We start from the raw sequence: 113,647 nt of genomic DNA, 5'->3' as shown, positions 1-113,647 counted from the left end.
GCCTTGCAGGGTGGTGAGGCGCTGTTGCAGGTCGACCAACTGGGCACGCAACTCATCGTTGCCGCTGTCCACCACGCCGGCTTTTTCACGCAAGGTCGCGCGGGTAGCGAGCAGTTCATCCACCAGTGTTTTTTCTTCGGCCCACCGGCTTTCCAGAGTGGCGAGGCGCTCACGTTCAGCACTCAGTAGCGCTTCGCTGTTGGTTTGGCGCGCACCAATCGCAATGCCGATGGCATGCTCGCGGGCGATAATTTGCAGCTCGGTTTCCAGGGCTTCGATGCGACGGCGGCTGTCGTCGACTTCGGCGGGCACGGCGTGCAGGCTGATGGCGACGCGGGCGCACGCAGTGTCGAGCAAGCTCACGGATTTGTCCGGCAGCTGACGCGCCGGGATATAGCGGTGCGACAGCTTCACCGAGGCTTCGAGGGCTTCGTCGAGGATCTGCACCTGATGGTGTTTTTCCATGGTCGAGGCCACGCCGCGCATCATCAGCAGCGCCTTGTCTTCGGACGGCTCGGCCACCTGTACCACCTGGAAACGACGGGTCAGTGCCGGGTCTTTCTCGATGTGCTTTTTGTACTCAGCCCAGGTGGTCGCGGCCACGGTGCGCAAGGTGCCGCGCGCCAGCGCAGGTTTGAGCAAGTTGGCGGCATCGCCAGTCCCGGCGGCGCCACCGGCACCCACCAACGTGTGGGCTTCGTCGATAAACAAAATGATCGGCTTGGGCGAGGCCTGGACGTCTTCGATCACCTGGCGCAGGCGCTGTTCGAACTCGCCTTTCATGCTCGCGCCGGCTTGCAGCAGGCCCACGTCGAGGCTGCGCAGTTCCACGTCTTTCAGCGCGGGCGGCACGTCGCCAGCAACGATGCGCAGGGCGAAACCTTCGACCACAGCGGTTTTACCCACGCCCGCTTCGCCGGTAAGGATCGGGTTGTTCTGGCGACGGCGCATGAGGATGTCCACCAGTTGGCGGATTTCTTCATCACGGCCCACGATCGGGTCGAGCTTGCCGCTGCGTGCCTGTTCGGTGAGGTCCACGGTGAAGCGTTTGAGGGCTTCCTGCTTGCCCATCGCACTCGGCGCCATGGCGCCGCTGGCTTCACCCGGCACGGCGCCAGCGTTGAAACCGTCGCTGGCGCTGAGCGCATTTTCCGGCGAATCGCCAACGTACTCATCAAACCGTTCGCTCAAGGCTTCGGCCTTGATTTTGTCGAATTCCGACGACAGATTCAGCAGCGCGTGGCGCAGGCTTGGCGTCTTCAAAATACCCAGCACCAGGTAGCCGGTACGCACTTGGCTTTCGCCGAACATCAGGCTGCCATACACCCAACCGCGCTCCACGGCTTCTTCTACATGGGACGACAGGTCAGTAATCGACGTCGAGCCGCGCGGCAGGCGGTCCAGCGCTTCGGTCAGGTCGCGGGCCAGGCGCGCCGGTTCCACGTTGAACTGACGGATGATGCGGTGCAGGTCCGAATCCTGCAGTTGCAGCAACTGGTGAAACCAGTGGGCCAGTTCCACGTACGGGTTGCCCCGCAGTTTGCAGAACACGGTGGCGGCTTCGATGGCTTTGTAGGCCACGCTGTTGAGTTTGCCGAACAGTGCGGCGCGACTGATTTCACCCATGCTCTGGATTCCTTGAGGTGGTGGCGTGGTCGGCGTAATGCCGGGCCAGGATTAGGTCGTTGGCGTCTCGCTCGGGCTTGCCGAGCCAGGTGTTGAAGCCCAGGCGAAAGCTGCCGTTGAGTTGCAGCGCCGGTACTTCGGGTTGTTGCAGAATCAGGTTCAGGTCCCAGTCCAGTTCATGGCCCAGGTACTCGGCCACCCACGCCACCAGCTCATTGAATGGCTGATGGCCGGGGAGCATGCCCATGTAGTCATCCAGCTTGAGCGGGCCCAGGCGGATGCGGAATTTATGCTGGCGGTCCCACACATGGCTGCCCAGGCAAAAGTCCACGCCCAGCTGGTTCGCGCTGACACTCACGCGGCTGCGCTCGGGCAGTTCCAGCCATTGGCCGACGTATTCTTCGATCTCCACCGGCAGGCCGAAGTACTCGCCGAGGATTGCTTTTAAACCGTCCGGGTAGCGGGTTTGCGCCGACAGGTGGCCGCTGTAATGCAGCTTTGCCGTGTCGGGAATCAGCCCCTGATTGAGCAAGCTCGGCATGCCCCGGCCACTCAGCGCGGCGAGGCGTGCGGACCAGTAATCATCGTCTGGCCGGTCGTGGCTGACCGTCGGCCGCGCTTCGGCCCACGCCCGGTAAAACAGGCTCAGCAGGCGGTGGTGGAAAACGTCGAGGAACTGCTTGCTGGTGCTGTCGGCGTTGTTGCGCTGACGCTCGCGCACGTACTCGGTGATGTGCAGCGGCAACGGGCCGTTGGGGCCGCCGAGGCCGAAGAAAAACTGCTCCAGGCGCGCGGGTTTGCCGTCGCCGCCAGGGTCGACCGACGCCAGTGTGGCCGGGGCGAATGTGCAATCGGCCTGTTGGCCGAGGCGCAGCGGGTCGTCTGCCAGGCGCAAGGAATGGCCCAGTCGCGGCAGCTCTGGCGATTCGCACTCGATACGCCGCAGCGCCTGGAAGAAATCGTATTCCCAGGGCTCCTGGTGCATCGCATCCAGGGTACTCACAGGGTCGGACGACGTCCGGGCTTGGCTTTCCATCGCATGATCTCGCCGCGTTCGGTGGTACGGATCACCGTCTCGGTAAAACTGTTGATCGACACGTAGCGTGCCAGGAAGCGCTCCAGCACTGCACCGAGCAGGAACACGCCGGTGCCGCGAAACGCGTTTTCATCAAATTCCAAGGTGATTTCCAGGCCACGGCCAAACACGATCGGGCCGGGCATCGGCAGGCGCCGTGTCACCGCTTTGCTGCTGACGTCACGCAGGCCTTCTATTTGCAATTGCAGGGCGGCGTCGTTGGTGTCGCCGTAAAGGCGCAGCAGTTCCCGCAAGGCGGCGGCGCCCTGGCCTTGCTCGCTCAGCGACAGGTAGTTGAGCGACAACTGGCTGATCAGGCGCCACGCCTTGGCGTCGTGGGCATGGCTGGCGCGGGGGCGGCTCGGGCCGGCGACGCAGCGCACAGACAACACCGGGGCGCTGTCGGCCAGGGTGAAATCAGTCTTGCCGTTGCCCACGCTCATGAACAGCGGCAAATCACGGTTGGTGCACAGCGCGGTGACGCCAAGTTGGCGCAAGTCATGGCCGTACGGCGCCTGCCGACTGTCCACCAGGCTGACGAAGGTTTCGCTGCCCACATAGGTGGAGCGCGGGCCGTTACGGCGTTGGTCGCTGGACAGCACGCGGGGTTCGCGGCGCACGGTGTAATACGCCTGATCGCGGCCATAGCGCGACGGGTCGCGCACGGCATAGAACGGCACGAAAGGCTGCTCCGGCCCGGTGCCGTGGCCGGTGAGGCCGCTCAGCGAGTGGATCTCGAAATCCATCGGTCGGGTGCGGTCGGCTATTACGTGGTGTTCGTTGACCCGATCGGACAGGTGAATACGGTCCACCCGCTTGGGGAACAGGTTGATCGCCGGCGTGCAGAACGGCATGAACTGCGCGGCGCCGACGCTGCCTTCCAGGCTCGGCTCGTGACGGTCGAACAGCACGATCAACTCCAGTTCCTGGCCTTCGCAGCGCTTGACCGCCCGGCTCAGTTCGGCGAACTCCACGAACAAAAAGCGATGGGGCAGGGCGAAGTATTCCTGCAACAAGCGATAGCCCTGGAAGGCGCGGGCCACCACCGGCATGGCGGCGTCGACATCGTCAAAACCGCGCGAGCGCAGTGCGTCTGGCGGCAGGCGCTCAACCCAGTCGCCACCCGGCTTGCGTGCAAACACCGCGCAGGCGTTGCCGAGCAGTTGTTCGTAAAGGCGAAACGGTTGTTCATCGGCGCCGCTGAGGTACAGCGGCAGGCTGTCCAGATCGAGGCTGCTGAACGGCAATTCGGCGCCGGTGCGCAGGGTCAGGCGCAGGCCGGCCTTGGCTTTGGGTTCACTGGCGGCCAAACGGCCCAGCACGGCGGCCGGGTTGCCGAAGTACTCGGCATTGCTGACCTGCAACGGCCACAACGTCACCGGGTGCGCGGTGCGGTACTCGCAGCAGGTCTGGGTTTCGCGGCCCAGGGCGGCGCGCAACACGGTGTCGCGGGGCAGCGGGAAACCGCTGGCCAGCGAGCCTTCATCCGGGTCGGTTTGCAACTGCACCACGGTCATCGACGGCGTCGGCGCCAGGTAGTGCGGATAGGCGATTTCCAGCAGGTTATGGGTGAAGGTCGGGTACTCGGCGTCGAGCTTGAGTTGCACGCGGGCCGTCAGGTAAGCAAAACCTTCGAGCAAACGTTCGACGTACGGGTCGGCGCAGTCCATTCCGGACAAGGTCAGCCGACTGGCGATCTTCGGGTATTCCTTGGCGAACTCGGCGGCGCTTTCGCGCACGTGGTGCAGTTCCTGGTTATACAGCTCCAGCAGGCGCGGGTTCATGGGCGTCTCCGCTGGTCGGCGCTGACCACGCGCACATGGCCGGATTCCAGATCAAGGTCGGTTTGCAGCAGCAGGCGCAACGGTACCGGCTGCGCCCACAGGTCGCCTTCGATCTCGAAACTCAGGGCGTTGTGGTTCATTTCACCATGGCCGACGCGGGCTTTGACGCGCAGTGTGTGGCGCAGAATACGCGGCTCGAAGGTGGCGATCGCCTGGTAGATCAGGGCTTCCAGCGCTTTGATATCCACGCTGGAGATGCTGTTGCCCGCCAGTGCCGGCAGGCCGTAATTGACCACCGAGGTACCGGCCGGGGTGTGCAAGGTGGCATCGGCATCCAGCAACGACGTGGTGTTGAGCAACCACGCCAGGTCACGCAGCACCGAGGCTTTTAATTGGGTCAGGGACAGCACGCGTTTATCGGCGCTTTCCTTGGGGTTGGTTGGGTCGTCATCGGTCAACCGGTCTAGGAGGGACGGTTGCAGACGGTCGCGCGTGGCGATTTCGGTTACCAAGGAAAGAGTCCGACGAAATTTTTCTGATCGATCACGCCGTCCATGCAAAAAGCGCTCTGTGCTACTACGGAGGTTTCCAGGCGGCCTTGGATCTGGCGGACGGCTTGATATTGAGACTTGCAGCGACGGCTTGGCTCGGGCTCAGCTTGCGAGTGGTAAACGATAATGATCAGTTCGCTACCGTTGAACGCTTCGACGCGGGGCAATCCCGTGCGGTCCGGGCTGAACTTGCATGGCCAGGGTATTTCCAGTTGCAGCAGACTCTGGTCGGGCTTGCGCAAGGCGCAACGCTGTTGATGATTTTCCAGGCTCAGTGTCTGTCCCGCGAGTGTCACCCTGTCCTTGGGCGGCTCGGTTGTAGAGGGTGAATTCTGCGCAGCACAGGCGGTCAGGCTGGAAAGCACACAACCCGCAAGCACTGGCAACAACGCCAGCCTAATCATGAAAGCTCCCAGAACCAGACTTGTTTGGAGGCGTGTGCGGGGTCATCGTAACTGCCGGTCACACCACGGTTCCACACGTCGATATGGTCACCTGAACGCGCGTCGATACTTTCTCCAGAGCGTCTGAAGCAGTCTTTGAAAAATATGATTCCGGTTTTCTGGTTCAAGCTGCGCCGGTCTTCGGCGCTGCCTGTCAGGATTTTTGGGCTGCCCAAGTGGTGGCGCCACAGCAAGTTGGCAAGTGATTCAGCGCCACGTGCGTGTTCGTGCGCGCATTTGGGCTCCATATAGGTCGATTTGTTGACCTTGATGGAATGCTCACCATTCAAGGCAATGCTCAAGCGTATCGCACACTGGTTATCCCACGGACCGTCGCAGGCAGGCGTGGCTGACGGGTAGGGCGGATAGCTGTTCCACAAATTGATAAACGAAGGTTTGGCCATGACTCAGATACCGAAGAGGGGGAGGTCGAATTCGAGCGAGCACCAAACCCCCCTGGCGCGAGGCGCCAGGGGTATACGTATCAACGCTTGGTGTTGGAACGGATATTCCAGCCGAACTTGATCGGGCCGCCGTCTTTGGTGCCGTCGGCTTTCTGTGGCTGGTAGTCGACCATCACCTGAGCGAAGTTCAGGGTGACGTTTTCGGTCAGACGATCATCGCTGCCCGAACCGCCAGTGCTCAGCGACGTGACCAGCACTTCTTCCAGGTTGATCACCATGTATTCAACCTGGCTTTCACCACCGGCCTTGCGCACGGTCAGTTTGACCTTGTCGATGTGCTTGCCGCTGGCGCAGTGCATCATCAGGTTCGGCGAGGCCTTGTCGACGTACTTGGTCAGCGACAGGTCCTGGATATTCACCTTGCCCGCGCCGCCGCCACCGCCCACGTGCATGTTGCCGGACTGGGCCATGCCCCAGCTCCAGTTCAATACGTCGATTTCGTCCTTGTGGGCCTTGTCCATGGACTCGCCCTTGATGTCGCCGATCTTGATGAAAATATCAACAGCCATGTTTTCTCCCTGTGTGGACTCAGCCACGATATTTGTTTAAGCCCAATGGGCAGTGCTTTTCTGTGGGAGCTGGCTTGCCTGCGATTGCATCCCCGCAGTCTGACTGGCAGACCGCGTTGCCTGCATCGCGGGCAAGCCCGGCTCCCACAGAAGAGCCGGTTCAAGCGTTATTCAGGCGCTTTTCGCCGAAGGCAGCTTCGATACCAGGCGCAGCGACACGGTCAGCCCTTCGAGCTGGTAGTGCGGGCGCAGGTAGAACTTGGAGTTGTAGTAACCCGGGTTGCCTTCGACTTCTTCCACGATCACTTCGGCTGCGGCCAACGGGTGCTGGGCCTTGGTGGTTTCGGTGGAGTGGGCCGGGTCGCCGTCGACGTAGTTGAGGATCCAGTCCTGCAACCAGCGTTGCATCTCGTCCTTCTCTTTGAAGGAACCGATCTTGTCGCGCACGATGCACTTCAAGTAGTGGGCGAAACGGCAGGTGGCGAACAGGTACGGCAAGCGCGCGGCCAGGTTGGCGTTGGCGGTGGCGTCCGGGTCATCGTACTCGGCCGGTTTTTGCAGCGACTGAGCGCCGATGAACGCGGCGAAGTCGGTGTTTTTCTTGTGCAGCAGCGGCATGAAGCCGTTCTTCGCCAGTTCCGCTTCACGGCGGTCGCTGATGGCGATTTCGGTTGGGCACTTCATGTCCACGCCACCGTCATCGGTAGGGAACGTGTGGGCTGGCAGGTTTTCCACTTCGCCGCCGGACTCAATGCCACGGATGCGCGAGCACCAGCCGTAGTGCTTGAACGAACGGTTGATGTTCACCGCCATCGCGTACGCGGCGTTGGCCCAGGTGTACTTGGAGCTGTCGGCGCCGTCGGTGTTTTCTTCGAAGGCGAAGGCTTCCACCGGGTCGGTCTTGGCGCCATACGGCAGGCGCGCCAGGAAGCGCGGCATGGTCAGGCCGATGTAGCGCGAGTCTTCCGATTCACGCAGCGAGCGCCAGCCAGCGTATTCCGGGGTAGTGAAGATTTTGGTCAGGTCGCGCGGGTTCGACAGTTCCTGCCACGAGCCCATGCCCATCACGGTCGGCGAGGCCGCAGCGATGAAGGGGGAGTGCATGGCGGCGCAGACTTTCGACAGCTCGCCCAGCAGTTCCACGTCGGGAGGCGACTGGTCGAAGTAGTAGTCGCCTACCAGGCAACCGTACGGTTCGCCGCCGAACTGGCCGTATTCTTCTTCGTACATCTTCTTGAAGATCGGGCTCTGGTCCCACGCCGTGCCCTTGAATTTCTTCAGGGTTTTGTGCAGTTCCGGCTTGGAGATATTGAGCACGCGAATCTTCAGCTGCTCATCGCTCTCGGTGTTGTTGACCAGGTAATGCAAGCCACGCCAGGCGCTTTCCAGCTGCTGGAAATCCTGATGGTGGATGATCTGGTTGACCTGAGCGGTCAGCTTGGCGTCGATGGCGGCGATGATCGATTCGATCGACTTGATCGCGTCATTCGAGACCAGGTCGGTTTGCGCCAGGGCTTGTTCGGCCAGGGTGCGCACGGCGGTTTCGACGGCTTCGCGGGCACGCTCGGTCTTCGGTTTGAACTCTTGCAGCAGCAGGTTGGCAAACTCGCTGGCTTCTTCGGTAGCGCCCAGGATCTGGGAGCCTTCGCGGGCGGTATTGTCGGTCATGATTACTGGTTCCCTGCCGGCTTCGGCGCGCTCGCAAGGGCCTGCAGCAATGCCGGGTCCTTGATCGCTTTCATGATGATTTCTTCAGCGCCGGTCTTGCCGTCCATGTAGGTCAGCAGGTTGGCCAGTTGGGTGCGGGCTTCGAGCAGCTGGTTCAGCGAGTCGACCTTGCGGGCCACGGCGGCCGGGCTGAAGTCGTCCATGCTTTCGAAGGTGATGTCCAGGCTCAGGTTGCCTTCGCCGGTCAGTTCATTGGGCACGTGGAACGCGACGCGTGGCTGCATGGCCTTGAGGCGCGAGTCGAAATTGTCGACGTCCACTTCAAGGAACTTGCGGTCGGCCACCGCTGCGAGCGGCTCGGCAGGCTTGCCGGCGAGGTCGGCCATCACGCCCATCACGAAGGGCAGCTGGACCTTTTTCTCGGCGCCGTAAAGCTCGACGTCGTACTCGATCTGCACTCGAGGCGCGCGGTTGCGCGCAATGAATTTCTGAGAACTTTGCTTCGCCACGATGCTGCTCCTGGTCGCTTGAGCGACGGTGTTGTTACTGCACAGTCCGGCGGCTTATTCGCTGTCCGGGCCGCGCAGGTTTTCAAATTGGGACATGCCGTCGGGAATCAGATTGCGCACGATGGCCGCAAAGTCGGCGTGCACCAGATTTTTCGCCCGGTTCAACAGCACCGGCAGCGGGCTCGAAGGCTCATGTCGGGTGTAATACGCGAGAATCTTGTCGAGGCTGCGCAGCACGTCGTCACGGGTGGCGATGTCGCCAGCGGGGCGCGGTGCGGCGGGCGCAGCGGCGTAATCGGCCGAGGGGGCACTGTCGTCACTGACGGCCTCGGGTTCGCCACTGCTGTCGGTGCCTGGCACCGCTTGATTGAGTATGTGAAGTGCCTGCTTGAGCGGTTGCTTGAGCAGTCTGAGGTCCACGCCCTGGGCGGAACCGACTTGTTCGTTGACTTGCTGCTCGATGGCTTCGCACGCGGCACGCGCCGCGCTCAAGGCGTTGCGGGTGGCTTGCAGTTGCTCGGGGTCGCTGTCGAGGAACGCAGCGTTGAGCTGCTGGGCGCCGAGTTGTTCGTCGGCGAAAATCTGCAGGCCGCTGGCGTTGAGCGCCGCGCGCAAGCTCACGGGCCCGAAGGTGCGCGAGCGCGTGAGGATGCTTTCGCGCAGCAAACGAATGGTGGTATCGCTTGTGAGGCCAGACAGTGCGTTGACGCGCACGGTGGGGTCGTTGTTGTCGTCGGCATCCAGGCGCGGGTGCAGGTCTGCCCAGTATTCGCGCAGCAACGCGTTGATCAGTGTGAGGACTTCAGCCAGCCCGGCCGGACCCTGGAGGGCGAGGGCGCTTTGCAGCAGGAAATGGGTGATACGCAGGTCTTTGCTGCGTTGCAGCAAGTCGAGGCTTTGCTGCTGAATGCTGCGCCATTCCGGCGGTTCGGCAGGCAGGATCGAGTCGCCCATGCTGCGCTCGGGTTGGCCCTTGGCAGCACGCTCCAGGTGGAGAAAGTCCGCGTCATATTCCATGTCTTCGCCACACGGCGAGGTAGCGGAAACGGCGGTGAGCAGCAACGGCACATCCACTGAATTCGATCTCCTTATCAGCCCGATAGATGGCGGGCAATGCATGCACTGGTTGCGCGATGAACCAGGCATGTTTTCTTGGTCATGATGGAACGTTGAATTCAGGTTGATTTCAAAGCGCCATCATTGGTGTTCAAGAAGTTGTGCATTTTTGGTGTAGTAGTTGGGCCTTGTCAAGGTAAGCTATTCGCCCTCTGTGACAGATGTGCGGTGTTTAACAACCTGCGCGACCGGTGAGTCTGATAGCACACCCGAATAGGATATTTGTCATGGAGCCCCGTTAAGATCAGCGATCATGCTTGCAAAAGCAGGTTGTGAGGGTCGCTTGCACGACCTGGTGGGGTTTCTCGGGAAACGTTGCCCCGGGAATCGACTGCGCGCGAAGTATCAGCAAGGAGGCAAGATGTCGCTGTGTTTGACTATCACTAGTTATCACAAGATTACCCCTGGGCAGTGCCCCGAAAAGTCCTTGAATCAGGGCTCGATGGCGATCGGCCGCAGTTCGGATAATGACTGGGTATTGCCTGACCCCGAGCGCCTGGTCTCCTCGCAACACTGTGTTATTCAATACAAAGATGGCCGTTATTATTTAACCGACACCAGTACCAACGGTGTGGAGTTGGTTAACGCCGGTATCCGGTTGCGGCGGGGTAACAGCGAGCCGTTGCAGGATGGCGAGCTGATCCGCATCGGTGATTACGAAATCCAGGCGCGCATCGACTCCAGCGTGCAAGCCATGGGCAGCCAACCGTTTGCCGGTGAGTCGCCGAACAGCTTTGAAGCGCTGATGGGCGCCGTGGTGAATTCGCCCGCGCCTGTGCCGGTGATCGCGCCGCAGTTCCAGGGCGCCTCGTCGATGGACACCCTGCCGGACCTGTTCGATTTCCTCAGCCCGACCGCCGTGCCACCGCCGACCGTGCCGGACCACGTGCCGTCCGAACAGCACGACTTCCGCCCGCCGACGCCCGTCGCGGTGCCTGTTGTCGAACAACCGGTGGTCAGCGGCTCGGTGATTCCTGATGATTGGGACCTGTTTGCCGACACGCCGCCAGCGGCCGTTGCGCCCCCGGCCGCACCGGTCATCCTTGCGCCACCGGTGGTCGAGCCTGCGCTCCCCGTGGCGGACGCCAGCCAACAACCCGATCTGCTGCAAGCGTTTCTGCGTGGCGCGGGCCTCGACCAACTGCGTCTGGACAAGGCTCAGGCTGAAGCCCAGATGGAAAGCATCGGCCGCAGCTACCGGCTGATGGTCGAAGGCCTGATCGACGTGTTGCGTGCCCGCGCCAGCCTCAAAGGCGAGTTCCGCATGCAGCAAACCATGATCCGCCCCGCCGAAAATAATCCGCTGAAATTCGCCCCGAATGCCGACGAAGCCTTGTTGCTGCTGCTTCGCCACGGCAACGCAGCGTTTATGGCGCCGGACATCGCCGTGCGCGATAGTTTCGACGACCTGCGCGCCCACCAACTGGCCGTGATGGCCGGCGTCGAAGCGGCGATCAAACACCTGCTGGCGCGCTTCGAGCCGGGCCAGTTGGAAGAGCGCATGGGCAAGCCCGGCGGGCTGTCGAGCCTTTTCAGTGGCTCGCGCCAGGCCCAGTACTGGCAGCAATTCACCGAGCTTTACAGCAACATTTCCCGCGAGGCCCAGGAAGACTTCCAAGACCTGTTCGGCCGCGAATTCAGCCGGGCCTACGAAGAACACAGCGCACGACAGCGACGCTAAAACGCGCCGCAACCATGGATAAAACGGATAGCTAAGTACGTCATTGAGGACGCAGGATGATTCCCAGGTTTTTACTTGCAGTTGCCACCGCGTTGCTGTTGACGGCGTGTGCCAAGGAGGCTGCCAAACCCGAGGCGGCCGCCGAGGCAGAAGCGGACACCGCCGCCGTCGAGTTGCACTTCCACGCCATTGCCGGGCTTAACCCCGGCGCCAGCGGCCAGGCCGCCCCGGTGCGGGTGCGCATTTTCGAACTGAAAAACGCCGCCACCTTCGGTCGCTCCGACTACTTCGCACTGGCTGATCGCGCGCAATCCACGCTTGGCCTGGACCTGCTCGATCAGGACGAAGTGATGGTGCAACCCGGCCAGCAACTGAGCATCAAGCGCGACCTCGACCCTTCCACACGCCAGATCGGCCTGCTGGTGGGTTACCGCGAGCTCGACCGCGCGCAATGGCGCGCGGTGATCGACGTACCGGCACGCCAATACACCGAATACCAGATCAGCCTCGATGTGCGCGCCGTGCGCGCAGCCGTCGTGGTTCCCCCTTCCAGCCCTGCCCAATAACAAGAGATCGGAGCCCCCATGTCCTGGAACAATCGCGTGGTCTGGTCGGAAGGCATGTTCATCGGAACGCAGCACTTCCAGCAGCATGACCGTTACCTGGAAAACCTCATCGACGCGCGCAGCCGCCCGCTGTCGGCCGGGGCCTGGGGCTTCTCCGAGTTGCTGATCGACCAGGGCCTGTTGGCCCAGGGCAAGTTGGCAATCGTGTCGGCGCGCGGCCTGTTGCCCGACGGCACGCCGTTCAATATCCCTCAGGACGACCTGGCGCCGAGCCCGTTGAACATTGACGATAACCTGCGCGATGGGCTGGTTTACCTGGCCCTGCCGCTCAAGCGCGCAGGCGCGCGGGACACCGTCGATGAAGGCGAAGCGCTGGAAGCGGCGCGGTACGTAAGCCAGGTGCGCGAAGTGCGCGACGACAACGCGCCGTTCGAAAACCGCGCGCCAGTGGCCGTCGGTTCCCGCGCCCTGCGCTTGCTCACCGCACAGGATGGCGTCAGCGATTACGCCGCCGTGGGCCTGGTGCGCATCAAGGAAAAACGCGCCGACCGCGCGCTGGTGCTCGACGACACCTACATTCCGCCGGTGCTGGACGTGGCCGCAAGCAAACCGCTGACGGCGTTTCGCAGCGAACTGCTGGGCCTGCTGCACCAACGCGGCGAAGCCCTGGCGGGCCGCGTGGTTGCCTCCGGTGCCGGTGGCGCGTCGGAAATTGCCGACTTCATGCTGCTGCAACTGGTCAACCGCGCCCAGCCATTGATCCAGCATCTGAGCCAATTGAGCCCGCTGCACCCGGAACGGTTTTTCAGCGAGCTGGTAAGTCTGGCCGGTGAATTTTCCACCTTCTCCACCGCAGGCCGCCGGCCTCAGGAATACCCGCATTACCAGCACGACGACCTGGTGCTGAGCTTCACCCCGGTGATGCAGGCCCTGCGTGAAGCCCTGTCGATGCTGATCGACAGCAAGGCCACGCCGATCCCGATTGTGGAAAAAGCCTACGGCATCCACGTGGCGATGCTGGCCGACAAAACCCTCATCGACACCGCCAGTTTCATCTTGGTGGTGCGCGCCGATGTGCCCGGAGAAACCCTGCGCGCGCGCTTCGGCCAGCAGAGCAAAGTGGGCTCGGTGGAACACATCCGCGACCTGGTCAACCTGCAATTGCCGGGCATCAGCCTGCTGCCGTTGCCGGTGGCGCCACGCCAGATTCCTTACCACGCGGGCAGCACGTATTACGAGCTGGACCGTGGCAGCGAGCACTGGCAACAGCTGATCCATTCGGGTGGTTTCGCCTTCCATATCGCCGGGCAGTTCCCGGGCTTGAACCTGGCCTTCTGGGCGATCCGAGGATAATCCGCGATGCATCCCAATGATGATGACCGCACCCAGTTCATGCCGCGCCCGGGCGGCCGCTCGCCGGAACCCGCACGCGCGGAACCGGCGGCGCTGTCCATGCCCGCCGCACCGATGCTCACCGGAAAAAGCCACGGCCTGAACCCGCTGGAAAGTGCCGCCGGCCCCTTGCTGGCCTTGTTGACGCGCCTGCGCAGCACCATCGCGCACCCGGCACCGGCTAGTTTGCGTGCGCAATTGCTGGCTTACCTGCGCCAGTTCGAAGAGCGCGCCGAAGCCGCCGGTGTGGCGCGCAACGAAGTGCTGCTGGCGCGTTACGCGCTGTGCACCGCGCTCGATGAAGCCGTGCTGAGTACGCCGTGGGGCAGCACCAGTGACTGGGGCAAACAAAGTTTGCTGATCACCGTGCACAATGAAGCCTGGGGCGGCGAAAAAGTCTTCCAGTTGCTCGACCATTGCCTGCAAAGCCCGCGCGAACGCCTGTACCTGCTCGAGCTGTTGTACCTGTGCATGTGCCTGGGTTTCGAAGGCCGTTACCGCGTGATGAACGACGGTCGCAGCCAGTTGGAAGCATTGCGCGAACGTACCGCCGCCGCCATTCGCAGCGCGCGTGGCGAGCATGAGCGCGAGCTGTCGCCGCACTGGCGCGGCGTGACCGTGGCGCGCGACCGCCTGGCGCAATTCATGCCGCCGTGGATCGCTGTGGCCATCGGTTTGGCGCTGCTGCTGGCGTTGCTGTTCGGGCTACGCTTGAAGCTCGCCTCGGACGCCGAGCCGGTGTTCAAGAATATCCATGCCTTGGGCGAGATCCCGGTGCAGGCCATCGACCGGCCGGTTGTGCAGCCCAAAGTGGTTGAACGCCCACGGCTGGCGGGCTTTTTGGTGGAAGACATCAAGGCCGGCCGCGTCGCTGTCGAAGACAAAGTTGATCGCTCGGTCGTGACCATTCGTGGCGATGAACTGTTCGCGTCCGCCAGCTCCAGCATCGTCGATGACTACCAGCCGCTGATGCTGCGCATCGCCGATGCCATCCGCAAGGTCAAGGGCCAGGTGCGCGTCACCGGGCACAGCGACAACCGCCCGATTGCCACGCTGCGCTTCCCATCCAACTGGGCCTTGTCTGAAGCACGGGCCAAGTCGGTGCTGGATATTCTGGCGGCCAAGACCGGCCAGGCGGATCGCTTCAGCGCCGAAGGCAGAAGCGACACCGAGCCGGTGGCCACCAACGCCACCGCCGAAGGCCGTGCCCGCAATCGTCGGGTTGAAATCACCGTATTGGCGGAGGGCGTCGAGTGAAGGCGTTTTTCAGTTTCATGATTCGCTGGGTGATCCCGTTGCTGGGCCTGATCGCCCTGAGCCTGATCATCTGGTTTGTCGGGCCGCTGCTCGACGTGCTGATGCCGGAAGGGCGCCGCTGGGCGCTGATCATTCTGGTATTTGCCGTGTGGATCGCCTACCGCGTGTTCCGCGTTATCCAGGCCCGTCGACAGGCTGCTGAAGTGATGCGCAGCCTCGCGGCGGAAACCCCGGCTGACCCCAACTCTGTCGCGACTGCCGAAGAACTCAGCACCCTGCGCCAGCGCATGGACGAGGCCCTGACGCTGCTCAAGAAAGCCAAGCTGGGTGGCGATGAGCGCCGTAACCTCTACGAGCTGCCGTGGTACGTGATCATCGGCCCGCCGGGTTCCGGCAAGACCACGGCGCTGGTGAATTCCGGCCTGCATTTCCCGCTGGCTGCGCAGTTGGGCGCCGGTGCGGTGCGCGGCGTCGGTGGCACGCGCAACTGCGATTGGTGGTTTACCGATCAGGCGGTATTGCTCGACACCGCTGGGCGCTACACCACTCAGGACAGCAATTCCACGGTGGATAAAGCCGCGTGGCTGGGCTTCCTCGACCTGCTGAAAAAACAGCGCTCGCGCCGGCCTATCGACGGCGCGTTTATCGCCATCAGCCTGTCGGATTTGCTGCTCGGTACAGACGCTGAACGCGCGGCTCACGCTGCCTCCATCCGCCTGCGTATCCAGGAGTTGTACACCCAGTTGGGCGTGCGTTTCCCGATCTACCTGATGTTGACCAAGCTCGACCTGGTGCCGGGCTTCATGGAGTTCTTCGACAACCTGAGCAAGGAAGACCGCGCTCAGGTGTGGGGCATGACCTTTGCCCTCGACGACGGCAAGAACACCGACAGCCCGCTGGCTCACCTGCAAAGTGAATTCGCAGGCCTTGAACAGCGCCTCAACGAACGCCTGGTCGAACGCCTCCAGCAGGAGCGCGACCCGGCGCGGCGAGACCTGATTTACGGCTTCCCGCAGCAGTTCGGCGCCTTGAAAGACTGCCTGCAAAGCTTCCTTGAAGGCGTGTTCAAGCCCAATGCGTTTGAAGAGCGCGTGCTGCTGCGCGGCGTGTATTTCACCAGCGGCACTCAGGAAGGCAGCCCGATTGATCGCTTGATCGGCGCCATGGCCCAAAGCATGAACCTGGACCGCCAGCACCTGGCGCGCCAGAGCGGCACCGGGCGCAGTTACTTCATCGAAAAACTCTTCACTGCCGTGGCGTTTGCCGAGCGTGGATTGGTGGGTGTGAACCCCAAGGTCGAGCGTCGGCGCAAATGGATTACGCGCGGTGTGCTTGCCGCCACCGTGGCCGTGGTGCTGGTGGTCAGCAGCCTGTGGTGGGTGAGTTATCGCGCCAACCAGGCGTATATCGCTCAGGTTGATCAGAAGGTCGCGCCACTCGGCCAGGCCGTGCAAACCCTCAGCCCGGCGCAGCGGGACGTGCTCGCCGTGCTGCCGCTGCTCAATGCGGTGAAAGGCCTCGCAGGCGACTCGCCGAGCTGGGCCGAAGGGCTGGGGCTGTATCAGGGCGACATGCTCGAAGCCGAATCGGGCAGCGTCTACCGCAAGCTGTTGATCGCCGTGTTCGCGCCGCGTCTGGTGACGCGCATCGAAGAACAGCTGCACGGTGGCGGCAATTCCGACTTCCTCTACGAAGGCCTCAAGGCCTACCTGATGCTGGCGGACGCCGAGCATTACGATCCGGACTTCATCAAGGCATGGATCGCGCTGGATTGGGACCGCAACCTGCCGCGCGACCTGCCGGCCGACCAACGCCAAGCGTTGACCACCCATTTGCAGGCCTTGTTTGAACGCCATCCCCCCAATGCGCGCCTCGACCCACGGCTGATCGACGACCTGCGTCGGCAACTGCAACAACTGCCGGTGGCCCAGCGCGTGTATGACCGGGTCAAGCGTCAGAAACTGCCCGACGGCATCCCGGACTTTCGTATCAACGAAGCCGCTGGCCGTGATGCCGCGCTGGTGTTCAGCCGCAAAAGTGGCAAGCCGCTGGGCGAGCCGTTGAGTGGGTTTTTCACCGCCAAGGGCTATCGTCAGGCCTTCCTGCTGAGCAGTCTGAACCAGACCGGCACCCTCGCCGAAGAGCAATGGGTACTTGGTCATGAACAGGCCGATCAGCAAAACGTGGCCAGCCTCGCCGGTGATGTACGGCGCCTGTATTTTCAGGACTACCAGCGCCAGTGGGATGCGTTGCTCGCCGACATCGACTTTGTGCCGATCACCAGCGTGGCCCAGGCCGCCGACGTGCTGCGGGTGATTTCCGGCCCGACCTCGCCGCTTAAAAAGCTGCTGGTGGCCGTGGCCAGGGAAACCGATCTGCAAGCCGAGGAGCGCCAGCTGGCCGCCAAAGGCGTGCCGGTAGAAGGCGGCGTCGACAAGCTCAAGGAGCGCCTCGGCAGCCTGCTTGGGCAGGAGCAACAGACGGCGAGCACGCCCGACGCGGCGGATGACCCGGTGACCGCGCACTTTGCCGAACTCAACAGCATCGTCAGCAAAAACGAAGGCGAGCCGGCGGCCATCGACGGCCTGTTGGCAGATATGAATGCGCTGTACGTGCAGGTCAGCGCCATGGTCGGTGCCAGTGGCGACGCGTTGCTCGGCGAAGCGAAAAACCAGGCGGCAGCGGCTGCCACGCGGGTCAGCCTGAACGCCGAGCGCCAGCCGCCGTTGGTGCAGGGCATGGTCAAGTCGGTGGTCAATTCCACCACCAACAGCATGATGGGCGGGGTGCGTAATCAGCTGAACGCGGCCTGGGTCAGCGAAGTGGTAAATGTGTATCGCCAGTCCCTGGCCGGGCGTTACCCAATGTCGCCGAGCAGTGCCCGCGATGCGACCCTGGACGACTTCGGCCAGTTCTTCGGCGTGGGCGGCGTGATGGATAACTACTTCCGCAAATACCTGCAGCCGTACGTGGACACGTCAACACAGACCTGGCGCTGGCAGCCGGGCGCGGCGCAAAAACTTGGGATCGCGCCGGGCGTGCTGCAAACCTTCCAGCGCGCCGCGACGATTCGTGACGCGTTCTTCCGCGCCGGCGGCACCCAGCCGATTGTGCGTTTCGAACTCAAGCCAGTCTCGATGGACCCGACCATCACCCAGTTCCTGCTTGACCTTGATGGCCAGCAATTGAGCTACGACCACGGCCCCAGCCGCCCGGTCGCGATGCAATGGCCAAACCCCGGCAGCATTGGCGTGGTGCGTATTTCGATCATGCCGCCGTCGGCCAGCGGGCGTTCGGGCGTGACGTTGGAGGGGCCGTGGGCCTGGTTCCGCCTGCTGGAGCAATCGGACCTGACCGCCGGCAATTCGCCAGACCGCTTCAACCTGCGCCTGCGGGTCGATGGCGCGAGCATCGCGTATGAGTTGCGCGCGAACAGCGCCTTCAACCCGTTCAAGAGCCGCGTGCTCAGCGGCTTCAGCCTGCCGGAGCGGCTATGACGACGCCCGGTTTTTACGGCAAGTTGGCCAGCCGTGGGGACTTTGTCAGCCGCGCCTTGCCCCAGAGCTTTATCGGCCCGTGGGACAGTTGGCTGGCAGCGGGTTTGCTCGCCAGCCAGAGCCGCCTCGGCGGCGACTGGCTCAACGTGTACCTGGTCAGCCCGTTGTGGCGTTTTGTGTTGGCGCCGGGCGTGTGCGGGCCGGATGCGGCGGCGGGCGTGGTGATGCCGAGCATTGATCGGGTCGGGCGCTATTTTCCGCTGGCAGTGGTCGCGCTGCTTGATCACGACACCAATCCTGCCTCTCTCGTTGGCGGCCCCGACACTTGGTTCGAGCAGGCCGAAGAGCTGTTGCTCAGCACCCTGGACACCGGCGCCACCTTCGAAGGTTTCAGCGAGGGCGTCGACAACCTTGGCGCTCCCGCCCGTGAACTGCGCGCGGCGGACAGCCGTTTCGCCGGGCTGCAACGGGTGGCGGCCACCCTGCCACATAGCCGAATGACCGCCCTCGCAGAATTTGCCTGCGAAGGCGCAAGCCTGTGGTGGGGTCGAGGTTCAGAACGTATTTCCCCCGGTTTATTGCGGTGCCAGGGCCTGCCTGCCGCCGGCGATTTTGCGCAGTTTTTGCTCGGACAAGAAGGTGTGGTGTAGATGGGCTCGACGTTCAAATCCGCAAGCAAAACCCATGTGGGCATGGTCCGCCAGGTCAACGAAGACGCGTGCCTGGACCTGCCGGAAAACCGCTTGTGGGTGGTGGCCGACGGCATGGGCGGGCATGCGGCGGGCGATTACGTCAGCAGCTTGATTATCGACAGCCTGCGCAATGTGCCGATGGGCCGTTCGCTTGATGAATACTCGGCGGCGCTGCGCAATGACCTGATTCGCATCAACGCCACTGTGCGCGAAGAAACCGCCAACCGTGGCGTGACCATGATGGGCAGCACTGTGGTGGTGTTTGCTGCGCGCGGTTTGCGTGGCGTGTGTTTGTGGGCCGGCGACAGTCGCTTGTACCGCCTACGCGGTGGCGTGCTGGACAGCATCTCCCGCGACCACAGTTACGTGCAGGACCTGCAAGACAGTGGGTTGCTCAGCGAAGCCGACGCCCGTGTGCACCCGCGCGCCAATATTGTCACCCGCGCGGTGGGCGTGGAAGCCCAGTTGGAACTGGCGGTGGTCGACCTGTTGATCGCTCCCGGCGACAGCTACCTGTTGTGCAGCGATGGCCTGAACAAGACCGTTGAAGACCACGAAATTCGCGACGTCCTCGGTCATGACGCACCGGACGAAATCGTGCGCAGCCTGGTGCACCTGGGGCTCAACCGGGGCGCGCCAGACAACATCACCGCCATTGTCGTGAAGGTTTCGCCATGAACATCGTGATTCCGGGTTATGACATCGACGGCGAAATTGGCGAAGGCGCCATGGCCAATGTGTACCTGGCGACCCAGCGCTCACTGGAGCGCAAAGTCGCGCTGAAGGTGATGGCGGCGGCGCTGGCGGCCGACCCGAGTTTTTGCGAGCGCTTCCTGCGTGAGGGCAAGACCCTGGCGCGCTTGTCGCACCCGCACACAGTGACCATCCATGACATCGGCAATGTCGGTGAGCTGTATTACATGGCCATGGAATACCTGCCCAACGGCACGCTCAAAGAGCGGATCGCCGCCGGGCTGACGCCTGAACAGGGCCTTACGTATATTCGCCAGATTGCCTCGGCGTTGGGTTACGCCCACGCCCAGGGGTTGGTGCACCGCGACGTCAAACCCGCGAACATTCTGTTCCGCGCCGACGGTACGGCCGTGTTGTCGGACTTCGGTATCGCCAAGTCCCTGGATGATCGCACCCAGTTCACCCAGGCCGGTTTCGCCGTCGGCACGCCGAGCTACATGAGCCCTGAGCAGGCGCGGGGCCAGGAGATTGATGGCCGTGCCGACCTGTATGCGTTGGGCGTGGTGCTGTATGAAATTCTGGTCGGCAAGCTGCCTTACAACGGCACCGATGCGCTCTCCACGGCGCTGGCGCACCTGACCGAACCTTTGCCGGAATTGCCGGTGCACCACGGCCGTTATCAGGACATTTTGCGCAAGCTGCTGGCCAAGGATCCGGCCGAGCGTTTTCCGGATGCAGCGGCGCTGCTGCGCGCATTGGACCAGCTGCCGACGGAGTCACTGGAAGCCACGCTGGTGCGGCCGCTGCCGATTCCGCTGAATTTTGATCTGGCCGGCATTACGCCCGAGTCCATCGAGATTCCCACCGGCACGCCACAGCCCGAAGCGGTGCGCCAACCCGTGGTGACGCCGACGCAGCAGCGTGCCGTGTCCGAGCAACGGCGTGGGCCGGTGTTGGCGTTGGCGGCTGTGGCTATCGCGGTGGCGCTGGCCATTGGCGGCGCCAGTTATTGGTGGTTGAGCGCCAGCAATGCGCCGGCCAAACCGCCTGCCGCTGTGATCCCGAAAACGCCGCAGGCGGTGTCACCGCCTGCACTGAAACCGGTGGTGGCCGACGTGGACGGTGGCCAGCGACCGTTGTTGATGGCCGGCAAAAAAACGCTGTTTCAGCGCGTCCTCAGCAAGCCCGGCGCGAAACTCTCCCATGACCCCGGCGCCGCATCAGGCGAAGGGCTGCCGGCGTTTTCGGTGCTGTACGTTTACCAGCGCAAGGACGTCGATGGCAGCCCTTGGGTCCGCGTGGGTACGGCCACGGATGGGCGCAGCGACGGTTGGCTGCCTGCCTCGCAAGTCAGCGACTGGAAGCAGAGCCTGGTGCTCAAATTCACCGAGCGCTCGGGAAGGGCACCGGTGATGTTCCTGCGCCAACCCGGCGAAGTAGAGAAACTGCTGGCGGACCCCGCCGCCGCCAAAAACGTGCTGGCAGCGGCGCAGAAAAACGGCGAAGACAATACCCAAGTGCTCGCGCTGGAGCCGACCGCCAGTGCAGTGCCACAGAACCAGTTCTACCTGTTGCCAATCTTCGACTCCAAAGAGAGCTTCGACGAAAACGGCCAGCCGGTGCAGTTGCTCAACGTCGCCTCCATCGACCCGGGCAGCGTAGCGGCCAAGCCTGCCACGCGGGCGGCCAACACCAACGCCGACGCCTTCCGCACCGCCGTGGTGCTGGTGGTGGACACAACCGTGTCGATGCAGCCCTACATCGATCAGGTCCGCGACGTGGTGCATGAGCTGCAAACCCGTATCGCCGAACGCGGCGAACTCGACAGTGTGAGCTTCGGCCTGGTGGGTTTTCGCAACAGCATCAAGAAAACTCCGGGCCTGGAGTACGTGGCCAAAACCCTGATCAGCCTTGATCAGGGTCGCGACCCGCAACGTTTTCTCGACATGGCGCGCCAGGTCAAGGCGTCCACCGTGTCCAGCCATTCGTTCAACGAAGACGCGTTTGCCGGGGTGATGCAGGCGGTGGATGGCATGGATTGGTCCGCCTACGGCGGGCGCATTATCCTGCTGGTCACCGACGCCGGCGCCCTGCGCAAGAACGACCCGTTTGCCACCACCCAGATGAACGAAGCCGAAGTGCGCCAGGCCGCACTGGGCAAGCAGATCAAGATTTACGCCCTGCACCTGCGCACCGATGCCGGCAAGAAAACCCACGCCGGTGCCGAGAGCCAGTACCGCATCCTCACGGCCGACGCCAACCCGCAGATCGGCGACCTCTATACGCCGGTGCCGGGTGGCGATGTGCATAAGTTGGGTGAGCGTGTCGACGAGATCGGCAGCGTGTTTGCCAACCTCGTCCATCAGGTGCGCAGCAACACGCCGCAGCCGGTGCCGTTGCTGAGTGCGGCGCCGAGCCTGGCCGACAAGTCCGCCGCCGTGGGCTACGCGATGCACATGGACTTCCTCGGTCGCAAGGCCGCAAGCCAGGCGCCGCAGCTGGTCAGCGCCTGGACCGCCGACCGCGACCTCACCAACCCGGCGCTGCCAGCGTTTCAGGTGTGCGTGATGCTGACCAAACTTCAGCTCAACGACTTGCAGCAGTCGCTGAAACTCATCGTCGATGCGGCGCGCAAAACCCAGACCTCACCCAAGGATTTCTTCCAGGAAATCGCCAGCGCCTCGGCCTACATGAGCCGTGACCCGCAAGCCCTGCGCAAGGGCGGCAACCTGGCCAGTGGCGGCATTCTCGGTGAATACCTGGAAGGCCTGCCGTACCGCAGCAAGTCGCTGAACATGACCCAGGATTTGTGGTTGTCGCTGAGCGTGGCCGAGCAGGAAGACTTTATCGACGAGCTGGATTCCAAAATCCGCCTCTACGAAACCTTCCACAACGACGTGGCCAACTGGGTCCGTTTCGGCGATGCCGAGCCGGGCGACGCGCTGTACCGCGTTCCGCTGTCGACGCTGCCGTAATGCTGAACTTGAGCGCGGTGCACAAGAGCCGGGGCGTCGGTAGCCAGCGCTATAGCCTGGTGATTCCGGCATTGACGCTGGCGGCGGGTGAGCAGTTGGCGATTGTCGGGCCCAGTGGCTGTGGCAAAAGTACCTTGCTGGATGTGTTGGCGCTGGTGCTGGCGCCGGATCAGGTCGGCAGGTTCGAATTTCATCAGCAGGACATTGGCGGGCTGTGGCGCGCGAACCGGCAGTCCACCTTGGCCGCGTTGCGCAGCCGACACCTGGGCTATGTGCTGCAAACCGGCGGGCTGTTGGGCTTTCTCGATGTGCGCGGCAATATCGCGTTGTCTCGACAATTGTTGGGGTTGAAGGACGACGGCAGCGTGGCGCGTCTGGCTGAACAGTTGGAGATCAGCGACCAGCTGGCCAAGAAGCCGTCTGCGTTGTCGGTGGGCCAGCGCCAACGCGTCAGTTGTGCTCGCGCCCTGGCCCATGCGCCGCAATTGGTGCTGGCCGATGAGCCGACCGCGTCCCTCGACCCGCTGAACGCCGAGCGCGTGATGCAGGCGCTGCTCGCCCAGGCCCGCGAACACCGCGCGGCGTGTGTGATCGCCACCCATGACGAACCCCTGGCCCGTGCCAGCGGCTTGCAGGTGCGGCGCATCAGTTGCCGTCGCGACACCGACGGCGGCGTCACGGCCACCCTCGGGGAGGCGTGCTGATGCGCATCGGTTTGGTGGCGTCGCTCGCCTGGCAGGATTACCGCAACGACGCGTGGCTGTCAGCCTGCTCGGTGCTGGCGTTGGTCGCGGTCATCGCGCCGTTACTGGTTTTATTTGGCCTGAAATTTGGACTGGTTAGCAGTTTGACCGAACGCTTGGAGACCGACCCCGCCACCCGTGAAATTATTCCGTTGGGCGGTGGTCGATTCAGCCATGCAGTGGTCGATCAGCTCGGCCAGCGCAGTGATGTGGCCTTTGCCATCCCGCGCACGCGGCAGATTGCGGCGACGGCGCAGGTCGGTACGCTGACGCTGGAAATGCTGCCGACTGCGCCGGGGGATCCGCTGCTCGCTGATTTGCCGATGCCCAAAGGGCTGGACCAGATCGTGCTCAGCCACACCGCCGCTGAAAAGCTTGCGGCGCGGCCCGGCGATTGGCTGGAAACACGTTTTGCGCGTCAGGTAGCAGGCCGCGTCGAGGCCCAGCGCACGCGGTTGCAGGTACTGGCGGTGTTGCCGTTGGAAGCCTTCGCCCGGGACGGTTTGTTTGCTGATTTAACCTTGCTGGAGGCCGCGGAAGATTACCGCGATGGCCGTGCGGTGCCGGCGTTGGGTTGGGAAGGTGAAGCTGTCGGCGCGGGCGAGCAGCGGGTGTATCCGGCGTTCCGTCTGTACGCGCGCAACCTCACCGATGTGGAGCCGCTGCGGGTGTTTTTTGCCGGGCAGAACCTGCTGGTGTCGACCCAGGCGGCCACCATCGCACAGGTGCAGTCGTTGAGCCGCAACCTGTCGATCGTGTTCTGGATCATCGCCGGGCTGGCGTTGGCGGGTGCATTTGCAGCGATCTTTGCCGGCGCCCTGGCGGCGGTGGCGCGCAAGCGTCGGGAGTTGTCGGTGCTGCGCCTGTTGGGGTTTTCCACCGGCGGTTTGTTGGTGTTTGTGGTGGTGCAGGCGCTGTACAGCGCAGGCTTTGCCGCCGTGTTGAGTGCCGGGCTGTATGGCCTGGCCGAGGCCGCGTTGAATAAGCTGTTTGTGCAGGTGCCGGGCGAGTACGCCAGCCACCTGTTGGCACGTCATTACGGCCTGGCCCTGGCTGCTGTTTTCGGCGTCAGCGCCGTGGCGGCGGCGTGTGGTGGTTGGCGGGTGGCGCGTATCCAGGCTTCTGAAGGAATCAGAGATGTATAAGTTACTGGGCGCCGCCGTGGCGCTGAGCCTGGCCTCGATGGCTTGGGCGGATGAGGCGAGCGACAAACTCGACAACCCCAAACCGTTGCCCGACGACGTGAGCCTGCCGCTGCCCTGCGAGGGCAACATGGTGTTTCGCTACGCCTACGTGCTGGCCCAAGGCACGCTGGATGACCGCGAGATCAGCCTCGGCTACCCCTTTGCCGAAGGCGAGGCGGGCTATCAGCAGTCGTTCATTTCCGGTTACCGCCGCGACTTCATCAATGGCCAGTTCACCCTCAAGGACCTGCCCAAAGACTGGAACAAGGTCATTGCGCCGTTGATGCCGAAGACCGACGCCAAAACCCCGCTCAAGCCGATGCTGTACTTCATCGGCAAGTACGAAGTCACCGCGCGTCAATACGCTCAGGTGATGTCCCAGGCGCAGTCGTTGGCCAGCGGTGAGCCGGCGCCCGAGTGTGAGGCGCCCACTGGCATGGCCGCGCGTTTGCCCAAGGTGAAACTGTCGCGCTTTGAAGCCGAGCGCTTCTCGGCTGTGTACAGCGCCTGGCTGATGAAATACCACCGTGAGTTGCTGCCGGTGAGTGGTCGCGGTTCTTCGGCCGAAGACGGCGGCCTGGGTTTTGTACGCCTGCCGACTGAAGTGGAATGGGAATTTGCCGCGCGCGGCGGCCAGGCGGTGAGCCGTCAGGACCTCGAAGGGCGACTGTTTCCTCGGCGTGTCGAAGGCAGTGAAAGCGACGGCCCGCTGGGTGATTACGCGGTGTTCAATCAGGTTGCTGGCGGCACCGGTCAAGCCGCACGGCTGATGCCGATTGGCACCAAGTTGCCCAACCCCATTGGTATGTTTGACGTGATCGGTAACGCCGCAGAAATGGTCCAGGAATCGTTCCAGTTGGTCCACGCGGGGCGCCGCCAGGGCACTTACGGCGGCTTTGTGGTCAAGGGCGGTAACTACCTGGAAGGCGAGGGCACGCTGTTCACCGGCATGCGCCGTGAGTACCCATTGTTCGCCGCTGACGGTACCGAACAAAGCAACGAAACCACCGGTTTTCGCGTGGCGATTGGCGCGCTGTCAGCGCCACGTTCGCGCTACAAGGAACTGTTTGAGCAGTGGCAAAAAGAAGGTCGTCTGGCCTCGCTGACCGATGCCATCGACGACGCTCAAGACCCGACCAAGCGCCTGGACAGCATCATCGCCAGCAGCGTCGACCCCAAGCTGCAAGCCGAGCTGGGGCTGGTCAATGAAGAGCTCAAGCGCAACGTTTCGCTGATCGCTCAGCAGCGTGAAGAGGCGGCGGGCAACCTGATCCAGTCCGCTGCGTTGGTGGCCGAGACCATCAGCAACTACAACATCCGGCTGGCCAACCTGCAGAAGAGTCGCCAGCAGGCCAAAGACAACAAGGACGAGGCCAGCGCGCAGTTGTTCGACATGGCCATCACTAATGGTCGCAGTGCGCTTGACGGCGCAGTGGCGATTTATATCGACAACCTGGCGACCGGCACGCGCTACACCGATGCGGTGATCCAGGCGCAGTTTCAACGGATCAAGGAAGAGTTGGATCGCAAGCCAGTGCTCGGCAAAAGCCTGGTGACGCGCGCGACACTGTTCGTTCGCCATGTCGGCAACTACCGCAAACAACAGCGGGCCGACCCGGCAACGATTTTGAAGGAATTGCTCGCAGCAAGCGGTCAGCGGTCTTGACCGATGGCTGTATAGCGAGCTTGGAAGGGACTCAGGCGGCGGTGGGCCGTGCTGGGCAAGTCAAACTTAAAAGAGAACACACCTATGCTTTTTTCACGTAAGGCGGTTTCCAAGCGTCACCTGTTGCTGATCGCAGCCGGTTTCAGCACCGTATTGACCGGCTGCGCCACGTCGCCAGCCTCCAAGGTGGCTTCGAGCACCAAGGTTGAGTACTACCCGAACTGCTACGAGCCGGTGCAACACCTGCGCGCAACGGATTCGAACATGACCAAGTCGGTGGTGACCGGTGCCGCCATCGGCGCAGCCGGCGGTGCACTGCTGGGCGCCCTGACCGGCGACTCCGAAAAACGCGGCCGTAACGCGGCTATCGGTGCAGCGGGCGGCGCCCTGGCGGGCGGCGCAGCCGGTTACTACACCGAGCGTCAGAAGCAGATCACCGATGACAACCAGCGCATCGCGTCGTACTCCACCGACTTCAACAAAAGTGCGTCCGACATCGACCGCAGCACCGCGTACGCCAAAGCGTCCCAGCAGTGCTACCAGAGCGCATTCACCAAGCTGGTGAATGATCGCAAGGCCAAGACCGTCAACGACACCGAAGGCCGCAAGCGCCTGGCGGAAATCGTGTCGGGCCTGAAAGAGTCGAATGACCTGATCGTTGCGGTCAACGGCAAAGCCAGCGAAGACCTCAACAACTACACCCAGGCTTACGAGAAAGACCTGCAACAAGTGGGCGTGCAGCGTACCGACGTGGTCACCGTGGCCACCGCCGACACCACGCCTGCAGTGGCCCCGACCAAAGGCAAAAAAGCCGTGAAACCGGCGAAAAAAGCCAAGCTGCCAACGGTGCCGAAAGAAGCGGTCACTACCGAGAAGAGCATCCAGACCGTGCAGGCCAAGCAGGCTGAAAGCAAGCAGGTCGCCACTGCCGGTAAAGCGCAGATTGAAGGCACTTGCCGTGATCCAAACCTCGCCGATTGGGCGCCGGTGCCATGCCCTAACGTTTAAGTAACATGTTGCTATAAGCGTTAAACGCCAGCCGATCTCCTGCTAAAGCGCGAGATCGGTGGCGTTCCTCCGACAAATCGTTACACTGCTGCGGCCACTCAATAATTACACCGAGGCCGTGTGCATGAAATTTCGTCTTTTGTTGTGGGTGCTGGGCCTGATGATGGGCAAAGCCAGCCGCACCAATCCCGCCTTCCAGCAACAGTTGGGTGACAAAGACCTGGCGTTCCAGTTGCAGACCCTCGACGGCAAGGTTGCCCGTCACTTCATCGTCAAAGACCAGCGCATCACCAGCCGCTCAGGTGTTCATCCTGCGCCGGCATTTGCCATCGCGTTCAAGGATGCCGCCTACGGCTTCGCCACGATGCAGGCGAAGAACAAGCAACTGGCGTTCATGACGGGAATTCAAGACAAGTCGATTCAGATCAAGGGCAACCCGGCGCTGGTGATCTGGTTTCAGGGGCTGACCAAGTATTTGAAGCCGAAGAAAAAGAAGTAGGGCTTTCAGCTGGACCGAGGTGGATTCTTCGCGAGCAAGCCCGCTCCCACATTCGACCGCATTCTCATGTTGGAGCTCGGTCAACTGTGGGAGCGGGCTTGCTCGCGAAAGCGGTCTGACAGGCTAAAAATTCAGCCTTGGGTGAACTGGGAAGCCAACTCACGCAGCAACACTTCAGCATCCAGCACCTTACCCACCACGCTTTCCGCCTTGTCCCGGCTCAACCCCAGGCGCTCAAGCAGCGCATCCGGAATCGCTTCGTCTGGCCCGGAGCCAATCCCTCGGCTGCGCAGCAAACGCACTGCCAGGCATACCAGGTTCGGGTACTCAGCGTATGGGCCGTCATAGCTTGGGTCGTGCTGGAAACGCAGCGCAGTGGACAGTTCTTCCGGCATGTCCCAGTAGCGCATCAGCCAGGCGCCGATTTGCTCGCGGCTGATGCCCAGCAAATGCTGCTCGACATAGCTGTGGCACAGGTGCGGGTTGACCTCCAGATGACGGCAGATCAGCGAGAAGTGCGGCGGGAACACGTGAGCCAGCAGCAGGTAACCGAAGTTGTGCAGCAAGCCGGCCAGGTACGTCAGGCCAGCTTCCGGGCGCTGCGCGCGCGGCATGGCGCGGGTCAGGCCTTCGATCACGGCGGCGGTGTAGATCGACTGGTGCCAGTACGGCGTGGACTGGTGCGGGTTGTCTTTGGGCAGGCTCAGGGTTTTACCGAGGGCCAGGCCCAGCGCCAGGTTGATCACCAGGTCAAAGCCGAGTACGCGAACAATGGCGTCTTCTACCGAGCGAATTTTGCCCGGCGAGGCGTAGTACGGCGACGCGGCCCAACTCACCACTTGGGCAGCCAGTGCCGGGTCGGTTTCCACCACGCCGGTGATGTCATCGATGGTGGCGTTGGGGTCGACACGCAGCTTGATGATCTTCTGTGCGGTGTCGGCCAGCGGCGGAATTTCGAGGGTCGCTTCCAGGCGTTGCTGGATACGGCGGGCGGTGAACGCCTGCATGGCCTGGGTGATTTCCTCGCGGTCGTCATTCGGGCGGTCGAGGTTGGGGCGGATGTTGCTCAGCGGTTCGCCGAAGTGCCCGGCGCTGGCCTTGGTGAGCATGGTCTTGAAGTCATCGCTGGCGATTTCCAGCAACAGGCCGGCTTCACCCGAATGCACCAGCAAACTCGGCTCGGCAAGCAGGCTGCCTTCATACAGGCACGGCGAGGTGGTCAATGCGGGCAGGCCCGGCAACAAGCTCAGTTCATGCTTGCCGAGCAGGCGCTCGACGCGATCCGGGGACACGGCAGTGAGGCGTCGACCGGTGAGTTCGGCCAAGCGGTTGAGGTCGAGCAACTGGTTTTGCGGGAACAGCACCATGAGTGCGCCCACGGCATCTTCCAGCAGCACCGCCTGAATCTTTCGTGCGGGATTCAGGCCAGCGTGTTCAGCGACTTCCGTGTAAGGGATAGCGAGCTTTGCGAGCAGAGCCTGAATGACCGGCGGGGCGGTCAGTGGGGCTGTGGCGAGGGCGACTTCTGACATGGCCTGATCCAATTTCGTACAGTCTTCGAAGTATAACCAGCTTGATACAACTGTAGGTTGGATAAGTGAGCGAGGCGTCACACTTGGCCGTATTGCTGCCCATGCCGTAGCCAGCGATCAAGCAATGGGCTGACGTGATCCGGCCAGCGCTCCAACAGCGCTTGCGCCGCATCGCGCACGGCGGGCAGCAGATCAGCATCGCGCATCAGGTCGGCGACCTTGAATTGCAGCAGGCCGGTCTGGCGGGTGCCGAGCATTTCGCCGGGGCCGCGCAGCTCGAGGTCTTTTTCGGCGATGACAAAACCGTCGTTGGTTTCGCGCATGATGCCCAGGCGCTGACGGCCGATCTGCGACAGCGGCGGATGGTAGAGCAACACGCAGTGGCTGGCGGCGCTGCCCCGGCCGACGCGCCCGCGCAATTGGTGCAATTGCGCAAGGCCCAGGCGCTCAGGGTTTTCGATGATCATCAGGCTGGCGTTGGGCACGTCCACACCGACTTCGATCACCGTAGTGGCTACGAGCAATTGCAGGTTGCCGGCTTTGAATTCGGCCATCACTGCGGCTTTTTCGGCGGGTTTCATGCGGCCGTGAATCAGGCCGACTTTCAGTTCACCCAGCGCACTGGTGAGGTCTTCAAAGGTGGTTTCAGCGGCTTGGCAGGTCAGCTCTTCGGATTCTTCGATCAGCGTGCATACCCAGTAGGCCTGACGGCCTTCGGCGCAGGCGCCGCGTACGCGTTCGATCACTTCGACTCGCCGGGTGTCGGTGACCAGCACCGTGTTGACCGGGGTTCGACCGGGCGGCAGTTCGTCGAGGATCGAGGTGTCGAGGTCGGCGTAAGCGCTCATCGCCAGGGTGCGCGGGATGGGCGTGGCGGTCATGATCAACTGGTGTGGGTTCATCCGGCCGCCCACGCCTTTCTGGCGCAGGGCCAGGCGCTGCTGCACACCGAAACGGTGCTGCTCGTCGATGATCACCAGCGCGAGGTTTTTGAACTTCACTTCATCCTGAAACAGCGCGTGGGTGCCCACCACCATCGGTGCGCCCTCGGCGATCCGCTCCAAGGCAGCGGCGCGGACTTTGCCCTTGAGCTTGCCGGCCAGCCACGCCACTTCCAGACCCAAAGGCTCGAGCCAGCGCTTGAAGGTGATGAAGTGCTGCTCGGCGAGAATTTCGGTGGGCGCCATCAGCGCCACCTGGTAACCGGCTTCGAGTGCCTGCAAGGCGGCGAGAGCTGCGACCACGGTCTTGCCTGCGCCCACGTCGCCCTGGATCAACCGCAGCATGGGTTCGTGCTGGCTGAGGTCGTAGGCGATTTCATTGCCCACGCGGTGTTGGGCGCCGGTGGGTGCAAAGCCCAGGTTGGCCAGGTATTGCGCGGGCAGGCGCGTGGCTTTCGGCATCGCCGGTGCGCGCAGGGAACGCATGCTTTCGCGCAGGCGCTGCTGAGACAGTTGGTGGGTCAGCAATTCTTCAAAAGCCAGACGGTGCTGGGCCCAGTGATGACCCAGGGCGAGTTCGTCGACATCGGCGTCGGCCGGCGGGTGATGCAGGTAGCGAATCGCATCGTCCAGCGGCGCCAGTTGATAGTCGCGTGCCAGCTCAACGGGCAGCCAGTCGGGCAGGCTTTTCGGGCCGAGCATGGTCAGCGTCTGCATGCACAGTTGGCGCAAGCGTTGCTGAGTCAGGCCTTCGGTGAGCGGGTAGATTGGGGTGAGGGTGGTGTCTACCGGCGGCGGCTCGTCGCCCGTGATGGCGCGGTATTCCGGGTGGTAGATCTCCAGGCCCGAGGCGCCGGGACGGGCTTCGCCGTAGCAGCGCACGCGGGTGCCACGCTTGAGCCCTTCTTTTTGTGCATTGCTGAAATGGTAAAAGCGCAAGCTCAGGCCGCCGGTGCCGTCCTGCAGGCGCACCACCAGGCTGCGGCGCTTGCCCATCACCACATCGGCGCCGCTGACGGTGCCTTCGACGACTGCATCCTGCCCGGGGCGCAAGTGGCCGATGGGCACGACGCGGGTGCGGTCCTGATAGCGCAGGGGTAAGTGGAACAGCACGTCCTGGAGGTTTTCCAGGCCGACCTTGGCCAACTTCTCGGCCATGGCCTCACCGACACCTTTAAGTGCGGTCACCGACACCTGCGACAGCTCAGTCATACCGTTGCTTAGCTCGCCGTTGACGGTTTGGCAACCGAGCACAAACGGACCGAGTCGGCGAGGATCTCAATGGCTTTCGGGCGCGGGAAGCTGGCGCGCCAGGCGATCGCCACGGTACGGAACGGCACCGGCGGCGTGAGTGGGCGCACTGCGATGACACCGGGGGCGTAGTGATGGCTGTCCACTGCCGACAGCGGCAGGATCGAAATGCCCAGGCCGGACGCGACCATGTGGCGAATGGTTTCCAGGGAGCTGGATTCCACGGTGGTGTGCTTGGCGCCGTCATTGCCCTTGGTCAGGGTTGGGCAAGCTTCCAATACCTGATCGCGGAAGCAGTGGCCTTCGCCGAGCAGCAACAGGCTCTTGTCGTTGAGCAGGCCGGCGTCGATGGTGTCTTTTTGCGTCCACGGGTGCGAGGCCGGCATCAGCACGTAGAACGGCTCGTCGTAGAGCGGCAACGTCAGCACGTCCGCTTCATTGAAGGGCAGGGCGATGATGATCGCGTCCAGCTCACCGTTACGCAGTTTGTCGCGCAGTACGTGGGTGAAGTTTTCTTCGATATACAGCGGCATCTGCGGCGCAACGCGGTGCAGTTGCGGAATCAGGTGCGGAAACAGGTACGGGCCGACGGTGTAGATGGCGCCGACTTTAAGCGGTGCCGTCAGCTGGTTCTTGCCGGCCTGGGCCAGTTCGCGAATGCTTTGCGCTTGTTCCAGCACCTTTTGGGCCTGGGCAACGATGCCTTCGCCGACCGGGGTCAGGCGCACGGCGCTCTTGCTGCGCTCGAAAATCAGCACACCGAGTTCGTCTTCAAGCTTTTTCACACCCACCGACAGCGTCGGCTGGCTGACATGGCAACGCTCGGCCGCGTGGCCGAAATGCTGCTCTTGGGCGAGGGTCACGATGTAGCGTAATTCTGTAAGGGTCATAGCGAGCGTCCATGAGGTTGCGAGCCAAGCATACCGGCTGCAATCGATAGACGCACGTTATCAGACGCCTTGGGGTTTACGACACCGCTAATCGGATGTCGCACGCCTTTCAAGCACTCAGTTCTGCGGATATTTGAACGTGAAGGTCTCGGTGAACGGGCCCCACCATTCAGGTACGCCGGTTTCCTTGTCGACGTGGTGGAAAAAGCCGTTGATCTGCGGGCTCTCATAACGCAGCACTACGGTGTAGGTGCCCGGCCCGTCCATCTTCACGTTGTTGGCGTAGTGGGCGCCGTCTTTGGCCACCATCGGCAGCAGCGTGCCGATTTCCTTGTAGTTCGGCGAACCCTGTTTAACCAGCGAGTAACTGATGCTCAGGTAGGGTATCCACTCACCGTTGGCGAAGCCGTATTTGTTGTCGGCGGTGGCGTGCACGTCGGTTTCGAGGTGGACCGAGTCTTTGTCCATCACCATGCCTGGCGGCATGGGGGCCATTTCAATGCCGGTGAGGTAGGACGAGGCGATTTCCATGTCGTGGGCCTGCACGGGCCCGCCAATCGGATACTCACGCGCTTGGCTGTACGCGGAGAACGCCAGGGTTGTGGCGAGTGCCAGTGCTGCGGCGACGGGTTTGCACAGGTGCTTCATGGGTGACGCTCCAAGGTGGGTGATCGGGGTTTGGGTGGGCGCGAATGAATCAGGCGGCTGCCGAGTACGAGGACGGCGAGGGTGAGCAGCCAGGCAAACAGCTGCACGCCCAAAGGTCTATCGGTGTAGCCGGTCATGGCTTGCAGGGCACGGCCGCCGAGGCTCGCGTCGGAGACCAGCCAAGAGGTGTCCCAGAGCTGATAGCCCCAGGCCGGAATCAGGTTGATGCCCGCCAGAATGGCGGCGGCGCGACCGGCCATGCCGGCGGCGAGCACCGCGATCATCCACGTGGTGACCGAGAACAGGCGCTTGAGGCTGATGACCAGCAAACCGCGATACAGCAGCCAGGACAGCGCACCGCCGGCGGCAATGCCGAGCAGGCCGCCGATGAGCATGGTCAGGGGCTCGGTGTGGGTGGAGGCGGCGATGCCATAGAGAAACAAAACAATCTCCGAGCCTTCGCGCAGCACCGCCACGGTGATGACCACCGCCAAGGTCAGCAAGGATTTGTCACCCTTCTGCACGGCCAGGCCGGTGCTGCGCAGTTCGTTCGCCAGCTCCCGGCCATGGCTGGCCATCCACAGGTTGTGCCAGCCCAGCATGACCACGGCGACGATCAGAATGGCCGCGTTGAAAATCTCCTGGCCGAAGCCATCCAGCGCCTGCGTGATGGCGCCGGTGAACAACGCCAGGATGCCGGCTCCGCACACGCCTGCGAAAATCCCGCCGGCGATGAACAGCCCGCGTCTGGCCAGCCCCTGAGTGGCGGCCATGACAATGCCGATGACGATCCCGGCTTCCAGCACTTCTCGAAACACGATCAACAGGCAAGCGAGCATGGCTTACTCCTTGGCTTCAACGGCAGTGACGGTGCCTTTGGCCTGGTCCGGGTGGTAATCATCAAAAAAACTGTAGGTGCCAGGGTGCATAGGCCCGGCGAATACGGTGATGGTGTTGCCCGGTACGACGATTTTTTCGAACTTCATGTCGTAGCTTTCAAACTCGTCGACGCTGTCGTCGTTATTGGTGAGCTGGATGCGAAAGCGTTCGCCAGCCGGCACCGTGAAACTCGCGGGCGAAAAGGTATGGTTCTGGACGGTCAAGGTGACCAGCTGGTCGGCATGGGCTGCGCAAGACGCGCCAGCGAGCGCGAGCAGTAAGGCGGGTATGCGCAGAAAGCGGAGCATCGCGAAAACCTCTCAAATGAGAACTGTTCGCGCATGCTTGGCTTTGTATTGGAATGTTACAAGTGAAGACGCATGACATCGGTCATGCATTCAGCTGCGGTTCAGCAGCCGGCGGGCGAGGAAGTAAAAGAGGGGCAATGGGCACCCGCGGGTGCCCATTGGGAGTCGCTTAGCGGCGACGCTTCTCGATGTTGTAAACGAACGGCGCGACGATTTCGACGCTGCCGCCTTTCAACATGTCGGCCGGCGGCTTGGGCAGCGGCTGGGCACGACGGATCATGTCCAGGGTTGCACGGTCCAGATCGGCGTTGCCGGAGCGGCCTACCAATTCATAGGACAGCACGTTGCCTTCGGCATCGACCACAAAGCGCAAACGGTTCAAGCCTTCCTTGCCACGTTGCTGAGCGCTCGGCGGGTACTTCTTGTACTTCTGCAAATGCGCCAGCAGCGCGCCTTCCCAGGAGGCTTTGGCAGCAACCTGTTGCGGCGATGGGCCAGGCGCTGGCTGGGCGGATTTTTCCGCCGGTGTGTTGGTCGGCGGGGATTCGCTCGGCGGCTCTTCGGACGGTTTCTCCTTGGGCGGCTCGGGCTTTTTCTCCACCGGCTTGGGCGGCGCTGGCTTGGGCTTGGGTTTGACCGGCTTGGGCACCTGGATCGTCGGTTTGGGTGCCTCGGCCAGTTTCGGCAGAGGCAGTTCTTCCACCGGTGCAGGCGGTTGCGGCGGCGTGATCACCTTGGGCGGTGCCGGCGGCGGCGGTGCAGGCATCGGTGCCAGGTCGATGACCATGGCCGCCGGTGGCAACTGCACCGGATGCGGCGCGGACCATTGAAGCGCGATGATGATCGCGACGGCATGCACGCCCAGTACGACGGCGAGGCTGGTGCCATAACGCGTCAGTTTGTGGCGCGTCGTGATCATTTCTTGGCTGCCGTCTCAAGTCCGACCAGGCCTACCTTGAGGTAGCCGGCTGCCCGCAGGGCATCCATCACGCTCATCAGGTCGCCGTAGTCCACGCCTTTGTCGGCCTGGAAGAAGATCGTCGTGTCTTTCTTGCCTTGGGTCTTGGCGTCGAGCACCGGGCCCAGAGTTTCAGTTTTGACTTCTTCTTCGCCCAGGAACAGGCGTTGGTCCGCCTTGACGCTGAGGAAAATCGGCTTCTCCGGCCGCGGCGCAGGCTTGGCGCTGGATGCGGGCAGGTCGACCTTGATGTCCACGGTGGCCAACGGTGCCGCCACCATGAAGATGATCAGCAGCACCAGCATCACGTCGATAAACGGCGTGACGTTGATTTCGTGGTTCTCGACGAGCTCGTCGTCGCCTTGATTCAAATGCAGGCCCATGGCCGATTACCCCACTTTCACCATGTGCGGTTGCGAGCTGCGCTCGGTAGGCAGGTGATCGAGGTCGCGGCTGACCAGCAGCAGAACTTCTGCCGACGCGTCCGATACCTGAGCCTTGTAGCCGGCAATCGAACGGGCGAAGACGTTGTAGATCACCACCGCAGGAATCGCGGCAACCAGGCCCAGGGCTGTTGCCAGCAGGGCTTCGGCGATGCCGGGGGCAACGACGGCGAGGTTGGTGGTCTGGGTTTTGGCGATGCCGATGAAGCTGTTCATGATGCCCCACACAGTACCGAACAGGCCCACGAACGGCGCGGTGGAACCGATGGTCGCAAGTACGCCGGTGCCGCTGCTCATGTTACGGCCACAGGCTGCAACCAGACGCTCGAGGCGGAACGCTACACGCTCCTTGATGCCTTCTTTTTCGCGGGTGTTGGCCGACAGGCGCATTTCTTCCAGCGCGTCGTGTACCAACAGGTTGGCCAGCGTGCCTTGCTTGGTCGCAGTGCTGCTGGCTTCCTTGAGGGTGGTGGCTTTTTTCAGGTGGACGATCTCGGCACGCAGACGACGCTTGGCGCCCAGCAGCTCGAAGCCCTTGGAGATCCAGATGGTCCAGGTGATGATCGAGGCGATGGCTAGGCCGATCATCACGGCTTTTACCACCACGTCAGCGTTCTGGTACATGCCCCAAGGCGACAGGTCGTGGGCCATGCCCAGCGTGTTGTCTTCTTCCAGCACTACGCCGGTTTCGTCGGCGACGGCTGGTGTTGCAGCCTGAGCCGGGGCGGTGGCTGCCGGTGCTGCGGCAGGAGCCGCCGGGGTCGCCGCGTTTTGCTCGGCAGCGGCCGGAGCCGCTGGGGCGGTGGCGTCAGCGAAGGCAGCGGTCGGTGCCAGCAGAACGCTGAACAGCATCGCGGCGATCGCACGCCAGGCGCGGGATGGGCTGTGAGGCTTGGTTGGCGAAGCGGGGTTTGTATTACGTGTCATGCTGGCCGGACCTGAGAGAAAAAAATGGGTGATCGTCCTGCCAGACCCGCTGGGGTCGAGGACAAATGGGGGGTTATTATTGCAAGTAATTCTTGTTAACAGAAGTAATACAGTTACTTTATTTGTCCTTTTGCTGGCCGCTGGTCACATCTGGAGGCTAATCTGCGCCTTTAAGAATGGAGTTTTGTGATGTCTGCGCCTTCTGTGGTGATTGCCGGTTGCGGCGATGTGGGTAGTCGGCTGGCTAGCCAGTTGCTGGCCTCGGAATGGGAGGTTCACGGCCTGCGCCGTGATATTTCGAAGCTTCCCGATGGGGTGATCGGCATCGCCGGCGACCTGTTCAAAAAAGACTGCCCTGACACCTGGCCGATCGGCGGGGTGGATTATCTGGTGTATTGCGCTGCGGCCACCGACCACGACGAAGCCGGCTATCGCGCGGCTTACGTGCAAGGGTTGCAGCACGTGCTGGAATGGCTCGGCGACTACGGTCAGGAGCCGAAACACCTGTTGTTTGTTTCCAGCAGCAGTGTGTATGGGCAGCAAAATGGCGAGTGGGTCGACGAAACGTCCGACACTCAGGCGCAGGGTTATTCCGGCAACGTGATGCTTGAAGCCGAGCAAGTGGCGCTCAATAGCGGCATCCCGGCGAGCATCGTGCGCTTGACCGGCATCTACGGCCCGGGCCGTGAGTGGTTGTTGACCCAAGTGCGCAAGGGCTATCGCGTGGCGACCGACCCACCTCTATATGGCAACCGGATTCACGCGGATGACGCGGCAGGCTTGCTGGCATTTTTGTTGCGCCATGTGGAGCGGGGCGGTGCGTTGGAAAAGGTCTACATCGGCGTAGACGACGCACCGGCGCCGTTGGCGGAAGTGGTGGACTGGTTGCGTGAATACCTGGGGGTGACCGAGTGGTCCGAGGACGCCAGTGTAAGGCGCGCGGGGAGCAAGCGGTGCCGTAATGCGCGGGTGAAGGCGTTGGGCTGGAAGCCGACGTATCCGACTTATCGCGAGGGGTATGCGGCGATTCTCAAGGGCTGAGGCGCGGTCAAAAATGTGGGAGCTGGCTTGCCTGCGATGCGGGCGCCTCTGTTTTTTCAGCTGTACCGAGGTGATGCTTTCGCGAGCAAGCCCGCTCCCACACAAGCCCGCTCCTACATAGAGATTATTGTTTTTCCAGCAGCCACTGCCGTGGGCCGGGAGTGAACTGGGGCACCTCGTCTGCCTGCGCAGTGTTCACCGCCTGGAAGATTTCCAGCTTCTTGCCCTTGCGCACGAAGATCCACGGGTTGCCCTGGCCGTTCAACTGCAGCCAGATGCTGTCGTAGCCGCCGCTCATGGAGGCGCAGTCGCCCGCCAGGCACAGCGAATATTGATCAACGCCAGGCAGGCCGGCAACTTTGCCGTTAGCCTGGAACTGCACAATGGCGCCGTCGCCGTTGCCGTCTTTGATCTTCCAGTCGCCGCCCAGGTAAGCCGCATACAACGCGCGCTCGAAATTGGCACCCAATGGCGCACCTTCCGGGGCCGGGTCCTTGGCACGGGCGAACAGCTGCTCTGGCTCGTTATCGTTGGCCACTTGCAGCAGTTGTTTGCCTTTGCGCTTGAGTTCGGTGGCTGAGCTGCCGTAGAACTCGACGCTCCAGGCGCCGGATTTCTCACCGAGCAACTTGCCTTCAGCTACTTCAAAACCGTTGTAGTAGCGAGCCTGTGACGCCTTCGGGTTGACCTCCCATTCGAGGTTCGGGCCAAAGGTTTGCAGGGCTTCACGCAAAGGGCCGCCCTTGGCTGCCGCATCGATGGCGGCCTGGTTGACCCAGGTGCCGCTCACATCGCGGTCGGCGGGGTTGCTGGCGCAGCCGCCGAGGAACAGGGCAAGCGTTGATAAGGCTACAAGCGCTTTGCGCATTACGAAATCCTTCTAAAACGAAGTCGGCGCAACCTGGAAAGGCTGCGCCGGGTGTTTTACTCGATGACCAGAATCGCGTCCATTTCAACCTGCGCGCCCTTTGGCAGGGCGGCAACGCCGATAGCGGCGCGGGCTGGGTACGGTTGTTCGAAGTACTTGCCCATAATCTCGTTGACCTTGGCGAAGTGGCTCAGGTCGGTGAGGAAGATGTTCAGCTTGACGATGTCTTTGAACGAGCCACCGGCAGCTTCTGCAACCGACTTGAGGTTTTCGAAGACCTGTACGGTCTGTGCTTCAAAACCTTCAACCAGTTCCATGGTTTTTGGGTCCAGCGGGATCTGGCCGGACATGTAGACGGTGTTGCCCGCCTTGATCGCCTGGGAATAAGTACCGATAGCGGCCGGGGCTTTTTCACTGGTGATAACTGTCTTGGTCATGTGTGACTCCTTGTAAGAGGTTTATTAGGCACGCATACGGGTGATGCGGATGACCCCGGTCAAGGCGCGCAGTTTCTTGATCACGCGGGCCAGGTGCACGCGGTCGTGTACGCTGACCACCAGTTGGACCACGCTGATGCGACCATCGCGTTCGTCCATACTGATTTTCTCGATATTGCCGTCGGCCGCGTTGACGCTGCTGGCCAGCAGGGCGATCAGGCCGCGCTGATGCTCCAGCTCCACACGCAACTCGACGTTGAATTCGCCGGTGACATCCTTGGCCCACGAGAGCTGGATGCATTTTTCCGGGTTGTGACGGATTTCGGTGATATTGCGGCAGTTGTCCAAGTGCACGACCATGCCTTTGCCCGCCGAGAGGTGGCCGACAATCGGGTCGCCCGGGATCGGCGTGCAGCACTTGGCATAGCTGAGCACCAGGCCCTCGGTGCCGCGAATCGCCAGCGGGCCTTCGGGGCTTGGCAATTGTTCGCCTTCGCCAAGCAGACGGCGGGCGACGACATAGGCCATGCGGTTGCCCAGGCCGATGTCTTCCAGCAGGTCTTCAACGGTTTCCTGGCGATACTCGTGGAGCATCGCTTGCACGCGCTCGGCCGGGACCTTGTCCAGAGAGCTGTCGAAGCCGTTAAGCACCTTGTTCAGCAGGCGTTCGCCCAGGCTGATGGATTCGGAGCGGCGCTGCAGTTTCAGGGCGTGACGAATGTGCGTGCGCGCCTTGCCCGTGACCACAAAGTTAAGCCACGCCGGGTTCGGGCGCGCGCCAGGTGCGCTGACGATCTCCACCGTGGAGCCGCTTTGCAGCGGTTCCGACAGCGGGGCCAGTCGACGATTGATCCGACAGGCTATGCAGCTATTACCCACGTCGGTGTGCACCGCGTAAGCAAAGTCGACCGCCGTGGAGCCTTTGGGCAGCTCCATGATCCGGCCCTTGGGCGTGAACACGTAGACCTCGTCCGGGAACAGGTCGATCTTCACGCTTTCGATGAATTCCAGGGAGTTGCCGGCACGTTGCTGCATTTCCAGCACGCCTTTGACCCACTGGCGGGCGCGGGCATGGGTGCCTTTTGGCTGTTCGTCGCCGCTGGATTTGTACAGCCAGTGTGCGGCGATGCCGTTGTTGGCCATTTCTTCCATTTCGCGGGTGCGGATCTGGATCTCGATCGGCACCCCGTGCATACCAAACAGCGTGGTATGCAGCGACTGATAGCCGTTGGCCTTGGGAATGGCGATGTAATCCTTGAAACGCCCCGGCAGGGGTTTGTACAAATTATGCACAGCGCCGAGCACGCGGTAGCAAGTGTCGACCTTGTCGACGATGATCCGGAACGCATACACGTCCATGATCTCGTTGAAGGCCCGGCGCTTGCCGCGCATCTTCTTGTAGATGCCGTAGATGTGCTTCTGCCGCCCGCTGACTTCGCCCTCGATCTCATCGATCGCCAGGCAATGGCTCAGGGACTCTTCGATCTTGTTGACGATTTCCTTGCGGTTGCCCCGAGCGCGTTTGACCGCCTGGTAGATGCGCGCTGAACGCATCGGGTGCATGGCTTTAAAGCCGAGGTCTTCGAATTCGATACGAATGGCGTGCATGCCCAGCCGGTTGGCGATGGGCGCGTAGATTTCCAGGGTTTCCTTGGCGATGCGCCGGCGTTTTTCGCCGGACAGCACTTCCAGCGTGCGCATGTTGTGCAGCCGGTCGGCCAGCTTGACCAGAATCACCCGAATGTCACGGGCCATGGCCATGGCCATTTTCTGGAAGTTTTCTGCCTGGGCTTCGGCCTTGGTCTCGAAGTTCATCTGGGTCAGTTTGCTGACCCCATCGACCAGTTCAGCCACGGTTTCGCCAAATTGCGCGCTGAGCGCTTCCTTGGCGATGCCGGTGTCTTCGATCACGTCATGCAGCATCGCGGCCATCAGGCTTTGATGGTCCATGTGCATGTCGGCCAGAATATTTGCCACCGCAAGAGGATGCGTGACATACGCCTCACCGCTACGTCGGCGTTGGCCGTCGTGGGCTTGTTCGGCGTAGAAATACGCTCGGCGGACCAGGTTGACCTGGTCTGGGCCGAGGTAGGCCGATAAGCGATCGGCGAGGGCGTCTATGCTCGGCAAAGTGTGAACTCCTGCCGTTGGCTGTGACCCCGCGCCGTGCTACGTCGACCAGGCATAGGCTTAGACGGCCTCGTTGGACTCGTCCTCGAACGCTGCAAACAGCGGTTCGTCTTCAACGATTTCGGCGTTGGCGATGAACTCGTAGCTCATCAGGCCTTCAGCGATTTCACGCAGTGCCACAACGGTAGGCTTGTCGTTTTCCCACTGGACCAGAGGCTCTTTGCCGCCGGTGGCCAGTTGACGGGCACGCTTGGTAGAGAGCATGACCAGCTCAAAGCGGTTATCCACGTGTTCTAGGCAGTCTTCAACGGTTACGCGGGCCATGGTATTCCTCGGAGCGAATGCAAGATGCGCGCTGCCCGGTTGGGCGAGCGGACTAAACAGTTTAAAAAATCACCAGCGTTAAGGGAAGCGCTGATTTTTCCCGCGCCCTCGAAAAACCGCTACAAGTGCCAATTTAAAGCCCTTGCAGCGGTTTTGGGAAGTGCCAATCAGCCCAGCAGTTCGGCGAGTAATTTGCCAAAACGCTGCTGTTGACGCTTTTGCTGGAGCTGATTGGTGCGGAAAATCGCCTTCAGATCATTCAGAGCATGGGTGAAATCGTCGTTAATGATCAGGTAGTCGTAGTCGACATAGTGGCTCATTTCGCTGACGGCTTCGCGCATGCGGCCTTCGATGATCTCGTCACTGTCCTGGCCGCGATTTTTCAGGCGCTGGTGCAAGGCTTCGAGCGACGGCGGCAGGATGAAGATCGAGCGCGCCTTGGGCATCAACTGGCGCACTTGCTCGGCGCCCTGCCAGTCGATTTCCAGGATCAGGTCGTGGCCTTCGTCCAGGGTCTGTTGCAAGTGACTTTGGGAGGTGCCGTAGAGGTTGCCGAACACTTCGGCGCGCTCAAGGAAGTCGCCGTGTTCGATCATCTTGACGAACTCGGTGCGCTCGACGAAGTGATAGTGCACCCCGTTCACTTCACCCGGGCGCATGGCGCGGGTGGTGTGGGAGACCGAAATGCGGATCTGCTCGTCAGCGTCGGTCAAGGCCTTGACCAGGCTGCTCTTGCCCGCGCCCGAAGGGGCGGAAATGATGTAAAGGGTGCCGGTGCTGTGGGTCATGGAGGTTGCCTTACTCAATATTCTGTACTTGTTCGCGCATCTGCTCGATCAACACTTTGAGGTTGACCGCCGCTGTGGTGCTGCGCGGGTCAAATGCCTTGGAGCCGAGTGTATTGGCTTCGCGGTTGAGTTCCTGCATCAGGAAGTCCAGGCGCCGACCGGCGGCACCGCCGGACTTGAGCACGCGGCGCACTTCAAGGAGGTGGGTGCTCAGGCGGTCGAGTTCTTCGGCCACGTCGCTTTTCTGCGCCAGCAGCACCATTTCCTGTTCCAGGCGCGTCGGGTCGAGGTCGGCCTTCATGTCGGTGAAGCGGTCGAGGACCTTCTGGCGCTGGGTCACGAGCATCTGCGGCACCAGCTCGCGCAGGGTCACCACGTCTTCCTCGATTGAGGTCAGGCGCTCGCTGATCAGGCGCGCCAGTTCGGCTCCTTCACGTTCGCGGCCAGCCTTGAGCTCCTTCAAGCCCTGGTTGAACAGGGCGAGGGCTTCGGCGTTAAGGGCTTGCGGGTCGGTGGCGTCGGCCACCAGCACGCCGGGCCAGGCCAGCACTTCCAGCGGGTTCAGCGCGGCGGGTTGCTTGATCAGGCCGGCGATGGTTTCGGCGGCGGCGACCAATTGCGCGGCGCGGTCGCGGTCAATTTGCAGCGGTTTGCCGGTGGTTTCTTCGGTGAAGCGCAACGTGCATTCCAGCTTGCCGCGGGAAATGCCCTGGCGCAGCGCTTCACGCACTGCGCCTTCGAGGTCGCGAAACGATTCCGGCAGGCGCAGGTGCGGCTCCAGGTAGCGGCTGTTGACCGAGCGCAATTCCCAGCTCAGGGTGCCCTGAACGCCGGCTTTTTCGACACGGGCAAAGGCGGTCATGCTGTGCACCATGGAAGTACCTCGCGATGCAGTCCCGCAAATACGGGCTGATAGATAAATTGAAGCCGACAGGCTGCGAAGGCGCAGGAGTGTAGCGCAGTGGGGCAAGCGCGCCCAAACAATGGGCGATAAGCTGAACATTCGTAACCGGATTTATTAGAAGTGCCCCGAAACGGTTCGCGGCTCTATAATGCTCGGCAGTTTTTGTCCTCAGTACAGGTATCCCCTATGAAACGTCCAAGTGGTCGCGCTGCCGATCAGCTCCGCTCGATCCGCATCACCCGCAACTACACCAAACACGCCGAGGGATCTGTACTGGTCGAGTTTGGCGATACCAAAGTCATCTGCACCGTCAGCGTCGAAAACGGCGTGCCGCGCTTCCTGAAAGGCCAGGGCCAGGGTTGGTTGACTGCCGAGTACGGCATGCTCCCGCGCGCCACCGGCGAGCGTAACCAGCGTGAAGCCAGCCGTGGCAAACAAGGCGGCCGCACCCTGGAAATCCAGCGCCTGATCGGCCGTTCCCTGCGCGCAGCGCTGGACATGTCCAAGCTGGGCGACGTGACCCTCTACGTCGACTGCGACGTGATCCAGGCAGACGGCGGCACCCGCACTGCATCCATCACCGGCGCCATGGTTGCCCTGGTTGATGCGCTCAAAGTGATCAAGAAGCGCGGCGGCCTCAAAGCTGGCGACCCGCTCAAGCAAATGATCGCCGCTGTGTCGGTGGGCATGTACCAGGGCGAGCCTGTGCTGGACCTGGACTACCTGGAAGACTCGGCCGCCGAGACCGACCTGAACGTCGTGATGACCAGCTCCGGTGGTTTCATCGAAGTGCAGGGCACTGCCGAAGGCGCACCGTTCCAGCCGGCTGACCTGAATGCCATGCTGGCCCTGGCCCAGAAAGGCATGACCGAAATCTTCGAACTGCAAACCGCCGCACTGGCTGACTGAATCGGACCGCAAGGAGAAGCGCCATGAGTGACAATCAACTGCCTGTGCCCACACCGTCCTACGAAGTGCGCCAAAGGGCAATGTTGTGCCATCTCGCGGCGTTTCTGGGTTTTGTGTTCCCCTTCGGCAGCGTCGTGGGGCCACTGATCCTGTGGCAGATGAAGAAGGAAGTAGACCCGTTCATTGATGACCAGGGTAAGGAAGCGTTGAATTTCCAGATCACCGTGGCCATCGCCTGGGTCGTTTGCATCGTGCTGGCCTTCGCGGTGATCGGGTTTTTCCTTATGACTGCCCTGGCCATCGGCAGCGTGGTACTGACGATCATTGGTTCGATCAAAGCCAATAAGGGCATCGCGTATCGCTATCCCCTGACCTGGCGACTGGTCAAATAATGAGCGCCCACAAAAAAACCGACAGCGATGTCGGTTTTTTTGTGCCTGGCAAAAGACCTTAGATGGTCAGTGTCCAGTCGTAGTCCACGATCAGCGGCGCGTGCTGCGAGAAGCGTGGCTGACGCGGCAAGCGTGCGCTGCGTACAAACCTGCGCAGGCCTGGAGTCAGCAACTGATAGTCGAAACGCCAGCCCAGGTTGAGCATCTCGGCCTGTTCGTTATCCGGCCACCAGCTGTACTGGTCGCCTTCACGGCTGACTTCGCGCAGGGCATCGACATAACCCATGTTGCCGACAATCTCGTCCATCCAGGCCCGTTCCGGCGCCAGGAAACCCGGTGATTGCTGGCTGTCGCGCCAGTTCTTGATATCCAGCTTTTGTTGCGCCACGTACAGCGAGCCACAGTAAATGTACTCGCGACGTTTACGCCGCTGTTTATCCAGGTAACGGGCGAAATCGTCCATTAGCTTGAACTTCTGGTTCAAGTCTTCATCGCCGTTCTGCCCCGAAGGGAGCAGCAAGGTCGCGATGCTGACCTTGTCGAAATCGGCTTGCAGGTAGCGCCCGTAGCGGTCGGCTGTCTCGAAGCCGAGGCCGCTGATGACCGCCTTGGGTTGCAACCGCGAATACAAAGCCACACCACCTTGGGTGGGTACTTCGGCATCGCAGGCATAAAGGAAGTAGCCATCCAGTTGGAAGGCTGGGTCGTCCAGTTCAAAGGCGGAGGCGCGGGTGTCCTGCAGGCAGATGACGTCGGCATTCTGTGCTTGCAGCCAACTGAGCAAACCACGCTCGACTGCAGCCTGAATACCATTGACGTTCACACTGATGATCCGCATAAATGGCCCCAAAAATCGCGTGCGTGTATGATACACGCCGTCTACCTAATTAGCTAAATCCGTGGTATCTGAGGCTTTTTTCATGCAGGCGTATCAACGCGATTTCATTCGTTTTGCCATCGATCGCGGCGTATTGCGCTTCGGTGAGTTCACCCTCAAATCAGGGCGCACCAGCCCGTACTTCTTCAATGCGGGCCTTTTCAACTCGGGTTCGGCCCTGGCTCAGCTGGGTCGTTTCTACGCAGCAGCCATCGTTGAAAGCGGTATTTCCTTCGACGTATTGTTCGGCCCAGCCTACAAGGGCATTCCTCTGGCGGCCGCGACTGCGGTGGCCCTGGCTGAACATCACGGTAAAGATTTGCCGTGGTGTTTCAACCGCAAAGAGGCCAAGGCCCATGGCGAAGGCGGCAGCCTGGTGGGCGCTCCGCTCACGGGTGATGTGCTGATCATCGACGACGTGATCACCGCCGGCACCGCCATTCGTGAAGTCATGCAGATCATCGCTTCCCAGGACGGCGCCAAGGCCGCAGGCGTGTTGATCGCGCTGAACCGCCAGGAGCGTGGCAACGGAGAGTTGTCGGCGATTCAGGAAGTGGAACGCGATTTCGGCATTCCGGTGGTGAGTATCGTGTCGTTGAACCAGGTGCTGCAGTTCCTGGAAGACGACCCGCAGCTTAAGCAGCATCTGCCGGCCGTGCGGGCGTACCGCGAGCAGTTCGGCGTCTAATTAAAAGGCCCTGTGAAAACAGGGCCTTTTTTGTGTGCAGTGTGCGATCCACGTCACGCCAAATTGAACATGAAAGTGGTCAGGGTCAGCAGCAAGCCGCTGACCGCGACGATGTCACTCTACGGCACTCGGGCTTAGCGTTTGGCATAGCAGTGCATATCAGTCTTCGCTGATCTCGGTTATCGGGAGGTATCGCTCGGGTACGGATCTTCGACGGCGTCACCTTGGCCGGTGAGGATATTCCAGCCCTTCAGGAGGTGCGTGCTTGCTTCGAAGTCTGGGCAGGGTGGAAGTGAAGTCTTCGACTGATTTCTGTATTGGCGTCCGCAATCTGCGCACTCATAAGTGCCTGCCGATACATCGCTGCCGTAGGGTGTGTGGGCTTTTTGCATGGGGAAGATCTCCTGTGGATTCAAGGAAGATCCTAAGCAGATGTATGCCGCGTAGATGTCGGATGACTCGATGATTGCGGTAGGGCATTTCCGGCAGGCATAAAAAAGACCGCAGATTTCTTCGATTCCTTCGGAGGTTTCGTACGTGGGTACGTGTTGCCGAAGGAACCGTCGAAAACTACGGTCTATTCAGGATTTCTACATCATGGACGCTTGCGGTTACTGATCAGCGTGCCCACACCGGTATCGGTGAAGATTTCCAGCAGGATCGCGTTCGGTACACGACCATCCAGGATCAACGAGCTACCCACGCCGCCTTGCACTGCTTCCAGCGCGCAACGGATCTTCGGCAGCATGCCGCCGTAGATGGTGCCGTCGGCGATCAGTTCGTCCACTTGTTGAGTGGTCAAGCCGGTCAGCACCTGGCCTTCCTTGTCCATCAAGCCGGCGATGTTGGTCAGCAGCATCAGCTTTTCAGCTTTCAGTGCCTCGGCAACCTTGCCGGCCACCAGGTCAGCGTTGATGTTGTAGGACTCACCGTTTGCGCCCACGCCGATGGGCGCGATCACCGGGATGAAATCGCCTTTGACCAGCAGGTTCAGCAAGTCGGTGTTGATGCCGATTACTTCGCCCACTTGGCCGATGTCGATGATTTCAGGCTGAGTCATTTCCGGCGTCTGCCGAGTTACGGTCAGTTTTTTCGCACGGATCAGCTCCGCGTCCTTGCCGGTCAGGCCAATGGCGCTGCCGCCGTGGCGGTTGATCAGGTTGACGATGTCTTTGTTGACCTGGCCGCCGAGGACCATCTCCACCACGTCCATGGTCTGCGCGTCAGTCACGCGCATGCCATCGATGAAGTGACTCTCGATCGACAAGCGTTTGAGCAGGTCGCCGATTTGCGGGCCGCCACCGTGTACCACCACCGGGTTGATCCCGACGGCTTTCATTAACACGATGTCGCGGGCAAAGCCGGTTTTCAGCTCGTCGCTTTCCATGGCATTGCCGCCGTACTTGATCACCAGCGTCTTGCCGACGTAGCGTCGGATGTAAGGCAACGCTTCGGAAAGGACCTTGGCAGTGTTGGCAGCGGCTTCGCGTTCGAGGGTCATTCAGGGCTCCGGTAAAAGATCAGAACGGTAATTGGAGATCAGGGGCAACACGTTTCAACTGGGCGTGGAACACGTCCTTGATGCGCTGCAACTCAGCCTCGGTATCCGCCTCGAAACGCAGCACCAGCACCGGTGTGGTGTTGGACGCGCGAACCAGGCCCCAGCCTTTGGCGTAATCGACTCGCACACCATCAATGGTGGTCAGGTTGGCGCCTTCGCCCCATTGCGCATCGTGCAGTGCGTCAATGATGCTGAATTTGCTCTCCTCGGTCACATGGATATTTATCTCTGGCGTAGAAATATCATTCGGGAAGGTCTGAAACAGCTCTTCGGCAGTCGATTTTTCCTTGCTGAGGATTTCCAGCAAGCGCGCGGCGCTGTAAATGCCGTCGTCAAAACCGAACCAGCGCTCCTTGAAGAACACATGGCCGCTCATTTCGCCGGCCAACAGCGCGCCGGTTTCCTTCATTTTCTTTTTGATCAACGAGTGACCGGTCTTCCACATTAGCGGACGACCGCCGTATTCCTTGATCAGCGGCGTGAGGCGACGGGTGCACTTCACGTCGAAGATGATTTCGGCATTGGGGTTGCGCGCCACCACGTCGCGAGCGAACAACATCAGCAGGCGGTCCGGGAACACGATCTCGCCGGTTTCAGTCACCACGCCTACACGGTCGCCATCACCGTCGAAGGCCAGGCCGACGTCGGCGCCGGTTTCCTTGACCTTGGCGATCAGGTCCACCAGGTTTTCAGGTTTGCCCGGATCCGGATGATGGTTGGGGAAGTTGCCGTCGACCTCGCAGAACAGCGGGATCACTTCGCAGTTCAGGGCTTCTAGCAGTTGCGGGGCGATCACGCCGGCCGCGCCGTTGCCGCAATCCACTACCACTTTCAGGCGGCGGGCGAGTTTGATGTCGCCGGTGATTTGATCCGAGTAGCGCTGAAGAATGTCGACTTTGGTGATGCTGCCTTCGCCACTGGTCAGGTCGTTGGTTTTGAGGCGCGTGTGCAGGGCCTGAATCTGTTCGTTGGCCAGCGTGTCGCCAGCGATGACGATCTTGAAGCCGTTGTAGTCCGACGGGTTGTGACTGCCGGTCAACATCACCCCGGATTTGCCGGCCAGCACGTTGGCTGCGTAGTACAGCGCAGGGGTCGGCACCAGGCCGACGTCGCTGACATGGCAGCCGCTGTCGGCCAAGCCCTGAATCAGTTGCTCTACCAACTCCGGGCCGGACAAGCGGCCGTCGCGGCCTACCGAGACGTTTGGCTCACCCTGGGCCAGGCTTTGGGCACCGATGGCGCGACCAATCCAGTAGGCGGTTTCGGCGGTCAGGGTCTTGGGCACAACGCCACGAATGTCGTAGGCGCGGAAGATGCTGTCGGGGAATGTCGGGGCTACTCGGGCTGCGGTACTCATCGCGGGGGGGAACTCCATTTGAAAGGGGCAAAGCTGGCCTGAATGCGGCTGACCGGCGGGCTCAAACTGAAGGGTATGACGGCGTTTTCGGCAGAGAGTTCGTGGTGCACAAGTGCCATCGGCGTGCTGGCTCCGCCTTGGCTGTCGCGTAATGCATTGATTCCACTGGGGAAATCTCGCTGATTAGATCCGCGCATTCTTCATCCTGAAAAGCCATGCGGTGGCATTGGGCCGGACAACAGCGTCCGGCTTGCTTCAGCTTAGTCAGTGGCTGCCAGAATGCCCAAAACCACCTGCGCCGCGTTGTGTTTCGTCGAACTCTTGCACCAATTCGAAGTGCGCCTGCACCACTGGAACCAGTACCAGTTGGGCGATGCGCTCGCCAATGGCGATGTTGAATGCGGTTTGGCCACGGTTCCAGCACGACACCATCAGTTCGCCCTGGTAGTCGGAGTCGATCAGACCGACGAGGTTGCCCAGCACGATGCCGTGTTTGTGGCCAAGGCCGGAGCGCGGCAGGATCAGCGCCGCGAGGCCCGGGTCGCCGACGTAGATCGACAGCCCTGTAGGAATCAGGATGGTCTGGCCCGGCTCAAGGACGGTGTCTTGCTTGAGCATGGCGCGCAGGTCGAGGCCGGCGGAGCCAGGCGTGGCGTAGGCCGGCAGCGGGAATTCGGTGCCGATGCGGGGGTCGAGGATCTTGGCTTGCAAAGCGTGCATGGAAATTAAACCTGGTTCAGCCGTTGGGCGATAAAAGAGATCAGTTGGCGGGCAATCTTGCCCTTGCTGGTCTGGGCAAAAAGGGTGGCGTGCAGGTCGCGGTCAATCACGCTGCAGGCGTTTTCCTCGCTGTTGAAGCCGATGCTCGGGTTGGCGACATCATTGGCAACGATCAGGTCGAGGTTTTTGTCTTTCAATTTGCGTGCGGCGTAGTCCAGCAGGTGCTCGGTTTCGGCAGCAAAGCCGACGCTGAACGGGCGGTCCGGACGCGTGGCGATGGTTGCCAGAATGTCCGGGTTGCGCACCATTTGCAGGAGCAGGCCGTCGCCGCTTGTAGGGTCTTTCTTCAGTTTTTGCGGGGCGACGACTTCTGGGCGGTAATCCGCAACCGCTGCCGAGGCGATAAACAGGTCGCATGGAATCGCGGCTTCACAGGCCGCCAGCATGTCCCGGGCGCTGACTACGTCGATGCGCGTGACGCGATCAGGGGTCGGCAAATGCACCGGGCCGGTGATCAGGGTCACTCGTGCGCCTGCCTCAACCGCCGCTTCCGCCAAGGCAAAGCCCATTTTTCCTGAGCTATGGTTGGTGATGTAGCGCACCGGGTCGATGTTTTCCTGAGTCGGGCCGGCAGTGATCAGCACGTGCTTGCCGGTCAAAGCCAAGTGCTGGAAACAGTCGGCGGCGCACTGCGCAAGGTCGGTGGCTTCCAGCATGCGGCCCATGCCGACGTCGCCGCAGGCCTGGCTGCCGGACGCCGGGCCGAACACCTTGAGGCCACGGCTTTGCAGGAGTTGGGTGTTGGCCTGGGTGGCCGGGTCGCGCCACATGGCCTGGTTCATGGCCGGGGCGATGGCGACTGTGGCGTCGGTGGCCAGTACCAATGTGGTCAGCAGGTCATTGGCAATGCCTTGGGCGAGGCGGGCGATCAGGTCGGCGGTGGCCGGGGCGATCAGCACCAGGTCGGCCCATTTGGCCAGTTCGATGTGGCCCATGGCTGCCTCGGCTGCCGGGTCCAGCAGGTCCAGGTGAACCGGGTGGCCGGACAAGGCCTGCATGGTCAGCGGCGTAATGAATTCACTGCCGCCACGGGTCATGACCACGCGCACTTCGGCACCCTGGTCCAGGAGCCTGCGAACCAGTTCTGCGCTCTTGTAGGCGGCAATGCCGCCGCCGACGCCGAGAACGATGCGTTTCCGATACAGACGCTGCATTGGTTTGCCTTTCCAGTTCAGTGATGCCAGTTCAGTGACGCCTGCGACGCCCCCTCCCCAGGGGAAATGGCAGGCAAAAAAGAGGGCTTACGATAACACAGCGTCCGTTCAGCAACAGCGGCGCACACGGATGGAAGGGGAGTGCGATGAGTATTCGCGATTGGCCTGTGGCGGAACGTCCACGGGAGAAACTGTTGGAATGGGGCGCGGCGAGCCTGTCTGACGCCGAGCTGTTGGCGATCTTCCTGCGGACTGGGGTTGCCGGGCGCAGCGCGGTCGACCTGGCGCGTCATCTGTTGGCGCAATTTGGTGGCCTGCGCCCGTTGCTGGAGGCCAGTCAGACGCTGTTCAGCCAGCATTTGGGCCTGGGCCCGGCGAAGTTTGCGCAGTTGCAGGCGGTGCTGGAAATGTCGCGGCGGCACATGGCCGAACGGCTGCGTGCGGACTCTGTACTGGAAAGCCCGTTGGCCGTGCGTGACTACCTCAAAGCGTTGTTGCGCCATGAGCCCCACGAGATTTTCGGCTGCCTGTTTCTTGACTCAAAACACCGTGTGCTGGGTTTCGAGGCGTTATTCGAGGGCACCATCGACACGGCGATCGTGTATCCACGACAGGTGGTCAAGCGCGCCCTGGCGTACAACGCGGCGGCGTTGATCCTGTGTCACAACCACCCTTCCGGGAGCGTGGAGCCGAGTGCGGCTGATCGAAAGTTAACCAAGATGCTGCAAAAGGCCCTGGAGGTCGTAGACGTGCGCGTGCTCGATCACATCATCGTGGGCGACGGTGACCCGCTGTCGATGGCGGAATTTGGCTGGATCTAGCCCCGCCCGGTCAGGGCGGGGCAGAGTCCTAGCGCTTGACGCTGACTTTGGAGAAGTCCTGACGGCCAAACGGGCTGACCTGGTAACCCTGGACATGTTTGCGTGTCAGGGCGAAGGCAGTGGGGTGCGCCAGCGGCAGCCACAGGGCCTGTTGCTGGATTTGCGCCTGGGCCTGTTGATACAGCTTGCTGCGCACACCTTGTTCGCTGGTGGTTTTGCCGGCGCTGATCAGTTTGTCCAGGGCCGGGTCGCAGTAACGGGCGAAGTTGGTGCCGGATTTGACCGCCGCGCAGGAGAACTGCGGGGTCAGGAAGTTATCCGGGTCGCCGTTATCGCCGGCCCAGCCCATGAACAACAGGTCATGTTCGCCGGCCTTGGCACGGCGGATCAGTTCGCCCCACTCGATCACGCGGATCTGCGCCTGAATGCCGACTTTGGCCAGGTCCGCCTGCAACAGTTGGGCGCCGAGGTTCGGGTTGGGGTTGAGCAGGCTGCCCGTGGGGCGAGTCCAGATCGTGGTTTTGAAGCCGTCCTTTAGCCCAGCCCGGTCCAGCAGCGCCTTGGCTTTGGCGATGTCCTGTGGATAACCCGGCAAGTCCTTGGCGAAGCTCCAGGTATTGGGCGGGTAAACACCATTGGCGGCTTCAGCGGTGCCTTCAAACACGGCCTTGAGGTAGCTGGCCTTGTCGAAGGCCAGATTGATGGCCTGGCGCACTTCCGGCTTGTCCAGCGGCGGGTGCTGGCTATTGATCGCGACGAACGCGGTCATGAAGGCGGCCGTTTTCTCGACCTTGAGGGCCGGGTCTTTTTCGGCTTCGCCTACGTCCAGAGGCTTGGGTGACAGGGCGATCTGGCACTCATCGCGGCGCAGCTTCTGCAGGCGCACATTGGCATCGGGGGTGATGGCGAAAATCAAGTTATCCACAGCCGGTTTGCCGGCGAAGTAGTCCGGGTTGGCTTTGTAGCGCACCACGGCATCTTTCTGGAAACGTACGAATACAAAGGGCCCGGTGCCAATCGGCTGGCTGTTGAGCTTTTCCGGAGTGCCGGCCTTGAGCAGTTTGTCGGCGTATTCAGCCGGGTAGATCGAGGCAAAGCCCATGCTCAGTGCGGCGAGAAATGTGGAGTCGGCGTGGTCCAGGGTGAAGCGCACGGTCAGTGGGTCAAGGGCGTCGATCTTCTTGACCAGTGTGGGCAATTGCAGGGACTGCGCATGCGGAAAGCCGCTCTGGGCGATCTTGTGCCACGGGTTGGCCGGGTCGAGCATGCGTTCGAAGCTGAAGCGCACGTCTTCGGCAGTCAGGGTGCGGCTTGGGGTGAAATATTCGGTGCGGTGGAATTTCACGTTCGGGCGCAGCTTGAAGGTGTACGTCAGGCCGTCCGGCGAAACGTCCCAGCTGTCGGCCAGGCTTGGCACCAGTTTGCCGCTGTTGGCGTCGTAGTCCACCAGGCGGTTCATCAGCACGTCGGCCGAGGCGTTGGTGGTGGTCAGCGAGTTGTATTGCACCACATCGAACCCTTCGGGGCTGGCCTCGGTGCAGACGCTCAAATTGGTGGCAGCCAAGGCCGCCGGAGCGATAAATAGAGGGGCGAGCAGTAGCGGGAGGGCAGCGAGGCGCATATTCGGTTTCCTTTGCAGATCGAAGGCCCATCTGCGAGTGCAGTCTGGAAAAGTCCTACCGTAGAGGTCTGATTGATAAATGACTAGCCCATTTTTGCCTGTGCTTTTGCCTCAAATGCTGTTTTGATGGCGCCTCAGCGCGTTTCGCCGTGCACTTCACCGTGCGCGCGGGCGCTGTAAATCATTCTGTGCGACGAGCGGTCGGCTATGACAGCGGCCCCTTGTAGCAACGGTTCAGGCGTTTGTTGCCACGATTTACGCCGGTAAAAACTCACGGGCTGTTGTTGCACTGGGGTCTTTCTGGTATAAAGCAGCGCTCTTTTCTAGGGGCCCGGTTCCTTCGCTAGTAGGTGTAGCCGGTAAGACCCTAAAGAAACGCGGCGCCTGGCGCCAAATGACTGAGAGATTAAGCGGCCAACCCATGCCGGGTTGGGCATGTGGTTTTAGAGGGCTGAGGCATGTCGAGAGTATGTCAAGTTACCGGTAAGGGTCCGGTGACTGGGAATAACATTTCCCACGCAAATAACAAAACCCGTCGTCGTTTCCTGCCAAACCTGCAGCATCACCGCTTCTGGGTTGAAGAAGAGAAACGTTTTGTCCGTCTGCGCGTATCTGCTAAAGGCATGCGTATCATCGACAAGCGTGGCATTACTGTCGTGCTGGCCGAAATTCGTGCCGCTGGCAAGATTTAAGGAGCTATATCATGCGTGAATTGATTCGAATGATCTCTAGCGCCGGTACTGGTCACTTCTACACTACCGACAAGAACAAGCGTACTACCCCGGACAAGCTCGAAAAGAAAATGTTCGACCCGCGCGTTCGCAAGCACGTGATCTACAAAGAAGGCAAAATCAAGTAATTGATTTTCCTCCTTGTGAAAAAAAGCCCGTCTCTCACGAGTCGGGCTTTTTTTTGCCTGTGATTTGCTGATCAGGCTTTCTGTTCGAATACCACGTAGATCTTGCGGCACGCTTCCAGCACTTCCCAGGTGCCGCTGAACCCGGCCGGGATCACAAAACGGTCGCCAGAGCGCAAGGTCTTGGCGTTGCCGTCCGCATCGCGCAGCACCGACACGCCTTGCACAATTTCACAGTACTCATGCTCGGTGTAATTGACCTTCCATTGCCCGACCTCGCCCTCCCAGACACCGGCGCTCATTTGGCCGCACGGGCTGTTGTAGTGGTTGTAAATCGTTTGCTCCGGATCACCCTTGAGGATTTTCTCGGCGGCGGGGCGGTAGCGGTCTGGGGCGGTGTTGGCCTGGCTGAAGTCGACGATGTCCTGGATGCTCATGTGCGTGTCCCGTCTGGCCTGCGGTTGGAGAGCTCAAAGTCTATGTTTATTAAAATGAACATCGCAAGGGCGTTTACCGGCGTTGTGTCAAATATATTGAAACATCCCCAGCCGCTGGTTTAGGGTGGCACCTGCCTTGAGCCGAGCAGGCTGGCCGGGCAAGAATTCTTTGAGGCTGCCGGGGGAACATCACCTGGCCCTTGTATTCAACAAGAGGAGGACACTCGCATGACCACCCTGACCCGTGCCGATTGGGAACAACGCGCCAAGGATCTGAAGATCGAAGGCCGCGCCTATGTCAATGGCGAGTACACCGCTTCTGCTTCCGGCGAGACGTTCGAATGCATCAGCCCGGTCGATGGCCGTCTGCTGGCCACTGTTGCCAGCTGTGACGCCGCCGACGCCCAGCGCGCCGTGGAAAACGCCCGCGCCACCTTCAATTCCGGTGTTTGGTCGCGCCTGGCGCCGGCCAAGCGCAAGGCCGCCATGCTCCGTTTCGCCGCGCTGCTCAACGCGAATGCCGAAGAGCTGGCGCTGCTCGAAACCCTCGACATGGGCAAGCCCATCTCCGACTCCCTGGGCATTGACGTGCCTGGCGCAGCCAATGCCCTGAGCTGGAGCGGCGAGGCGATCGACAAGATTTATGACGAAGTTGCCGCCACACCGCACAACCAATTGGGTCTGGTGACCCGCGAGCCAGTCGGCGTGGTCGGCGCTATCGTGCCGTGGAACTTCCCGTTGATGATGGCCTGCTGGAAGCTCGGGCCTGCGCTGTCCACCGGTAACTCGGTGATTCTCAAGCCGTCTGAAAAATCCCCACTGACCGCTATCCGCATCGCTGCATTGGCGGTTGAAGCCGGCATTCCAAAAGGCGTGCTCAACGTGCTGCCGGGTTATGGCCACACCGTGGGCAACGCGCTGGCGGTGCACATGGATGTGGACACCCTGGTGTTCACCGGCTCGACCAAGATTGCCAAACAACTGTTGATCCGCTCCGGCGAATCAAACATGAAGCGCGTCTGGCTGGAAGCTGGCGGCAAGAGCCCGAACATCGTATTCGCCGATGCTCCGGACCTCAAAGCCGCCGCCGAATCCGCCGCCAGCGCCATCGCCTTCAACCAGGGCGAAGTCTGCACCGCAGGTTCGCGTCTGCTGGTGGAGCGCTCCATCAAGGACACCTTCCTGCCGCTGGTGATCGAAGCCCTCAAAGGCTGGAAGCCGGGCAACCCGCTGGACCCGGCAACCAATGTCGGCGCACTGGTGGACACCCAGCAGATGAATACCGTGCTGTCCTACATCGAAGCCGGCCACGCCGACGGCGCCAAGCTGGTGGCGGGTGGCAAGCGTACGCTGGAAGAAACCGGTGGCACCTATGTCGAACCGACGATTTTCGACGGCGTGACCAACGCCATGAAAATCGCCCAGGAAGAGATCTTCGGCCCGGTCCTGTCGGTGATCACTTTCGACAGCGCCGAAGAAGCCATCGCTATCGCCAACGACACCATCTACGGCCTGGCCGCAGCGGTGTGGACGGCGGATATCTCCAAGGCGCACCTGACCGCCAAGGCTCTGCGCGCCGGTAGCGTGTGGGTCAACCAATACGACGGCGGCGACATGACCGCACCGTTTGGCGGCTTCAAACAATCGGGTAACGGCCGCGACAAGTCGCTGCATGCGTTCGATAAGTACACCGAGCTGAAGTCGACCTGGATCAAGCTGTAACGTTCAGGTTTCACCGCAGCTCAACAAATGTGGGAGCGGGCTTGCTCGCGAAGGCGGCGTATCAGTCGACAAATATATTGACTGACAAGCCGCCTTCGCGAGCAAGCCCGCTCCCACACTGGTTTGTGTGTTCTCAAAAAAATTATCCACAGGAGCGTGGACATGCGTTGGGCGACTTACTTCGCCGTCCTGGCCTCGGTACTCAGCGTCGGCCTGGCGCTGGGCGTCAGCATGCCGCTGGTGTCCTTGCGTCTTGAAGGCTGGGGCTACGGCAGTTTCGCCATTGGCGTGATGGCGGCAATGCCGGCGTTTGGCGTGCTGTTGGGGGCCAAGGTTTCCAGCCGACTGGCTTCCTGGCTCGGCACTGCGAACCTGATGCGTATGTGCCTGTGGGCCGGTGCCGTTTCCATCGGCTTGCTGGCAATCCTGCCCAGTTACCCGGTGTGGTTGGTGTTGCGCCTGATGATCGGCGTGATCCTGACCATCGTATTTATCCTCGGCGAAAGCTGGATCAATCAGTTGGTGGTGGAGCAATGGCGTGGCCGGCTGGTGGCGCTGTATGGCTGCACCTATGCCTTGAGTCAATTGTCCGGGCCGCTGCTGCTGGGCGTGTTGGGTACAGACCATGATTACGGCTTTTGGGTTGGCGTAGGGCTGCTGATGGTCGCGCCGCTGTTGCTGCTGGGGCGCTCCGACGCGCCCACCGCCGAGTCCTTCAGCGTGACCTTCGGCGACCTGTGGCGCTTCTGCCTGAGCCTGCCGGCGATCGCCTGGGCGGTGGCGCTGTTCGCCGCGTTCGAAGCGATGATTCTGACGTTGCTGCCGGTGTATTGCCTGCAACAGGGTTTCACCGCCGAGATCGCTTTGGCGATGGTCAGCACGGTGGTCGTGGGCGACGCGCTGCTGCAATTGCCGATTGGTGCGCTGGCAGATTACCTGCCGCGACGCACGTTGTTCCTGAGCTGTGCGGTGTTGCTGCTGGTGTCGAGCCTGGCGATTGCGCCGCTGATGCACACGGCGCTGATCTGGCCGGTGTGGGTGCTGTTTGGCGCCAGTGCCGGTGGGTTGTTCACCCTGTCGTTGATTCTGATCGGCGAGCGGTATCGTGATGATGCGCTGGTGCGCGCCAATGCTCACATCGCGCAGTTGTGGGGGATCGGCTGCCTGATTGGGCCGCTGGTGGCGGGAGCGGGGAGCCAGTGGATCAGCGGGCACTCACTGCCGCTGCTGATGGCCGCAGGGGCGCTGGGTTTGGTGGTGCTGTTATTGCGCCAAGGCGCGTTCGGCGCCGCTCAGCCTGCCAACCTTTGAAATGCAATCCCCTGTGGGAGCGGGCTTGCTCGCGAATGCGGTGGGTCAGTTGATGGATTTGCTGACTGATCCACCGCATTCGCGAGCAAGCCCGCTCCCACATTTTGATCTGCGCCATTCTTAGAGCATGCGTTCCAGGCCGACAGAGGTGGCGAACCATGCATTAAACCGCCGCCACCAATTGCCAGGCTCACGCGTCAGGGTATGCAACTGGCCGTTATCCTCCGTCTCCCACACCACCTGACCATTCTGCAGCTTCGCCTCATAACTCAACGCGGGCGCCATGCCTTGCAGCGCCAGGTTACGCACGTGCTCCGCCAGCTCTGGGCTGTCCACCAGCACACCGACTTCGGTGTTCCACAGCACCGAGCGCGGGTCGAAATTGAATGAGCCGATAAACGACTTCTGCCGATCAAAGATCATTGCCTTGCTGTGCAGGCTGGAGTCGGAACCGTGGAAGATGCCCCGGCGAAACAAGTGTGGGCCGCTGCTGGCGCTCGGGTCGCCCGGCTGGCGGCGCAGTTCGTAGAGTTTCACCCCGTGTTCCAGCAGCGCCTTGCGATAGGGCGCATAGCCGCCGTGCACGGCAGGTACATCGGTGGCTTCCAGGGAGTTGGTCAGCAGGCTCACCGACACGCCCGCGTCGGCGCGGCCGGTCAGGTACACCAGCCCCGGTTGGCCCGGCACGAAGTACGCCGAGATCATCATCAGCTCATGGTTGACGCCCTCAAGCTCCGGCGCCAGCTGGGTGGTCAGCAACAACCGAGGGTCCGGCTCGGCCTTGGCCAGCACCTTGCTCGGCGCATCCCACAACGCCTGGTTCCAGGCCCAGATCAGTTCGCGGCGCCAGATGTCCATGCGCGGCTGGGTCTGATAAGTACGCAGACGGTTATACAGCGCGTGATTTTGCTGGCGCGATTCGGCCAGCGACGCTTCCAGTCGCACGCGCGCGGCGGCCAGGTCGCCCTTGGAAGGCAAGTTGGAGACGAACTCATCGATAGGTTTGCTAAGGGCGCTGTTCCAGTACTGATCGAAACTGTGGCCCAACTGCTCCGCCACCGGCCCGACGCTGAGCATGTCGATGTCGGTGAAGTTCAGGTTGGGCTCGGCATCGAAATACTCATCGCCCAAATTACGCCCGCCCACGATGGCCACGCTGTTGTCCGCCAGCCACAGCTTGTTGTGCATGCGCCGGTGTTGCAGCGACAGGTTGAACAGCCGGCCCATGGCCCGCGTCACGCCAGTGCTGCGCCCCAGGTTCAGCGGGTTGAACAGGCGAATCTCGATCTTGGGGTGGGCGGCGAGGGTGGCGATAATCTGGTCGAGGCCGTCGCTGGTGGTGTCATCCAGCAGGATGCGAATGCGCACGCCACGGTCGGCGGCCTTGAGCAATTCATCCACGAGCATGCGGGTGCTGATGCCGTCGTGGACGATGTAGTACTGCAGGTCGAGGCTGGTCTGGGCGTTGCGGATCAGCTCGGCGCGGGCCATGAACGCCTCGCTGCTGTTGGGCAGCAGACGAAAGCCGGAACGGCCTTGGTACGGCGCCGCCTGGGCCTGGATCGAGCGACCGAAGGAGGATTGCGCGGCGGGCAGGGCGTCGCTGGGGATGCGCGGCACATCTACGTTGGCACACCCGCTCAAGGCCAGGGCGCCGAGCAGGAGAAATGGTAAAAGCCGTCGAATCATCAAGGGCGCTGCTTCCAGGTCAGGGCGATTGTGGGCATATGACGGCTATTTCTCGCGAAAGGTCAGTCTGCAGCCTCGGCCAGCATCGCGATTGCGGCGGCACCGACTTTACGCACGGCTTCTTCAATTTGCGCGGTTGGCTTGGCCGCGTAGTTCATGCGCAGGCAGTTGCGGTACTTGCCCGACGCCGAAAAAATACTGCCCACGGCCACCTGTACGCCCTGTTCCACCAGCAGGCGGTTGAGCTTGAGGGTGTCAAAGCCTTCCGGCAGTTCCACCCACAGCATAAAGCTGCCCTGCGGCCGACTGGCGCGGGTGCCGGCCGGGAAGTAACGGCTGACCCAGTCGAGCATCAAGTCGCGATTACGCTGGTATTGGGTGCGCATCCGCCGCAAATGCGGTTCGAAGTGGCCACCTTTGAGTAATTCGGCAATGGCAATTTGCGGCTGCGTCGCCGTGGAGCCAGTGCTGATGTATTTCATGTGCAGCACCCGTTCCAGGTAGCGGCCTGGCGCAACCCAGCCAATGCGCAGCCCTGGGGCGAGGGTTTTAGAGAACGAGCTGCACAGCAGCACGCGGCCATCTTCGTCGAAGGATTTGAGGGTGCGCGGGCGCGGGTAGCTGTAGGCCAATTCGCCATACACATCGTCCTCGATGATTGCCACGTCAAAGCGCTGCGCCAGCGTCAGCAGCGCCTTTTTGCGCGCCTCCGGCATGATGTAACCCAACGGGTTGTTGCAGTTGGGGGTCAGCTGGATGACCTTGATCGGCCACTGTTCCAGCGCCAGCTCCAAGGCGTCGAGGCTGATGCCGGTGATGGGGTCGGTGGGGATTTCGAGGGCTTTCATGCCCAGGCCCTTGAGGGTTTGCATGGCCCCGTGAAAGCTCGGCGAGTCCACCGCGACGATATCGCCCGGTTCGCAGATAGCGCGGATGCTGGCCGACAGCGCCTCGTGGCAGCCGGTGGTGATCACAATATCTTCGGCGGTGAGCTGACAGCCGGAATCCAGCGACAGACGTGCAATTTGCTCGCGCAGCTCCATACAGCCAAGAATATTGTCGTAATACAGCCCCGGCAGATCCTGGCGTCGGCTCACCCGCGCGAGGCTGCGCAGCAGGGGCTTCAGGGTCGGCGACAATACATCCGGCATGCCGCGGCCCATCTGTATGACGTCTTTGCGCGGTACTGCGCGAATCAGCTCCAGCACCTGGTCCCATTGGGAAATTTCCACCGGGCGCTGGGCCGGGCGACCCACTTCCGGCAGGGCAGGCAGTTCACGGCCTACGGGCACAAAGTAGCCGGATTTGGGCTTTGGCATCGCCAGGCCGTTGTCTTCCAGCAAGCGATAAGCCTGCTGCACGGTGCTCAGACTCACCCCATGTTCCACGCTCAATGCACGCACCGAGGGCAGGCGATCGCCGGGCCGATAGAAGCCCTGTTCGATGCGCGTGCCCAGCAATTCGGCGAGGTTGACATAGAGTGTCATGGCGGTCGCTCCCGAGGGACCATTACAGATAGAGGGAAAATACAGGATTCAGCGGTGGATAGGCAGCATCTGTATGGATTTAATAAAGATGCATTGAATCTGTATTGGTTTTACCTGGGCGCCCATTCTAGTCACTCATGGCAACAAGCAAATGAGGGGCAGAAAAATGAGCGGGATGAGCGATGTACGGTTGGCACTACAGGGTCAGGAACTGGTGGCTGGGCAGCGGCTGGCGGCAGCGCCACGCGAGATTAGCCACTGGCGCTTTTTCTGGCAGCGTCGTCATACCCGCAAGGCCTTGCTGAACCTGACCTGCGAGCAATTGCGCGATATCGGGTTGACCGCAGAACAGGCGCGCCAGGAAGGCGTCAAGCCCTTCTGGAGCAGCTGATTCACACCAGTTCTTTGAGCCGGTGCCAGAGCATGCCCAGCGCCAGCATCGGCGAGCGCAGGTGCTTGCCGCCGGGGAAGGTGATGTGCGGCACCTGAGCAAACAGATCAAAACGCCCTTGTTGCTGACCGCTGATGGCTTCGGCCAACAGCTTTCCAGCGAGGTGCGTGGCGTTGAGGCCGTGGCCCGCATACGCCTGGGCGTAATACACGTTGGGCTGGTCCGCCAGCCGACCAATCTGCGGCAAGCGGTTGGCGCCGATGCCGATCATGCCGCCCCATTGGTAGTCGATGTTCACGTTGGCCAATTGCGGGAACACCTTGAGCATTTTTGGCCGCATATAAGCGCCGATGTCGTGCGGGTCGCGCCCGGAATAATGGCAGGCGCCGCCGAACAACAGGCGACGGTCGGCAGACAGGCGGAAGTAATCCACCGTCACCCGCTGATCACACACGGCCATATTCTGCGGCAGCAGGCTCATGGCTTGGGCTTCGCTCAACGGCTCGGTCGCGATGATGTAACTGCCGGCCGGCAGGACTTTGCCGCTGAGCTGGGCGTTCAGGCCATTCAGGTAGGCGTTGCAGGCCAGCACGAGGGTCTTGGCGCGCACGTTACCCAGGGCGGTGTGCACGTTGACCTCGGGGCCGTAGTCGATGCGCGTCACTTCGGACTGCTCAAACAGTTGCACGCCGAGGTGTTGGGCGGCGGCCGCTTCGCCGAGGGCCAGGTTAAGCGGGTGCAAGTGCCCTGAGCCCATGTCGATCATGCCGCCCACGTAACGGTCGGAGCCGATCACGCCTGCCATCTCACCGGCGTGCAGCAGGCGTACTTCGTGGCGATAGCCGAGGCTGCGCAGTTCTTCGGCGTCTTCAGCCAGGCCTTGCAGGTCGCGCGGTTTGTTGGCGAGGTCGCAGTAGCCCCAGGTCAGGTCGCAGGGGATTTGATAACGCTCGACGCGCTCACGCACGATTTCCACGGCTTCCAGGCCCATCAACTTCATCTGGCGCACGCCGTCGGTGCCGATCACATTCGCGAACTGGTCCAGGCCGTGGCCGACGCCGCGAATCAGTTGGCCGCCGTTACGCCCGCTGGCGCCCCAGCCGACCTTGCGTGCCTCCAGCAGCACGACGCTGAAGCCGCGCTCGGCTAGCTCCAGCGCTGTATTCAGGCCGGAATAACCGCCACCGATCACGCACACATCGGCGCGCACTTCACCGGTCAACGCCGGGTAATCGGGTAGCGGCACGCTGCTGGCGGCGTAGTAAGAGGCGGTGTGCCGGGCGCTGGCGGTCATGGGAGCATCCCTGTTTGGAAAATTTGACGCAGGATACAGCGGTCGGGTGACGCTGTCTGCGCAGGGCTTTTTACGGCAGAATCCACGTCTATTCGCGGTTCGGTAAGTGTTTCGATGAGTTGCAACAGTCAGAAAATCAGCGCACTGCGCCGGCAGATTCCTTCGTTCGCGTGCGTCCCCGGTTGCCACGATTGCTGTGGGCCGGTGACCACGTCGCCCGAGGAAATGTCGCGCCTGCCGCGCAAGACCAAGGCAGAGCAGGACGCGGCGATGGATGAACTGAACTGTGTGCACCTAGGGCCGAACGGCTGCACCGTGTACGACGAGCGGCCACTGATTTGTCGGTTGTTTGGCACTACCAAGACCTTGCCGTGCCCGAATGGGCGGGGGCCGGTGGAGCTGATTCATCCACGGGTTGAAAAGCAGATTCATGACTACATGGCGAGCACGCGGCAGGTGCTGGTCTAACAGGTGCATGCGGTCAAAAATGTGGGAGCGGGCTTGCTCGCGAATGCGGTGTGTCAGCTAGAGTATTCTTCACTGATCCACCGCATTCGCGAGCAAGCCCGCTCCCACATTTGATCGTGTTCTGTCAGTCAGTCCGGAATCGGCAGGTTGAGGCTCTCCTTCACCTCTTCCATCACGATATAGCTCTTGGATTCGCGCACATGCGGCAGCTTTAGCAAGATATCGCCGAGCAATTTGCGGTACGACGCCATCTCCGAAATGCGCGCTTTCACCAAGTAGTCAAAGTCCCCTGACACCAAGTGGCACTCCAGCACGTGGGGCAGTTTCAGCACGGCGCGGCGGAATTCTTCAAAGGTGTCGCCAGACTTGTAATCCAGGCTGATCTCGACAAATACCAGCAAACTCCCCTTCAAATGCTGCGGATTGAGCCGCGCGTTGTAGCCCATGATGATCCCCTCGCGCTCCAGGCGTCGCACCCGCTCGGTACATGGCGTGGTCGACAGCCCGACCTTTTCCCCCAGCTCGGTGAACGAAATCCGCCCGTCGCTTTGCAAGATGCGCAGGATATTGCGGTCGATCTTGTCCAGCTCCCGTTTGGTCTGGGTGTTGGTACGCATAGGGGATACGCCTCTGTGAAAAGGTTTTTTGCCGAGAATTGTCGCCAAATATAGGTGCTTATATAGTGAAATGCACTGGCGATAGTTTTTTACACTGCGCTCATCATTGCTCGAATAACACACGTCAGCGGCAGAGCCCGCGATGAGGATATAAAAATGCGCGTTCTGGTTTTGGGTAGTGGCGTGATTGGTGTGACCAGTGCCTATTATTTGGCGCGGGCCGGCTTTGAAGTCGTCGTGGTCGACCGTCAGCCTGCCGCTGCCATGGAAACCAGTTTCGCCAACGCCGGCCAGGTATCCCCTGGCTACGCTTCGCCCTGGGCGGCCCCGGGTGTGCCGCTCAAAGCCATCAAATGGCTGCTGCAACGCCACGCGCCGCTGGCAATCAAGGCCACCGCCGATATCGGTCAATACATTTGGATGGCGCAGATGCTGCGCAACTGCACCGCCAGCCGTTATGCAGTGAACAAGGAGCGCATGGTGCGCTTGTCTGAGTACAGCCGTGACTGCCTCGACGAACTGCGTGCCGAAACGGGCATTGCCTACGAGGGCCGTAGCCTGGGGACTACGCAGGTGTTCCGCACCCAGGCCCAGCTTGATGGCGCCGCCAAAGACATCGCCGTACTGAAAGAATCCGGCGTGCCGTTTGAGCTGCTGGACCGCGCCGGTATTGCACGCGTTGAGCCGGCCCTGGCGAGCGTCACCGACATCCTCGCCGGCGCCCTGCGGCTGCCGAACGACCAGACTGGCGACTGCCAGATGTTCACCACCCGCTTGGTCGAGATGTGCAAGCAGTTGGGCGTGGAGTTTCGTTTTGAACAAGACATCCAGCGCCTCGACTACGCCGGTGACCGCATCAACGGTGTGTGGGTCGACGGCAAGTTGGAAACCGCCGACCGTTATGTGCTGGCCCTCGGCAGTTACTCGCCCAAGCTGCTCAAGCCGCTGGGCATCAAGGCGCCGGTTTACCCGCTCAAGGGCTACTCGCTGACCGTGCCGATCACCAACCCGGCGATGGCGCCAACTTCGACCATTCTGGATGAGACCTACAAGGTCGCGATCACCCGTTTCGACAACCGCATTCGCGTCGGCGGCATGGCGGAGATAGCCGGTTTTGACCTGTCGCTTAACCCGCGTCGGCGGGAAACCCTGGAGATGATCGTCAACGACCTTTATCCTCAGGGCGGCGATTTGGCCGAAGCAAGTTTCTGGACCGGCCTGCGCCCGACCACGCCCGACGGCACGCCGATTGTGGGTGCCACGCCGTTCAAAAATCTGTTCCTGAACACTGGCCACGGCACCCTCGGCTGGACCATGGCCTGTGGCTCCGGTCGTTTGCTGGCCGACCTGATGGCGAAAAAGACCCCGCAGATCAGCGCCGAAGGCCTCGATATTTCCCGTTACGGTAACCACCAGGAGTCCGCACAACATGTCAATCCAGCGCCAGCTCACCAATGAGCGCATGAGCCAGATCGTTGTTCACAGCGGTACGGTGTATCTGGCAGGCCAGGTCGGTGACGACATGAATGCCGGGATTGAACAGCAGACCCGTGAAACGCTCATCAATATCGAGCGTTTGCTGGACCTGGCCGGTACCGACAAAACCAAATTGTTGTCGGTGACGATCTACCTGAAAGACATCGACGCCGACTTTTCCGGCATGAACGCGGTGTGGGACAAGTGGCTGCCCAAAGGCGTTGCTCCGGCCCGTGCCACGGTTGAAGCCAAGTTGTGCGAGCCGGAAATCCTGGTGGAGTTGTCCGTGGTGGCCGCGCTGCCTTAAGCAAAATCCTTTTCCCGGTGCCGACGCAGTTTGTCGGTACCGGTTTTTTCTTCACTCTGCCGCCTAGAAGCCTGCCGCCATGCGTCCTGCCCGTGCCCTGATCGACCTCCAAGCCCTGCGCCACAACTACCAACTGGCCCGTGAAGTCACGGGGGCCAAGGCCCTCGCCGTGGTCAAGGCGGATGCCTATGGGCATGGCGCCGTGCGCGTGGCCCAGGCATTGGAAGCCGAGGCGGATGGGTTTGCAGTGGCGTGTATCGAGGAAGCACTGGAACTGCGCGCCGCCGGCATTCGTGCGCCGGTGTTGCTGCTGGAAGGCTTTTTCGAAGCCTGCGAATTGCCGCTGATCATCGAGCATGAGTTCTGGTGCGTGGTGCATTCGCTGTGGCAGCTTGAGGCGATTGAGCAGGCCACACTGAGCAAGCCGTTGACCGTGTGGCTCAAGCTGGATTCGGGCATGCACCGCGTTGGCCTGCATCCCAAGGATTACCACGAGGCGTATCAGCGCCTGCTCGCCAGTGGCAAGGTCGCCAAGATCGTACTGATGAGCCATTTTGCCCGCGCCGACGAGCTTGATTGCGTGCGCAGCAGTGAACAGGTTGAGGTGTTTGAAGCAGCGCGTAAGGGGTTGTCGGCTGAAGTGAGCCTGCGCAACTCGCCGTCGGTGATGGGCTGGCCGAGTGTGTCCAGCGACTGGGTACGCCCGGGCATCATGCTCTACGGCGCTACGCCGTTCGGCGAAGACCAAGCCATCGCAGCGCGTTTGCAGCCGGTCATGACCCTCGAATCGAAAGTGATCTGCGTGCGCGAACTGCCGGCCGGGGAGCCGGTGGGCTACGGCGCCAAGTTCATCACCCCCAAGCCGATGCGCATTGGTGTGGTTGCCATGGGCTATGCCGACGGTTACCCGCGCCATGCGCCTACCGGCACGCCAGTGTTGGTGGCGGGGCAGCGCAGCCATTTGTTAGGTCGCGTGTCCATGGACATGCTGTGTATCGACCTGACCGACGTGCCTCAGGCCGGCCTTGGTTCCACGGTGGAGCTGTGGGGCAAAACTATTCTTGCCAGTGATGTCGCTGCCGCCGCCGAGACCATTCCCTATCAAATTTTCTGCAACCTGAGCCGCGTGCCAAGGCTCTATTGCGGCGCTTGAAGCGGGCCGACGACCCACACCCTCCGGGATTTAGGCCCAAGTGTTGTAAATACTGAACGCTGTCGCCATGATAACGCTCAATTACAACAAAGCTGAATCCTAGGAGGCTCCTGCATTGGACGTCGGCGAACGACTGCAATCCATCCGTAAACTGAAAGGTCTTTCCCAGCGTGAGCTCGCCAAGCGTGCGGGTGTCACCAACAGCACCATTTCGATGATCGAAAAAAACAGTGTCAGCCCCTCAATCAGCTCCTTGCGCAAGGTGCTGGGCGGCATCCCCATGTCCATGGTCGAGTTCTTTTCCGAGGAGATCCTCCAGGAAATACCGACGCAGATCGTCTATAAAGCCAATGAGCTGATCGACATCTCTGACGGCGCCGTCACCATGAAACTGGTGGGCCGCGCGCACCCGACACGGGCGATTGCATTTCTCAACGAAATCTACCCGCCGGGCGCCGACACCGGCGAAGAAATGCTCACCCACGAAGGCGAGGAAACCGGGATTCTGGTGGAAGGTCGCCTGGAATTGGTGGTCGGTCTTGAAACTTTTGTGCTCGAAGCCGGCGATAGCTACTACTTTGAAAGTACCAAGCCCCATCGTTTTCGCAACCCGTTCGACGTGCCGGCGCGACTAATCAGCGCAGCCACACCTGCGAACTTTTGACAGAAGAGGCGTGCTGCCAGCGTTGCAGACACACCCGTCGCTGTAACCGTACGGCCTAATCTCCCTTTATTTAATAGGGTTGTTTCGGCCTGACGGGGTAACCGTTATACTTTCGCCGCCTGTGAAACCGTGGCCGCAGGCGTGAATAGCCACCATTGAGGGTGAACGCGTGAACCTAATTATGAAAATGCTGGCTGCACCAGCAACCGTACTGGCCCTATGGGCTGTCAGCGCTCAAGCTGCGACCAACGATGACATTGCCAAGCGCCTGGAGCCTGTCGGCCAGGTCTGTGTTCAGGGCCAGGAATGCAAAGGGATGGAGGTTGCAGTGGCTGCGAGCGGTGGCGGGGCAAAAACGCCGGACGATATCATTGCCAAGCACTGCAATGCTTGCCACAGTACCGGCCTGTTGGGCGCACCGAAAATCGGTGACACTGCGGCCTGGAAAGACCGCGCCGATCACCAGGGCGGCCTCGATGGCATCCTGGCCAAGGCGATCACCGGTATCAACGCCATGCCACCAAAAGGCACGTGTAGCGATTGCACGGATGCCGAGCTCAAGGGCGCAATCGAGAAGATGTCCGGCTTGAAATAAACCGAGCTTCGCCAAAAAGCCGCTGACCAGCGGCTTTTTTGTGCCTGAATTTTGAGGTTTCCAGGCTGTTCATTGCAGCAAAGACCCGGCAAGCTCGGTCCAACCCCTAATCATGGAATGTTCAGGAGGGTCGGATGGTGCAGTTGTGTTCAATCGAGCAAGCAGTGGACGATGTACTTGAGCGCTTGCCGGCGCATATCCACATGGGCATGCCCTTGGGCCTGGGCAAGCCCAACCTGTTTGCCAACGCGCTGTACCGGCGCATCGCCAAGCTGCCCGAGCGGCAATTGACGATCTACACCGCGTTGAGCCTGGGCCGCCCGCCCTTTGGCGATGGTTTGCAGAAGCGCTTTCTCGAACCCTTTATCGAGCGGGTTTTCGGTGATTACCCCGAGCTGGATTTCCTCGCCGACCTGCACAACGACACGCTGCCCGCCAACATCCGCGTGCAGCAGTTCTTCATGCAGCCCGGCAGCCTGCTCCACAGCACATCGGCCCAGCAGGACTACGTCAGCAGCAACTACAGCCATGCCGCCCGCGATATCAACGCTGCCGGCCTGAACCTGGTGGCGCAATTGGTGGCCAGCAGCACCGAACACCCCGACCGCCTGAGCCTGAGCTGCAACCCGGACATCACTCTCGACCTGTTGCCGATGATCGAAAAGCGCCGTGACGCAGGCGAAACCATTCTGGTGGTCGGCCAAGTCCACAGCGATTTGCCCTACATGCCCGGCGACGCCGAGCTGGGCATGGACGCCTTCGACTACCTGATCGACGCCAAGGACAGCACCACGCTGTTCTCCACGCCGAATATGCCGGTGGGTTTCCAGGACCACTTCATCGGCCTGCACGCGAGTACCCTGGTACGCGACGGCGGCACGTTGCAGATCGGCATTGGTTCCATGGGCGACGCGCTGACCGCCGCCTTGCTGGCGCGCCAGGCCGATAACGAAGCCTATCGCCTGCTGCTGACTGACCTTGATGTGTACCAGTGGGCGCCGTTGATCAGCCGCGAAGGCGGCGTCGACCCCTTTGCCCGCGGCCTCTACGGCTGCAGCGAGATGTTCGTCAACGGCCTGCTGGTGCTGGCGGATGCCGGGATTATCCGTCGCAAGGTCTACCCGGACGTGGCCACCCAGGAGCAAGCCAACGCCGGCACCCTGGACGATGCCGCGCAGCCCGACGGCGTGACGATCCATGGTGGTTTTTTCCTCGGCCCCCGCAGTTTTTACCAGCGCTTGCAGGAAATGACCCACACCAAACGCGTCGAATTCAACATGACCCGCATCAGCTACATCAACGAGCTGTACGGCCAGGAAGAACTCAAGCGCCTGCAACGCCTGGACGCGCGGTTTATCAACAGCGCAATCATGGTCACGTTGCTCGGCGCGGGCGTGGCGGATCAGTTGGAAGATGGCCGTGTGCTCAGCGGCGTCGGCGGGCAGTACAACTTTGTTGCCCAAGGCCATGCACTGGAAGGTGCGCGGTCGATGTTGATTTTGCGCAGCTGGCGCGAGTCGGCGGGGGAGGTCAGTTCCAATATCGTCTGGGAATACGGCCACTGCACGATTCCCCGCCACCTGCGCGATATCGTGATCACTGAATATGGGATTGCCGACCTGCGTGGGCAGACGGATGCCAAGGTCATCGAGGCATTGCTCAATGTGACTGACTCACGCTTCCAGAACGACTTGATCGAGCAGGCGCAAAAGGCCGGCAAGTTGCCAAAGGATTTCCAGCTGGACCCGCGGTTTGCCGACAATACTCCGCAGCGGTTGAAGGCGATTCAGGCCAGGCACCGACGGTTGTTTCCGGAGTATCCGTTGGGCAGTGATTTCACCGATGAAGAACGGGATTTGTTGCGGGCGCTGAATTGGCTCAAGAGTAAATTCAAGCTGACGGAGATTCTGGAGTTGGGCAAGGCAGCGCTGGATGCGCCGGAGCCGGAGGCGTTTCCCGAGCATTTGAGGCGCATGCGTCTGGATAAACCTGAGGGGCTGAAAGAGGATTTATATCAGCGGTTATTGCTCGCCGGCCTGCAGGCCACCGCGCACTAAAGGCCAACACAAAATCAAATGTGGGAGCTGACTTCTAGGTATCTACACAATCTTTAGAGGCTGTCGAAACTCCCTGTGGCGAGCGGGCTTGCCCCGCGTTGGGCTGCGCAGCAGCCCCATAATCAGCCTCCACGGTGTGTCTGAAACATCGCATGCTTCTTTGCTGGGGCTGCTGCGCAGCCCAACGCGGGGCAAGCCCGCTCGCCACAACGGCCCTGTCTACAAGGTGTAAACCAACGTTGCGTAGATACCTATGCTGCGATAGCGGACTTTCAGTCGAAATTTCTGCCGCCTGGAAGTCCGCTATCGCAGGCAAGCCAGCTCCCACATTTTTTACTGCGGTGCTATCGAGTTACTCGATGAAGGTCACCACGCCACCGGCCAGGGATTTAACCCGCGCCAGCGACTCAACCCGATAACCCTGCGCATCCAGCTCCGCGCGGCCGCCCTGGAACGACTTCTCGATCACAATCCCCAAGCCGGCAACGGTCGCGCCGGCCTGCTTGATGATCGAAATCAGCGCCTGGGACGCCTTGCCGTTGGCCAGGAAGTCATCGATCACCAACACGCGGTCGCTGCTGGTCAGGTGGCGCGGCGAGATCGCCACGGTGCTTTCGGTTTTCTTGGTGAAGGAATACACCGTCGCCGACAGCAGGTTTTCAGTCAGGGTCAAGGACTGTTGCTTGCGGGCGAAAATCACCGGCACGCCGAGGTTCAGGCCGGTCATGATCGCCGGCGCGATGCCCGAGGCTTCGATGGTGACGATCTTGGTGATGCCCGAGTCCTTGAACAGGGCGGCGAACTCGTCGCCGATCAGTTTCATCAGCGCCGGGTCGATCTGGTGGTTCAGAAAGGCGTCGACCTTGAGTACCTGATCGGAAAGCACGATGCCTTCTTCGCGAATTTTCTTGTGCAATGCTTCCACGGAACGCTTCCTCTAATGGCGCGCTGGGCGCCGAAAGTAGATTAAAAAGTAGTCGATTCTAGCGCTTTAACATCGCGCGAATGTCCGCCAGGGCGGTGTTGCCGCGAACGGCCTTCACCTCGGTCGGGGTGTCGTCATTGCCTTCCCAGGCCAGGTCGTCCGGTGGCAGCTCATCGAGAAACCGGCTGGGGGCACAATCAATAATCTCGCCGTACTGCTTGCGCTTGGCGGCAAAGGTGAAGGCCAGGGTCTGACGCGCGCGGGTAATGCCCACGTAGGCCAGTCGCCGTTCTTCCTCAATGGTGTCAGCTTCGATGCTGGAGCGGTGTGGGAGAATTTCCTCTTCCATGCCCATGATGAACACGTAGGGAAATTCCAGGCCCTTGGAGGCATGCAAGGTCATCATCTGCACGCCTTCGGCGCCGTCTTCCTCTTCCTGCTGACGCTCCAGCATGTCGCGTAGCACCAGTTTGCCGATGGCGTCTTCGACGGTCATCTCGCCTTCTTCGTCCTTCTCCAGCGTGTTTTTCAACGCTTCGATCAGGAACCAGACGTTGCCCATGCGGTAATCCGCAGCCTTGTCGCTGGAGCTGTTGGTGCGCAGCCAGTTTTCATAGTCGATGTCCATGACCATGCTGCGCAGCGCGCTGATCGGGTCTTCGCCGGCACACTGCTCGCGGACCTTGTCCATGAAACGCTTGAAGCGCGCCAGGCGGTCGGTGAAGCGCGTGTCCAGATGCTCGCCCAAACCGATTTCGTCGGTGGCGGCGTACATCGAGATCTTGCGTTCGGTGGCGTAGTTGCCGAGTTTTTCCAGGGTGGTCGAGCCGATTTCACGGCGCGGCACGTTGATCACGCGCAGGAAGGCGTTGTCGTCATCCGGGTTCACGATCAGCCGGAAGTAGGCCATCAGGTCTTTGACTTCCTGACGTCCGAAAAAGCTGTTGCCGCCCGACAGGCGATAGGGAATCTGGTGATGCTGCAGCTTCAGCTCGATCAACTTCGCCTGATAGTTACCGCGATACAAAATCGCAAAGTCGCTGTACGGCCGGTCGGTGCGCAGGTGCAACGTCAACAGTTCGACGGCCACGCGCTCGGCTTCGGCGTCTTCGTTGCGGCAACGGATCACACGAATTTCGTCACCGTGGCCCATCTCACTCCACAGCTGTTTTTCAAACGCGTGGGGGTTGTTCGAGATCAGCACGTTGGCGCAGCGCAAGATGCGGCTGGTGGAGCGGTAGTTCTGCTCCAGCATCACCACTTTCAGGGACGGGTAGTCGTCCTTGAGCAGCATCAGGTTTTCCGGGCGGGCGCCGCGCCAGGCGTAGATCGACTGGTCGTCGTCGCCGACCACGGTGAACTGGTTGCGCTTGCCGATCAGCATTTTTACCAGCAAATACTGGCTGGCGTTGGTGTCCTGGTATTCGTCCACCAGCAGGTAGCGCACCTTGTTCTGCCATTTTTCGAGGACGTCGGCGTGTTCCTCGAACAGCTTTACCGGCTGCAGGATCAGGTCGTCGAAGTCCACCGCGTTGAACGCCTTGAGCGTGCGCTGGTAGTGGGTGTAGACGATGGCGGCGGTCTGCTCTTTGGGGTTGCGCGCATTTTCCAGGGCCTGGGCGGGCAGGACCAGGTCGTTTTTCCAGGCGCCGATCATGTTCTTGATCTCATCCACGCCGTCGTCGCCCGCGTATTCCTTCTGCATGATGTCGGTCATCAGCGACTTCACATCAGTCTCGTCAAAGATCGAGAAGCCCGGCTTGTAGCCCAGGCGCGCGTGCTCCTTGCGGATGATGTTCAGGCCCAGGTTGTGGAAGGTACACACGGTGAGGCCCCGGCCTTCGCCGCCCTTGAGCAGCGTGCCCACACGCTCTTTCATTTCCCGCGCCGCCTTGTTGGTAAAGGTCATGGCGACGATGTACTGGGCGCGGATGCCGCAGTTCTGGATCAGGTGCGCGATTTTGCGGGTGATCACGCTGGTCTTGCCGGAACCGGCACCGGCGAGCACCAATAGAGGGCCGCCGACGTAGTTCACGGCTTCTTGCTGCCGGGGATTGAGTCGGGACATACAGAGTTCAGGGAGTCGTTGATCAAAAGGGCGGGCATTTTAACAGGCTCACAGGATTCTGCTCTGACAGAACGACAGTGTGACGTACCGCTCGATCTAAATTTGCCGGTTTTGATACTTTGCCGCAGGATGTGGGGGGCTTTTTTCGACTAAGGTTGCGACTAAGGTCTGCAACCTGTGTATTTGATAATTGCTGTCACTGGTGATTATCAGGCCGCACGTCATAATGCCCGCCGCCAACAAAATCTTGCAGAGTCTAGGGAGCTAGCTTGTCTACGCCTGTCGAACCCTTGCGTTTGCTGCTACTGGCCGATGAGCCAGCGTGGGCAGCGTTGTTGCGCGAGTGCCTGGCGCCGATGGGCGAAGGGGCTGTACTTATCAGTGCACCCAACTGGGACTCGGTGAGTCGTCTGTTCGATAACGACCACGGTGCCGTGCTATTGACCACCTCCGGCCTGCAGCCAGGCCCCGGCCGCTGCAGCTTGCCGTGTGTATTGCTGTTGGAACAGGAACCGCTGGTTTCACCGTTGGGCGTCAGTGATTGGCTGGTCCGTGGCGTTTTGGACGCCGATACGCTGCGCCGCTGCCTGCGCCATGTTCGCGAACGCGGTGTGCTGGAAAACACCCTGCAACGCCTGGCCGAGCAGGACCCGCTCACCGGTATCGCCAACCGCCAGGGCTTTCAGACCTTGCTGGCGGCGCGGCTGGCGGAAAACGAAGGGCGCGGCCTGGCCCTCGGCCATCTGGACCTCGACAACTTTCGCCACGCCAACGACGCCCTCGGCCATCAGGCCGGTGACAGGTTGATCCTGCAAGTGGTGTCGCGGCTCAAGAGCCAGCTTGAGGCCGGTGACCAACTGGCGCGGCTGGGCAGCGATGAATTCGCCTTGCTGATCGATACCCGCCGCGCGCCCCAGCGCGCCGAATGGATGGCCGAGCGCATCACCGAAGCCATGGCCGAGCCGTATTGGGTGGATGGCGAAAGCCTGTTGATCGGCTGCAGCCTTGGCGTGGCGCATGCGCGCGCGCGCGCCGGTGCTGATCCGTTGATGTGGCACGCGCACATTGCTATGCAGCAGGCCAAAAGCACCCAGGGTTGCACTTTTCATATCTTCAATGAACGCATCAACCGCAACGCGCGCAGCCTGGCCGACCTGGAAAGTGAACTGCGCCGCGCCCTGCGCCGGGATGAGCTGGAGCTGCACTACCAGCCGCGCCTGGACCTGGACGACGGGCATATCGTCGGCCTGGAGGCCTTGGTGCGCTGGCGCCATGGCGAACGTGGCCTGTTGCCGCCGAGCGAATTTGTGCCGTTGGCCGAGCAGAGCGGCTTGATTGTACCTTTGGGTTATTGGGTTATTTCCCGCGCCCTGCGTGACATGCAAGACCTGCGCGAACGCGGCCTGCCGCCGCTGCACATGGCGGTCAACCTGTCATTTCGCCAGTTTCAGGACAGCCAGTTACTCTCGACGTTGAGCCGGCTGATTACCGAACGGGGTGTGGAAGCGCAATGGCTGGAATTCGAGCTGACTGAAACCGCAGTAATGCGGCGCAGCGATCTGGTCAAGCAGACCATGGACGCCCTCGGGCGGCTGGGCGTGCGGTTTTCCCTGGATGACTTCGGCACCGGTTTTTCATCGTTCGTGCACCTCAACAGCCTGCCGATTGCGTTGTTGAAGATCGACAAGAGCTTTGTCGGCGGCATGGAAGAGCGCGAAGAGAACCGCAAGCTGGTGCATGCCATGATCAACCTGGCGCACAACCTGAATCTGGAAGTGGTGGCTGAAGGCGTGGAAACGCCGGAGCAGCTGGCGTTGCTGAGGTTGTTTGGTTGTGATCAGGCTCAGGGCTATCTGATCAGCAAGCCGTTGCCGTTGCCGGAATTGGTGGACTATTTGACGTTCGGCAAAAGCCAGCAGGCGCTGCTGGGCTGAATTGAACACCCAATAAAATCTGTGGGAGCTGGCTTGCCTGCGATAGCGGTGGGCCAGCCAATAAATACTTGCCTGACGCGCCGCCATCGCAGGCAAGCCAGCTCCCACATTCACCGAGTACATCCTGTCAGTCGGGTTGCATGGCCTCGAATGCAGGGTGTGCGTCCGGCTCCCGCCGAATCATCCGCTTCATCTTCGCCTCAAACGCCCAAGTCAAACTCACCGCCGCACACGCCAGCCCCAGCGCCAAACCCCACCACACGCCGGTCGGCCCCCAGCCCAGGGTGAATGCCATCAACCACGCAGACGGCGCACCGATCAGCCAGTAACAGCCTAAACCCACCAGGAACGTGGTCTTGGCGTCTTTCAGCCCGCGAATGCAGCCCATGGCGATGGTTTGCACGCCGTCGAACAGTTCAAACCACGCCGCGACAGCCAGCAAGCTGACGGCCAGCACAATAACGTCATGGAACGCCGGGTCGTTGTGGTCGAGGAACAGTCCGATCAGCGAATCGGAAAACAGCCACAAAACCACTGCAAATCCCAACATGACTGCCGCACCAAATCCGATGCCCACGCGCCCCGCCATGCGCGCCTGTAGCAGTTGCCCGGCGCCGTAGTGCTGGCCGATGCGCATCGTGATTGCGTAAGACATACCCGCTGGCACCATGAACGCCACCGAGACGATTTGCAGGGCAATCTGATGCGCCGCCAGTTGCGTGCTGCCCATGGTGCCCATGCACAGCGCCGCGAAGGCGAACAACCCGACTTCCACCGCATAAGTGCCGCCAATTGGCAGGCCCAGGCGCCACAGCTCGCGCAAATAGTGGGTATTGAGGCGCAGCAGGCCTTTGCTCAGCGGGTAGGCCGCATACGCCCGGTTGCTGCGGATGTACCACATCAGTGCCAGGGCCATGCAATTGGCGACGATGGCCGTGACCAGGCCGATGCCCGCCAGGCCCAGCTTGGGCAGGCCGAACATGCCCTCAATCAGCGCGTGGTTGAGAAAGTAGTTGAGCACGGTGCCACACAGGCTGATCACCATCACCGGCGTGGCCTTGCCGATGGCGCTGGTGAAGCCGCGCAAGGCGATGAAACTCAGGTAGCCAGGCAGGGCGAAAGGCAGAAACGTTAAAAACTGCCCCGCCGCCTGCACATTGGTTTCGGTCTGGCCGAACAACAGCAGCACCGGTTTGATGTTCCACATCAGCACCGCCGCCGCCAGCGCCATCAGCCACGCGAGCCAAAGCCCGGCCTGAGTCAGGCGGGTGGCGCCTTCGATATCGCGGGCACCATGCCGAATGGCAACAAGGGTGCCTACAGCCGCAATCACGCCGATGCAGAAAATCGCCACGAACGAATAGCTCGCCGCGCCCAGACCACCGCCGGCCAGGGCTTGCGGGCTGAGGCGGGCCATCATCAAGGTGTCGGTCAGCACCATCAACATGTGCGCCAACTGTGAGGCAATCAACGGCCCTGACAGCCGCAGAATGGCCCAGAGTTCGGAACGTACCGGATGTTGCATGATCATCACGCTCAAAAAATCAGAAGGGTGTGGAAGGGTTGATTCTCGGCGCTTTCAGGCCATTGCACAAAAGGATAAATGTGATGCTCAGCATGATTAAAACTCATGCCTGAGCGATTCTGGTAGGGTTTGAACATTGCGCCGCCGGAGCTTTCCCCATGTCTCGTCGTCTACCTCCGCTGTATGCCCTGCGTGCCTTCGAGGCGGCTTCCCGGCACAACTCTTTCACCCGCGCGGCGGAGGAATTGTCGATCACACAAAGTGCGGTGAGCCGGCATATCCGCACGCTGGAAGAGCACTTCGCCTGCCGCCTGTTCCAGCGCAGCGGCCGCACCTTGCAACTCACTGAGGCCGCGCGTTTGCTGCTACCCGGCGTACGCGAAGGCTTCGCGGCGCTCGAGCGGGCATGCCACACCCTGAATGCCGAAGACGACATTTTGCGCATGAAGGCGCCGTCGACCCTGACTATGCGCTGGTTGCTCGCGCGCCTCAGTCGTTTCCGGGCGTTGCAGCCTGGCAATGAGGTGCAACTGACCAGCGCGTGGATGAACGTGGATGAGGTGGACTTCAATAACGAGCCTTTCGACTGCGCGGTGCTGTTGAGCCACGGGCATTTTCCGGCGGACTGGGAGGCGAGCTACCTGTTCCCCGAACTGCTGATTCCGGTGGGCGCGCCGAATTTGTTGAATGACGGGCCATGGGACGTCAACCGCCTGGCCGCCGCCGAGTTGCTGCACCCCACGCCCGACCGCCGCGACTGGCGCAACTGGCTGCAGCGCATGGGGTTGTCATCCCAAGTGTCACTCAAGGGCGGGCAGGTGTTTGACACACTGGAACTGGGCATGGTCGCCGCCGCGCGGGGGTATGGCGTGTCCATTGGCGACCTGCTGATGGTGGCCGAAGACGTGGCCCAGGCGCGATTGAGCCTGCCGTGGCCGACGGCAGTGGCCAGTGGGGAAAATTACTACCTGGTGTGGCCCAAAACCCGTCCCGGCGGTGAGCGTTTGCGGCGGTTGGCGGAGTTTCTCCAGGGTGAAGTCAGGGCCATGGAGCTGCCCGAGGTTGAGCGCCTGGATTAAGCGGGACACCGCGTTTGAGCAATCGTTTGCGCGATGCCCCTGCAAATCGCTCAAGTATTGGCCGCGCCCGCCGAAGAAGGTGTGTTGGTGCCTTCGTGCGCCAACGTTTCCTACCAGATAATTTGCCGAGCAACGCTATGAGATCAGGATGATCCTGGCCTCGGCCAGGAGCTCTTATGTCTCAACCTCGCGCTCGGATCGCCTCTCAGTTAGGCCTCGCCTTGGCCATTATTTTGGCAGTCGTCATCAGCGGCAGTACCGTCTTCGCCTTGCGGTCTCTCGACTCGGCCAACCTCGCTACCCGCGAGGAACACTTGGCCAGCGAGGCGCGTTTGCTCGCCGACCAGCTCAACACGTTCCACAGCACCTTGCGCGAAAGTACCCAGCGTTTGAGCGGGCTGTTTGAAAAGCGCTTCGTCGCGGGCTTGAGCGTGCGGGCGGACCAGCCGGTGACGGTGGCCGGCACGCAGACCCCTGGCCTGTATCTGGGGGATAACGTGCTGAACAACAACTTCACTGATGTGGACGAGTTCAAGCAGATATCCGGCGGCGTGGCCACAGTTTTTGTGCGCAGCGGCGAAGACTTCATCCGCATCAGCACGTCCCTGACCAAGCAGGACGGCAATCGCGCCATCGGCACCGTGCTCGACCACCAGCACCCGGCATACCAGCGTCTGCTGGCCGGGCAGAATTATGTGGGCCGCGCGGTGCTGTTTGATCGCTCCTACATGACCCAGTACAGCCCGGTGCGTGATGCCAGCGGCAAAGTTATTGCCGTGTTGTTTATTGGTTTTGATTACACCGACGAGCAGAAGGCCCAGTTCGATAACCTCAAGCGTTTCCGTATCGGCAAGACCGGTTCCCTGGCTCTGCTCGATGAGCAGAAACACTGGCTGGTGCCGCCGGCGGGCGTGGAGGCGCTGGATCAGGCGATCCCGGTGATGCTCGACCTGGCCAAAAAGCCGGGCGAAGGTCGTTTCTGGAGTGACAAGAACGAAGATTTCTACAGCGTTTCGGTAGCGTTTGACGGCGGCCCTTGGTCGGTAGTGGCGAGCATGCCAAAATCCGAAATTCGCGCCGTCACGTGGGCGGTGGGCATTCGCCTGGTGATTGGCAGCGTGCTTGCGATGTTGCTGGCGGTGGTCGCGACGGTCTGGTTGCTGCGCAGCAAATTGCAGCCATTGAGTGACTTGGTGCGTCAGGCCGAAGCCTTGGGCGCAGGTGATTTGAGTGCGCGCTTGAATGTGTCCAGCCATGACGAAATCGGCCAGTTAGCCAGCAGCTTCAACCAGATGGGTGAAGCGCTGTCGACCATGGTGTCGCGCATTCGCACGGCGGCCGAAGAGGTCAACAGCCGGGCGCAGGCGCTGTCCGGTTTGTCGGGCGGTGCCTATGAAGGCATGGAGCAGCAGTCCGGCGAGATCACCAGCATGGCCGGCGCCGTGGAAGAATTCAGTGCCACGTCGCTGAACATCGCCGACAACATGGGCAACACCGAGCGTCTCGCCCAGGAAAATGCGCAGCAGACCCGAATTGGTCGCACCTCGATGCAAGAGGCGTCGTCGTCCCTGGAGCATATCGCCGCTTCCCTGAACAGCACGGCCACGGTGATCAACACCTTGGGCCAGCGTTCTCAGGAGATCGGCGGGATCGTCGGTGTGATCACCTCGATCGCCGAACAGACCAACCTGCTGGCACTGAATGCTGCCATCGAAGCAGCCCGCGCGGGTGAGCAGGGCCGCGGGTTTGCCGTGGTGGCTGACGAAGTGCGTAACCTGGCATCGCGTACCCGTCAGGCCACTGACGAAATTTCGGTGATGATCCAGAGCATCCAGCAGGAAACCGGCAATGCCATCAGCACCATGGAGCAAGGCAACACGCTGATGCAGGAAGGCCTGTCGCGTAACGCCGACGTGGCTTCGGCACTGGCGCGCATTGATGAACAAAGCCGCTCCGCCGGTCAGCAGTTCGCCGCGATTACCACCGCCACTCAGGAGCAAAGCAGCACCGCGACCTTGCTCAGCAGCAACTTGCAGAGTATTGCGCTGGCTAACAGCGAGCAGCGTGAAGTGGTGTCAAACCTGGCGGTTACTGCCAAGGAGCTGGAAACCCTGGCGGCCGGCTTGCGCCATGAAGTGGACCGGTTCCACTGAAACCCGGTCGTCCAGGCGCAGTTAATCCCATGTGGGCGGGGGCTTGCTCCTTCCCGCACGGGGCTGGCGCCAGGCTCAAGTAATTGCTGCCGGCCGGTATTGCAGCGCCTCTGCCAAGTGATGCCGGGCGATGTTCTCCACCCGTTCAAGGTCGGCCAGGGTACGCGCAACCTTGAGCAACCGGTGGGCAGCGCGCAGCGACAGCGTCAGCCGCTCGCAGGCGCTTTCCAGCCAGCTTTCATCGACCTTCGCCAGTTTGCAGTGCACGCGTAATCCCGGCAGATCAAGGAAGGCATTGGCGCAGCCCTGGCGTTTTTGCTGGCGCTCACGGGCTTCGGCCACTTGCGCCGAGGCCTTTGCGGTGTTGTCGCCAGGCTGCAGGGTCGGATTGATTGCCGTCGTTTCGCGGGCGACGGTGAGGTGCAAATCGATACGATCCAGCAACGGCCCCGAAAGTTTGTTGCGGTAGCGCTGGATCTGCTCCGGCGTGCAACGGCAGCGCCCGCTGGGCTCGCCGAGGTAGCCGCAGGGGCAGGGGTTCATGGCTGCGACCAGCTGGAATCGCGCCGGGAAGCTGACTCGGTCACGCGCACGGGAAATCACGATATGGCCTGATTCCAGCGGTTCGCGCAGCACCTCCAGCACTTTTCGATCAAATTCCGGCAGCTCATCCAGAAACAACACGCCGTGATGGGCCAGGGTAATTTCCCCCGGCTGCGGCTTTGACCCGCCGCCGACGAGCGCCGGGCCAGATGCCGAATGGTGTGGCTGACGAAACGGCCGATGAGGCCAATGGCTCAGCGGCGCAAGGCTGACCACCGACTGAATCGCCGCCACCTCCAGCGCTTCATGCTCGCTCAAGGGCGGCAGTAACCCGGGAAGCCGGCTGGCGAGTAATGTTTTGCCCGTACCTGGCGGGCCGCTGAACAGCAAGTTATGAGCCCCCGCCGCCGCAATCAGCAAGGCGCGTTTGGCCGCCAATTGGCCCTGCACTTCACTCAAGTCTGGATAAGGTTTGTTCAGATACTGCAAACCGTCGGACTTATACGGTTCAATCGGCACATGCCCATTCAAATGGGCCACCACTTGCAGCAAGTGATCCACTGCAATGACCTTCAAGCCCGACGCCAGGCACGCTTCCTCGGCATTCGCCCGCGGCACTATCAAGGTGCGCCCGGCCTTGCGCGCAGCCAACGCTGCAGGCAACACGCCTTTTACCGCGCGCACCTCGCCGGACAGCGCCAATTCCCCGAGGCACTCCACGTCATCGAGCATCAGTGACGGCACCTGCACACTCGCCGCAAGAATCCCCAGGGCAATCGCCAAATCAAAGCGCGCGCCATCCTTGGGCAGGTCGGCTGGCGCGAGGTTGAGGGTGATGCGGCGGGCGGGGTATTGCAGCGCGGAGTTGAGAATGGCACTGCGCACGCGGTCCTTGCTTTCCTTCACGGCGGTTTCGGGCAGGCCCACCAGCGTCAGGGACGGCAGACCATTGGCCATGTGCACTTCTACGGTGACGGCAGGGGCTTCAACGCCAATTTGGGCGCGGCTGTGGACGATGGCGAGGGACATGCTCGTTCCTTGAGTGGAGGGCCGCTTCCTGCGGGTGTTTCAAGGGTAGACGAGGTGGGGAGGGGTGAGGCGGGGAGTGTTTACAGGACGTATCAGAAGGGCCCAGCAGCTCAATGAGCTGTTGGACTTTTGCTATTTTTTTAAATTTAACTTAATTACACTTTTATTTTGGCTTTGCTTCAGTGGAGTGTAAGGAGAATTTATCGCTGTATATTTATGTGTGAGATAATTTGTCCATAAGCCTATTATTCGAGACCTAGTTATATGTCCTTGTCATTTTGAGTTGATATCCCTTCATGCAATTTTGAAGCATGGGCGGCAATAAAAGGAGGGGGTAGCGCGTTGCCAATCATTAGTGCTATTGATTCTTTGCCATGGAGTGTGTTGAAACGATAGTTTAGTGGGAATCCTTGGAGTGCTGCTGCCTCTCGGAGCGTAATAGTTCTGTCATCTGATGGGTGAAGAAATCGGCCTTTCGAGGGGTTGAAGCATCCGCTAGTGATTGTAGGAGCTACGTCATCCCAAGCCATACGTCCATAAACATCGTTAAAGCCATTAGTTCTCTTATGACAAGCTAATTGAAATTCCTCTGGTAAGTCTGCACGACTTCCTCCATCTTTCGGAATATGTTTGATCAACGCCATAACTTTTTCAGTTCTACGCTCTGGCATAGCATGAAGTGCGTCTGTTGTCGACGAGCGCGCAGGAATATGGGCAATAGCGTTGCGAACGGTAACTCGTTTAGTATGTTTTTCACCCACGACTGGCTGATGAACGCGAGACGCTAGCAATATTAATCTTTTCCGGCGCTGCGGAACGCCATAATCAGCGGCGTCCAAGATTTGCACTACGTAAGAATAGCCAAGGGTTTCGATGCCTTTACATAGGGTTAAAAATCTACTGTCATCGGCCAACGCGGGGACATTTTCCATCATTATGCACTTTGGAAGCATCTCTTCGGCAAAGCGCAGAAAGTCGCTGACCAGGTCATTTCTGGGGTCGAATACGGATGATCCCTTATTTTTTGTCCTCAACCTAGAGAACCCTTGGCAGGGAGGGCATCCTGCTAGCAAGTCAAGGTCACCTACTTCTAGACCGAGCTCGGCTAAGATAGCCGATGCATTCAGTGTACGAATGTCTTCCGAATAAAGCTTCACGTTGGGATGGTTGAGAGCGTAGGTCTCTTGAGCTTTTGGGTTGATCTCCACTGCTGCTGCGACACGAAACCCGGCCTGCTTGAGCCCAACGCTTAGGCCTCCGCAGCCGCTGAATAAATCAAGTGCGGTGAGTTTAGGATTTTTTGGAATACTTGACATAATTTTGTGTTCGCAATTGGCTTAGGCAGTTTCTTCAACATGGATTCAGCTTGGGACTGCTAGCCACCGTTTCAACGTTGCTCGCACGGCAGATAAATCTGCATTCCCGTCGGGCAGCGCAGCAAGCAAATAGCGAACCACCCCTAGAAATCCCTCAGCAGTTTGCCCATGTCCAATTTTGTTGTGAAGCGCTTTTTTGAAATCCTCGGAGGTTACCAGCCCTTTTCGCTCTGGCGGCGAGAGAAGAATGGCATCAGGGCATTTCTGTGGCAGATAATCGAGCCGCAATCGAACCCAACCCAGATATGCTAGTTGATGTGTGACTTTATCTTTGGCGTTGCCTTTAACATCATTCCCTCCGTTGAGCGGAAATTGCGGCCGACAGCCCATTTCATTAAAAATAAGATCTTCTAATTTTCTATGGTCTAGAGGCGCTAAGCTAGCTGGGTCTGTGAAACTTTGTACAACTCTCTGATCACCATCTAAAAAGACGTAGCAATCGGATTCTGCTGTGATGTGCGTTGGAATCTGTTTGCAAACAATCCCGTTTGCCCCCCCAGGCGCGACGACTATTTCAAGTGCACTTTGTTCGCCGAGGTCTAGCCCCTCCATTGCGCGTTCAACTACTGCTTTAGCAAGAGGATCCTCAACATATATACGTTTTTTATCCCCAAGGGTCTTGCCCAGCCGGTTTAAGGCTATAAAAGGGGAGCATTCGTTTAAAACCCTTGTTTTACCTGTCCCATTATCTTCGAATACTTTTAGTGCATTTGGAGGTAGATCTTGAATGAAGTCAAATGAATGTGTGGAGATAACAATTTGTAAGTGTTTTTTCTTGATTTCAGACAGTAAAAATATTAAAAGCTCGCGTTGAGCCCCGGGATGTAGGGAAGTTTCGGGTTCGTCGAGTAGAACGAGTGAATATTTCGGCGCGGAAATTATGCGGACTACCAAAGTTACAATGGCTATTTCACCACTGCCAGCAAACGCTTCAGAATATTTGAAGCCACGATCGAAAACGACGCTAATATCCCCACCTTTCTGCTCAGGATAAAGCGAGTGCTTTATGTACTGGGCTGATTGATATGGTCGGCCTAAAATCTTAGAAACCTGCGCGAGCTCTTCATCAGTCAATAGTCGATTTTCGAAGACTCGCTCCCTGCCTCCACCAAGCATCCAACTAGAGGCATTACGGTCAATTACACTTTTGAGCTTCCTAGCTCCAGCTCGCATCTCTGCATGCTTTGCCGCGATCTGCTCAGTACTTGTGCCAAAGTTAAAAGTCCTGTCAAAAGCGCCAATTATTACTTTCATGTTCATGTATACAACAGTTTTTTGTACAGGATTCCAACGGTCCTTGTCTTTTCTCGCATAAGGTTTTTCTGGCATTGGCAACATATCGTCACCTTTGGTCACCTTTGTTGGTTCCCAGTACTCATAGTCTCTTTTTTTGCTGTAAATTCTAGCCTTTCTGGTCTCTACGACATCTTTATAAGTCTGGTGCCAGTGTCCATAAATATAGCGAGGTGGATCTTGAACTTTTGTCGAAATCGGATCCATTGCAGTGGAAAACCAAAATTTTGCAGTGGTTTCACCATCCGGCATTCCTTGAAGCGCATGTAGCACTGAACTCTTGCCTATACCATTCGCTCCGACTAGCGCGGTTAGTGGAAAAGGAAACTCTATCCTAGAACCAGGTTCAAGACCTTTAAAATTTGGGAATCTGGCGTGAGTTATGTAGTGAAGTAGTGGGGCGCCCGGCTTGAAGTTTAATAGTTCTTGTATTAATGCTTCTATTATTTTGCTTGGCATTGCCTTTTCTCGCGCTGTAGATTTTTTGCTAGATTTTAATGGTGTCAGAGGGGGATCCCCCCTCTGGTCATGATACTGTCTATGTTTTTATTTGGGTGTTTATAGATATTTCGTATAATCTTGCTTCGCCTACGCCCTGAGAAAATCGCTCTTCATCAAATCGTTTTGGACTTAAATACCAAGCTTGAGCGATTTTGCGCCGTGACGCAAGAATTGCAGCCGCCACAGCCTGAATTTTAGAGCCGGTCAAGCCCAGCTCTATGTTTGCTCCGGCAGATGAATATATATCCAAGTAGCGATCATCTATATATTTTAATATGTTTTCTAGACTATATCCGTCAACTTTCGTAACAGCCGAGCTTTGAAAATTTTGGCATACGAACTCTGCTGCATAATTAGCTACACGAGCTCGGGGTTCGTCGCCTATAGGAGCAATTATCTCCACGTAATCAAATTCTCTCCGATCCAATAGGGAGGAAAGTCGTTCGTGTTTTGCGGAGGCGAATGCGAGTAAGGCGCGACTGCGTGATAAATCAACTTGCTCGTCTATAAGTTTGATATCAGAATAAGGACCAATTTCACCTTTTAGAACTTTCCCTAAGCTCTCCAATAGGGCCAAAGGGTTATGGGACTCCTCGGCATCAAAAATATTCTGGAGCTCTTCTTGCAACGGATAATGCTGCAGTGCAGACATATGCAGAACATACACTTTCCCCTTGTCCTGAAGCTCCCGTTGAATGGAAGTAAAAATTACAGGTTTTGGTAGTCCTGAAATATCAATTAGACCAACGCCTCCGAAGCGAGGCAGATTTGGATTTCCCGTTCGGTAAGTAGTTTCATGTATTTCTACTCCTGCATTTTTCCACAGTTTCCTGATCTCTTTCGCACGCCCCGCCTGATCATACTTTAACGCGTGGATGTTCACTGATTTTACGTTGTTTGCTAGCAGTTTGTTTGATGCTAGTGTTCTCTCTTCGAAGCCCAGTCCAACGAGAACGTCTGTGATATCTAGTGTTCCGAGGGTGTTAATTTGAATTTCATTTATTTTTACGTCAATCGTTTTTGCGCTGTATGTGTCACCATCTATTTCGTTATCTTTTTCTATTTCTATTCCTTCTTGGAATAAGCTTGTTTGGACATTAACTTCGATCGAAGATGGATCGTGTGGTTGCGTAGAAAACGTTTCTGTTATTGAAGTAATCTCAAGCTCAGTCTTGATCTGGTTTTTGAGTAGTATCTCTTTGTCTGGCTTTCCAAGCCACTCTCTGAGATCTTCGCCGGACAGCTCAAATCGATCTCGATCAGCTAGTCCTATAAAAGCGGCCAAGCCATAAATTTTCCTATAGCTGAGCTTAAACTGCTGCATTGGATTCGAGTCTTTTGTTTTCGTCCTTGGGGCGCCACCGCCAGCGTAGACGAATACTCCAGCATCAATTAACTCTCGAAGTTGATCTATTTGAGCTGTTAGGCTTTCTTGATCCTCCGTCATGACCCTAACGTAGATGGAGGAGTATTGTCTAAGGCGCTGGGTGCTCTGAGGGTTTTTTTGGCTTTCACGATAAGATCTAGTAAGTAAGTCGTGGGCGGACTGCGCAAAAGCTAAGGCATGATCTTTATAATACCCGCCTCTTCTATTGAGGTCATATAGTCTTCTTGAACTTATCGCTTGAAAGCAGTCAGCTTGTATGTTGTCCGCAATGGGTACGTTTATGTGAGACCTGTTGGATGATGCTCTTTTAATTATTTCTTCATAGAGCTTTACTACATCTCCAATATCACCAACACAGACACTGGTGAGGCAGGATATGCCACGATAAGCCTGTTTTTTTTCTTTAGATGTTGAGCTTGATGATGCTATTTCTCGTGCGACTTGTTCTAGAGGAATATCTCCTAGTAGCTGGCGAGGAGTATACTTCGGATGTGATATGTGGAAGTTTGCGCGCTGTTGAAGTATTCTCTCGACAAAGTCCTCACCTTTTCCTTTGCCGTTAGAATTAATGGTGTCGTAGACATCGGCCCCAAGATCGAAAACAGCAAGGTCTCTATCAACTCTAATAGGATGGATTCTTCCGGGAGATCTTAAACCTAATTCTATAGTCTGCCATTCGGAAGTAAACTTGAATGCGCAAATCGGATTTTGAAAAAGTAGTGCAGTCAGGATCTCGTCGATTCTGTCGAGCTCTAGATATCTCGTAGATACATCGTCAAGTAAAAAGAATACCGAAGAGTTTGAAATTACGTCACTACAACTTCTGAATTGTTCAGCGAGATGAGGGAATATGTCGGACGGAGATTGTTTGACCAAAAAATCATTGCTGCCTCTGGAAGTTAATACTGCGATATGCTCTAGGCGTCTTTCAAGATCGTCGATCGATGAAGCATCCTTGAGCGATTCTCCGCCTTCAAGATAGTCCGAGACAGCATGGCTGAGTTTTGAGTGTGCATTCGATATTACATTTGTGGATGCTAGATCTCGCAGATGCATTAAAGCTCTTGCGGCTTGGAGCGCGTAATATACATATAGCCGAGTTAATCTTTGCTCCAGTTTGGCGTTCGATTGTCGGAGATCTAAGAGGCGTTGCGCCGATACAAATAGACCAACGAAACCATCTCCGCGAACGCGCTCTACAGCATGTTTCGACTCTTCATTTTCACTTAGTGCAGCTCTAGCGTGAATGTCCAGAGCTCTGAGTAGCATGGTTTTACCACAGCCGCGCATTCCTGTGATAATCTGCGGTCCGGGTTTCGTAACCTCGGATAACCAGCGTCCGTCAGGATCCACAAGCAATCTTGGTACATCCCAAGAAACGAGTGTCTGAGCATTATAATGGTCGGCAAACCCCTTTAACTTAAATGGTGCACTCCAAGGCTTCCAAGGCTGTGCGGCGCGATAATATGCTTCCTCTATCTGCCCAATAAGATCGCTGGGGTTTGGCTGGCGGATATTCTGCGCGTCAGTTAACAGGCTATGAACGATCCCTTGCAGCGCTAGGGCTGTCCGGTAGTCTCGGTCTTCTAATTTTGATGGGTCAGAAAGTAGTCGGTCTAGAAGCGAATCAACATGTTCGGCGATGAATAATAAATCCCCTTGCCTGCTCCCACCGCTTTTGCTGGCGTCTGAGATACTTCCAAGGTCAATAGCCTTCACTCTAATAGAGTCATCTATTGCACTTTGTCTACGACCGGTTGGAGGTAGTTGCTCAACTATTAAGTTTTCAGCATGTAGATCATTGTGATTCAGTTCATTGACTTCAAATTCTGCTCTGATTCTTAAGAGATCAATTGCTATTTGGCATATCGTCGCTGAAGAAGGAATGATGGTCCCAGTAATATAATCACGAAGTAAGTCGCCACTAACAAAGTCCAGAACAGTTACGTGGCATGATAAAACTGACCCATCCGAAAATTTAATATTTTCGTCAAAGCGGTCATCTATACCTACTACGTGCTCAGCGGATTCGGCAAGCCGCGCGTGTAATTTTGTTTCTTCCTCAAAGGAAGTTTTTAAGAAGAAGGTGTAAAATTCGACGGGTGCGATTTTAAGCACATATTTTCTTTTGAAGGGGCCTTTTTCCGCTACAAAAGCTGCGCCATAGAATCCTCTTCCGAGATCTCGTATTACGGAGTACTCTCTAATCTGAGCAGGGCGCTCTTTCAGAACAAAGCCATACTCTCTTTGGCACGACGGGCATTTGTCTGTTAGTGTTTTCTCTGAATAATCTTGCGCGGGGCAAAAAAAACAACAGTATTTACTCATTGCTTGCTACTCCCTTGCCTATTCTAATCAGCTATACTGGTGAGCTGTTTAAGTCCCTGGTTGTATATGATTGTTATTTATGTCTATGTGTCAGCTCCATCAGAAAGTTTCATGAGGATTATTCATACTCAAGCATACGGTCTGTATGGCAATTTCATGCCGGATGCATAAAATGCTAGGCGACAAAAAATCTAACCTTGCATAAGAAAGCGCGTTAATTTCCATTTAGTTGCCTCTCCATCGGTCTCTCCGTGTGCGCCGGCCCTTAGCATCATTTTTTTGACATTAGCTAAGAGCGTGTCAATCAACGGCCTGGTGCCACTTATAAAAACTCAGCAAGGCGTACGCAGTTTTACCACCAAAGCATCCTCTCAGGGTACTAGCAGATTCACAAAATATGGAGTCGTGGATGAGGTGGTTTTCAGTGCATTGCTGAAGCGGGCGAGGAGTGTCTGTTGCTGGTCTGCTGAAAAAGTGCGGCGACAGCTCTATTTTTCTCTTTCTGCGCCCCACGTATTGCCGATTGTTGAAGCATCAGAGCCGACGTTGCGACGACTCTGGCTTCCTGTGTGTGCGGAGGCGGCCACAACAGTTCTGATTTTTTCTAGCGTTTTTTGTAGCTGCACCGTCTGACAGAGAGTTCGGTTTTTACGATTTTCGCACTAACCCAATGAGCGCTTAATATATTGTTTATTTGTTTGCCGATTGGGGTCGATCGCTGCGTTTCCACCAAGCTAGTTTTTTCTTTCCATGTGTGCGGGCGGGTTCTGGAAGCATGTGCGGGACGTCTTGTAGCCTTATCCATGTCTGATTGTTCCAATGTAGAAGGCTAAGAGACGTCTTTGGCCAATCTAACAAACTCAGAATTGGATGATCACAATTGGTCCCTTTTCGCGCATCGCGTATGGCGGGAACAACGTCGTGCGTTAGCCACTCCCGAAGACTTCGATACTCCGGGCAATAGTGGTAAATCAGAAGCGCGTAGACCCCCGACTCACTGATCAGCAGTGTCCGTTCGACAGCACCATGATGGAGCGCCCTTCGATATTGATGTTGATCCGAATCCAGCTTACGCAACGCTCGCTCGTCCAAATAGAGCCTCAACAACCGACCCAAATCACGTGCGCTGAACCAAGCCTGGTTCTCCAGTAAGAGCGCATGAAGATGCAGATTGTGCCGCTTAAACACATGAGGAATAAGGTGATCGTTTTCCATGGTGCAGTACCCATATTCGCTTGAGAGGACTGCCGTTTACCGTCGCCAAACGATAAGGGTGGCAGCTGCGTGCGGGTTGGCGAGCCGGTGCAAGCGAATACCGGCAGACCCTGAGGTCTCCCACACACAGCCGCCATAAAACGAGTCGGGGTATGCCCGATATCGGATTGTGAACGCTTTGCGTCGCAAGCTTTCCGGGTCGCCAAACCCAGCGCTGAATGTTCAGCAGCGAGCAGCCTAAAGAGATAGGGCATTGCGATGCTATCGGAAAACATTATCGCACGTCGTAGGAAGGTTCCTGAAGGCGTGCGCTGGATGAGGATAGTTGGAAGACCATTGCAGCCTTCCCATCAGTTCCAAGAGATCCGTTTACTCAGCCGAGGTCGGCGTCAATCGCGCTTCCAGCTCGGCGACTTTCGCTTCCAGACTCTCCAGCCGTGCACGCGTGCGCGCCAACACCACCATCTGGCTATCAAACTCTTCCCGGCTCACGAGATCGAGCTTGCTGAAGCCGCTTTGCAGCAGCGCCTTGAACTGGCTTTCGATTTCATTGCGGGGCAGCGGGGTTTCGCCGCTGAACAGGCGAGAGGCGTGGCCGCTCAGGGCGTCGAGGAGGTCTTTGGGCGCGAGCATGGGAAATATTCCGGAAAAACTGTTGGCGGGCAGTGTATCACGCACCGTCTATAGTCTTTTTCATGGCCGGCGGCGCACGCTTTTCGCGCAGCGGGCCGGGCAGTCGCGCACTGTTTAGGTGCGCATTGGTGCTGCCGAAAAGCCCCGAAGGTGGGCTTAAGTGGGCAACGGACTGATTTCAGTGATTTTTATGGAGCTGGCAAGGTTTCTGCTTAGACGATCATGACCCATGCACTGATGCAGTCGCTGTGACGAATGCAGTGCGCCGACGGATCAGGGGTACAGGTTTAGTCACCAGTGGTTCGCTGGTGTCGCAACGGCAAATGCCGAGGCGACGACGCGTTACAAAGCCAGGCACTGCGCTTAGACTTGAGACGGGTTTGTTTTCCTGGGGCAAGTCCACCAATTCGGGAGAGAGTTTTCATGAAGCTAGTCACTGCCATCATCAAGCCGTTCAAGTTGGACGATGTACGCGAGTCGTTGTCCGAGATCGGCGTGCAGGGCATTACCGTTACTGAGGTCAAAGGCTTCGGTCGGCAGAAGGGTCACACCGAGCTGTATCGCGGCGCGGAATACGTGGTCGATTTTCTGCCAAAGGTGAAGATTGATGTCGCCATTGACGACAAGGATCTTGACCGGGTTATCGAGGCGATAACCAAGGCGGCCAACACCGGCAAGATCGGTGACGGCAAGATCTTCGTGGTTAATCTGGAACAGGCTATTCGCATCCGTACCGGCGAAACCGATACCGACGCAATCTAAGCCGCCAAACCCCCAACGCCCCAGGAGAAAACAATATGACTCTGCGTAAATTCGCAGGGCTAGGAGCCCTGTTGTCCCTCGTAATGCCGGCCCTGGCATTGGCGGCGGACCCAGTCCCAGCTCCAGTCCTCAATTCCGGCGACACGGCATGGATGCTCACATCCACCGCGCTGGTGCTGTTCATGACTATTCCGGGCCTGGCGCTGTTCTACGGCGGCATGGTTCGCTCCAAAAACATTCTGTCGGTGATGATGCAGTGCTTCGCCATCACTGGCCTGATCTCCATTCTGTGGTTCGTGTACGGCTATAGCCTGGCATTCGACACGACCGGTATGGAAGCAGGCGTGGTCAACCTCAACTCGTTTGTGGGTGGCTTGTCCAAACTGTTCCTCTCGGGTGTGACCCCGGCCAGCATCACCGGCCCGGCGGCGTTGTTTCCTGAGTCGGTATTCATCACCTTCCAGATGACCTTCGCGATCATCACTCCGGCGCTGATCGTCGGTGCTTTCGCCGAGCGTATGAAGTTCTCCGCGATGCTGATCTTCATGGGCATCTGGTTCACCCTGGTTTACGCACCGATTGCCCACATGGTGTGGGGCGGTCCGGGTTCGTTGCTGGGCGACTGGGGCGTGCTGGACTTCGCTGGCGGCACCGTGGTGCACATCAACGCTGGTGTGGCTGGCCTGGTGGCGTGCCTGGTACTCGGCAAGCGTAAAGGCTTCCCGACCACCCCAATGGCACCGCACAACCTGGGTTACACCCTGATCGGCGCCGCGATGCTGTGGGTTGGCTGGTTCGGCTTCAACGCTGGCTCCGCTGCTGCGGCCAACGGCACTGCCGGCATGGCGATGCTCGTCACTCAGATCGCTACCGCTGCTGCGGCGCTGGGCTGGATGTTCGCCGAGTGGGTCACTCACGGTAAGCCAAGCGCACTGGGCATTGCCTCGGGTGTCGTTGCGGGCCTGGTGGCAATCACTCCGGCTGCCGGCACCGTGGGCCCAATGGGCGCTCTGGTGATTGGTCTGGCGGCTGGCGTAGTGTGCTTCTTCTGCGCCACTACCCTGAAACGCAAACTGGGCTACGACGACTCCCTGGACGCCTTCGGCGTGCACGGTATCGGCGGTATTCTCGGCGCGATCCTGACCGGCGTGTTCGCAGCGCCTTCCATGGGCGGCTTCAACGCGGCCACCACTGACATCGCGGCGCAAGTCTGGATCCAGTGCAAGGGCGTCGGCTTCACCGTGATCTACACGGCCATCGTGACCTTCATCATCCTCAAGGTGCTGGATGCGGTCATGGGCCTGCGGGTTACCGACGAAGAAGAGGCCGTGGGTCTCGACCTGGCGCAACACAACGAACGCGGTTACAACTTGTAAGTACGTGTAAAAAAGATGCCCGGCTTGCCGGGCATTTTTTTGTCTGGCGTTTGTCTGTGATAGGGCGCTGTAGCGGTTTTTACGCAAAGTTTGTGATGCAGCGCACGCGGCACTTTTCAGCGTGCGAAAGTCTTACAGGTATGTAGGCGTATTCGACACTTTGTTTTTTCCCAGAGCGCGCTAGAATGCGCGCCGATGGGCGGAGAACTGTATGTGGCAACAGACCCTGATTACCCTGCGGGCCAAGCCCCGGGGCTTTCACCTGGTGACAGACGAGTTGCTCGCCGGCTTGCCTGAATTGAAGGCGTGCCGTGTGGGCCTGTTGCATCTGTGGCTGCAGCACACCTCGGCCTCGTTGACGGTCAACGAGAATGCCGACCCGGCGGTGCGCCGTGACTTCGAGCGTTTTTTCAACTCGCTGGTGCCGCAAGGGCGTGCAGGGTTCGAACATAACGACGAAGGCCCGGATGATCTGCCGGCGCACTTCAAGGCCAGTCTTCTGGGCTGTCAGCTGAGTTTGCCAGTGAACGCTGGCCGTTTGGCGATAGGGACCTGGCAAGGTGTTTATCTGGGCGAGCACCGTGATCATGGCGGTGCTCGTAAAGTCCTCGCCACCTTGCACGGTGATGGGGCATAAGCCGCTGGTCATCCAGCGGATGATGATTTTATCCGGCGACCTCGACAGAGGGTGAAGCTGGGCTATAACTAATCTGCTTTTCGCAAGTCATGAGGTAGAACATGAGCGACGATGATCTGGAAACCGACGAACTCGAAGTAGGTGACGAAGACGACACCGAAGAAGGCCTTGAAGCGGCAGTCGAAGACGTTGCTGACGAGGGCGATGACGGTGGCGAAGACGCGCCTGCCAAAGTTGCCAAGGGCAAAGCCAAGGCTGCAGTGTCGGTAGACGAGCTGCCAAGCGTTGAAGCCAAGAACAAAGAGCGCGATGCGCTGGCCCGTGCGATGGAAGAATTCCTCGCTAAAGGCGGCAGAGTGGTCGAAGTTGAGCCTAACGTGGTTGCCGATCCGCCCAAGAAGCCGGATAACAAGTACGGCAGCCGCCCTATTTAAAGGGTTGTTGCAGGCTTATGTGAGAAAGCCCGCCGTCGCTGCGGGCTTTTTCATGCCTGGAATAAATGCCTACCAGTCACTATCCATCAAATGTGGGAGCTGGTGTTACTGCCAGCTTTGCAGCAATGGCGGTAGCTCGTTCAGGTTACGAATCTGCGCATCCGGTTTTTTGTCCCCTTCCCAGGCTTTGCCCGTCGGGTTGAACCACACCGCCCGCAGCCCTGCCTGTTGCGCCCCGGCGATGTCATCGCCCGGGTGATCACCGATATGCACCGCCTGGCTCGCGTCCACGCCACCGCGCTGTAACGCTTCCTGAAACAGTCGCGCGTCCGGCTTGGCAATGCCTATATCTTCGGCGCGCAGGGCAAAGTGAAAGTAGTCGGCCAGGCCAACGCGCTGCACGTCAGCGTTGCCGTTGGTGATCACGCCCAGCAGGAAATGCTCGCGCAATGCCTGAAGCATGGGCTCAGCCTCGGGGAACGGCGTGAGTTGATGCCGCGCATGGATGAACGCCTCGTAGCACACGTCCGCCATTTCAGTGGCCTGCGGCTGTGGATAACCCGCCTCTTCAAACGCGTGCATCAGCACACGGTGGCGCAGGATGCTGATGCGGTATTTCAGCTCGGGATGACGTTCCAGTACAGCCTGGCGCAGCTTGGCGAAGTGCTCCAGCGGCAGGTCGCCGACCTGTGAGGCGTTTACCGCCAGCCATTCACGCATCGACGCTTCGGCGCCAATGATCACGGGTACGTTGTCCCAGAGTGTATCGTCCAGGTCGAAGGTAATCAGCTTGATACTCATGAGTCGCCGCCCTTGATGCGTTTGGCCCGTGGATGGGCGCTGTCGTACACCGTTGCGAGGTGCTGGAAGTCGAGGTGGGTATAAATCTGCGTGGTCTTGATGTCGGCGTGGCCGAGCAGTTCCTGCACGGCGCGCAGGTCCTGGGATGATTCCAGCAGGTGGCTGGCAAAGGAGTGACGCAGCATGTGCGGGTGCAAGTTTTGCCCCAGTTCACGTTCGCCCGCCGCCTTCACCCGCAGTTGAATGGCGCGCGGGCCGAGGCGTCGGCCTTGCTGGCTGACAAACACCGCGTCGTCCGCCGGGTTGGTCAGCAGGCGCAGTGGCAGCCATAGTTGCAGGGCTTCACGCGCCTTGCGGCCCACCGGCAAAACGCGAGTTTTGCTGCCCTTGCCGAGGACTTGCACCAGGCCGTCCGCGAGGTCGAGTTGGTCGAGGTTGAGGCCTGTCAGCTCCGACAGGCGCAAGCCTGAGGAATAAAACAGCTCAAGGATCGCCTGGTCGCGATGGGCCAGGAAGTCATCCTCGACGGCACCGTCAAGCAGCTGCAGGGCGCGATCGGTATCCAGCGTCTTGGGCAGGCGCCGCTCGCCCTTGGGGGGAGACAAGCCATTGGCCGGGTCGTGGTCGCACAGGCCTTCGCGATTGAGGTAGTGATAAAGCCCGCGCACCGCCGACAACAGGCGAGACAGGCTGCGCGATGACTGGCCCGACTGGTGCAGGCGCGCGATCAGGCTGCGCAGGTTCTGGATATCCAGCGTCTTCCAACTGCTGATGTGCTGTTTTTCGCAGTACGCCAACACCTTGTTAAGGTCTCGCCGGTACGCTTCCAGGGTATGGGGTGACACCTGGCGCTCGTTGCGCAGGTGAGCGCAGTAAGCGTCCAGTTGCCGTTCCATGGCTAGCGCACCGCGCGCAGGGCGGTGGTGAAGCGCGGCAAGACGCGGCCCAGCACTTCGGCGATGTAGGTCAAAAACAGCGTGCCCACCGAGCTTTTATAGTGCGCAGGGTCTCGGCTGGCGATGGCTAGTACGCCGTGCAGGCCCTGGTGGCTGAGGGCGACCACGGCGGTAGAGCCGATCTGTTGGCGCTGTTCGGCGCCAAACAGGAAGTCCAGTTCGTGCTCACGCAAGGTGCCGCTGATGGTCTTGCCTTCCGACAACAGGCCACCGATGGCGGTTTGTGCTTCGCTGCCGTTGACCCAGCGGCCCACGGGCATCGGGTTGTCGCTGAACAGGATCAGGCTGACAAACGGCACCTGAAAGTCCTGGCGCAGGCTGTCTTCCACGGCGATCACGGTTTCTTCCAGGCTGGTGGCGTCCATCAGCGTCAGAATCAGGCGGCGGGTTTTGTCGAAAAGGCGGTCGTTGTCGCGGGCGACGTCCATCAGGTGCGAGAGCTTGTGGCGCATTTCGATGTTGCGCTCGCGCAAAATCTTCATTTGCCGCTCCACCAGCGACACGGTATCGCCGCGCTGGTGGGGAATGCGCAAGGCCGGCAGCAGCTCTTCGTGTTCGACGAAGAAGTCCGGATTAGCCTCAAGGTACGCCGCGACTGCAGCGGCCTCCAGGCTTTCGCTCGGGGATGATTGGGCGGGTACTTGAGGCTTATCGGTCATTGGCTTTGCTCACTCATAGACGGACCTGTCCTTCGTATACACGCGAGGCCGGCCCGGTCATCAACACCGGGTGGCCAGGGCCTGCCCATTCGATGGACAAACGTCCGCCGGGCAGGTCGATCAGCAGGGGCGAGTCCATCCACCCCTGGCTAATCGCGGCCACGGCAGCGGCGCAAGCACCGGTACCGCAGGCCTGGGTTTCGCCGGCGCCGCGTTCCCACACGCGCAATTGCGCGCGGGAACGGTCGATCACCTGCATAAAGCCCACGTTCACCCGTGCCGGAAAGCGCGGGTGATGTTCGATCTTCGGCCCCAGTTCATGCACCGGGGCGTTATTGATATCGTTGACCCGCAGCACGGCATGAGGGTTGCCCATGGACACGGCGGCGATGTCGACCGTCTGGCCATCCACATCAAGCGCGTAGCTGTTGGCCTGCTCGGGGGCCTGGAACGGAATGTCCGCCGGCACCAGGCGTGGCGCGCCCATGTTGACGCTGATCTGGCCGTCGCTGCGCACGTCCAGCTCGATCACGCCGCTCTTGGTCTCGACGCGAATCTGGCGCTTGGCAGTCAGGCGTTTGTCCAGCACAAAGCGGGCAAAGCAGCGCGCACCGTTGCCGCACTGTTCCACTTCGGAACCGTCGGCGTTGAAGATCCGATAACGGAAGTCCACGTCCGGGTTGCCCGGTGCTTCCACCAGCAGCAGTTGGTCAAAACCAATCCCGGTGTGACGGTCGCCCCACTGTTTGGCGTGTTTGGGCAGAATGTGCGCGTGCTGGCTGACCAGGTCGAGGACCATGAAATCGTTGCCCAGCCCGTGCATCTTGGTAAAACGCAGCAGCATGGCTTACTCCGGCAGCAGGCTTTCGCCAGCATACAACTCGGCTACCGTCTCGCGGCGACGCACTTCAAACGCTTGATCACCGTCCACCAGCACCTCGGCGGCACGGCCGCGTGTGTTGTAGTTGGAGCTCATGACAAACCCGTAGGCACCGGCCGAATGCACGGCCAGCAAGTCACCTTCTTCGAGGGTCAGCTGACGATCCTTGGCCAGGAAGTCGCCGGTCTCGCAGATCGGGCCGACGATGTCATAGGCACGGCCAGCGCCTTCGCGCGGCGTTACCGCAGTGACATTCATCCAGGCCTGGTACAGCGCCGGGCGGATCAGGTCGTTCATCGCCGCATCGACGATGGCGAAATCCTTGTATTCGGTGTGCTTGAGGTACTCGACCTGGGTCAACAGTACGCTGGCGTTGGCGACGATATAACGGCCGGGCTCGAACATCAGGGTCAGGCCGCGGCCTTCAGTGCGCTCGCGCACAGCCTGGATGTAATCGGCGATTTGCGGCGGCTCTTCATCGCGATAACGCACGCCTACACCACCACCGAGGTCGATGTGCTGCAGGTAGATGCCGCATTCGCCGAGGCGATCGGTCAGCGCCAGCAGGCGATCGAGGGCATCCAGGAACGGCGGCAGGGTGGTCAGTTGCGAGCCGATATGGCAGTCGACACCCAGCACGTCCAGGTTCGGCAGTTGGGCGGCGCGGATGTACACGTCCTCGGCGTCGGCAATGGCGATGCCGAACTTGTTCTCTTTGAGACCGGTAGAAATGTACGGGTGGGTGCCGGCATCGACGTCCGGGTTGACGCGCAGGGAGATCGGCGCGCGAACGCCCAGCTCGGCCGCGACAACCTGCAGTCGTTCCAGCTCGTCGGTGGATTCGATGTTGAAGCAATGGACGCCAACTTCGAGGGCGCGGCGCATGTCTTCGCGGCTTTTACCAACACCGGAGAACACAATCTTTTCAGGCTTGCCGCCCGCTGCCAGCACACGTTCCAGCTCGCCACGGGAAACGATGTCGAAACCGGCGCCAAGACGCGCCAGGACATTCAGTACACCCAGGTTGGAGTTGGCCTTGACCGCGTAGCACACCATGTGTGGAACGCCGGCCAGTGGGTCGGTAAAGGAGCGGTATTGGGCTTCGATGTGCGCACGGGAGTACACATAGGTCGGGGTGCCAAAGCGCTCGGCAATCGCAGACAGCGCCACACCTTCCGCGAACAGCTCGCCGTCCCGGTAGTTAAAAGCGTCCATGGGTTTCCCTTATTCGTAGGTGTCGTGCTTGTGCGCTTTTGATGGCTTTTGCGACGATTGCGCCTGGTCATTCGGGTCTTTGCTGTCATCGGGCAGATACAGCGGGCCTTTTTGACCACAGGCACTAACGAGGCAAGCGACCGCGACGAGCGCAGCGAGGGAAGAGATCAGGCGCTTCATGGCGAAATCCTTGAATATGCATTAATTGCGCCCGAGTATACCGACCACCCGCCAGCTTGCCTATGCGCTGAAATACCCGTCCGGCGGGGGTTTGCCGAGAGCGTTGCGAAGCAGGCTACGCTTGCTGAGTATTTTTCCTGCAGCTGGCGCGGATGAAATCGGTATCCTTTGCAATCGGCGAGGCTCGCCCGTATCGTGCGGCGCTTGAGCAAAACCAGACACTTTTGAGGTTGCCACAATGAGTTTGACCGAAGCCCGTTTTCACGACTTGGTGGATGCGACCCAGGAGAAGTTGGAAGATATTTTCGACGACAGTGGCGAGGACCTGGATCAGGAGAACTCCGCCGGTGTGCTCACCGTGAAGTTCGAGAATGGTAGCCAATTGATTTTCAGTCGTCAGGAACCGCTGCGTCAGTTGTGGCTGGCGGCCCGTTCCGGTGGTTTTCACTTCGACTACGACGAAGAAAGCGGCAAATGGCAGTGCGACAAGAGCGAAGAGCTGTTGGGCGAAATGCTCACGCGTCTGGTCAAGGAACAAGCCGGCGTTGAGCTGGACTTCGAAGAGATTTGATTGTGACCCAGCCTTTACCTGTACGCCCGCCCAAGCCGCTGTTCAGCAATGTCAGCCCGGCGGTGCCGTCACCTTGTATCAGTTTGTGTCGCCTGGACGAGCAGAAAGTCTGCCTCGGTTGTTTCCGTCATGTGGAAGACATCCGGGAATGGCGCTCCGCCGACGATGCCCGCCGCCGGGTGATTTGTGCCCAGGCTGAGCAGCGCAGGGCGCACGCCTGAGGTCGCCTTGTTTATTTGTGTCGCTGTGGTAGTGTCCGGGTACGCCTCAACTCACCGAGGCCCGTGAGAACCCCGCCTTTTCCTGGCGGGGTTTTGCTTTTTTGTGCAGAAAAAAGGAGTCTGCCTGAATCATGACCGCACCTTCCATCATCCTCACCCGTCTGGACGTGCAGCGTCTGGAGCAACTGATCGACCGCCTTGGCGAAGAGTTTCCCGGCGTAGAAGCGTTGCAAGCCGAACTCGACCGCGCCGAAGACGTGGTTGGTCACGATGAAGTGTCTGCAGGTGTCGTGACCATGAACTCCAGCGTGCATTGCCGTGAGCAAGGCAGCGGCAAGGACTACCACCTGACACTCGTCTACCCGAAAGAAGCAAATGCCGACGAAGGCAAGATTTCGATTCTGGCGCCCGTGGGCAGTGCGTTGCTTGGCCTGCAAGTGGGCCAGCACATCGACTGGCCGGCACCCGGTGGCAAGACCCTGAAGCTGGAATTGCTGAACGTTGAAGGCCAGCCGAAAGACGGTGGCGCATTCCCCTTGTAAACGGAGCCGCTTTAAATCTGGCTCAGCGCCTCATTGAGCGACAGCTCCAGCTCGGCCTTGTAGCGCAAATACAAGTTGCTCGGGCTTTGCACATCACCGAGCAGTCCGGACAAATCCAGGTCGGTGATGTAGCAGCGGTAACGCTCGGTCTCCTGGCGTTGACCGACGATCTCCCGGGCGACCACCGCAAACAGTTGGTCGCCAAACTCCAGTTCGGAAAACTCCCGCTGATTGCAGTACAGGGTGATGCCCACCTGACCCGGTGCGGCCTTGCCGATAATCGCCTGCACGTCATAAAACGGCTTGTTGGCGGGGTTCGAAGGCGCTTGCCGCGCTTCGATGCCGCGCGCTCGCAGACCTCCTGACGGCAACAGTTGGTAATACAGGATTTGCACTTCGCCCAACGGCTGTTGCGAGTCCAGCGGGGAGAGCGCTTCCCGGCGGTAGATGATCGATTGCAGGAAGCGCTGCAACGGCGCCAGCAAGCTTTGCTCATCATGAAACGGCAAGCGTTGCTGCCAGAGCGCGTTGAATTCATCCAGCACGTACAGCTCGGCGAAGCCTTCGTTGACCCGGTAGAACACCTGCACACACTCGGCCAGGCCCATGGGCAGCAGCAGCGCCAGGTCGTGGTCTTCCAGCGCCATGGCGTCCAGGTGCAGCGGGCTGTACGCCACCAGCTCTTCGCTGAGGTAAGCGATCAGTGCGTCCTGGGTCAGCAATGGCACGTGGGTGGCTTGGCCCGGCATCAGTTCCATCACGTGATAGTGCTGTTGCACCTGGAGCAGGTAGCGGTAATTGCCCTGGCTGAGCAGCAGGTTTTGCGCGGTATCAAAGACCTCTTCCACACGCTGTGCAATGAACTGCGCGCGGTTGTGACAGAAGCAGCGCACTCGCAACCGGGGCAGGTGGTTTGGCGGTAACTGGTTGAGGTAGTCGCGCAAGCAATCGAGCAGCGCGTGCGGGCCGTCGTAGCGGCTGACCATCACCTCATTCCAGCTGTTGAGCGTGACCTGATCCAGGGTCAGCACCAGGTTGTCGCGCACCCCGGCGTAGCTCAGGGAGTCGGTGCGCTCGGTGGTCATCAGAATATTCAGGTCGCGGTGATGCTTAAGCGGGTCGACGCCGACGTTGATCAGCAACAGCACGTCTTCCGGCACCGCCGAGCGCAGCAGGCGTTCTTCATCGACGCCTGTCAGGGGCAGGGTGATGGTCTGTTGCAGGCTGCCGAGCAGGTTGAACAGCTCGAACTCGGTCATGTCACTCACGCCCGGGTGCAGGGCGAGGCGGGTGCTGCTGTCGATCACGCCGTTGCGGTGGCACCAGGTAAGCATTTCCAGCAAGTCGCGGCTGCGCTTGATCGGCGCGAAGTGCTCCCATTCCAGGGCTGTGAGGTTGCCGTTGTACAGGCCCCAGTGGTGCAGGCCCGGCTCCTTGCGGTTGGGCGATTGCACCAGGGTCAGGGTGTCTTCGGCCAGGTCCGGGGCGATGCCTGGATTAATGAACTCGACCTTGCCGGCTTTGCGCTCAAACGCCGCGTACAGGCGACGGCCCAGCACATTGAGGTCGCGTTTGTTGATCAGGCTGACGGTTTGTTCGGTGCGGGCGAATTGGTTCAGAAACCGATAGCTGTAATTCAGCTCATTCACCAGCGCACGGCGCTCGGACGCCACCTGGCGCACTTTCCACTGGCTGCGGCTGTCCAGCAGGGCCAGTTGGCGCTGGTCCCAACCCCATTCATCGGCCAGGCGCTCCAGCAGCAAGCGCTGCCAACCGCAGGTGCGCTGACCCGTTGTGAGCTTGCGGTTGACCTTCAAATAGAGGGCGCGCCTGACCAGCTCCAGGCGTTCCGGCTCGTTGCGCGCCGTGAGGTATTCCTCGATGCGGCGGTAAACCACGATGTAGGGGTCCAGCTCATCGAGGTCCATCTGGTTGGCAAATACCGCGCGCTTGAAGCGCAGGCTGAGGCAATGCACGTTCGGATGCTCGCTGGCGTAGACCTCGGTCAGCAGCAGTTTGAGCACCGATTTGTAGGGTGACTCGATGCCCTTGAACAGTTGCCACAGCCCGGCGCCAATAAATTCCCCCGGCGGGATGCGCGCCAGGTGGCCAAGGTCGAGGGTTTCATCGGCGCGGATAAAACGTTTGGAGATCAGCGCATGGGTGAACTCGGCGTAGCGGTTTTCTTCGTAGACCGGCACCAGCCACCAGATTGGCGTGCGCCCGGCCAGCCAGATGGCCGTGCGGTAGAACTCATCCAGCAACAAATAATGCTGGGTAGTGCCGCAGTCATCGGAACTGAGCTGTGTGTCGCGTTCGCCCAGCACAAAGCGCGTGGGCTCGATCAGGAAGAAGTGCGCCTCGGCGCCCATGCCCAGGGCCCAGGCCTTCAGCAGTTGGCACTTCTTGCGCAACTCGGCCAGTTCGCTTTCGCCAAGGTCCGGTGCGTGGCACACCCACACATCCATGTCGCTCTGATCCGCCTGGGCCAGGGTGCCGAGGCTGCCCATCAAGAACAACCCGTGGATCGGCCGGGGCGGGTTGCCATGGCGTGGCTTGTAGGAAAATGAGCGGGTCAGGCGCTGTGCTTCGGTCAGGGCCTGGGCGTCGGGTTCGAAGTTCGACAGGCCGGCTGGGGTGCTGCCCGATACATAGCCTGGCAACAGCGGGTGGTTGACGTGAAAAAACAGCGGCAACAGCGTCAATACGCTTTGTTGACGCGGGGTCAGCCCCTCGACAGCCCGGGCCATGCGGCCTTCGTTGAGGGCCATGAAGCGCGCGCGCAGTTGGGCCAGCACCTTGCGGTCGATGCCTTCGTCCAGGTCGGGGCGGATTTCATGGGTGCGGGTCATGTCGAACTCGGTGGCTCGCAGGGCCCGACGTGGGCGGCCGTGTGTGAGTTTACAGACAGAAGCGCAGGAGGTTTAGAGGGAAATGGATTTTGGCGTCAGAATGTTGGGCGATCCACAGCAACGCCCTGGGAATCCGCAAAAGGCGGACCCCATGGGCGGTATCAGATATTACGCAGCTTCTTTGGTCGAGGCAGTGGTCAGGATGGTCAGCAGGGTTTGGGCTTGTTCTGCAGCGTCCCGACCCAGGCTGGTCAGGTAACCGCCATCCGGTTGATCGATAAGCCCTTTCGCGTGGAGGCGCTTGGCAGCGGCGATGGCAGTGGGAGCGGCGGTCTGGTGGACTTTCAGACCTTCCTGGGTGCTGCCCAGGCTGAAGAGTGTAAGGATTTCCAGTTCGGCAACCAATTCAGGGGTATACGACATAAGGACTCCAGACTTTCTAAGAATTTATTAGAGGCTAGCAGGGCATAAGGTGAACGCACTTTGCCGAACTGTCCAGCCGGTTGTGGGCGCTGGCTTGCCTGCGATGCTGGCGACTCGGTTTAACGGTTGCACAGAGGCGATGCCATCGCAGGTCAGCCAGCTCCCACAGGGATCAGCACCCGCCTGGAGTTTTGGATGTTATTGGTTCTCTGGAGGCAATTCGGGCAACGCCCGCAGCGCGGTTTCGTACCATTGGGTATCGAAGGCGCGGTCCTCTTCGAGCATCTTGTCGATTTCGACGGCGAGCACGTGGGCCATCAGTTGCAAGATTTCTTCACGCTCGTAACCCACCAGGGTCAACTTGTTGAGCGTCGCTTTGGCCGCAGGCGGGTTGTCGCTTTCGATTTGGTTTTCGATGGCCTGGGTCAGGGTACTTTCGGTGAATTCTTCTTCGTCGTTGTCGATATCGGTTGGCTCGCTCATGGCAGGCTCCTCAAGGAAAAGGCCGCCAGTCTACGCCCATTCAGGTGGGTGATGCTGCTGGTCAGGAAGGGCCTTCGGCTCTATAACTCTTGCAGCCAACCCCACACCCGGCCTGGAGGCAGTCGCAATGCTCAAGCTCTACGGATTTTCGGTCAGCAACTACTACAACATGGTCAAACTGGCGTTGCTGGAGAAAGGGCTACCCTTTGAGGAGGTGCCGTTTTTCGCGGGCCAGACACCTGAAACGCTCGCCGTGAGCCCGCGCGGCAAGGTGCCGGTGCTGGGCGTCAAACAGGGCTTTATCAACGAAACCAGCGTGATCCTCGAGTACATCGAGCATACCCAGGAAGGCCCGGCGCTGCTGCCCGCTGAGCCATTCCAGCGCGCGCAAGTGCTGGCGCTGTGCCGGGAAATCGAGCTGTACATCGAATTGCCCGCCCGTGCGTGTTTCGCCGAAGCGTTTTTCGGCACGCCGGTGCCGGAGGCGATCAAGGAGAAATCCAAATCCGAGCTGCTGCTTGGGATCGCTTCGTTAGGTCGGCACGGCAAGTTCGCGCCCTATGTGGCGGGGGAAAGCTTCACGATTGCGGATCTTTATTTTATGTACAGCCTGAACCTCGCCGGTGCGGTGGGCGAGAAGCTGTTTGGGCTGGATTTGCTGGCAGAGCTGCCTGCGGCGAAGGCGTTGCTGGAGAAGCTGAATGCAATGCCCAACGCGCAGAAGGTTGCGGCGGACAGGGAAGCGGCGATGCCGGCGTTTATGGCGATGATAGCGGCGAAGAAGTAGTTTCTCAGCGCTTATCAAATGTGGGAGCGGGCTTGCTCGCGAAGGCGGTGTGTCAGTTACCCATTGGCTGACTGATCCACCGCCTTCGCGAGCAAGCCCGCTCCCACATTTTTTTGACCGGGTTGTGAATGGGCGCTCGAGTTAGCGGCTGGCGAGCAATGCCTGGCCGCGCACCACGGCAGCCTTCACCTGCGCCGGCGCAGTGCCGCCGATGTGGTCTCGGGCATTCACCGAACCTTCCAGGGTCAACACCGCAAACACGTCCTGCTCGATCTGGTCGCTGAATTTACGCAGCTCTTCCAGGCTCATTTCGGCCAGGTCCTTGCCCGTGTCCACGCCGTACTTCACCGCGTGGCCGACGATTTCGTGGCAGTCGCGGAACGGCAGGCCACGGCGCACAAGGTAGTCCGCCAGGTCAGTTGCGGTGGAGAAACCACGCAGCGCGGCTTCGCGCATGATCGCGTGCTTGGGCTTGATCGCCGGGATCATGTCGGCAAAGGCGCGCAACGAGTCACGCAGGGTGTCGGCGGCGTCGAACAGCGGTTCCTTGTCTTCCTGGTTGTCCTTGTTGTAGGCCAGAGGCTGGCCTTTCATCAGGGTCAGCAGGCCCATCAGCGCGCCGAATACACGACCGCTTTTGCCACGTACCAGCTCGGGTACGTCCGGGTTTTTCTTTTGCGGCATGATCGAGCTGCCGGTGCAGAAGCGGTCTGGCAAGTCGATGAACTGGAATTGCGCGCTGGTCCACAGCACCAGCTCTTCGGAGAAGCGCGACAAGTGCATCATCGCGATGCTGGCGGCGGCGCAGAATTCGATGGCGAAGTCCCGGTCCGATACGCCGTCCAGGGAGTTGCCGCCCACGGCGTCAAACCCCAGCAGCTGCGCGGTGTATTCGCGGTCGATCGGGTAAGTGGTGCCGGCCAGTGCGGCGCTGCCCAAGGGCATGCGGTTGGCGCGCTTGCGGCAATCCACCAGGCGTTCGTAGTCGCGGCTGAGCATTTCGAACCAGGCCAACAGGTGGTGGCCAAAGGTCACAGGTTGTGCGGTTTGCAGGTGGGTGAAGCCCGGCATGATGGTGCCCGACTCACGCTCGGCCTGCTCCAGCAGGCCTTTTTGCAGGCGGGTGATTTCGCCAAGGATCAGGTCGATTTCATCGCGCAGCCACAGGCGGATATCGGTGGCCACTTGGTCGTTACGGCTACGACCGGTGTGCAGTTTTTTACCGGTCACACCGATGCGATCGGTGAGGCGCGCCTCGATATTCATGTGCACGTCTTCCAGATCGACGCGCCAGTCGAACGTGCCGGCTTCGATCTCACCACGGATGGTGGTCAGGCCGTCGATGATGCTGTCGCGCTCGGCGTTGGTCAGCACGCCGACCTTGGCCAGCATCGTGGCGTGGGCGATGGAGCCCATGATGTCGTGGCGGTACAGGCGCTGGTCGAAGGTGACGGAGGCGGTGAAGCGGGCGACGAAGGCGTCGACGGGTTCACTGAAGCGGCCGCCCCAGGACTGGTTGGTCTTGTCGGTGCTCATGGATTCGCTCGTGATCTGCTTAAAAGAGGCGTGAAGGTGTGCCGCCGATAATAACAGGGTTGCCCGCGGAGGCGGTGCTGCGGGTGATCGGCATTTTTATTTGTGCCAGGCATGGCTAAGTGCCTTGCCGTCGGCCGCATCCGGGACGAGACTGCAAGCAGAGTCTTATTGATGCGATATTTTACGAATGAGCTCTATCGTCTCGGCGAGCGTCTACAGTTGGACTATTAGTGTGTGAATGCACCAAAGTCGGGTGATGCGGTCATACCCAGACTGTCCATTTAAAAAGGGGGGTATTCGGATTGTGTATCAGCAAACCCTGGGACGATGCGCGAAAGCTGCAAGTCTTGGGCGTTATTGAACAGGTCCGGGTAAATTTGGGTGCCGCTCTCGGGGCACTTTTTGCCGCTCGCGCTAGTCTTAGCGTGGATCGCTGTGACGCAAGTCACCGCACCTGTCTACGCTATCCTTGTGCGAGACTCACGCAGGAATCCAGCGCTATATGAATGTCCTGATCGTTGATGACGAACCCCAAGCCCGCGAGCGACTGAGCCGTCTGGTCAGTGAACTCGAGGGTTATGCAGTCCTTGAACCGAGCGCCACCACGGGTGAAGAGGCGTTGACGCTGATCGACAGCCTCAAGCCGGATGTGGTGTTGCTTGATATCCGCCTGCCAGGCCTTGATGGCCTGCAGGTTGCCGCCCGACTGAGTGAGCGCGAATCGCCACCAGCCGTGGTGTTATGCGCGGCGCAAGATGAGTTCCCCGAGCAGACGCTCGAAGATAGCGGCGTCGCCTTCCTGCTCAAACCAGTGGCAGGCGATGCATTGCTCAAGGCCCTGAAAAAGGCCGAGCGACCCAATCGTATCCAACTCGCTGCCCTGACTCAGCCAGCCGCTCAAAGTGGCAACGGGCCGCGCAGCCATATCAGTGCGCGAACCCGCAAAGGTATCGAGCTGATTCCCCTGAGCCAGGTGGTTTACTTTATTGCCGACCATAAATACGTGACCTTGCGTCACGAGGCAGGCGAAGTGCTGCTTGATGAGCCACTCAAGGCCCTTGAGGATGAATTTGGCGACCGTTTCGTGCGCATCCATCGCAACGCGCTGGTGGCCCGAGAGCGAATTGAACGCTTGCAGCGTACGCCCCTTGGGCACTTTCAGCTGTTTTTGAAAGGGCTTAACGGCGACGCCCTGATCGTCAGCCGGCGCCATGTGGCTGGCGTGCGCAAGATGATGCAGCAGCTTTAGCCCGAGGGCTGTGGCGCGGTCTGTATTTCCTATCCCGGTGCGGCGTGGCCAGGGAGGCCCCGCACTTGCTGATTCAAATCAAGGCGTATTTGCCTGAGCTGTTATTATCTGCCGTATCTATTCAGTACGGATTGATCCATGTCCTCTCGCGAAATCCGCATCGCCACCCGTAAAAGTGCCCTGGCCTTGTGGCAGGCCGAATACGTTAAAGCACGCCTTGAGCTGGCCCATCCGGGCCTCAAGGTCACCCTGGTGCCCATGGTCAGTCGCGGTGACAAACTGCTGGACTCGCCGCTGTCGAAGATCGGCGGCAAGGGCCTGTTCGTCAAGGAACTGGAAACCGCGCTGCTGGAAAACGCAGCCGACATCGCCGTGCATTCGATGAAAGACGTGCCGATGGGCTTCCCGGAAGGCCTTGGCCTGTATTGCATCTGCGAGCGCGAAGACCCGCGCGACGCCTTCGTGTCCAACACCTACGCGTCTCTGGATGAACTGCCTTTGGGCAGCATCGTTGGCACGTCCAGCCTGCGTCGCCAGGCGCAGTTGCTGACGCGTCGCCCGGACCTGCAAGTTCGCTTCCTGCGCGGCAACGTCAACACCCGGCTGGCCAAGCTGGACGCCGGCGAATATGACGCGATCATCCTCGCGGCAGCCGGTTTGATCCGCCTTGGCTTCGAAGACCGTATCACCTCGGCGATCAGCGTCGAGGACAGCTTGCCGGCAGGCGGGCAGGGTGCAGTGGGCATTGAATGCCGTACCGTCGACAGTGAAATCCACGCCTTGCTCAAACCCCTTGATCACGCAGATACCGAAGTTCGTGTCACGGCCGAACGAGCCCTGAACAAACACCTCAATGGTGGCTGCCAGGTGCCGATCGCCTGCTACGCCGTGCTCGAAGGCGAAAACCTTTGGCTGCGTGGTTTGGTCGGGGATCCAGACGGCAGCTTGCTGCTCACCGCCGAGGTGCGCGGGCCACAGCGTGATGCGACGGCATTGGGTATCCAGGTGGCCGAAGAGCTGTTGGAAAAAGGCGCTGGCGCCATTCTGCAAAAGGTCTACGGCGAGGCAGGCCCGCAGTGACCCAATGGCGTGTGTTGTTGACGCGGCCTGCCGAGGAGTCGATGGCCCTGGCGGCGTCGTTGGCTGACGCTGGCATCTTCAGCAGCAGCCTGCCCTTGCTGGACATTGAAGCGCTGCCGATCACAGCCGAACAACAGGCTGTATTGGCTGACCTGAGCCGCTATTGCGCGGTGATCGTGGTGAGCAAACCGGCTGCGCGCCTGGCCTTGCAACATCTGGATCAAACCTGGCCGACGCTGCCCTGGTTCAGCGTTGGCGCGGCTACTGCGCAGGTATTGGCCGATTACGGCCTCAACGTTCAGTGTCCCGCTACCGGCGACGACAGCGAGGCCTTGCTCGCACTGCCGGCCTTGCGCGAGGCTGTCGCACGTCCCGGCGCGCGGGTGCTTATCCTGCGCGGCGAAGGAGGGCGGGAATTGCTCGCTGAGCGTTTGCGCGAGGGAGGTGCTAGTGTCGACTATCTGGAGCTGTATCGGCGGTTCCTTCCGCAATACGACGCCGGGGAGTTGCTGCAGCGCATCCAGTTGGAACGCTTGAACGGCTTGGTGGTCAGCAGTGGGCAGGGTTTTTTACACTTGCAGGCCATGGCCGGCGGCGATTGGCCGCAGGTGGCGCAGCTGCCGTTGTTCGTGCCCAGCCCGCGCGTGTATGAAATAGCGCGCGCCGCTGGCGCAGAAAAAGTTGTGGATTGTCGCGGCGCAAGTGCCGCGGCTTTGTTAGTGGCGTTGCGCAGTTCTGCCTTGTGAAGCAGGCCGCCCCCACTCTCTGATACGCAAAGGACGGATACGTGAGCGAAACAGCCTTGCCTAAAGATGAAACCCAACCCGCACTCGATGCGCCGGTTGAGTCACAGGTTACCGCGCCACGCCGTGGCAACGGCCTGGCAGTCGTCGCCCTGTTGCTCGGCGCCGCAGGTGTTGCCGCCGGCGGTTGGGGGATCTGGCAGGTCCGCGCCCTGCAAGCCAGCAGCCAGCAACAGCTCGGCCAGGTGCAGACCCTCGATGACCAATCCCAATCCCTCAAGCAGAGCCAGCAGCAATTGGCGGCTCGCCTGGCGCAGTTGCCCTCAGCCGATGAGCTGGAGGAGCGCCGTCGTCTGGTCGCCCAATTGCAGGGTGATCAACAGCGCTTGAGCCAGCGCCTGGAAACCGTGCTGGGTGCCAGCCGCCAGGATTGGCGCCTGGCTGAGGCTGAGCATTTGATCCGTCTGGCCAGCTTGCGTTTGTCGGCCTTGCAGGACATCAACAGTGCCCAGTCGCTGGTCCAGGGCGCCGACGAGATTCTTCGCGAACAGAGCGACCCGGGTGCCTACGCCGCTCGCGAGCAATTGGCCAAGAGCCTTGCCGCGCTGCGCAGCACCGAACAACCGGACCGCACCGGGCTGTACCTGCAATTGGCGGCGCTGCGCGATCAGGTGGTGCAACTGGCCGCGATCGCCCCGGAATACCAGCTTACCGAGCCGGGTTCCGAAGGGCGCTCGACCACAGATACGGCTAACCGTTGGAGCCAATGGTGGGAGCAGATTTCCCGCTACTTCCGCATCGACTTCAACCCGGACGATAACATTCGTCCGCTGCTCGCCGGTCAAGGCTTGAATCAGGTGCGCCTGGCCCTCAGCCTCGCCCTGGAGCAAGCGCAATGGGCGGCACTGAATGGCGAAACGGCGGTGTACAGCCGCTCCCTGGGTGAAGCGCGCAGCGTACTGCAAGACAACTTCAATCAGGACAACCCGCAGAGCAAAGCCATGCTGGCGCGTATCGCCGAGCTTGAGCCCAAGACTGTCTCCGTGGTCACGCCGGACCTGGCCGCAAGCCTGGCAGCGGTGCAGGCTTATCTCGAGCGCCGCCATCTGTCTGCCGATGAAGCCAAGGCGTCGGCGAGCACGCCGGCGACCCAGGAGTAGAGCCGATGAAGCGTTTCTATGTGATCCTGGTGTTGGCAATTGTGATCGCCCTGGCGCTGGCCGTGGGCATTTCGAAACACACCGGCTACGTGCTGATTACCTATCCCCATGTGCTGCATTACGAGTCGAGCCTGTGGGCCACACTGGTGGCGCTGTTTGCCGTCGGCTTGGCGATTTACCTCGTTCGTGTGCTGCTGAGCCTGATCACCACTTCCGGTGGCGTGGTCAACCCGTGGTCGCGGCGCAACCGCAGCCGACGTGTGCAGATCGCTATCGAACAGGGTCAGATGGACCTCGCTGAAGGCCGCTGGGCCAGTGCGGAGCGCCATTTGCACCGTGCCGCCGAGGCTGAACGTCATCCGTTGCTGTACTACCTAGGTGCCGCGCGCGCAGCCAATGAGCAGGGCCGTTATGAGGAGTCTGACGGTTTGCTGGAGCGCGCCCTGGAGCGCCAGCCGCAGGCTGAACTCGCCGTCGCCTTGAGCCATGCGCAATTGCAGATGGACCGCGGTGACACGGAAGGCGCGTTGGTCACATTGCAGGCCATGCACGCGCGTCATCCTCACAACCCGCAGGTTTTGCGTCAGTTGCATCGCCTGCACCAACAGCGAGGCGATTGGTCCTCGGTAATTCGCCTGTTGCCTGAACTGCGTAAAGACAAAGTGTTGCCCGCGACCGAGCTTGCCGAACTGGAGCGCCGTGCCTGGGGTGAAAACCTGGGGTTGGCTGCTCAGCGTGAAGAGCAGGGCGAGGCGGGGTTGCAGGGCCTTGAGCGCGCATGGGAGCAGCTGACTTCCGCGCAGCGCCAAGAGCCACAATTGGTCCTGGCATACGCTGAGCAACTGCGTCGACTGGGCGCCGATGCCAGCGCGGAAGAAGCGCTGCGTGGCGCGATCAAGCGCGGTTACGACAGCCATCTCATCCGTCTTTACGGCTTGCTGCGCGGCAGTGACCCCGCACGGCAATTGAAGTTTGCCGAAGGTTGGCTCAAGGATCATCCGGGAGACGCCAGCCTGCTGCTGACGCTGGGGCGCCTTTGCCTGCAAAACAGTTTGTGGGGCAAAGCGCGGGACTATCTGGAAAGCAGCCTGCAGGTGCAGCGCAACCCGGAAGCCTGTGCTGAATTGGCGCGACTGCTGGCCCAATTGGGTGATACCGAACGCAGTAATCAGTTGTTCCAGGAAGGCCTTGGGCTTCTGGACAGCCGTCTGCTGGCGGCGCCTTTGCCGGTGCCTGCACGGGTCTGAAGTCTGTAGGATGAGTGTCAGGGCTGGCCCGGAAACTTCCGAGGGCCAGCCTTGAGTTACTGCGCTGATGCCTGACTTAAAGCGCTATGTAGCAAATTCCTACTGCCATTTGTTTGAAGTCATCCAGGTTCTGACGGCATATCCCTATGCTCTCGCGGAATTGTCCGCTCTAACGCGTATTGAAAGGGGTCGGGCCTTTCCTCTACCGTAACGACCTATCTTTTGCGGTACGGATAAAAATGTCTTTGGCCCCTTCACGTTCCCTGTTTCTCCTGGCGTTCATGGCTGGTGCGCTGACGTTGGGCGTGTCTTTTTACCTTGAGTACCACGCGCTGCTGCGCCCGTGCTTTCTGTGCCAACTGCAACGCATTCTTCTGGCGACATTCACGCTGACCAACCTGATCGCAGCGGCCCACGGCCCAAAACGCGCTGCTGCCTACCTTTACGGGCTGGCGAGTTCGGGGTGTGCATTGCTTGGCTCAATCACCGCTGTGCGCCAGGTGCTGCTGCAAAATGCCGCGCCTGAGCAAGTCAGGGATTGTTGGCCCAGCCTGCACGACATGATTGAGAACCTGTCGATTTGGCAAGCGCTGCAATCGACGGTCAAGGGCACCGTGGACTGTGCCGAGAATAACTGGACCCTGTTTGACCTGAGCCTGCCCGAGTGGAGCCTGTTGTTCTTCGTGGCAATGCTGATCCTGGGCATCATGCAGTTTTCACACTCGCTGCTGAACCGGCGCTTGCAGCTGGTGCAGCACTAAAAGCATGTCGCGGTTTGTCGGGCAGGATTAAACACTTGTATGAACATTCTCTCCTGCGTACCTTGAAGCCACAGTCATGCGGGCATAATCTGGCCCGCACGCGTTAACGAAACCGTATGTCAGACGCGGCCTTGTCCGCCTGCTGCTGCCTACCTGAAGTATCGAGCGGGCACAGGGCAGCAGCGCCCCTATAGGGAAGAGAGATCATCATGCTGGAAAGTTGTCAGAATGCTCAGGAACGCTGGGGTGGGGTGCACAAGCTGATCGACAGCTGGTTGAAGGCACGTCACGAACTGGTTCGGGCCTTTGATGCTCTCGGCGCCAAGCCCGAGGCACTGGCTGAGAATCGCGAACCGTTGCAGGACTTCTGCGGTGTGCTCATGGACTATGTGTCAGCGGGCCACTTCGGTGTCTATGATCAGTTGACCAACGAAGCCAAAGCCTTTGGCGATGATGGAGGTTTGGAGCTTGCTGAGACTATTTCTCCACGCCTTGATGCCATCACCGTAAAGCTTGTCGCGTTCAACGACCTGTGTGATGCCGGTAAATGTGTTGCCGAAAAATTCAAAGAGTTGGGTGGATTGCTGCATGAGCGTTTCGAACTGGAAGACTGCCTGATCGAAGTGCTGCACAACGCCCACAAGGAAGAGGCTGCCGCCACCCAGGCGTGACCTTTTGCTGGCGAGATAAAAAAACGGTGCGCATTGCGCACCGTTTTTTATTGGCTCAGTGGCGAATGCCGAGCAACTCGATCTCGAAGACCAGCGGTGTATACGGCGGTATCAGCTCGCCGGCACCGTCGGCACCATAAGCCTGAGCCGATGGAATCACCAAGCGCCATTTCGCGCCCGCCGGCATTTGTTGCAGCGCGCTGCTCCAACCGCTGATCACACTGTCGAGGCGAAACCATTGCGGTTGAGTGCTCTTGTCGAAGACGGTCCCATCGGGCAGGCGGCCCACGTATTTCACTTGCACTTCATCACTGGCCAAAGGCTTGCTGCCGGTGCCGGGTGTCAGCTCGGTGAGCAGAATTCCATCCGCTAATTCACGCACGCCGCTGGCGGCTTTTTCCCTGGCCAAAAATTGTTGTTCACCCGCGAGTGCCTTTTCGCTTTGGGGGACCTCGGCAGCGGCTGCGGTCTGTGCTTCGTGTATCGCGAGAATTTGCTCGATGCGGGCATTGTCCAGAGCCAGTGGCTTGCCTTGATAGGCTTGCTTGAGGCCGTCGAGCAGCGCCTGAACTTGCAGGTCGGGCACCTCCTGGCGCAAGCGCTCGCCGAGGCTTGCGCCCAGGCTATAGGCGAGGTCGTGCGGGTCTTGCTCAGCTGTTTTGGACGACGCTTGCGCGCTCGCATTCGCCACCGAAATCGCCAGGCCAAGCATTAGAAAAAGGTAACGCGACATGGGGCTTCTCCCGCCGAAAGTGCGACGGATTATGCCAGCGTGAGTGCGTAAAAAGTGCCGTGGTTTTCCGTTATGTCGATAAGAATTTTCTCACGGTGCAACGCAACGCAAACGATACTGTCAACATGCCCTAGCGGCGGTAAGAGCAGAGGGCTAGTATGAGCCGCACCCAAGTCAGCCAGGAGGTAAACCATGTCGGCCAAACAGAAGCCTGTAAATACCCCGTTGCATTTACTCCAACAACTGTCGGGCAGCCTGCTCGAACATCTGGAAAGCGCGTGTTCCCAAGCGTTGGCTGATGCAGAAAAACTGCTCGCCAAGCTGGAAAAACAACGCGGTAAAGCGCAAGAAAAGCTGCACAAGTCCCGCACCAAATTGCAAGACGCCGCCACTGCCGGCAAGGCCAAGGCTCAAGCTAAAGCCAAAGACGCAGTCAAAGAACTTGAGGACCTGTTGGACGCTCTCAAGGATCGCCAGGCTGAAACCCGCACCTACATTTCCCAACTCAAAAAAGATGCTCAGGAAAGCCTGAAACTGGCCCAGGGCGTTGGTCGTGTGAAAGAAGCTGTGGCAAAAGTACTGGGTACGCGTACCCCGGCAAAAGCGGTTGCAGCGAGCACGGCGAAAAAGCCAGCGAGCAAAGCAGTTGCTGCCAAGCCAGCGGCAAAAGCGGCTGCGAAACCAACTGCTAAAACTGCTGCTGCAAAACCAGCCGCCAAGCCAGCTGCCAAAACCGCTGCTGCAAAACCAGCCGCCAAGCCAGCTGCTAAAACCGCTGCTGCAAAACCAGCCGCCAAGCCAGCTGCCAAAACTGCTGCTGCAAAACCAGCCGCCAAGCCAGCTGCTAAAACCGCTGCTGCAAAACCAGCCGCCAAGCCAGCTGCTAAAACTGCTGCTGCAAAACCGGCCGCCAAGCCAGCTGCTAAAACTGCTGCTGCAAAACCGGCCGCCAAACCAGCTGCCAAAACTACTGCTGCAAAACCAGCCGCCAAGCCAGTTGCTAAAACTGCTGCTGCAAAACCGGCCGCCAAGCCAGCTGCTAAAACTGCTGCTGCAAAACCGGCCGCCAAGCCAGCTGCCAAAACTACTGCTGCAAAACCAGCCGCCAAGCCAGTTGCTAAAACTGCTGCTGCAAAACCGGCCGCCAA

General features: G+C 60.1%; 104 protein-coding genes and 1 pseudogene (1 of these 105 cut by a window edge). 49 read left to right on the top strand and 56 right to left on the bottom strand.

Annotated elements, in window-relative coordinates:
• The 10 genes from tssH to tssA form a co-directional block, all read right to left on the bottom strand.
• A protein-coding gene (gene tssH, locus Q7C20_RS04040; RefSeq protein WP_375065612.1) for a type VI secretion system ATPase TssH crosses the window boundary here: on the bottom strand, positions 1–1,626 show its 5' portion. It extends 1,032 nt beyond the left edge of the window; the window shows 1,626 of its 2,658 coding nt (coding positions 1–1,626); the start codon lies at positions 1,624–1,626; its stop codon lies off the left edge, out of view.
• The gene (gene tssG, locus Q7C20_RS04035; RefSeq protein ID WP_348055425.1) at positions 1,619–2,662 is read right to left on the bottom strand and encodes a type VI secretion system baseplate subunit TssG; all 1,044 of its coding nucleotides are present in this window, start codon (positions 2,660–2,662) and stop codon (positions 1,619–1,621) included. The genes tssH and tssG overlap by 8 nt, the downstream gene beginning before the upstream one ends.
• Positions 2,626–4,485, bottom strand: coding sequence for a type VI secretion system baseplate subunit TssF (tssF, locus tag Q7C20_RS04030; RefSeq protein WP_375065609.1), 1,860 nt, complete (start codon positions 4,483–4,485; stop codon positions 2,626–2,628). Before tssF ends, tssG begins: the two co-directional genes overlap by 37 nt.
• Entirely contained in the window at positions 4,482–4,997 is a 516-nt protein-coding gene (gene tssE, locus Q7C20_RS04025; protein WP_348055429.1) for a type VI secretion system baseplate subunit TssE, read from the bottom strand. The genes tssF and tssE overlap by 4 nt, the downstream gene beginning before the upstream one ends.
• A complete protein-coding gene (locus tag Q7C20_RS04020) occupies positions 4,991–5,440 on the bottom strand; it encodes a hypothetical protein (RefSeq protein ID WP_375065606.1) in 450 nt (149 codons plus the stop codon). Before Q7C20_RS04020 ends, tssE begins: the two co-directional genes overlap by 7 nt.
• Positions 5,437–5,883: a T6SS effector amidase Tae4 family protein gene (locus Q7C20_RS04015; protein WP_375065604.1), complete on the bottom strand. Its 447-nt coding sequence runs from the start codon at positions 5,881–5,883 to the stop codon at positions 5,437–5,439. The genes Q7C20_RS04020 and Q7C20_RS04015 overlap by 4 nt, the downstream gene beginning before the upstream one ends.
• 80 nt (positions 5,884–5,963) lie before the next feature.
• Positions 5,964–6,452 carry a type VI secretion system tube protein Hcp gene (locus tag Q7C20_RS04010; protein WP_048723567.1) on the bottom strand — a complete coding sequence of 163 codons (489 nt, stop codon included), beginning with the start codon at positions 6,450–6,452 and terminating at the stop codon, positions 5,964–5,966.
• 171 nt (positions 6,453–6,623) lie between these two features.
• Positions 6,624–8,120: a type VI secretion system contractile sheath large subunit gene (gene tssC / locus Q7C20_RS04005; protein ID WP_375065601.1), complete on the bottom strand. Its 1,497-nt coding sequence runs from the start codon at positions 8,118–8,120 to the stop codon at positions 6,624–6,626.
• 2 nt (positions 8,121–8,122) lie between these two features.
• A complete protein-coding gene (gene tssB / locus Q7C20_RS04000; RefSeq protein WP_078739797.1) occupies positions 8,123–8,629 on the bottom strand; it encodes a type VI secretion system contractile sheath small subunit in 507 nt (168 codons plus the stop codon).
• Positions 8,630–8,683: 54 nt separating this feature from the next.
• A complete protein-coding gene (gene tssA, locus Q7C20_RS03995) occupies positions 8,684–9,703 on the bottom strand; it encodes a type VI secretion system protein TssA (RefSeq protein WP_375065598.1) in 1,020 nt (339 codons plus the stop codon).
• Between the two features lie 403 nt (positions 9,704–10,106).
• Between tssA and tagH the strand changes: the two genes are divergently transcribed.
• From tagH to Q7C20_RS03930, 13 genes are all read left to right on the top strand, one after another.
• Complete coding sequence (tagH, locus tag Q7C20_RS03990) at positions 10,107–11,426, top strand: type VI secretion system-associated FHA domain protein TagH (RefSeq protein WP_375065596.1); 1,320 nt, start codon at positions 10,107–10,109, stop codon at positions 11,424–11,426.
• A 56-nt stretch (positions 11,427–11,482) separates the two neighbouring features.
• Positions 11,483–11,992, top strand: a complete 510-nt coding sequence (gene tssJ / locus Q7C20_RS03985; protein WP_348055443.1) for a type VI secretion system lipoprotein TssJ — start codon at positions 11,483–11,485, stop codon at positions 11,990–11,992.
• An 18-nt stretch (positions 11,993–12,010) separates the two neighbouring features.
• Complete coding sequence (gene tssK / locus Q7C20_RS03980; protein WP_375065593.1) at positions 12,011–13,345, top strand: type VI secretion system baseplate subunit TssK; 1,335 nt, start codon at positions 12,011–12,013, stop codon at positions 13,343–13,345.
• Positions 13,346–13,351: 6 nt separating this feature from the next.
• A complete protein-coding gene (locus Q7C20_RS03975) occupies positions 13,352–14,641 on the top strand; it encodes a DotU family type VI secretion system protein (RefSeq protein WP_348055447.1) in 1,290 nt (429 codons plus the stop codon).
• The gene (gene tssM, locus Q7C20_RS03970) at positions 14,638–18,138 is read left to right on the top strand and encodes a type VI secretion system membrane subunit TssM (RefSeq protein WP_375065590.1); all 3,501 of its coding nucleotides are present in this window, start codon (positions 14,638–14,640) and stop codon (positions 18,136–18,138) included. Before Q7C20_RS03975 ends, tssM begins: the two co-directional genes overlap by 4 nt.
• Entirely contained in the window at positions 18,135–18,788 is a 654-nt protein-coding gene (tagF, locus tag Q7C20_RS03965; RefSeq protein WP_348055451.1) for a type VI secretion system-associated protein TagF, read from the top strand. The genes tssM and tagF overlap by 4 nt, the downstream gene beginning before the upstream one ends.
• Entirely contained in the window at positions 18,789–19,508 is a 720-nt protein-coding gene (locus tag Q7C20_RS03960; protein WP_348055453.1) for a protein phosphatase 2C domain-containing protein, read from the top strand. It begins immediately after the preceding gene.
• Entirely contained in the window at positions 19,505–22,498 is a 2,994-nt protein-coding gene (locus tag Q7C20_RS03955; protein WP_375065587.1) for a serine/threonine-protein kinase, read from the top strand. The genes Q7C20_RS03960 and Q7C20_RS03955 overlap by 4 nt, the downstream gene beginning before the upstream one ends.
• Positions 22,498–23,202: an ABC transporter ATP-binding protein gene (locus tag Q7C20_RS03950; RefSeq protein ID WP_375065585.1), complete on the top strand. Its 705-nt coding sequence runs from the start codon at positions 22,498–22,500 to the stop codon at positions 23,200–23,202. The genes Q7C20_RS03955 and Q7C20_RS03950 overlap by 1 nt, the downstream gene beginning before the upstream one ends.
• Positions 23,202–24,386 (top strand): ABC transporter permease, encoded by a 1,185-nt coding sequence (locus Q7C20_RS03945; protein WP_375065583.1) that lies wholly within the window; start codon positions 23,202–23,204, stop codon positions 24,384–24,386. The genes Q7C20_RS03950 and Q7C20_RS03945 overlap by 1 nt, the downstream gene beginning before the upstream one ends.
• Positions 24,379–26,091 carry an SUMF1/EgtB/PvdO family nonheme iron enzyme gene (locus Q7C20_RS03940; RefSeq protein ID WP_348055461.1) on the top strand — a complete coding sequence of 571 codons (1,713 nt, stop codon included), beginning with the start codon at positions 24,379–24,381 and terminating at the stop codon, positions 26,089–26,091. Before Q7C20_RS03945 ends, Q7C20_RS03940 begins: the two co-directional genes overlap by 8 nt.
• Before the next feature lie 84 nt (positions 26,092–26,175).
• Positions 26,176–27,099 (top strand): type VI secretion system-associated lipoprotein TagQ, encoded by a 924-nt coding sequence (gene tagQ / locus Q7C20_RS03935; protein WP_348055463.1) that lies wholly within the window; start codon positions 26,176–26,178, stop codon positions 27,097–27,099.
• Between the two features lie 124 nt (positions 27,100–27,223).
• A complete protein-coding gene (locus Q7C20_RS03930; protein WP_003195530.1) occupies positions 27,224–27,598 on the top strand; it encodes a hypothetical protein in 375 nt (124 codons plus the stop codon).
• Between the two features lie 131 nt (positions 27,599–27,729).
• Here the strand turns inward: Q7C20_RS03930 and Q7C20_RS03925 are convergent, their stop codons facing one another.
• The 9 genes from Q7C20_RS03925 to exbB form a co-directional block, all read right to left on the bottom strand.
• The gene (locus Q7C20_RS03925; protein ID WP_375065579.1) at positions 27,730–29,130 is read right to left on the bottom strand and encodes an HDOD domain-containing protein; all 1,401 of its coding nucleotides are present in this window, start codon (positions 29,128–29,130) and stop codon (positions 27,730–27,732) included.
• 77 nt (positions 29,131–29,207) lie between these two features.
• A complete protein-coding gene (recG, locus tag Q7C20_RS03920) occupies positions 29,208–31,283 on the bottom strand; it encodes an ATP-dependent DNA helicase RecG (protein ID WP_375065577.1) in 2,076 nt (691 codons plus the stop codon).
• Between the two features lie 8 nt (positions 31,284–31,291).
• Positions 31,292–32,212 (bottom strand): LysR substrate-binding domain-containing protein, encoded by a 921-nt coding sequence (locus Q7C20_RS03915; RefSeq protein ID WP_348055471.1) that lies wholly within the window; start codon positions 32,210–32,212, stop codon positions 31,292–31,294.
• Between the two features lie 117 nt (positions 32,213–32,329).
• A complete protein-coding gene (locus Q7C20_RS03910) occupies positions 32,330–32,860 on the bottom strand; it encodes an iron transporter (RefSeq protein WP_348055473.1) in 531 nt (176 codons plus the stop codon).
• Positions 32,857–33,699, bottom strand: a complete 843-nt coding sequence (locus Q7C20_RS03905; protein ID WP_375065574.1) for an FTR1 family protein — start codon at positions 33,697–33,699, stop codon at positions 32,857–32,859. The genes Q7C20_RS03910 and Q7C20_RS03905 overlap by 4 nt, the downstream gene beginning before the upstream one ends.
• 3 nt (positions 33,700–33,702) lie before the next feature.
• Positions 33,703–34,047 carry a cupredoxin domain-containing protein gene (locus tag Q7C20_RS03900; RefSeq protein ID WP_375065572.1) on the bottom strand — a complete coding sequence of 115 codons (345 nt, stop codon included), beginning with the start codon at positions 34,045–34,047 and terminating at the stop codon, positions 33,703–33,705.
• A gap of 169 nt (positions 34,048–34,216) precedes the next feature.
• Entirely contained in the window at positions 34,217–34,966 is a 750-nt protein-coding gene (locus tag Q7C20_RS03895; RefSeq protein WP_348055477.1) for an energy transducer TonB, read from the bottom strand.
• Positions 34,963–35,388, bottom strand: coding sequence for a TonB system transport protein ExbD (gene exbD, locus Q7C20_RS03890; protein WP_017526806.1), 426 nt, complete (start codon positions 35,386–35,388; stop codon positions 34,963–34,965). Before exbD ends, Q7C20_RS03895 begins: the two co-directional genes overlap by 4 nt.
• A gap of 6 nt (positions 35,389–35,394) precedes the next feature.
• Positions 35,395–36,375, bottom strand: a complete 981-nt coding sequence (gene exbB, locus Q7C20_RS03885; protein WP_348055479.1) for a tonB-system energizer ExbB — start codon at positions 36,373–36,375, stop codon at positions 35,395–35,397.
• 189 nt (positions 36,376–36,564) lie between these two features.
• Between exbB and Q7C20_RS03880 the strand changes: the two genes are divergently transcribed.
• Positions 36,565–37,416: an SDR family oxidoreductase gene (locus Q7C20_RS03880; RefSeq protein ID WP_375065569.1), complete on the top strand. Its 852-nt coding sequence runs from the start codon at positions 36,565–36,567 to the stop codon at positions 37,414–37,416.
• A 124-nt stretch (positions 37,417–37,540) separates the two neighbouring features.
• On the opposite strand, the gene Q7C20_RS03875 is transcribed toward Q7C20_RS03880, so the two are convergent.
• From Q7C20_RS03875 to Q7C20_RS03850, 6 genes are all read right to left on the bottom strand, one after another.
• Positions 37,541–38,284, bottom strand: a complete 744-nt coding sequence (locus Q7C20_RS03875) for a hypothetical protein (RefSeq protein ID WP_375065567.1) — start codon at positions 38,282–38,284, stop codon at positions 37,541–37,543.
• A 56-nt stretch (positions 38,285–38,340) separates the two neighbouring features.
• Positions 38,341–38,721, bottom strand: a complete 381-nt coding sequence (locus tag Q7C20_RS03870) for a RidA family protein (protein ID WP_339471072.1) — start codon at positions 38,719–38,721, stop codon at positions 38,341–38,343.
• Positions 38,722–38,745: 24 nt separating this feature from the next.
• Complete coding sequence (gene spoT / locus Q7C20_RS03865) at positions 38,746–40,851, bottom strand: bifunctional GTP diphosphokinase/guanosine-3',5'-bis pyrophosphate 3'-pyrophosphohydrolase (protein ID WP_375065564.1); 2,106 nt, start codon at positions 40,849–40,851, stop codon at positions 38,746–38,748.
• A 60-nt stretch (positions 40,852–40,911) separates the two neighbouring features.
• The gene (gene rpoZ, locus Q7C20_RS03860; protein ID WP_003176920.1) at positions 40,912–41,175 is read right to left on the bottom strand and encodes a DNA-directed RNA polymerase subunit omega; all 264 of its coding nucleotides are present in this window, start codon (positions 41,173–41,175) and stop codon (positions 40,912–40,914) included.
• Positions 41,176–41,342: 167 nt separating this feature from the next.
• Entirely contained in the window at positions 41,343–41,963 is a 621-nt protein-coding gene (gene gmk / locus Q7C20_RS03855) for a guanylate kinase (protein WP_348061780.1), read from the bottom strand.
• 10 nt (positions 41,964–41,973) lie between these two features.
• Positions 41,974–42,837 carry a YicC/YloC family endoribonuclease gene (locus tag Q7C20_RS03850; RefSeq protein WP_375065560.1) on the bottom strand — a complete coding sequence of 288 codons (864 nt, stop codon included), beginning with the start codon at positions 42,835–42,837 and terminating at the stop codon, positions 41,974–41,976.
• A 216-nt stretch (positions 42,838–43,053) separates the two neighbouring features.
• On the opposite strand from Q7C20_RS03850, the gene rph reads away from it, so the two are divergent.
• Both rph and Q7C20_RS03840 read left to right on the top strand, forming a co-directional pair.
• Positions 43,054–43,776 (top strand): ribonuclease PH, encoded by a 723-nt coding sequence (gene rph / locus Q7C20_RS03845; RefSeq protein WP_375065558.1) that lies wholly within the window; start codon positions 43,054–43,056, stop codon positions 43,774–43,776.
• A 23-nt stretch (positions 43,777–43,799) separates the two neighbouring features.
• Positions 43,800–44,168, top strand: a complete 369-nt coding sequence (locus Q7C20_RS03840; protein WP_375065556.1) for a DUF4870 domain-containing protein — start codon at positions 43,800–43,802, stop codon at positions 44,166–44,168.
• A 58-nt stretch (positions 44,169–44,226) separates the two neighbouring features.
• Here Q7C20_RS03840 and Q7C20_RS03835 read toward each other — a convergent pair whose 3' ends face one another.
• Positions 44,227–45,006, bottom strand: coding sequence for an exodeoxyribonuclease III (locus Q7C20_RS03835; protein WP_003195493.1), 780 nt, complete (start codon positions 45,004–45,006; stop codon positions 44,227–44,229).
• A gap of 82 nt (positions 45,007–45,088) precedes the next feature.
• Here Q7C20_RS03835 and pyrE point away from each other — a divergent pair, with 82 nt between their 5' ends.
• Positions 45,089–45,733 (top strand): orotate phosphoribosyltransferase, encoded by a 645-nt coding sequence (pyrE, locus tag Q7C20_RS03830; RefSeq protein WP_071485192.1) that lies wholly within the window; start codon positions 45,089–45,091, stop codon positions 45,731–45,733.
• Between the two features lie 595 nt (positions 45,734–46,328).
• Here the strand turns inward: pyrE and argB are convergent.
• From argB to coaBC, 4 genes and pseudogenes are all read right to left on the bottom strand, one after another.
• Positions 46,329–47,234 carry an acetylglutamate kinase gene (gene argB / locus Q7C20_RS03825; protein ID WP_065893973.1) on the bottom strand — a complete coding sequence of 302 codons (906 nt, stop codon included), beginning with the start codon at positions 47,232–47,234 and terminating at the stop codon, positions 46,329–46,331.
• Between the two features lie 19 nt (positions 47,235–47,253).
• Positions 47,254–48,669: pseudogene (locus Q7C20_RS03820) on the bottom strand (phosphomannomutase/phosphoglucomutase); the annotation flags it as partial.
• A gap of 246 nt (positions 48,670–48,915) precedes the next feature.
• Positions 48,916–49,371: a dUTP diphosphatase gene (dut, locus tag Q7C20_RS03815; protein ID WP_348061775.1), complete on the bottom strand. Its 456-nt coding sequence runs from the start codon at positions 49,369–49,371 to the stop codon at positions 48,916–48,918.
• Positions 49,372–49,376: 5 nt separating this feature from the next.
• Positions 49,377–50,585 (bottom strand): bifunctional phosphopantothenoylcysteine decarboxylase/phosphopantothenate--cysteine ligase CoaBC, encoded by a 1,209-nt coding sequence (gene coaBC, locus Q7C20_RS03810; RefSeq protein ID WP_375065551.1) that lies wholly within the window; start codon positions 50,583–50,585, stop codon positions 49,377–49,379.
• A gap of 146 nt (positions 50,586–50,731) precedes the next feature.
• Between coaBC and radC the strand changes: the two genes are divergently transcribed.
• Entirely contained in the window at positions 50,732–51,406 is a 675-nt protein-coding gene (gene radC / locus Q7C20_RS03805; RefSeq protein WP_348060551.1) for a DNA repair protein RadC, read from the top strand.
• 28 nt (positions 51,407–51,434) lie between these two features.
• On the opposite strand, the gene Q7C20_RS03800 is transcribed toward radC, so the two are convergent.
• Complete coding sequence (locus Q7C20_RS03800) at positions 51,435–53,027, bottom strand: ABC transporter substrate-binding protein (protein WP_375065548.1); 1,593 nt, start codon at positions 53,025–53,027, stop codon at positions 51,435–51,437.
• 458 nt (positions 53,028–53,485) lie between these two features.
• Between Q7C20_RS03800 and rpmB the strand changes: the two genes are divergently transcribed.
• On the top strand, positions 53,486–53,719 hold the full coding sequence (gene rpmB, locus Q7C20_RS03795; protein ID WP_003176907.1) for a 50S ribosomal protein L28: 234 nt from the start codon (positions 53,486–53,488) through the stop codon (positions 53,717–53,719).
• Positions 53,720–53,730: 11 nt separating this feature from the next.
• Positions 53,731–53,886, top strand: coding sequence for a 50S ribosomal protein L33 (gene rpmG / locus Q7C20_RS03790; protein WP_003176906.1), 156 nt, complete (start codon positions 53,731–53,733; stop codon positions 53,884–53,886).
• A gap of 71 nt (positions 53,887–53,957) precedes the next feature.
• On the opposite strand, the gene Q7C20_RS03785 is transcribed toward rpmG, so the two are convergent.
• Positions 53,958–54,320 (bottom strand): cupin domain-containing protein, encoded by a 363-nt coding sequence (locus Q7C20_RS03785; RefSeq protein ID WP_348060556.1) that lies wholly within the window; start codon positions 54,318–54,320, stop codon positions 53,958–53,960.
• 228 nt (positions 54,321–54,548) lie between these two features.
• On the opposite strand from Q7C20_RS03785, the gene Q7C20_RS03780 reads away from it, so the two are divergent.
• Both Q7C20_RS03780 and Q7C20_RS03775 read left to right on the top strand, forming a co-directional pair.
• Positions 54,549–56,042 (top strand): aldehyde dehydrogenase, encoded by a 1,494-nt coding sequence (locus Q7C20_RS03780; protein WP_375065537.1) that lies wholly within the window; start codon positions 54,549–54,551, stop codon positions 56,040–56,042.
• A gap of 162 nt (positions 56,043–56,204) precedes the next feature.
• Positions 56,205–57,353, top strand: coding sequence for an MFS transporter (locus Q7C20_RS03775; RefSeq protein WP_375065534.1), 1,149 nt, complete (start codon positions 56,205–56,207; stop codon positions 57,351–57,353).
• Between the two features lie 120 nt (positions 57,354–57,473).
• Here the strand turns inward: Q7C20_RS03775 and Q7C20_RS03770 are convergent, their stop codons facing one another.
• Positions 57,474–59,042 (bottom strand): phospholipase D family protein, encoded by a 1,569-nt coding sequence (locus tag Q7C20_RS03770; protein WP_375065532.1) that lies wholly within the window; start codon positions 59,040–59,042, stop codon positions 57,474–57,476.
• A 62-nt stretch (positions 59,043–59,104) separates the two neighbouring features.
• Complete coding sequence (locus tag Q7C20_RS03765) at positions 59,105–60,529, bottom strand: PLP-dependent aminotransferase family protein (RefSeq protein ID WP_375065530.1); 1,425 nt, start codon at positions 60,527–60,529, stop codon at positions 59,105–59,107.
• Positions 60,530–60,695: 166 nt separating this feature from the next.
• Between Q7C20_RS03765 and Q7C20_RS03760 the strand changes: the two genes are divergently transcribed.
• Positions 60,696–60,920, top strand: coding sequence for a DUF1127 domain-containing protein (locus tag Q7C20_RS03760; RefSeq protein WP_375065528.1), 225 nt, complete (start codon positions 60,696–60,698; stop codon positions 60,918–60,920).
• Between the two features lies 1 nt (position 60,921).
• On the opposite strand, the gene Q7C20_RS03755 is transcribed toward Q7C20_RS03760, so the two are convergent.
• On the bottom strand, positions 60,922–62,214 hold the full coding sequence (locus Q7C20_RS03755) for an NAD(P)/FAD-dependent oxidoreductase (RefSeq protein WP_375065526.1): 1,293 nt from the start codon (positions 62,212–62,214) through the stop codon (positions 60,922–60,924).
• Between the two features lie 114 nt (positions 62,215–62,328).
• Between Q7C20_RS03755 and Q7C20_RS03750 the strand changes: the two genes are divergently transcribed.
• The gene (locus tag Q7C20_RS03750) at positions 62,329–62,682 is read left to right on the top strand and encodes a YkgJ family cysteine cluster protein (protein WP_375065524.1); all 354 of its coding nucleotides are present in this window, start codon (positions 62,329–62,331) and stop codon (positions 62,680–62,682) included.
• A 128-nt stretch (positions 62,683–62,810) separates the two neighbouring features.
• Here Q7C20_RS03750 and Q7C20_RS03745 read toward each other — a convergent pair whose 3' ends face one another.
• Complete coding sequence (locus Q7C20_RS03745) at positions 62,811–63,299, bottom strand: Lrp/AsnC ligand binding domain-containing protein (RefSeq protein WP_065886954.1); 489 nt, start codon at positions 63,297–63,299, stop codon at positions 62,811–62,813.
• 156 nt (positions 63,300–63,455) lie between these two features.
• On the opposite strand from Q7C20_RS03745, the gene dadA reads away from it, so the two are divergent.
• The 6 genes from dadA (at position 63,456) to Q7C20_RS03715 (ending at position 69,551) form a co-directional block, all read left to right on the top strand.
• A complete protein-coding gene (gene dadA, locus Q7C20_RS03740; RefSeq protein ID WP_375065522.1) occupies positions 63,456–64,757 on the top strand; it encodes a D-amino acid dehydrogenase in 1,302 nt (433 codons plus the stop codon).
• Positions 64,729–65,082 carry a RidA family protein gene (locus Q7C20_RS03735; RefSeq protein ID WP_375065520.1) on the top strand — a complete coding sequence of 118 codons (354 nt, stop codon included), beginning with the start codon at positions 64,729–64,731 and terminating at the stop codon, positions 65,080–65,082. Before dadA ends, Q7C20_RS03735 begins: the two co-directional genes overlap by 29 nt.
• Before the next feature lie 79 nt (positions 65,083–65,161).
• Positions 65,162–66,235, top strand: coding sequence for an alanine racemase (gene alr / locus Q7C20_RS03730; protein ID WP_375065518.1), 1,074 nt, complete (start codon positions 65,162–65,164; stop codon positions 66,233–66,235).
• A gap of 115 nt (positions 66,236–66,350) precedes the next feature.
• Positions 66,351–66,899, top strand: coding sequence for a cupin domain-containing protein (locus tag Q7C20_RS03725; protein WP_049710945.1), 549 nt, complete (start codon positions 66,351–66,353; stop codon positions 66,897–66,899).
• Between the two features lie 181 nt (positions 66,900–67,080).
• Complete coding sequence (locus Q7C20_RS03720; RefSeq protein WP_375065958.1) at positions 67,081–67,494, top strand: c-type cytochrome; 414 nt, start codon at positions 67,081–67,083, stop codon at positions 67,492–67,494.
• Positions 67,495–67,628: 134 nt separating this feature from the next.
• On the top strand, positions 67,629–69,551 hold the full coding sequence (locus Q7C20_RS03715; protein ID WP_375065515.1) for an acetyl-CoA hydrolase/transferase C-terminal domain-containing protein: 1,923 nt from the start codon (positions 67,629–67,631) through the stop codon (positions 69,549–69,551).
• Positions 69,552–69,903: 352 nt separating this feature from the next.
• Here Q7C20_RS03715 and Q7C20_RS03710 read toward each other — a convergent pair whose 3' ends face one another.
• Positions 69,904–70,476: a xanthine phosphoribosyltransferase gene (locus Q7C20_RS03710; protein ID WP_003195447.1), complete on the bottom strand. Its 573-nt coding sequence runs from the start codon at positions 70,474–70,476 to the stop codon at positions 69,904–69,906.
• Between the two features lie 58 nt (positions 70,477–70,534).
• Positions 70,535–72,544, bottom strand: coding sequence for a DNA helicase Rep (gene rep, locus Q7C20_RS03705; protein ID WP_375065510.1), 2,010 nt, complete (start codon positions 72,542–72,544; stop codon positions 70,535–70,537).
• A 269-nt stretch (positions 72,545–72,813) separates the two neighbouring features.
• On the opposite strand from rep, the gene Q7C20_RS03700 reads away from it, so the two are divergent.
• Entirely contained in the window at positions 72,814–74,478 is a 1,665-nt protein-coding gene (locus Q7C20_RS03700) for a putative bifunctional diguanylate cyclase/phosphodiesterase (RefSeq protein ID WP_375065508.1), read from the top strand.
• 127 nt (positions 74,479–74,605) lie between these two features.
• Here Q7C20_RS03700 and Q7C20_RS03695 read toward each other — a convergent pair whose 3' ends face one another.
• Entirely contained in the window at positions 74,606–76,009 is a 1,404-nt protein-coding gene (locus tag Q7C20_RS03695) for a NorM family multidrug efflux MATE transporter (RefSeq protein ID WP_375065506.1), read from the bottom strand.
• A 152-nt stretch (positions 76,010–76,161) separates the two neighbouring features.
• On the opposite strand from Q7C20_RS03695, the gene Q7C20_RS03690 reads away from it, so the two are divergent.
• Complete coding sequence (locus Q7C20_RS03690; RefSeq protein ID WP_375065504.1) at positions 76,162–77,082, top strand: LysR substrate-binding domain-containing protein; 921 nt, start codon at positions 76,162–76,164, stop codon at positions 77,080–77,082.
• A 176-nt stretch (positions 77,083–77,258) separates the two neighbouring features.
• Positions 77,259–79,235 carry a methyl-accepting chemotaxis protein gene (locus Q7C20_RS03685; protein WP_375065502.1) on the top strand — a complete coding sequence of 659 codons (1,977 nt, stop codon included), beginning with the start codon at positions 77,259–77,261 and terminating at the stop codon, positions 79,233–79,235.
• Positions 79,236–79,310: 75 nt separating this feature from the next.
• Here Q7C20_RS03685 and Q7C20_RS03680 read toward each other — a convergent pair whose 3' ends face one another.
• The 6 genes from Q7C20_RS03680 to Q7C20_RS03655 all read right to left on the bottom strand — a co-directional run bounded on the left by Q7C20_RS03680 (position 79,311) and on the right by Q7C20_RS03655 (position 89,540).
• Positions 79,311–80,807, bottom strand: a complete 1,497-nt coding sequence (locus tag Q7C20_RS03680; RefSeq protein WP_375065500.1) for a YifB family Mg chelatase-like AAA ATPase — start codon at positions 80,805–80,807, stop codon at positions 79,311–79,313.
• A gap of 260 nt (positions 80,808–81,067) precedes the next feature.
• The gene (locus Q7C20_RS03675) at positions 81,068–82,123 is read right to left on the bottom strand and encodes a DNA cytosine methyltransferase (protein WP_375065498.1); all 1,056 of its coding nucleotides are present in this window, start codon (positions 82,121–82,123) and stop codon (positions 81,068–81,070) included.
• Between the two features lie 45 nt (positions 82,124–82,168).
• Entirely contained in the window at positions 82,169–83,935 is a 1,767-nt protein-coding gene (locus Q7C20_RS03670; RefSeq protein ID WP_375065496.1) for an AAA family ATPase, read from the bottom strand.
• Between the two features lie 79 nt (positions 83,936–84,014).
• On the bottom strand, positions 84,015–87,692 hold the full coding sequence (locus Q7C20_RS03665; RefSeq protein ID WP_375065494.1) for a hypothetical protein: 3,678 nt from the start codon (positions 87,690–87,692) through the stop codon (positions 84,015–84,017).
• A gap of 690 nt (positions 87,693–88,382) precedes the next feature.
• Positions 88,383–88,907 carry a Bro-N domain-containing protein gene (locus tag Q7C20_RS03660; protein WP_375065492.1) on the bottom strand — a complete coding sequence of 175 codons (525 nt, stop codon included), beginning with the start codon at positions 88,905–88,907 and terminating at the stop codon, positions 88,383–88,385.
• 369 nt (positions 88,908–89,276) lie between these two features.
• Positions 89,277–89,540, bottom strand: coding sequence for an accessory factor UbiK family protein (locus tag Q7C20_RS03655; protein ID WP_348061344.1), 264 nt, complete (start codon positions 89,538–89,540; stop codon positions 89,277–89,279).
• Positions 89,541–89,963: 423 nt separating this feature from the next.
• Here Q7C20_RS03655 and glnK point away from each other — a divergent pair, with 423 nt between their 5' ends.
• From glnK to sutA, 4 genes are all read left to right on the top strand, one after another.
• Positions 89,964–90,302, top strand: a complete 339-nt coding sequence (gene glnK, locus Q7C20_RS03650) for a P-II family nitrogen regulator (RefSeq protein WP_002555808.1) — start codon at positions 89,964–89,966, stop codon at positions 90,300–90,302.
• A 35-nt stretch (positions 90,303–90,337) separates the two neighbouring features.
• Positions 90,338–91,678 (top strand): ammonium transporter, encoded by a 1,341-nt coding sequence (locus tag Q7C20_RS03645; RefSeq protein WP_375065489.1) that lies wholly within the window; start codon positions 90,338–90,340, stop codon positions 91,676–91,678.
• A gap of 211 nt (positions 91,679–91,889) precedes the next feature.
• Positions 91,890–92,315 carry a secondary thiamine-phosphate synthase enzyme YjbQ gene (locus Q7C20_RS03640; protein ID WP_375065487.1) on the top strand — a complete coding sequence of 142 codons (426 nt, stop codon included), beginning with the start codon at positions 91,890–91,892 and terminating at the stop codon, positions 92,313–92,315.
• Between the two features lie 101 nt (positions 92,316–92,416).
• On the top strand, positions 92,417–92,749 hold the full coding sequence (gene sutA / locus Q7C20_RS03635) for a transcriptional regulator SutA (protein WP_375065485.1): 333 nt from the start codon (positions 92,417–92,419) through the stop codon (positions 92,747–92,749).
• 105 nt (positions 92,750–92,854) lie between these two features.
• On the opposite strand, the gene Q7C20_RS03630 is transcribed toward sutA, so the two are convergent.
• The 6 genes from Q7C20_RS03630 to Q7C20_RS03605 are packed head-to-tail and all read right to left on the bottom strand — an operon-like array spanning position 92,855 to position 97,440.
• Positions 92,855–93,550: an HAD family hydrolase gene (locus tag Q7C20_RS03630; protein ID WP_375065483.1), complete on the bottom strand. Its 696-nt coding sequence runs from the start codon at positions 93,548–93,550 to the stop codon at positions 92,855–92,857.
• Entirely contained in the window at positions 93,547–94,446 is a 900-nt protein-coding gene (gene xerC / locus Q7C20_RS03625) for a tyrosine recombinase XerC (protein WP_348062176.1), read from the bottom strand. Before xerC ends, Q7C20_RS03630 begins: the two co-directional genes overlap by 4 nt.
• Before the next feature lie 2 nt (positions 94,447–94,448).
• Positions 94,449–95,165, bottom strand: a complete 717-nt coding sequence (locus Q7C20_RS03620) for a DUF484 family protein (RefSeq protein ID WP_348062472.1) — start codon at positions 95,163–95,165, stop codon at positions 94,449–94,451.
• 13 nt (positions 95,166–95,178) lie between these two features.
• Positions 95,179–96,009, bottom strand: a complete 831-nt coding sequence (dapF, locus tag Q7C20_RS03615; RefSeq protein ID WP_375065480.1) for a diaminopimelate epimerase — start codon at positions 96,007–96,009, stop codon at positions 95,179–95,181.
• Positions 96,010–96,012: 3 nt separating this feature from the next.
• A complete protein-coding gene (lysA, locus tag Q7C20_RS03610; protein WP_375065478.1) occupies positions 96,013–97,260 on the bottom strand; it encodes a diaminopimelate decarboxylase in 1,248 nt (415 codons plus the stop codon).
• A gap of 9 nt (positions 97,261–97,269) precedes the next feature.
• Positions 97,270–97,440 carry a lipoprotein gene (locus Q7C20_RS03605; protein ID WP_078739734.1) on the bottom strand — a complete coding sequence of 57 codons (171 nt, stop codon included), beginning with the start codon at positions 97,438–97,440 and terminating at the stop codon, positions 97,270–97,272.
• 238 nt (positions 97,441–97,678) lie between these two features.
• Between Q7C20_RS03605 and cyaY the strand changes: the two genes are divergently transcribed.
• The 3 genes from cyaY to rnk all read left to right on the top strand — a co-directional run bounded on the left by cyaY (position 97,679) and on the right by rnk (position 98,774).
• Entirely contained in the window at positions 97,679–98,011 is a 333-nt protein-coding gene (gene cyaY, locus Q7C20_RS03600; RefSeq protein WP_375065475.1) for an iron donor protein CyaY, read from the top strand.
• A 2-nt stretch (positions 98,012–98,013) separates the two neighbouring features.
• Complete coding sequence (locus Q7C20_RS03595) at positions 98,014–98,232, top strand: DUF1289 domain-containing protein (protein WP_348062444.1); 219 nt, start codon at positions 98,014–98,016, stop codon at positions 98,230–98,232.
• 131 nt (positions 98,233–98,363) lie between these two features.
• Complete coding sequence (rnk, locus tag Q7C20_RS03590) at positions 98,364–98,774, top strand: nucleoside diphosphate kinase regulator (protein ID WP_375065472.1); 411 nt, start codon at positions 98,364–98,366, stop codon at positions 98,772–98,774.
• 11 nt (positions 98,775–98,785) lie between these two features.
• Here the strand turns inward: rnk and Q7C20_RS03585 are convergent, their stop codons facing one another.
• The 3 genes from Q7C20_RS03585 to Q7C20_RS03575 all read right to left on the bottom strand — a co-directional run bounded on the left by Q7C20_RS03585 (position 98,786) and on the right by Q7C20_RS03575 (position 102,532).
• A complete protein-coding gene (locus Q7C20_RS03585) occupies positions 98,786–101,626 on the bottom strand; it encodes a class I adenylate cyclase (RefSeq protein ID WP_375065470.1) in 2,841 nt (946 codons plus the stop codon).
• Between the two features lie 168 nt (positions 101,627–101,794).
• Positions 101,795–102,049 carry a TIGR02647 family protein gene (locus Q7C20_RS03580; RefSeq protein ID WP_078739728.1) on the bottom strand — a complete coding sequence of 85 codons (255 nt, stop codon included), beginning with the start codon at positions 102,047–102,049 and terminating at the stop codon, positions 101,795–101,797.
• 198 nt (positions 102,050–102,247) lie between these two features.
• Positions 102,248–102,532, bottom strand: a complete 285-nt coding sequence (locus Q7C20_RS03575; RefSeq protein WP_348062110.1) for a hypothetical protein — start codon at positions 102,530–102,532, stop codon at positions 102,248–102,250.
• A 127-nt stretch (positions 102,533–102,659) separates the two neighbouring features.
• On the opposite strand from Q7C20_RS03575, the gene Q7C20_RS03570 reads away from it, so the two are divergent.
• Positions 102,660–103,319: a glutathione S-transferase family protein gene (locus Q7C20_RS03570; RefSeq protein WP_375065467.1), complete on the top strand. Its 660-nt coding sequence runs from the start codon at positions 102,660–102,662 to the stop codon at positions 103,317–103,319.
• 141 nt (positions 103,320–103,460) lie between these two features.
• On the opposite strand, the gene argH is transcribed toward Q7C20_RS03570, so the two are convergent.
• Positions 103,461–104,855, bottom strand: a complete 1,395-nt coding sequence (gene argH / locus Q7C20_RS03565; protein WP_375065465.1) for an argininosuccinate lyase — start codon at positions 104,853–104,855, stop codon at positions 103,461–103,463.
• A 502-nt stretch (positions 104,856–105,357) separates the two neighbouring features.
• Between argH and Q7C20_RS03560 the strand changes: the two genes are divergently transcribed.
• From Q7C20_RS03560 to rsd, 7 genes are all read left to right on the top strand, one after another.
• Positions 105,358–106,104, top strand: a complete 747-nt coding sequence (locus Q7C20_RS03560) for a LytR/AlgR family response regulator transcription factor (protein WP_375065462.1) — start codon at positions 105,358–105,360, stop codon at positions 106,102–106,104.
• A 138-nt stretch (positions 106,105–106,242) separates the two neighbouring features.
• Positions 106,243–107,184 carry a hydroxymethylbilane synthase gene (gene hemC, locus Q7C20_RS03555; RefSeq protein ID WP_348062184.1) on the top strand — a complete coding sequence of 314 codons (942 nt, stop codon included), beginning with the start codon at positions 106,243–106,245 and terminating at the stop codon, positions 107,182–107,184.
• Entirely contained in the window at positions 107,181–107,930 is a 750-nt protein-coding gene (locus Q7C20_RS03550) for a uroporphyrinogen-III synthase (protein WP_375065460.1), read from the top strand. The genes hemC and Q7C20_RS03550 overlap by 4 nt, the downstream gene beginning before the upstream one ends.
• Before the next feature lie 41 nt (positions 107,931–107,971).
• A complete protein-coding gene (locus Q7C20_RS03545) occupies positions 107,972–109,087 on the top strand; it encodes a uroporphyrinogen-III C-methyltransferase (protein ID WP_375065457.1) in 1,116 nt (371 codons plus the stop codon).
• Between the two features lie 5 nt (positions 109,088–109,092).
• Positions 109,093–110,334, top strand: coding sequence for a heme biosynthesis protein HemY (locus Q7C20_RS03540; protein WP_375065455.1), 1,242 nt, complete (start codon positions 109,093–109,095; stop codon positions 110,332–110,334).
• 239 nt (positions 110,335–110,573) lie between these two features.
• A complete protein-coding gene (locus tag Q7C20_RS03535; RefSeq protein WP_375065453.1) occupies positions 110,574–111,095 on the top strand; it encodes a disulfide bond formation protein B in 522 nt (173 codons plus the stop codon).
• A gap of 209 nt (positions 111,096–111,304) precedes the next feature.
• On the top strand, positions 111,305–111,766 hold the full coding sequence (gene rsd / locus Q7C20_RS03530; protein ID WP_375065451.1) for a sigma D regulator: 462 nt from the start codon (positions 111,305–111,307) through the stop codon (positions 111,764–111,766).
• Positions 111,767–111,821: 55 nt separating this feature from the next.
• Here rsd and Q7C20_RS03525 read toward each other — a convergent pair whose 3' ends face one another.
• Positions 111,822–112,499, bottom strand: a complete 678-nt coding sequence (locus Q7C20_RS03525) for an FKBP-type peptidyl-prolyl cis-trans isomerase (protein WP_375065449.1) — start codon at positions 112,497–112,499, stop codon at positions 111,822–111,824.
• 192 nt (positions 112,500–112,691) lie between these two features.
• Here Q7C20_RS03525 and Q7C20_RS03520 point away from each other — a divergent pair.
• Positions 112,692–113,647: AlgP family protein (locus Q7C20_RS03520; RefSeq protein ID WP_375065447.1), on the top strand; the 956-nt coding region annotated here is incomplete at its 3' end.

The organism is Pseudomonas sp. AMR01 (assembly GCF_041946035.1).
In the GTDB taxonomy this organism is placed as follows: Bacteria; Pseudomonadota; Gammaproteobacteria; order Pseudomonadales; family Pseudomonadaceae; genus Aquipseudomonas; species Aquipseudomonas antarctica_B.
Note: the sequence above shows the minus strand (reverse complement) of the source record. Positions and strands in the feature narration are given on the sequence as shown.

Bases quoted from the DNA above. Each gene is read 5' to 3' on its own strand.
- tssG (WP_348055425.1), bottom strand. From the start codon at position 2,662: ATGGAAAGCCAAGCCCGGACGTCGTCCGACCCTGTGAGTACCCTGGAT.
- tssF (WP_375065609.1), bottom strand. From the start codon at position 4,485: ATGAACCCGCGCCTGCTGGAGCTGTATAACCAGGAACTGCACCACGTG.
- Q7C20_RS04020 (WP_375065606.1), bottom strand. From the start codon at position 5,440: ATGATTAGGCTGGCGTTGTTGCCAGTGCTTGCGGGTTGTGTGCTTTCC.
- Q7C20_RS04015 (WP_375065604.1), bottom strand. From the start codon at position 5,883: ATGGCCAAACCTTCGTTTATCAATTTGTGGAACAGCTATCCGCCCTAC.
- Q7C20_RS04010 (WP_048723567.1), bottom strand. From the start codon at position 6,452: ATGGCTGTTGATATTTTCATCAAGATCGGCGACATCAAGGGCGAGTCC.
- tssC (WP_375065601.1), bottom strand. From the start codon at position 8,120: ATGACCGACAATACCGCCCGCGAAGGCTCCCAGATCCTGGGCGCTACC.
- tagH (WP_375065596.1), top strand. From the start codon at position 10,107: ATGTCGCTGTGTTTGACTATCACTAGTTATCACAAGATTACCCCTGGG.
- tssJ (WP_348055443.1), top strand. From the start codon at position 11,483: ATGATTCCCAGGTTTTTACTTGCAGTTGCCACCGCGTTGCTGTTGACG.
- tssK (WP_375065593.1), top strand. From the start codon at position 12,011: ATGTCCTGGAACAATCGCGTGGTCTGGTCGGAAGGCATGTTCATCGGA.
- Q7C20_RS03975 (WP_348055447.1), top strand. From the start codon at position 13,352: ATGCATCCCAATGATGATGACCGCACCCAGTTCATGCCGCGCCCGGGC.
- tagF (WP_348055451.1), top strand. From the start codon at position 18,135: ATGACGACGCCCGGTTTTTACGGCAAGTTGGCCAGCCGTGGGGACTTT.
- Q7C20_RS03960 (WP_348055453.1), top strand. From the start codon at position 18,789: ATGGGCTCGACGTTCAAATCCGCAAGCAAAACCCATGTGGGCATGGTC.
- Q7C20_RS03955 (WP_375065587.1), top strand. From the start codon at position 19,505: ATGAACATCGTGATTCCGGGTTATGACATCGACGGCGAAATTGGCGAA.
- Q7C20_RS03950 (WP_375065585.1), top strand. From the start codon at position 22,498: ATGCTGAACTTGAGCGCGGTGCACAAGAGCCGGGGCGTCGGTAGCCAG.
- Q7C20_RS03945 (WP_375065583.1), top strand. From the start codon at position 23,202: ATGCGCATCGGTTTGGTGGCGTCGCTCGCCTGGCAGGATTACCGCAAC.
- Q7C20_RS03940 (WP_348055461.1), top strand. From the start codon at position 24,379: ATGTATAAGTTACTGGGCGCCGCCGTGGCGCTGAGCCTGGCCTCGATG.
- tagQ (WP_348055463.1), top strand. From the start codon at position 26,176: ATGCTTTTTTCACGTAAGGCGGTTTCCAAGCGTCACCTGTTGCTGATC.
- Q7C20_RS03930 (WP_003195530.1), top strand. From the start codon at position 27,224: ATGAAATTTCGTCTTTTGTTGTGGGTGCTGGGCCTGATGATGGGCAAA.
- Q7C20_RS03925 (WP_375065579.1), bottom strand. From the start codon at position 29,130: ATGTCAGAAGTCGCCCTCGCCACAGCCCCACTGACCGCCCCGCCGGTC.
- recG (WP_375065577.1), bottom strand. From the start codon at position 31,283: ATGACTGAGCTGTCGCAGGTGTCGGTGACCGCACTTAAAGGTGTCGGT.
- Q7C20_RS03915 (WP_348055471.1), bottom strand. From the start codon at position 32,212: ATGACCCTTACAGAATTACGCTACATCGTGACCCTCGCCCAAGAGCAG.
- Q7C20_RS03910 (WP_348055473.1), bottom strand. From the start codon at position 32,860: ATGAAGCACCTGTGCAAACCCGTCGCCGCAGCACTGGCACTCGCCACA.
- Q7C20_RS03905 (WP_375065574.1), bottom strand. From the start codon at position 33,699: ATGCTCGCTTGCCTGTTGATCGTGTTTCGAGAAGTGCTGGAAGCCGGG.
- Q7C20_RS03900 (WP_375065572.1), bottom strand. From the start codon at position 34,047: ATGCTCCGCTTTCTGCGCATACCCGCCTTACTGCTCGCGCTCGCTGGC.
- Q7C20_RS03895 (WP_348055477.1), bottom strand. From the start codon at position 34,966: ATGATCACGACGCGCCACAAACTGACGCGTTATGGCACCAGCCTCGCC.
- exbD (WP_017526806.1), bottom strand. From the start codon at position 35,388: ATGGGCCTGCATTTGAATCAAGGCGACGACGAGCTCGTCGAGAACCAC.
- exbB (WP_348055479.1), bottom strand. From the start codon at position 36,375: ATGACACGTAATACAAACCCCGCTTCGCCAACCAAGCCTCACAGCCCA.
- Q7C20_RS03880 (WP_375065569.1), top strand. From the start codon at position 36,565: ATGTCTGCGCCTTCTGTGGTGATTGCCGGTTGCGGCGATGTGGGTAGT.
- Q7C20_RS03875 (WP_375065567.1), bottom strand. From the start codon at position 38,284: ATGCGCAAAGCGCTTGTAGCCTTATCAACGCTTGCCCTGTTCCTCGGC.
- Q7C20_RS03870 (WP_339471072.1), bottom strand. From the start codon at position 38,721: ATGACCAAGACAGTTATCACCAGTGAAAAAGCCCCGGCCGCTATCGGT.
- rpoZ (WP_003176920.1), bottom strand. From the start codon at position 41,175: ATGGCCCGCGTAACCGTTGAAGACTGCCTAGAACACGTGGATAACCGC.
- gmk (WP_348061780.1), bottom strand. From the start codon at position 41,963: ATGACCCACAGCACCGGCACCCTTTACATCATTTCCGCCCCTTCGGGC.
- Q7C20_RS03850 (WP_375065560.1), bottom strand. From the start codon at position 42,837: ATGGTGCACAGCATGACCGCCTTTGCCCGTGTCGAAAAAGCCGGCGTT.
- rph (WP_375065558.1), top strand. From the start codon at position 43,054: ATGAAACGTCCAAGTGGTCGCGCTGCCGATCAGCTCCGCTCGATCCGC.
- Q7C20_RS03840 (WP_375065556.1), top strand. From the start codon at position 43,800: ATGAGTGACAATCAACTGCCTGTGCCCACACCGTCCTACGAAGTGCGC.
- Q7C20_RS03835 (WP_003195493.1), bottom strand. From the start codon at position 45,006: ATGCGGATCATCAGTGTGAACGTCAATGGTATTCAGGCTGCAGTCGAG.
- pyrE (WP_071485192.1), top strand. From the start codon at position 45,089: ATGCAGGCGTATCAACGCGATTTCATTCGTTTTGCCATCGATCGCGGC.
- argB (WP_065893973.1), bottom strand. From the start codon at position 47,234: ATGACCCTCGAACGCGAAGCCGCTGCCAACACTGCCAAGGTCCTTTCC.
- dut (WP_348061775.1), bottom strand. From the start codon at position 49,371: ATGCACGCTTTGCAAGCCAAGATCCTCGACCCCCGCATCGGCACCGAA.
- coaBC (WP_375065551.1), bottom strand. From the start codon at position 50,585: ATGCAGCGTCTGTATCGGAAACGCATCGTTCTCGGCGTCGGCGGCGGC.
- radC (WP_348060551.1), top strand. From the start codon at position 50,732: ATGAGTATTCGCGATTGGCCTGTGGCGGAACGTCCACGGGAGAAACTG.
- Q7C20_RS03800 (WP_375065548.1), bottom strand. From the start codon at position 53,027: ATGCGCCTCGCTGCCCTCCCGCTACTGCTCGCCCCTCTATTTATCGCT.
- rpmB (WP_003176907.1), top strand. From the start codon at position 53,486: ATGTCGAGAGTATGTCAAGTTACCGGTAAGGGTCCGGTGACTGGGAAT.
- rpmG (WP_003176906.1), top strand. From the start codon at position 53,731: ATGCGTGAATTGATTCGAATGATCTCTAGCGCCGGTACTGGTCACTTC.
- Q7C20_RS03785 (WP_348060556.1), bottom strand. From the start codon at position 54,320: ATGAGCATCCAGGACATCGTCGACTTCAGCCAGGCCAACACCGCCCCA.
- Q7C20_RS03780 (WP_375065537.1), top strand. From the start codon at position 54,549: ATGACCACCCTGACCCGTGCCGATTGGGAACAACGCGCCAAGGATCTG.
- Q7C20_RS03775 (WP_375065534.1), top strand. From the start codon at position 56,205: ATGCGTTGGGCGACTTACTTCGCCGTCCTGGCCTCGGTACTCAGCGTC.
- Q7C20_RS03770 (WP_375065532.1), bottom strand. From the start codon at position 59,042: ATGATTCGACGGCTTTTACCATTTCTCCTGCTCGGCGCCCTGGCCTTG.
- Q7C20_RS03765 (WP_375065530.1), bottom strand. From the start codon at position 60,529: ATGACACTCTATGTCAACCTCGCCGAATTGCTGGGCACGCGCATCGAA.
- Q7C20_RS03760 (WP_375065528.1), top strand. From the start codon at position 60,696: ATGAGCGGGATGAGCGATGTACGGTTGGCACTACAGGGTCAGGAACTG.
- Q7C20_RS03755 (WP_375065526.1), bottom strand. From the start codon at position 62,214: ATGACCGCCAGCGCCCGGCACACCGCCTCTTACTACGCCGCCAGCAGC.
- Q7C20_RS03750 (WP_375065524.1), top strand. From the start codon at position 62,329: ATGAGTTGCAACAGTCAGAAAATCAGCGCACTGCGCCGGCAGATTCCT.
- Q7C20_RS03745 (WP_065886954.1), bottom strand. From the start codon at position 63,299: ATGCGTACCAACACCCAGACCAAACGGGAGCTGGACAAGATCGACCGC.
- dadA (WP_375065522.1), top strand. From the start codon at position 63,456: ATGCGCGTTCTGGTTTTGGGTAGTGGCGTGATTGGTGTGACCAGTGCC.
- Q7C20_RS03735 (WP_375065520.1), top strand. From the start codon at position 64,729: ATGTCAATCCAGCGCCAGCTCACCAATGAGCGCATGAGCCAGATCGTT.
- alr (WP_375065518.1), top strand. From the start codon at position 65,162: ATGCGTCCTGCCCGTGCCCTGATCGACCTCCAAGCCCTGCGCCACAAC.
- Q7C20_RS03720 (WP_375065958.1), top strand. From the start codon at position 67,081: ATGAAAATGCTGGCTGCACCAGCAACCGTACTGGCCCTATGGGCTGTC.
- Q7C20_RS03715 (WP_375065515.1), top strand. From the start codon at position 67,629: ATGGTGCAGTTGTGTTCAATCGAGCAAGCAGTGGACGATGTACTTGAG.
- rep (WP_375065510.1), bottom strand. From the start codon at position 72,544: ATGTCCCGACTCAATCCCCGGCAGCAAGAAGCCGTGAACTACGTCGGC.
- Q7C20_RS03695 (WP_375065506.1), bottom strand. From the start codon at position 76,009: ATGATCATGCAACATCCGGTACGTTCCGAACTCTGGGCCATTCTGCGG.
- Q7C20_RS03690 (WP_375065504.1), top strand. From the start codon at position 76,162: ATGTCTCGTCGTCTACCTCCGCTGTATGCCCTGCGTGCCTTCGAGGCG.
- Q7C20_RS03685 (WP_375065502.1), top strand. From the start codon at position 77,259: ATGTCTCAACCTCGCGCTCGGATCGCCTCTCAGTTAGGCCTCGCCTTG.
- Q7C20_RS03680 (WP_375065500.1), bottom strand. From the start codon at position 80,807: ATGTCCCTCGCCATCGTCCACAGCCGCGCCCAAATTGGCGTTGAAGCC.
- Q7C20_RS03675 (WP_375065498.1), bottom strand. From the start codon at position 82,123: ATGTCAAGTATTCCAAAAAATCCTAAACTCACCGCACTTGATTTATTC.
- Q7C20_RS03670 (WP_375065496.1), bottom strand. From the start codon at position 83,935: ATGCCAAGCAAAATAATAGAAGCATTAATACAAGAACTATTAAACTTC.
- Q7C20_RS03665 (WP_375065494.1), bottom strand. From the start codon at position 87,692: ATGAGTAAATACTGTTGTTTTTTTTGCCCCGCGCAAGATTATTCAGAG.
- Q7C20_RS03660 (WP_375065492.1), bottom strand. From the start codon at position 88,907: ATGGAAAACGATCACCTTATTCCTCATGTGTTTAAGCGGCACAATCTG.
- Q7C20_RS03655 (WP_348061344.1), bottom strand. From the start codon at position 89,540: ATGCTCGCGCCCAAAGACCTCCTCGACGCCCTGAGCGGCCACGCCTCT.
- glnK (WP_002555808.1), top strand. From the start codon at position 89,964: ATGAAGCTAGTCACTGCCATCATCAAGCCGTTCAAGTTGGACGATGTA.
- Q7C20_RS03645 (WP_375065489.1), top strand. From the start codon at position 90,338: ATGACTCTGCGTAAATTCGCAGGGCTAGGAGCCCTGTTGTCCCTCGTA.
- Q7C20_RS03640 (WP_375065487.1), top strand. From the start codon at position 91,890: ATGTGGCAACAGACCCTGATTACCCTGCGGGCCAAGCCCCGGGGCTTT.
- sutA (WP_375065485.1), top strand. From the start codon at position 92,417: ATGAGCGACGATGATCTGGAAACCGACGAACTCGAAGTAGGTGACGAA.
- Q7C20_RS03630 (WP_375065483.1), bottom strand. From the start codon at position 93,550: ATGAGTATCAAGCTGATTACCTTCGACCTGGACGATACACTCTGGGAC.
- xerC (WP_348062176.1), bottom strand. From the start codon at position 94,446: ATGGAACGGCAACTGGACGCTTACTGCGCTCACCTGCGCAACGAGCGC.
- Q7C20_RS03620 (WP_348062472.1), bottom strand. From the start codon at position 95,165: ATGACCGATAAGCCTCAAGTACCCGCCCAATCATCCCCGAGCGAAAGC.
- dapF (WP_375065480.1), bottom strand. From the start codon at position 96,009: ATGCTGCTGCGTTTTACCAAGATGCACGGGCTGGGCAACGATTTCATG.
- lysA (WP_375065478.1), bottom strand. From the start codon at position 97,260: ATGGACGCTTTTAACTACCGGGACGGCGAGCTGTTCGCGGAAGGTGTG.
- Q7C20_RS03605 (WP_078739734.1), bottom strand. From the start codon at position 97,440: ATGAAGCGCCTGATCTCTTCCCTCGCTGCGCTCGTCGCGGTCGCTTGC.
- cyaY (WP_375065475.1), top strand. From the start codon at position 97,679: ATGAGTTTGACCGAAGCCCGTTTTCACGACTTGGTGGATGCGACCCAG.
- rnk (WP_375065472.1), top strand. From the start codon at position 98,364: ATGACCGCACCTTCCATCATCCTCACCCGTCTGGACGTGCAGCGTCTG.
- Q7C20_RS03585 (WP_375065470.1), bottom strand. From the start codon at position 101,626: ATGACCCGCACCCATGAAATCCGCCCCGACCTGGACGAAGGCATCGAC.
- Q7C20_RS03580 (WP_078739728.1), bottom strand. From the start codon at position 102,049: ATGTCGTATACCCCTGAATTGGTTGCCGAACTGGAAATCCTTACACTC.
- Q7C20_RS03575 (WP_348062110.1), bottom strand. From the start codon at position 102,532: ATGAGCGAGCCAACCGATATCGACAACGACGAAGAAGAATTCACCGAA.
- Q7C20_RS03570 (WP_375065467.1), top strand. From the start codon at position 102,660: ATGCTCAAGCTCTACGGATTTTCGGTCAGCAACTACTACAACATGGTC.
- argH (WP_375065465.1), bottom strand. From the start codon at position 104,855: ATGAGCACCGACAAGACCAACCAGTCCTGGGGCGGCCGCTTCAGTGAA.
- Q7C20_RS03560 (WP_375065462.1), top strand. From the start codon at position 105,358: ATGAATGTCCTGATCGTTGATGACGAACCCCAAGCCCGCGAGCGACTG.
- hemC (WP_348062184.1), top strand. From the start codon at position 106,243: ATGTCCTCTCGCGAAATCCGCATCGCCACCCGTAAAAGTGCCCTGGCC.
- Q7C20_RS03540 (WP_375065455.1), top strand. From the start codon at position 109,093: ATGAAGCGTTTCTATGTGATCCTGGTGTTGGCAATTGTGATCGCCCTG.
- Q7C20_RS03535 (WP_375065453.1), top strand. From the start codon at position 110,574: ATGTCTTTGGCCCCTTCACGTTCCCTGTTTCTCCTGGCGTTCATGGCT.
- rsd (WP_375065451.1), top strand. From the start codon at position 111,305: ATGCTGGAAAGTTGTCAGAATGCTCAGGAACGCTGGGGTGGGGTGCAC.
- Q7C20_RS03525 (WP_375065449.1), bottom strand. From the start codon at position 112,499: ATGTCGCGTTACCTTTTTCTAATGCTTGGCCTGGCGATTTCGGTGGCG.